Source organism: Deltaproteobacteria bacterium, assembly GCA_029210625.1.
Taxonomy (GTDB): domain Bacteria; phylum Myxococcota; class Myxococcia; order SLRQ01; family SLRQ01; genus JARGFU01.
Genome location: JARGFU010000003.1, coordinates 112,677 through 228,019, shown reverse-complemented (window position 1 = coordinate 228,019; position 115,343 = coordinate 112,677). Strand labels below are relative to the sequence as shown.

Annotated in this window: 93 protein-coding genes (2 of these 93 cut by a window edge); 46 read left to right on the top strand and 47 right to left on the bottom strand. The window is 71.6% G+C overall.

Annotation, left to right across the window (positions count from 1 at the left end; translation table 11 throughout):
- From proC to P1V51_04395, 4 genes are all read left to right on the top strand, one after another.
- Positions 1-450 carry the 3' portion of a pyrroline-5-carboxylate reductase gene (gene proC, locus P1V51_04410; GenBank protein ID MDF1562261.1) on the top strand. It extends 381 nt beyond the left edge of the window, so only the last 450 of its 831 coding nucleotides appear in the window; its start codon lies off the left edge, out of view; the stop codon is at positions 448-450.
- A 66-nt stretch (positions 451-516) separates the two neighbouring features.
- On the top strand, positions 517-1,251 hold the full coding sequence (locus P1V51_04405; GenBank protein MDF1562260.1) for an alpha/beta fold hydrolase: 735 nt from the start codon (positions 517-519) through the stop codon (positions 1,249-1,251).
- Positions 1,248-1,784, top strand: coding sequence for a DivIVA domain-containing protein (locus tag P1V51_04400; GenBank protein MDF1562259.1), 537 nt, complete (start codon positions 1,248-1,250; stop codon positions 1,782-1,784). The genes P1V51_04405 and P1V51_04400 overlap by 4 nt, the downstream gene beginning before the upstream one ends.
- Positions 1,785-2,069, top strand: a complete 285-nt coding sequence (locus P1V51_04395) for a DUF167 domain-containing protein (GenBank protein MDF1562258.1) — start codon at positions 1,785-1,787, stop codon at positions 2,067-2,069.
- A gap of 6 nt (positions 2,070-2,075) precedes the next feature.
- Here the strand turns inward: P1V51_04395 and mgtE are convergent, their stop codons facing one another.
- Together mgtE and P1V51_04385 are read right to left on the bottom strand one after the other, a co-directional pair.
- Positions 2,076-3,443 carry a magnesium transporter gene (gene mgtE, locus P1V51_04390; protein ID MDF1562257.1) on the bottom strand — a complete coding sequence of 456 codons (1,368 nt, stop codon included), beginning with the start codon at positions 3,441-3,443 and terminating at the stop codon, positions 2,076-2,078.
- Between the two features lie 19 nt (positions 3,444-3,462).
- On the bottom strand, positions 3,463-4,323 hold the full coding sequence (locus tag P1V51_04385; GenBank protein MDF1562256.1) for a class II glutamine amidotransferase: 861 nt from the start codon (positions 4,321-4,323) through the stop codon (positions 3,463-3,465).
- A 58-nt stretch (positions 4,324-4,381) separates the two neighbouring features.
- On the opposite strand from P1V51_04385, the gene P1V51_04380 reads away from it, so the two are divergent.
- The 3 genes from P1V51_04380 (at position 4,382) to P1V51_04370 (ending at position 7,971) form a co-directional block, all read left to right on the top strand.
- Positions 4,382-5,488, top strand: coding sequence for a peptidase MA family metallohydrolase (locus P1V51_04380; protein ID MDF1562255.1), 1,107 nt, complete (start codon positions 4,382-4,384; stop codon positions 5,486-5,488).
- Between the two features lie 56 nt (positions 5,489-5,544).
- Complete coding sequence (locus tag P1V51_04375; GenBank protein MDF1562254.1) at positions 5,545-6,972, top strand: diguanylate cyclase; 1,428 nt, start codon at positions 5,545-5,547, stop codon at positions 6,970-6,972.
- A gap of 90 nt (positions 6,973-7,062) precedes the next feature.
- Positions 7,063-7,971: an SDR family oxidoreductase gene (locus P1V51_04370; protein ID MDF1562253.1), complete on the top strand. Its 909-nt coding sequence runs from the start codon at positions 7,063-7,065 to the stop codon at positions 7,969-7,971.
- Between the two features lie 77 nt (positions 7,972-8,048).
- On the opposite strand, the gene P1V51_04365 is transcribed toward P1V51_04370, so the two are convergent.
- Together P1V51_04365 and P1V51_04360 are read right to left on the bottom strand one after the other, a co-directional pair.
- Positions 8,049-10,526, bottom strand: a complete 2,478-nt coding sequence (locus tag P1V51_04365) for a hypothetical protein (GenBank protein ID MDF1562252.1) — start codon at positions 10,524-10,526, stop codon at positions 8,049-8,051.
- 110 nt (positions 10,527-10,636) lie between these two features.
- A complete protein-coding gene (locus P1V51_04360; protein MDF1562251.1) occupies positions 10,637-14,674 on the bottom strand; it encodes a response regulator in 4,038 nt (1,345 codons plus the stop codon).
- Between the two features lie 116 nt (positions 14,675-14,790).
- On the opposite strand from P1V51_04360, the gene infA reads away from it, so the two are divergent.
- The 4 genes from infA to P1V51_04340 all read left to right on the top strand — a co-directional run bounded on the left by infA (position 14,791) and on the right by P1V51_04340 (position 18,730).
- The gene (gene infA, locus P1V51_04355; GenBank protein ID MDF1562250.1) at positions 14,791-15,018 is read left to right on the top strand and encodes a translation initiation factor IF-1; all 228 of its coding nucleotides are present in this window, start codon (positions 14,791-14,793) and stop codon (positions 15,016-15,018) included.
- Positions 15,019-15,044: 26 nt separating this feature from the next.
- A complete protein-coding gene (locus P1V51_04350; GenBank protein ID MDF1562249.1) occupies positions 15,045-16,046 on the top strand; it encodes an ATP-binding cassette domain-containing protein in 1,002 nt (333 codons plus the stop codon).
- The gene (locus tag P1V51_04345) at positions 16,043-17,374 is read left to right on the top strand and encodes an ABC transporter permease (GenBank protein MDF1562248.1); all 1,332 of its coding nucleotides are present in this window, start codon (positions 16,043-16,045) and stop codon (positions 17,372-17,374) included. The genes P1V51_04350 and P1V51_04345 overlap by 4 nt, the downstream gene beginning before the upstream one ends.
- A gap of 330 nt (positions 17,375-17,704) precedes the next feature.
- Positions 17,705-18,730, top strand: coding sequence for a hypothetical protein (locus tag P1V51_04340; GenBank protein MDF1562247.1), 1,026 nt, complete (start codon positions 17,705-17,707; stop codon positions 18,728-18,730).
- A gap of 74 nt (positions 18,731-18,804) precedes the next feature.
- On the opposite strand, the gene P1V51_04335 is transcribed toward P1V51_04340, so the two are convergent.
- From P1V51_04335 to P1V51_04320, 4 genes are all read right to left on the bottom strand, one after another.
- On the bottom strand, positions 18,805-19,347 hold the full coding sequence (locus tag P1V51_04335) for an RDD family protein (GenBank protein MDF1562246.1): 543 nt from the start codon (positions 19,345-19,347) through the stop codon (positions 18,805-18,807).
- A complete protein-coding gene (locus tag P1V51_04330; GenBank protein ID MDF1562245.1) occupies positions 19,325-19,525 on the bottom strand; it encodes a DUF4177 domain-containing protein in 201 nt (66 codons plus the stop codon). The genes P1V51_04335 and P1V51_04330 overlap by 23 nt, the downstream gene beginning before the upstream one ends.
- 24 nt (positions 19,526-19,549) lie before the next feature.
- Positions 19,550-20,521 (bottom strand): porphobilinogen synthase, encoded by a 972-nt coding sequence (hemB, locus tag P1V51_04325; protein ID MDF1562244.1) that lies wholly within the window; start codon positions 20,519-20,521, stop codon positions 19,550-19,552.
- Between the two features lie 67 nt (positions 20,522-20,588).
- Positions 20,589-21,233, bottom strand: coding sequence for an L-threonylcarbamoyladenylate synthase (locus P1V51_04320; protein MDF1562243.1), 645 nt, complete (start codon positions 21,231-21,233; stop codon positions 20,589-20,591).
- A 42-nt stretch (positions 21,234-21,275) separates the two neighbouring features.
- On the opposite strand from P1V51_04320, the gene P1V51_04315 reads away from it, so the two are divergent.
- Genes P1V51_04315 through P1V51_04305 form a run of 3 tightly spaced genes read left to right on the top strand, consistent with a single transcriptional unit; the run spans position 21,276 to position 24,557 of the window.
- On the top strand, positions 21,276-22,379 hold the full coding sequence (locus P1V51_04315; GenBank protein ID MDF1562242.1) for an LptF/LptG family permease: 1,104 nt from the start codon (positions 21,276-21,278) through the stop codon (positions 22,377-22,379).
- Positions 22,376-23,452, top strand: a complete 1,077-nt coding sequence (locus tag P1V51_04310) for an LptF/LptG family permease (GenBank protein ID MDF1562241.1) — start codon at positions 22,376-22,378, stop codon at positions 23,450-23,452. The genes P1V51_04315 and P1V51_04310 overlap by 4 nt, the downstream gene beginning before the upstream one ends.
- A 4-nt stretch (positions 23,453-23,456) precedes the next feature.
- Positions 23,457-24,557, top strand: coding sequence for a glycosyltransferase family 4 protein (locus P1V51_04305; GenBank protein MDF1562240.1), 1,101 nt, complete (start codon positions 23,457-23,459; stop codon positions 24,555-24,557).
- Here the strand turns inward: P1V51_04305 and P1V51_04300 are convergent.
- Positions 24,554-25,411, bottom strand: coding sequence for a class I SAM-dependent methyltransferase (locus P1V51_04300; protein MDF1562239.1), 858 nt, complete (start codon positions 25,409-25,411; stop codon positions 24,554-24,556). The genes P1V51_04305 and P1V51_04300 overlap by 4 nt on opposite strands.
- Positions 25,412-25,581: 170 nt before the next feature.
- On the opposite strand from P1V51_04300, the gene P1V51_04295 reads away from it, so the two are divergent.
- Positions 25,582-26,706, top strand: a complete 1,125-nt coding sequence (locus P1V51_04295; GenBank protein ID MDF1562238.1) for a DegT/DnrJ/EryC1/StrS family aminotransferase — start codon at positions 25,582-25,584, stop codon at positions 26,704-26,706.
- Positions 26,707-26,713: 7 nt separating this feature from the next.
- Here P1V51_04295 and P1V51_04290 read toward each other — a convergent pair whose 3' ends face one another.
- Positions 26,714-27,700: a Gfo/Idh/MocA family oxidoreductase gene (locus P1V51_04290; protein ID MDF1562237.1), complete on the bottom strand. Its 987-nt coding sequence runs from the start codon at positions 27,698-27,700 to the stop codon at positions 26,714-26,716.
- Positions 27,701-27,733: 33 nt separating this feature from the next.
- A complete protein-coding gene (locus P1V51_04285) occupies positions 27,734-29,176 on the bottom strand; it encodes a sugar transferase (GenBank protein MDF1562236.1) in 1,443 nt (480 codons plus the stop codon).
- A gap of 212 nt (positions 29,177-29,388) precedes the next feature.
- On the opposite strand from P1V51_04285, the gene P1V51_04280 reads away from it, so the two are divergent.
- Positions 29,389-30,828, top strand: coding sequence for an oligosaccharide flippase family protein (locus tag P1V51_04280; GenBank protein MDF1562235.1), 1,440 nt, complete (start codon positions 29,389-29,391; stop codon positions 30,826-30,828).
- Here P1V51_04280 and P1V51_04275 read toward each other — a convergent pair.
- The 3 genes from P1V51_04275 to P1V51_04265 all read right to left on the bottom strand — a co-directional run bounded on the left by P1V51_04275 (position 30,825) and on the right by P1V51_04265 (position 36,371).
- Positions 30,825-32,294: an O-antigen ligase family protein gene (locus tag P1V51_04275; protein MDF1562234.1), complete on the bottom strand. Its 1,470-nt coding sequence runs from the start codon at positions 32,292-32,294 to the stop codon at positions 30,825-30,827. The genes P1V51_04280 and P1V51_04275 overlap by 4 nt on opposite strands.
- A complete protein-coding gene (locus P1V51_04270) occupies positions 32,291-33,085 on the bottom strand; it encodes a hypothetical protein (protein MDF1562233.1) in 795 nt (264 codons plus the stop codon). Before P1V51_04270 ends, P1V51_04275 begins: the two co-directional genes overlap by 4 nt.
- A 73-nt stretch (positions 33,086-33,158) precedes the next feature.
- Positions 33,159-36,371, bottom strand: coding sequence for an O-antigen ligase family protein (locus P1V51_04265; protein MDF1562232.1), 3,213 nt, complete (start codon positions 36,369-36,371; stop codon positions 33,159-33,161).
- A 76-nt stretch (positions 36,372-36,447) separates the two neighbouring features.
- Between P1V51_04265 and P1V51_04260 the strand changes: the two genes are divergently transcribed.
- The gene (locus P1V51_04260; protein MDF1562231.1) at positions 36,448-37,110 is read left to right on the top strand and encodes a class I SAM-dependent methyltransferase; all 663 of its coding nucleotides are present in this window, start codon (positions 36,448-36,450) and stop codon (positions 37,108-37,110) included.
- Positions 37,111-37,118: 8 nt separating this feature from the next.
- Here the strand turns inward: P1V51_04260 and P1V51_04255 are convergent, their stop codons facing one another.
- The 10 genes from P1V51_04255 to P1V51_04210 all read right to left on the bottom strand — a co-directional run bounded on the left by P1V51_04255 (position 37,119) and on the right by P1V51_04210 (position 47,171).
- Positions 37,119-37,610 (bottom strand): glycosyltransferase, encoded by a 492-nt coding sequence (locus tag P1V51_04255; protein ID MDF1562230.1) that lies wholly within the window; start codon positions 37,608-37,610, stop codon positions 37,119-37,121.
- Positions 37,607-38,068, bottom strand: a complete 462-nt coding sequence (locus P1V51_04250) for a UDP-N-acetylglucosamine--LPS N-acetylglucosamine transferase (GenBank protein ID MDF1562229.1) — start codon at positions 38,066-38,068, stop codon at positions 37,607-37,609. Before P1V51_04250 ends, P1V51_04255 begins: the two co-directional genes overlap by 4 nt.
- The gene (locus P1V51_04245) at positions 38,065-38,952 is read right to left on the bottom strand and encodes a glycosyltransferase family A protein (protein ID MDF1562228.1); all 888 of its coding nucleotides are present in this window, start codon (positions 38,950-38,952) and stop codon (positions 38,065-38,067) included. Before P1V51_04245 ends, P1V51_04250 begins: the two co-directional genes overlap by 4 nt.
- Before the next feature lie 91 nt (positions 38,953-39,043).
- Complete coding sequence (locus P1V51_04240) at positions 39,044-39,865, bottom strand: hypothetical protein (protein ID MDF1562227.1); 822 nt, start codon at positions 39,863-39,865, stop codon at positions 39,044-39,046.
- Positions 39,862-40,344: a 5-(carboxyamino)imidazole ribonucleotide mutase gene (gene purE / locus P1V51_04235; protein MDF1562226.1), complete on the bottom strand. Its 483-nt coding sequence runs from the start codon at positions 40,342-40,344 to the stop codon at positions 39,862-39,864. Before purE ends, P1V51_04240 begins: the two co-directional genes overlap by 4 nt.
- Complete coding sequence (purD, locus tag P1V51_04230) at positions 40,341-41,624, bottom strand: phosphoribosylamine--glycine ligase (GenBank protein ID MDF1562225.1); 1,284 nt, start codon at positions 41,622-41,624, stop codon at positions 40,341-40,343. The genes purE and purD overlap by 4 nt, the downstream gene beginning before the upstream one ends.
- Before the next feature lie 64 nt (positions 41,625-41,688).
- Positions 41,689-44,286, bottom strand: coding sequence for a tetratricopeptide repeat protein (locus tag P1V51_04225; GenBank protein ID MDF1562224.1), 2,598 nt, complete (start codon positions 44,284-44,286; stop codon positions 41,689-41,691).
- 75 nt (positions 44,287-44,361) lie between these two features.
- Positions 44,362-45,942 carry a bifunctional phosphoribosylaminoimidazolecarboxamide formyltransferase/IMP cyclohydrolase gene (gene purH / locus P1V51_04220; protein MDF1562223.1) on the bottom strand — a complete coding sequence of 527 codons (1,581 nt, stop codon included), beginning with the start codon at positions 45,940-45,942 and terminating at the stop codon, positions 44,362-44,364.
- A gap of 122 nt (positions 45,943-46,064) precedes the next feature.
- Positions 46,065-46,544 (bottom strand): sigma factor-like helix-turn-helix DNA-binding protein, encoded by a 480-nt coding sequence (locus P1V51_04215; protein MDF1562222.1) that lies wholly within the window; start codon positions 46,542-46,544, stop codon positions 46,065-46,067.
- A gap of 102 nt (positions 46,545-46,646) precedes the next feature.
- The gene (locus P1V51_04210; GenBank protein MDF1562221.1) at positions 46,647-47,171 is read right to left on the bottom strand and encodes a MerR family transcriptional regulator; all 525 of its coding nucleotides are present in this window, start codon (positions 47,169-47,171) and stop codon (positions 46,647-46,649) included.
- A 150-nt stretch (positions 47,172-47,321) separates the two neighbouring features.
- Between P1V51_04210 and P1V51_04205 the strand changes: the two genes are divergently transcribed.
- From P1V51_04205 to P1V51_04115, 19 genes are all read left to right on the top strand, one after another.
- Entirely contained in the window at positions 47,322-48,152 is an 831-nt protein-coding gene (locus P1V51_04205; GenBank protein MDF1562220.1) for a symmetrical bis(5'-nucleosyl)-tetraphosphatase, read from the top strand.
- Positions 48,153-48,266: 114 nt separating this feature from the next.
- Positions 48,267-49,043 (top strand): tetratricopeptide repeat protein, encoded by a 777-nt coding sequence (locus tag P1V51_04200; GenBank protein ID MDF1562219.1) that lies wholly within the window; start codon positions 48,267-48,269, stop codon positions 49,041-49,043.
- Positions 49,040-49,684, top strand: coding sequence for a hypothetical protein (locus tag P1V51_04195; GenBank protein ID MDF1562218.1), 645 nt, complete (start codon positions 49,040-49,042; stop codon positions 49,682-49,684). Before P1V51_04200 ends, P1V51_04195 begins: the two co-directional genes overlap by 4 nt.
- A 43-nt stretch (positions 49,685-49,727) precedes the next feature.
- The gene (locus P1V51_04190; GenBank protein ID MDF1562217.1) at positions 49,728-50,897 is read left to right on the top strand and encodes a hypothetical protein; all 1,170 of its coding nucleotides are present in this window, start codon (positions 49,728-49,730) and stop codon (positions 50,895-50,897) included.
- 124 nt (positions 50,898-51,021) lie between these two features.
- Entirely contained in the window at positions 51,022-51,942 is a 921-nt protein-coding gene (gspC, locus tag P1V51_04185; protein MDF1562216.1) for a type II secretion system protein GspC, read from the top strand.
- Positions 51,943-51,951: 9 nt separating this feature from the next.
- Positions 51,952-54,507 carry a type II secretion system secretin GspD gene (gene gspD / locus P1V51_04180; protein ID MDF1562215.1) on the top strand — a complete coding sequence of 852 codons (2,556 nt, stop codon included), beginning with the start codon at positions 51,952-51,954 and terminating at the stop codon, positions 54,505-54,507.
- On the top strand, positions 54,507-56,300 hold the full coding sequence (gspE, locus tag P1V51_04175) for a type II secretion system ATPase GspE (GenBank protein MDF1562214.1): 1,794 nt from the start codon (positions 54,507-54,509) through the stop codon (positions 56,298-56,300). Before gspD ends, gspE begins: the two co-directional genes overlap by 1 nt.
- A gap of 13 nt (positions 56,301-56,313) precedes the next feature.
- Complete coding sequence (gspF, locus tag P1V51_04170; protein ID MDF1562213.1) at positions 56,314-57,555, top strand: type II secretion system inner membrane protein GspF; 1,242 nt, start codon at positions 56,314-56,316, stop codon at positions 57,553-57,555.
- Positions 57,556-57,557: 2 nt separating this feature from the next.
- Positions 57,558-57,761 carry a hypothetical protein gene (locus P1V51_04165; protein MDF1562212.1) on the top strand — a complete coding sequence of 68 codons (204 nt, stop codon included), beginning with the start codon at positions 57,558-57,560 and terminating at the stop codon, positions 57,759-57,761.
- A complete protein-coding gene (gene gspG, locus P1V51_04160; protein MDF1562211.1) occupies positions 57,751-58,194 on the top strand; it encodes a type II secretion system major pseudopilin GspG in 444 nt (147 codons plus the stop codon). Before P1V51_04165 ends, gspG begins: the two co-directional genes overlap by 11 nt.
- 3 nt (positions 58,195-58,197) lie before the next feature.
- On the top strand, positions 58,198-58,869 hold the full coding sequence (locus tag P1V51_04155) for a prepilin-type N-terminal cleavage/methylation domain-containing protein (GenBank protein ID MDF1562210.1): 672 nt from the start codon (positions 58,198-58,200) through the stop codon (positions 58,867-58,869).
- Complete coding sequence (locus P1V51_04150) at positions 58,862-59,605, top strand: prepilin-type N-terminal cleavage/methylation domain-containing protein (protein ID MDF1562209.1); 744 nt, start codon at positions 58,862-58,864, stop codon at positions 59,603-59,605. Before P1V51_04155 ends, P1V51_04150 begins: the two co-directional genes overlap by 8 nt.
- A complete protein-coding gene (locus tag P1V51_04145; GenBank protein ID MDF1562208.1) occupies positions 59,602-60,288 on the top strand; it encodes a type II secretion system protein GspJ in 687 nt (228 codons plus the stop codon). The genes P1V51_04150 and P1V51_04145 overlap by 4 nt, the downstream gene beginning before the upstream one ends.
- Before the next feature lie 5 nt (positions 60,289-60,293).
- Positions 60,294-61,604, top strand: coding sequence for a type II secretion system protein GspK (locus P1V51_04140; GenBank protein ID MDF1562207.1), 1,311 nt, complete (start codon positions 60,294-60,296; stop codon positions 61,602-61,604).
- Position 61,605: 1 nt separating this feature from the next.
- Positions 61,606-63,213 (top strand): pilus assembly protein PilM, encoded by a 1,608-nt coding sequence (pilM, locus tag P1V51_04135; GenBank protein MDF1562206.1) that lies wholly within the window; start codon positions 61,606-61,608, stop codon positions 63,211-63,213.
- Entirely contained in the window at positions 63,213-63,770 is a 558-nt protein-coding gene (gene gspM / locus P1V51_04130; protein ID MDF1562205.1) for a type II secretion system protein GspM, read from the top strand. Before pilM ends, gspM begins: the two co-directional genes overlap by 1 nt.
- A gap of 1 nt (position 63,771) precedes the next feature.
- Positions 63,772-64,725, top strand: a complete 954-nt coding sequence (gspN, locus tag P1V51_04125; GenBank protein ID MDF1562204.1) for a type II secretion system protein GspN — start codon at positions 63,772-63,774, stop codon at positions 64,723-64,725.
- A gap of 33 nt (positions 64,726-64,758) precedes the next feature.
- On the top strand, positions 64,759-65,418 hold the full coding sequence (locus P1V51_04120) for a hypothetical protein (protein ID MDF1562203.1): 660 nt from the start codon (positions 64,759-64,761) through the stop codon (positions 65,416-65,418).
- 46 nt (positions 65,419-65,464) lie between these two features.
- Complete coding sequence (locus P1V51_04115; protein MDF1562202.1) at positions 65,465-66,874, top strand: CotH kinase family protein; 1,410 nt, start codon at positions 65,465-65,467, stop codon at positions 66,872-66,874.
- Here P1V51_04115 and P1V51_04110 read toward each other — a convergent pair whose 3' ends face one another.
- On the bottom strand, positions 66,875-69,280 hold the full coding sequence (locus P1V51_04110) for a hypothetical protein (GenBank protein ID MDF1562201.1): 2,406 nt from the start codon (positions 69,278-69,280) through the stop codon (positions 66,875-66,877).
- A gap of 93 nt (positions 69,281-69,373) precedes the next feature.
- Between P1V51_04110 and P1V51_04105 the strand changes: the two genes are divergently transcribed.
- Entirely contained in the window at positions 69,374-69,805 is a 432-nt protein-coding gene (locus tag P1V51_04105; protein ID MDF1562200.1) for an FHA domain-containing protein, read from the top strand.
- A 6-nt stretch (positions 69,806-69,811) separates the two neighbouring features.
- On the opposite strand, the gene P1V51_04100 is transcribed toward P1V51_04105, so the two are convergent.
- Positions 69,812-71,131, bottom strand: coding sequence for a M1 family aminopeptidase (locus P1V51_04100; GenBank protein ID MDF1562199.1), 1,320 nt, complete (start codon positions 71,129-71,131; stop codon positions 69,812-69,814).
- A gap of 31 nt (positions 71,132-71,162) precedes the next feature.
- On the bottom strand, positions 71,163-71,753 hold the full coding sequence (locus P1V51_04095; protein ID MDF1562198.1) for a methyl-accepting chemotaxis protein: 591 nt from the start codon (positions 71,751-71,753) through the stop codon (positions 71,163-71,165).
- On the opposite strand from P1V51_04095, the gene P1V51_04090 reads away from it, so the two are divergent.
- A complete protein-coding gene (locus tag P1V51_04090) occupies positions 71,710-72,576 on the top strand; it encodes a hypothetical protein (protein ID MDF1562197.1) in 867 nt (288 codons plus the stop codon). The genes P1V51_04095 and P1V51_04090 overlap by 44 nt on opposite strands.
- 338 nt (positions 72,577-72,914) lie before the next feature.
- On the opposite strand, the gene P1V51_04085 is transcribed toward P1V51_04090, so the two are convergent.
- From P1V51_04085 to P1V51_04050, 8 genes are all read right to left on the bottom strand, one after another.
- Positions 72,915-74,804, bottom strand: a complete 1,890-nt coding sequence (locus tag P1V51_04085) for a chloride channel protein (protein ID MDF1562196.1) — start codon at positions 74,802-74,804, stop codon at positions 72,915-72,917.
- Between the two features lie 22 nt (positions 74,805-74,826).
- On the bottom strand, positions 74,827-76,686 hold the full coding sequence (locus P1V51_04080) for a chloride channel protein (protein ID MDF1562195.1): 1,860 nt from the start codon (positions 76,684-76,686) through the stop codon (positions 74,827-74,829).
- Positions 76,687-76,749: 63 nt separating this feature from the next.
- Positions 76,750-77,472: a methyltransferase domain-containing protein gene (locus P1V51_04075; GenBank protein ID MDF1562194.1), complete on the bottom strand. Its 723-nt coding sequence runs from the start codon at positions 77,470-77,472 to the stop codon at positions 76,750-76,752.
- A complete protein-coding gene (locus tag P1V51_04070) occupies positions 77,469-79,265 on the bottom strand; it encodes a hypothetical protein (GenBank protein MDF1562193.1) in 1,797 nt (598 codons plus the stop codon). The genes P1V51_04075 and P1V51_04070 overlap by 4 nt, the downstream gene beginning before the upstream one ends.
- Complete coding sequence (locus P1V51_04065; protein MDF1562192.1) at positions 79,262-80,521, bottom strand: hypothetical protein; 1,260 nt, start codon at positions 80,519-80,521, stop codon at positions 79,262-79,264. The genes P1V51_04070 and P1V51_04065 overlap by 4 nt, the downstream gene beginning before the upstream one ends.
- On the bottom strand, positions 80,512-82,011 hold the full coding sequence (locus tag P1V51_04060; GenBank protein ID MDF1562191.1) for a radical SAM protein: 1,500 nt from the start codon (positions 82,009-82,011) through the stop codon (positions 80,512-80,514). The genes P1V51_04065 and P1V51_04060 overlap by 10 nt, the downstream gene beginning before the upstream one ends.
- Positions 82,005-82,340, bottom strand: coding sequence for a hypothetical protein (locus P1V51_04055; GenBank protein ID MDF1562190.1), 336 nt, complete (start codon positions 82,338-82,340; stop codon positions 82,005-82,007). The genes P1V51_04060 and P1V51_04055 overlap by 7 nt, the downstream gene beginning before the upstream one ends.
- Before the next feature lie 10 nt (positions 82,341-82,350).
- A complete protein-coding gene (locus tag P1V51_04050) occupies positions 82,351-83,103 on the bottom strand; it encodes a hypothetical protein (GenBank protein ID MDF1562189.1) in 753 nt (250 codons plus the stop codon).
- A gap of 89 nt (positions 83,104-83,192) precedes the next feature.
- Here P1V51_04050 and P1V51_04045 point away from each other — a divergent pair, with 89 nt between their 5' ends.
- Entirely contained in the window at positions 83,193-84,398 is a 1,206-nt protein-coding gene (locus tag P1V51_04045) for a glycosyltransferase family 2 protein (protein ID MDF1562188.1), read from the top strand.
- A gap of 158 nt (positions 84,399-84,556) precedes the next feature.
- Here the strand turns inward: P1V51_04045 and P1V51_04040 are convergent, their stop codons facing one another.
- Positions 84,557-85,564, bottom strand: a complete 1,008-nt coding sequence (locus P1V51_04040; GenBank protein MDF1562187.1) for a M28 family peptidase — start codon at positions 85,562-85,564, stop codon at positions 84,557-84,559.
- A 65-nt stretch (positions 85,565-85,629) separates the two neighbouring features.
- Here P1V51_04040 and P1V51_04035 point away from each other — a divergent pair, with 65 nt between their 5' ends.
- A complete protein-coding gene (locus P1V51_04035) occupies positions 85,630-87,288 on the top strand; it encodes an MYXO-CTERM sorting domain-containing protein (protein MDF1562186.1) in 1,659 nt (552 codons plus the stop codon).
- A 4-nt stretch (positions 87,289-87,292) separates the two neighbouring features.
- On the opposite strand, the gene P1V51_04030 is transcribed toward P1V51_04035, so the two are convergent.
- From P1V51_04030 to P1V51_04005, 6 genes are all read right to left on the bottom strand, one after another.
- On the bottom strand, positions 87,293-92,905 hold the full coding sequence (locus tag P1V51_04030) for a carboxypeptidase regulatory-like domain-containing protein (protein ID MDF1562185.1): 5,613 nt from the start codon (positions 92,903-92,905) through the stop codon (positions 87,293-87,295).
- 35 nt (positions 92,906-92,940) lie between these two features.
- The gene (locus P1V51_04025) at positions 92,941-94,233 is read right to left on the bottom strand and encodes a hypothetical protein (GenBank protein MDF1562184.1); all 1,293 of its coding nucleotides are present in this window, start codon (positions 94,231-94,233) and stop codon (positions 92,941-92,943) included.
- Between the two features lie 72 nt (positions 94,234-94,305).
- On the bottom strand, positions 94,306-95,088 hold the full coding sequence (locus P1V51_04020; GenBank protein ID MDF1562183.1) for a hypothetical protein: 783 nt from the start codon (positions 95,086-95,088) through the stop codon (positions 94,306-94,308).
- Positions 95,085-97,433, bottom strand: a complete 2,349-nt coding sequence (locus tag P1V51_04015) for a matrixin family metalloprotease (protein ID MDF1562182.1) — start codon at positions 97,431-97,433, stop codon at positions 95,085-95,087. The genes P1V51_04020 and P1V51_04015 overlap by 4 nt, the downstream gene beginning before the upstream one ends.
- Positions 97,434-97,465: 32 nt before the next feature.
- A complete protein-coding gene (locus P1V51_04010; protein MDF1562181.1) occupies positions 97,466-99,760 on the bottom strand; it encodes a radical SAM protein in 2,295 nt (764 codons plus the stop codon).
- The gene (locus P1V51_04005) at positions 99,757-100,773 is read right to left on the bottom strand and encodes a radical SAM protein (protein MDF1562180.1); all 1,017 of its coding nucleotides are present in this window, start codon (positions 100,771-100,773) and stop codon (positions 99,757-99,759) included. Before P1V51_04005 ends, P1V51_04010 begins: the two co-directional genes overlap by 4 nt.
- Before the next feature lie 136 nt (positions 100,774-100,909).
- On the opposite strand from P1V51_04005, the gene P1V51_04000 reads away from it, so the two are divergent.
- On the top strand, positions 100,910-102,100 hold the full coding sequence (locus tag P1V51_04000; protein MDF1562179.1) for a hypothetical protein: 1,191 nt from the start codon (positions 100,910-100,912) through the stop codon (positions 102,098-102,100).
- Between the two features lie 133 nt (positions 102,101-102,233).
- Entirely contained in the window at positions 102,234-104,531 is a 2,298-nt protein-coding gene (locus P1V51_03995) for an IgGFc-binding protein (protein ID MDF1562178.1), read from the top strand.
- Here P1V51_03995 and P1V51_03990 read toward each other — a convergent pair.
- Both P1V51_03990 and P1V51_03985 read right to left on the bottom strand, forming a co-directional pair.
- Positions 104,528-106,048: a GMC family oxidoreductase gene (locus tag P1V51_03990; protein MDF1562177.1), complete on the bottom strand. Its 1,521-nt coding sequence runs from the start codon at positions 106,046-106,048 to the stop codon at positions 104,528-104,530. The genes P1V51_03995 and P1V51_03990 overlap by 4 nt on opposite strands.
- Positions 106,045-107,877 (bottom strand): pyridoxal-phosphate dependent enzyme, encoded by a 1,833-nt coding sequence (locus tag P1V51_03985; GenBank protein MDF1562176.1) that lies wholly within the window; start codon positions 107,875-107,877, stop codon positions 106,045-106,047. The genes P1V51_03990 and P1V51_03985 overlap by 4 nt, the downstream gene beginning before the upstream one ends.
- On the opposite strand from P1V51_03985, the gene gdhA reads away from it, so the two are divergent.
- From gdhA to msrA, 3 genes are read left to right on the top strand one after another with little or no spacing between them, the layout of a single operon-like run.
- On the top strand, positions 107,809-109,146 hold the full coding sequence (gdhA, locus tag P1V51_03980) for an NADP-specific glutamate dehydrogenase (GenBank protein MDF1562175.1): 1,338 nt from the start codon (positions 107,809-107,811) through the stop codon (positions 109,144-109,146). The genes P1V51_03985 and gdhA overlap by 69 nt on opposite strands.
- 5 nt (positions 109,147-109,151) lie before the next feature.
- The gene (locus tag P1V51_03975; GenBank protein MDF1562174.1) at positions 109,152-112,190 is read left to right on the top strand and encodes a PEP/pyruvate-binding domain-containing protein; all 3,039 of its coding nucleotides are present in this window, start codon (positions 109,152-109,154) and stop codon (positions 112,188-112,190) included.
- A 38-nt stretch (positions 112,191-112,228) separates the two neighbouring features.
- Entirely contained in the window at positions 112,229-112,867 is a 639-nt protein-coding gene (msrA, locus tag P1V51_03970) for a peptide-methionine (S)-S-oxide reductase MsrA (GenBank protein MDF1562173.1), read from the top strand.
- Between the two features lie 4 nt (positions 112,868-112,871).
- Here msrA and P1V51_03965 read toward each other — a convergent pair whose 3' ends face one another.
- Positions 112,872-113,345, bottom strand: coding sequence for a hypothetical protein (locus tag P1V51_03965; GenBank protein MDF1562172.1), 474 nt, complete (start codon positions 113,343-113,345; stop codon positions 112,872-112,874).
- Positions 113,346-113,406: 61 nt separating this feature from the next.
- Here P1V51_03965 and P1V51_03960 point away from each other — a divergent pair, with 61 nt between their 5' ends.
- Positions 113,407-114,201, top strand: a complete 795-nt coding sequence (locus P1V51_03960) for a TIGR04283 family arsenosugar biosynthesis glycosyltransferase (GenBank protein ID MDF1562171.1) — start codon at positions 113,407-113,409, stop codon at positions 114,199-114,201.
- Here the strand turns inward: P1V51_03960 and P1V51_03955 are convergent.
- Both P1V51_03955 and P1V51_03950 read right to left on the bottom strand, forming a co-directional pair.
- Positions 114,125-115,261 (bottom strand): thiamine biosynthesis protein, encoded by a 1,137-nt coding sequence (locus tag P1V51_03955; GenBank protein MDF1562170.1) that lies wholly within the window; start codon positions 115,259-115,261, stop codon positions 114,125-114,127. The genes P1V51_03960 and P1V51_03955 overlap by 77 nt on opposite strands.
- 36 nt (positions 115,262-115,297) lie before the next feature.
- A protein-coding gene (locus P1V51_03950) for a sulfurtransferase TusA family protein (GenBank protein ID MDF1562169.1) crosses the window boundary here: on the bottom strand, positions 115,298-115,343 show its end. The gene runs 203 nt beyond the window's last position; 46 of the gene's 249 nt are visible here — the last part of the coding sequence; its start codon lies beyond the right edge, outside the window; its stop codon occupies positions 115,298-115,300.

The window sequence follows — 115,343 nt, the reverse complement described above, 5'->3', positions numbered from 1 at the left end:
TGCCTGGTGGGCGCCGGCGCCTCGGTGCTGGCCCCGGGGCCCCACGCCACCGACGAGGACCTCGCCCTGGCCGACACCATCTTCCAGGCGGTGGGCGTGACGGTGCAGGTGGACGAGAGCCTGATCGACGCCGCCACCGGCCTCTCGGGCTCCGGCCCGGCCTACATCTTCCTGGTCATCGAGGCCCTCGCCGACGGGGGCGTGAAGGTCGGCCTCTCCCGCTCCCGGGCCCTCAAGCTGGCCGCCCAGACCGTCTACGGGGCCGCCAAGCTGCTCATCGAGAGCGGCGAGCACCCCGGGCGCCTCAAGGATCAGGTCACCAGCCCCGGCGGGACCGCCATCGCCGGCATCCACACCCTGGAGTCCGGGGGGCTGCGCCGCACCCTCATCGACGCCGTCGAGTCCGCGACCCTGCGCGCCCGCGAGCTGGGTGAGGGCTTTCTCGACTAGGATTACAGCGGCCCACGGGCGGTCGCCAAATTGACCGACCGCATTCCGCGGGCTACCGTCGTGCCCGTGGGAGACCCTGCCCAGAGCGCGCTCTTGCCCTTCGCGGCCCGGGAGGCCCTCGCCTATGCGGCGGAGGGGGCCCTCCTGCCCCTGGCCGCCCTGCGCCCCCGGCGCCCCACCGGCCATGGCCCCACGGTGGTGATGGTCCACGGCTACGGCAGCGGGCGCGGCGCCTTCACCCCCCTGGAGCGCTCGCTCCGGGAGCATGGCTACCAGCGCTTCGCCCGGCACGGCTTCATCACTCGCTGGAAGCGCTTCGACGACCTGGTGGACGGCCTCGACCGCTTCATCCGGGAGCAGGTCCCGGGCGGCCCCCTGGTCCTCCTCGGCCACAGCATCGGCGGGCTCCTCGCCCGGGCCTGGCTGCAGCGCGGCGGTGAGGGTGCGCGCCGCACCCGCGGGCTCTGCACCCTCTCCTCCCCGCACGAGGGGCTCTGGATCGCTCCGCTCTTGCCCGCGGTGCCGGTGATGAAGGACCTCGCCGTCGAGAGCCCCACCCTCGCCCGCCTGAAGGCTGGCGACCGCCACCTCTCGGAGATCCCGGCCCTCTCGATCGTCTCGAGCCGGGACCACTTCGTCCGTCCGGCAGAGGGCGCGGCCTTCGCGCACGCCGAGCTCTCCATCGTCGATCACGTCGGCCACGTGGGCGTCCTCTTCGACGCCGACACCCAGGACCAGGTGGCCAGCTTCCTGCGGCGCGTCGCGCCCCCGGAAGGTCAAACCCTCAGGAGTCGCCCGTGAAGATCACCCCTCTCGACATCCAGAAGAAGACCTTCCGCACCGTCTGGCGCGGCCTCGACGAGGCCGAGGTCGACACCTTCCTCGAGATCGTCGCCGCCGAGCTCGAGGAGGTCGTGAAGGAGAACATCCGCCTCGAGGAGGAGCTCCGGCGCAAGACCGGCCACCTCGAGGAGCACAAGGAGCGGGAGAAGGTCCTCCAGGAGACCCTCCTCACCGCCCAGCGGATCACCTCGGACATCAAGGAGCAGGCCCGCAAGGAGAGCGAGCTGCTCCTGAAGGACGCCGAGCGCCAGGCCGAGAAGATCCTCCAGGACGCCCACCGCCGCCTGGTCGAGCTGCTCCAGGACATCGCCGAGCTCAAGCGCCAGCGAACCAGCTTCGAGGCCGGCGTGAAGCAGATCGTCGCGTCCCACCTCAAGCTCCTCGAGGAGATGAGTGACCGGACCCCCGCCCCGGTGGCCGCCGAGCGCATCTCCGAGAACGTCTCCTTCCTGGCCCCGCGGCGCGCCGCCGAGGGTGGCGAAGAGGACTAGGTGCGCCCCTACCTCCGGGAGATCCCGGGGGGCGTTCGCCTCGAGATCCTGGTCCAGCCGCGGGCCTCGCGCTCGAAGATCGTGGGCGAGCACGACGGGCGGCTGAAGGTGGCGCTGGCGGCGCCGCCGGTGGACGGCGAGGCCAACGAGGCGCTCTTGAAGCTGCTGGCGAAGCTCCTCGGCGTACCGAGGAGGGCCGTGCGGATCACCTCGGGCGAGACCGGGCGGCGCAAGGTCGTCGAGGTCGAGGGCGCCGACCCGGCCCGCCTCGCCTCGCTCCCCTGAAGTCCCCTACCCTCCGAGGAGGGGCAGGAGCGCCGTGGCCAGGCTCAGGACCAGGAAGAAGCCGCACATGTCCGTCAGGGTCGTCAGCACCGGCCCCGAGGCCAGCGCCGGATCCACCTCGAAGTGCTTCAGGATCAGGGGGACGGTCCCGCCGATGGAGACCGCGACGACGGTGTTGAGGGCGAGCGCCGCCCCGACGACCAGGCCGAGATAGGCGTTCCCCTTCCAGACGAAGGCGGCCACGGCGATCAGGAGCCCGAGGACGACGCCGTTGATGACGCCCACCGAGACCTCCTTGGTCCAGACCCGCACCACCTCGAAGGGCCGCACCACCCCCAGGGTGAGCTCCCGGATGCTCACCGCCACCGCCTGGTTGCCCGAGCAGCCGCTCATGTCGGAGATGATCGGCAGGAAGACGGCCAGGGCGATGACCGCGGCCAGCGTCTCCTGATAGGCGGCGATCACGCTCGCCGCCAGGAGGTTGAGCAGGATGTTGACGCTCAGCCAGCCCAGCCGCCGGCGGGAGCGCCGCAGCAGGGGCATGCTGCGCAGCTCCTCGCCGATGATGCCCTGCGACTTGAGGAAGTCGCTGTCCGCCCGCTCACCGGCGGCCTCCTCGATGTCGTGGCGGTGCACGATGCCCATCAGGGTGCCGGCCTCGTCCACGACCGGGACCCCCAGCAGCTCGTTGCGCTCGAAGAAGTACTGCAGCTCCTCGAGGGGGGTCTCGATCCGCACGGTGATCGGATCGCGGATCATGATCGAGGCGATCGTGGTCTCGGGGGGCGTGAAGAAGAGGTCCCGCAGGCGCAGGACGCCGGTCAGCCTTCCTCCGGCGTCGACGATGTAGCTGTACTGCACCTGGAAGTCCCGGTAGTGCTCGGCGCCCGCCCGCAGGCCCTCGAGCACGTCCTGCACGGTCGCGCGCTCCGGGTAGGAGAGGAAGCGGGTGCGCATCAGGCCGCCCGCCTCCTCCGGATCGTGGCTGGCGAGGGCGCGGACCCCGGTCGCCTCGCCGGGATCCATCCGGGCGAGGATGGCCTCGGCGCTCCCCGCCTCGATGGCGACGATGAGGTCCGCCTGCTCGTCGCTGTCCATCTCGCTGAAGATCGCGGCCGCGTCGCCGGCGGGCAGGGCGCCGACCAGATCGGCCGCCTGCGCCTCGGGGATCTCCTCGATGAGGTAGGCGGCCTCCTCGGGATCGAGGGTCGTCAGGACACGGGTCTGCTCCTGCCGCGAGAGGCGGGAGAGGGCCCGGGCCGCGTCGCCCCCGCCCAGGCCCTCGAGGTAGTCCTCGAGGGCGCGGGGATCATCGGTGTAGAGGATGCGGCGCAGCTCGTCCCAGGGACGCAGGGTCGGGTCAGGGGTCAGCATCGGGACCTCCCGTCGAAGATCAGAGGGCGAGCGGGCGCTCGCGCCAGGGCCGGCCTGCCTCGAGCTCCACCAGATGCCCGGGAGAGATCGCCCGCCACCCGGTGTTGTCCGAGAGGGGCTCGGAGGCGAGCACCAGCGCCGCGTGCGACTCGCCGGGCGCCTCCATTCGCACGTGCGCGCCCACCCGCCCGTAGCGCTCCCCCTGCTGCACGTAGAGGCTGTGCGCCGGCAGGTTTCCGTCGCTGACGAAGCGGCAGGCCACGGCCACGCGCCCGTCGCAGGCGACGAGGTTCAGCCGGGAGGGGGTCTCCTCGCCGATGGCCCGCCGGAGGCGCTCGGCGGTGGCGACGGTCTGCTCGAGGGCCGCCGAGAGCGCGTCGAGGCCCTCCTTCCCCGCGTGGCGCTCCACCCCGAGGGCGTCGAGGAAGATCGCGAAGAGGTACTCGCTATCCGTCGAGCCCTGGATCCGCGCGAAGGCTTCCTCGGAGATCTCGTGGATGATCCGCTTTCGCAGCCGGGCGAAGCCCGCGAGGGTCCCGTTGTGCATGAAGGAGATGGGGCCGTCGACGAAGGGGTGACAGTTGAGCTGGGTCACCGGCAGGCCGGCCGTGGCGGCCCGCACGTGCGCGAGCAGCGCCGTGGTGTGGGTCACCCTCGCCAGCTCGTGGAGGTTGAGGTTGTTCCAGGCCGGCGAGACGTCCTTGAAGAGGGCCGGCCGCTCGTGCCCCTCGACGTACCAGCACAGGCCGAAGCCATCTCCGTTCAGGGGCTCCTCGCGCTCCGCCGAGTGGAAGCTCTGGTGGATGATCGAGTTGCTCGGCTCGGTGATGAGGCTGGCGATGGGGAGATCCGGGCCGAGGTAGAGGGCGAAGCGGCACATGCGGGCTGATTCTCCGAAAGGGGTGGCACATGCCTCCCACGTCCTTACCCTGTCGGCAATGCGCCGGGTCCTGCTCCTCCTCCTCGCCCTCCTCCTGCTGCCCGCGCAGGCCGGAGCCTACTCGCAGGAGCCCCTGGTCGGCCCCGCGCGGGTGCACGAGGAGGCCTCCCTCCCCCTCCCCGAGGGCGCGGAGCTCGTCGCCGAGAGCCCCCGCTTCCGCTTCGTGGCCTTCCCCGACGCGGCCGCGCCGGCGCGGGCAGTGGCGGCCGAGGCCGAGGGCCTGCGCAACGCCCTGGAGGAGAACCTCGGGCAGGACTACCCGGGCCGCACCGAGGTGCGGGTGGCCATGAGCCGGTCGGCCTTCCAGGCCCTCCAGCCGGACGGTCAGACGGCGCCGAGCTGGGCGGTGGGCCTGGCCTACCCCTCCCTGAACCTGATCGTCCTGGACGCCTCCCCCAAGGGCGGCCGGCAGCCCCCCCGGCAGGTGCTCCTGCACGAGATCTCCCACCTCGCCCTGGACCGCATCGCCCCCCACCGCTTCCCCCGATGGTTCCTGGAGGGGATGGCCGTCTACCACGCCGCGGAGTTCGACCCGGGGCGCACGGCCACCCTGGCCACCGCCACCCTCCGGGGCGACTGGATCGACCTCATCGACCTGGGGCGCGGTTGGCCGGAGGATCCCCTGGACGTCCAGCTGGCCTACGCCGAGGCGGTGGACTTCGTCGGCTGGCTCTTCCGGGAGCACGGCCAGCGGGGCATCCACCGGCTGGTCGCCTCGGTGAAGGAGGGCGCCGACTTCGACGCGGCCCTGGAGGTCGGGACCGGCAGCCCCCTCTGGAAGCTGGAGAAGGCCTGGCACGAGGATCTGCGGCTGCGCTTCACCTGGGTGCCCCTCCTGGCCTCGGGCGGGACCCTCTGGACCTTGACCAGCCTGCTCTTCCTCTTGGCCTACTGGCGAAAGCGCCGGCAGAACCGCGCCGGGATGCGCCGGATGGAGCTGGAGGAGCTCCTGCACCAGGGCGTCGCCCTGAGCCCCCAGCAGCTCGATGAGCTCGACCGGATCTACAGCGGCGAGGACGGCGAAGAGGGCCCGGAAGGTGACGCGGACGAGGACGGCCCCGACGACCCGGAAGATGAGCCCCGGAAGGTGCCGTACCTGCACTGATCAAGTAGGCTTGGGGGATGGTCGTGGGATTCATCAGGCGCCGGATCTGGCGCAAGATGGCGATCGCACTCTCGCTGATCGCGCTGGTGCTCGCCTTCAGCGGCATCATCCTCTCGGGCCGCAACCCCGACCCGCGAGAGGCCTGGGTGATCGCTGGCGCCATCATCGGCGCTCTCCTCGGCGCCTCCGCCGCCCTGAAGTTCCTCGTGCTCGATCCTCTGGCCGAGCTCACCCAGGTGATGGAGCGCGCCCAGGGCGGTGAGTTCCTCATCCGCGCCAAGGTGCGCAGCGCCGACGAGATCGGCCAGCTCGCCAACAGCTTCAACATCATGCTGGCCCGGGTGACCGATCTGGCCGCCACCCACATCGACTCCGAGGTCGAGAAGGAGTGGATGCAGCGGAAGCTCGAACTGCAGGAGCAGCTCGCCGCCGGCCGGGAGGAGCTCGCCGACCGCGTGCGGGAGCTCTCGCTGCTCATCGACGTCACCCAGGCCATCTCCTCCTCCCTCGACCTGCAGGCGGTCCTCTCCCAGGTCACCGAGAAGATCGGCATCGCCCTGGGCTTCGACGAGTTCACCCTCCTCCTCTACGACTACGAGAACCGGGAGTACGCCGTCACCGAGACCTTCGGCATGAAGGACGAGATGCGGGAGCAGGTCGAGAGCCTGCGCTTCTCGGAGGAGGAGGGCCTCATCGGCGTGATGCACGAGTCGCGCAGGACGGTCTACGTCCCCAACACCCGGGACGAGCCGCGCTACCTCCACTACAAGGGCCGCCGCAGCGACGACGGCTCGGTGCTGGTGGTGCCCATGATTCACCGCGGCGAGCCGGTGGGCGGGCTCGCCTTCAACCGGCCGGTGGTCGGCGCCTTCACCAGCAACGAGATCCGCCTCCTCGAGACCGTCGCCACCCAGGCGGCCCTGGCCATCATCAACGCCCGCCTCTACCAGCAGACCCTCGAGCTCTCGATCACCGACCCCCTCACCGGCCTCTTCAACCGCCGGGAGCTCGAGCGGCAGCTGGACATGGAGATCACGCGGTCGGCGCGCTTCCACCAGCCCTTCACGGTCGTGATGATCGATATCGATCACTTCAAGAAGTACAACGACACCCACGGCCACCCCATGGGCGACCGGGTGCTGATCGAGGTCGCCCGGACGCTGAAGGAGCACGTGCGCTCGGTCGACACCCTCGCCCGCTACGGCGGCGAGGAGTTCACCGTCGTGCTCCCTCGCATCGACCGCGACCGGGCTCCCGAGGTCGCCGAGAAGCTACGGGCGGCGGTCGAGGAGCGGATCTTCCCCAACGAGGGGACCCAGCCCCTCGGCAAGATCACGCTCTCCATCGGGGTCGCCTCCTACCCCCACGACGCCGCCAGCTGGCGCGATCTCCTCGATCACGCCGACATCGCGCTCTACAACGCGAAGGACGCCGGGCGGAACAAGTGGATGCGCTACGAGCCGGGCATGCGCGCCGCGAGCTGAGGCTCCGGCCGGCGCTCCGCACGACCCCCTGACGGCGACCTCGATCGGAGATAGGTTCCGCCCAACCTATTTCCCCCAAGGAGACTCCCCATGAGCGACGTCCGCTTCGACGACAAGGTAGTCCTGGTGACCGGTGCCGGTGGTGGCCTCGGCCGCTCCCACGCCCTCCTCTTCGCCAAGCACGGCGCCAAGGTCGTGGTGAACGACCTGGGCGGCTCCCTCCAGGGCGAGGGCTCCGGCGAGACCCCGGCCCAGAAGGTGGTCGAGGAGATCGAGGCCGCCGGCGGCAAGGCCGTGGCGAACTACGACTCGGTCAGCGAGCAGGCCGGCGCCGAGGCCATGGTGAAGGCCGCCGTCGACACCTTCGGCCGCCTCGACGTGGTCATCAACAACGCCGGCATCCTGCGGGACACCTCCTTCAAGAAGATGGATCACGACGCCTTCGACGCGGTCCTGAACGTCCACCTGAAGGGCTCCTTCAACGTGACCAAGGCCGCCTGGCCGCTCTTCCTGGAGCAGGGCTACGGCCGCGTGATCATGACCTCCTCCGCCGCCGGCCTCTACGGCAACTTCGGCCAGACCAACTACGCGGCCGCCAAGGCCGGCCTGATCGGCATGGGCCAGACGCTGGCCCAGGAGGGCGCCAAGTACAACATCCACACCAACATCATCGCGCCCTTCGCGAAGTCCCGGATGACCGAGACCATCCTCCCCCCCGAGGTCCTCGAGCACCTCGACCCGAACCTGGTCTCGCCGCTCGTCGCCTGGCTCTGCTCGGACGAGTGCACCTCCAACGGGCAGGTCTACGAGGTCGGCGCCGGCCTCGTCACCCGGCTGCGCTGGGCCCGCACCGGCCCCTTCGCGGTGGTGGCCAAGGAGGGCCTCACCCCGGAGCAGGTCCGGGACAACTGGGAGACCATCGAGTCCATGGAGGGCCACACGGTCTGCGAGACCATCCAGGACTCCCTCGGCCAGTTCATGAAGCACATCAAGGCCTAGACGGACCTCTGGCTCGGGAAAGCCTCACGGCCCGGCGCCTCTCTCCGGAGAGGCCCGGGCCGTCTTCGTCTCGCGCCCTACCCGCCCGGGGTGATGATGACGATCGGCCGCAGATCGAGGCCGCCGGGGTAGCCGTAGGAGACGTACTCGTCGTAGCCGTAGACCGTCAGCCCGATGGGCGCGGTCGCGCTGACCCGGTGGGCGCCGTCGCTCACCGTGGCCCTCCCGCGCACCCAGGGGGTACCGGGGATGGGCACCCAGCCGCCCGCGGGCGAGACCAGGACCCCGTCGATGCTGACGTCGGCGCCGGTCGGCTTCACGATGTTCACGTAGTCCTGGGCGATGGTCAGGGGCGTGGTGAACGCGTAGTCGTTCCGGTACTGCGCCGTGGGCACCGAGAGGATCATCGTCGGATCACCCACGTTGGAGCCCGTCGCGTTCTGGCCCACGAAATACTGCACCAGCATGAAGGGGTGCGCCGCGTCCGGGGACGAGACCATGAAGTCCTGGTTGGTCTGGAACTCCAGCTTCTGGCCGGCGCTCAGGGTCGCCTGGCCGCCACTGCAGGTCGAGCAGGCCGAAGGAGGGGTGAAGGTCACGACCGTGTTGTCCGCCGCCGCCACGACCCGCCAGATGTCGCCCGGATCGGAGGTGCCAGTGGGCGTGGAGTGGGTGCCCACGTACTCGAATCCCCAGTTCTCGAAGGGGAAGAGCTGCTGCTCCATGTGGTCGCAGGCCCACTCGCCGTAGGGCATGAAGCGGCACTCCGCGCCGCCGTAGACCGCCACCGGCTTGTCCGAGGTGATGATGGAGCCCGTGAGGTCCGAGGCCGGCCACTCGTAGTGGGTGTCGAAGAAGTAGTAGCTGCCGAAGAGGCAGTCGAGGTCCGAGCCCAGGGGGCCCCGCTGGCCCGAGACGGTGGTGGGCGAGCCGCTGGGCGCCGAGGCCAGCTGCAGCACCTCGTACTGCTGCAGGGTGAAGGTCGTCACCTGCCCGGGGCCGATCTGCACCGGCACGCCGTCGCCGGTGGCGATGGCGCCCCGCGGGTTCACCGTGACGCTCGTGGTCCCCGGCGCGGTGGCCACGATGGCCGTGAAGGCCGGCTGGGCGAGATCCGCCGAGCCCCAGTTCGAGTTGCCGAAGATCGGATCCACGCAGACCAGGTCGATGTGCAGCTTGGCGTGCGGCATCGCCATGGAGAGGTAGGTGCTGGCCGGGCTGGCCGCGGCGTCCCCGTAGACGTGGGCCGGCAGCAGGAGCGAGGCGTCGTTGGAGAAGGAGTAGCAGGGGTTGTCCGGCGTGTTCCCTTCCAGGCAGGGGCCGGCGTAGACGCTGGAGAGGGGGTTGTACTGGTAGGCCGTCACCGGGACGTCGCTCACCAGCCGGTAGGCGATGGCGCCCTTGGCGGTGTGCGGGACCATCTCGTTCTGCCCCGCCCCGGCGACCCGCGCGTCCAGCGCGTTCCAGGGCAGGTTGATCGTCGCGAGCTGACCGGCGGCCACGGTGGTCGAGGCCACCTGGGTGCCCGCGGCGTTGTTCACCGTCACGGTCGCCGGCGAGACGTTCGGGTTCGAGACCACCACCGCGAAGTCGCTGTGGAAGCGGGCGTCCACCGAGTTCGCCAGCACCACCGGCCAGTACTCGCAGCCGATGTAGGAGTTCTGGGCCACTGCCTGATCGCAGAGGGAGACGCAGACGTCGCCCTGGCAGCCCTTGCCGGTGGCCGCGCAGTCCTCGACCAGATCGAGGCCGGTCCCGCCGGCGTTGCACTCCATCAGCTGGCTGCCCTGGCAGGCGCGCACCCCCGGGGTGCAGGTCTGGACCAGGCACTGGCCCGAGGCCGCGTCGCAGGAGCCGTTGGTGCAGGCGGTGTCCACCCAGGCGGTACCGGTGGGGTTGCAGGTGCTGGCGGTCGTCGCGTCGGCGCACTGGGTCGCGCCCGGCGTGCAGAGCTGGCAGGCGCCGCCCACGCAGGACTGGCCGCTCTGGGCGCAGTCGAGGGTGTCGTAGCCCGAGCCGTCGCCGCGGCAGATCTCGGCCACCTCGCCGTTGCAGGTGGCCGCCCCCGGGCTGCAGGCCACGCAGGCGCCCGAGTAGCAGACCGGGCTCGGCGCCACGCAGGGGGTGACGTTCCAGGCGGAGCCGTCCGCCACGCACTCCTCCACCGAGAGCTGATCGGCGCTGCAGCGGGCCTCGAGGGGATTGCAGATCTGCACCCCGCCGTCGGTGTCGCCGCCGTCCGTGCCGCCCCCGTCCGTGCCGCCTCCGTCGGTGCCGCCGTCGGGGGTCCCGCCCCCGCAGGAGCCGGTCAGCAGGTTGCAGGTCTGGCCGGCCGGGCAGTCGAGGTCGCTGCGGCAGAAGAAGGGCTCGGTGCAGACGCCCGACTCACAGGTCCACCCCGAGGCACACTCGGAGTCGGTGACGCAGGAGGTCGTCCCGGAGTCGTTCCCCGAGCCGCCGTCGATGTAGGTGGTGCCGGTGCCGCAGCCGTCACAGCCGGCGAGCGTGAGGACGAGGGCCAGGCCGAGGCTTGCAGAGGACAGCGCGTACTTCATTAGAGAGATCCCTCCCCGGGATGGAATCCCCCGATTCTAGAAGAAGCGGAGCACCCTCGCCAGGAAGGGCCTGGAAGAGCTAAGGATCCGCCGGCCGGCGGCCCGCGCTCCTAGCCCCCGAGGTTGTCGAGGATGTCGCCCAGCTCGTCGTCCTCGTCCTCGGCCTTGGGGATGGGCGCCACCATGGTCTTGGAGGACGCATCCTCGTCCGAGATCTCCGGCCGCTCGCGGACGCCGGTCCCCTGGCCGGCCGGCCGGGCCTTGGCGCCGCGGGTCTTCAGGCGCCCCAGCTCCAGCTCCGCGACCTTGAGGGCCTTGGACTTCTCCTGGAGGGCGGCCTGCAGGCGCTTGAGCTCCTGGGAGCGGCTGGCCTCCCGCTTCTCGATCTCGACCTTGGCCTCGGCCCGCGCCTCCTCCTTGGCCGCGATGACCTTCGCCCGCATCTCCCGGGCCTCGGTCGTGGCCTTCTCCAGGCGATCGCGCAGATCGGAGAGGGTCTTCTCGGCCCCCTTCATCCGCTGCTGCACGCTCTTCTCGGCGTTGGCCTGGGCCTGGGCGGCGGTCTCGAGCTTGGACTCCATCGCGGCCATCTTCTTCTTGTAGGCGGCGATCTGCTCCTTGGCCTGCTCGATGAAGCCGTTGGCCTTGGTGACGGTCTCCTTGCGCTTCTCCTCGGCGGCCTCGAGGGCGGTCGCGTGGGAGGCCTTCTCCGAGCGCAGGGACTCCTCGGCCTGGTGCTGGGCCGCCCGGGTCTCGTCGAGCTCGGCCTGCACCGCCGAGAGGCGGCTCTGGGTGTCGTCGAGCTCGGCGCCCAGCTTCCGGGCGCGCTCGCCGGCGGCCTCGGCCTCGCTGGTGGCCCGCGCCTGCAGCTCCTCGAGCTGCCGACCGAGGGCCTTCACCTGCTCCTCGAGGGCGGAGTTCTGCTCGGTCATCGAGCTCAGGGCCACGCCCTGGGCCTTGCCCATCTCGTCGGCCTCGGCGATCTGCGCCTGGGCATCCGCCCGCATGGCGTGCATCTCGGCGACGTGAGCGTCGGCGGCCGCCTTGGCGTCGGCCGCGGCCTGCTGCAGGCCGGCCTGGGCCTCGGCCAGCTGCGCGCCGAGGGCCTGACCCTGCTGCTGGGCCTCGGCCAGCTGGGCCTGGAGGGCGGCGATCTGCTCGCCGCTCTGGCTCTGGAGGGCCGCCTGGTTGCGGTTGGACTCCGAGAGCTGCTCGGTGAGGCGCTGGATCTGCTCCTCGCGATCGGCGACCGAGGCCTGCAGCTCGGTGGCCTGGGCCTCGCCGGCCACGCGGGTCTGCTCGAGCGCGGCCTGCAGCTCGGCCAGGCTCTGATCCCGGGCCTGGATGATCCCGTGCAGCTCGGTCTCGCGCTTCGCCGCGGCCTGCGCCGCCTCGGCGGCCTCGTGCTCCAGGGTCTGGGTCTGGCTCTCGCCGTCGGCCACCGCCGCCCGGAGGTTCTCGATGCGCTCGTTCGCCTCGCCCAGCTCGCCCTCGAGCTGCCCGATGCGCCCCCGGGCCTCGCCCAGCTCGCCCTCGAGCCCGGCCATTCCCTCGTCCCGGGCGGCGATCTCGGCCCGGAGGTTCTGCTCCAGGGTGTCCCGCGCCTGACCCAGGGCAGCGAGGTCGCCCTCGAGCCCGGAGATCTTCTCCCGGGTCCGCTCCAGCTCGCCCTCGAGGCCGGTCTTGTCGGCCGAGAGCTCGGCGATCTGGGCGTTGAGCCCCACGATGGTCTCGTCCCGGGCGCCGAGCTCGTCTCGCAGCGCCTCCTCGGAGGCCTCCTTGGCCTCCTGCAGGGCGGTGAGATCGTCCTCCAGTCCGGCGATGCGCTCGCGGGCCGAGCCCAGATCCCCGGTGAGCCGGGAGGACTCCTCCCGGGAGGTCTGCAGGTCGGACTCCAGCGAGCCGATCCGCGAGCGGGCCTCGTCCAGGGAGCCGGTGAGGGTCGCGTTCTCCTGGCGGGAGGTGTTGAGCTCCTCGGTGAGGTTCTCGCGCACGCCCCGCAGACCCTCGATGTCGGCGTTGGCCTGGGCCAGCTGCCGCTCGAGGTCCGCGCGGGTCTCCTCGAGTTCCTGCTGCAGCTTGGCGAGGGCCTCGTCGCGCGAGGCGATCTCGGCGTGCAGCTCCTCGGCCTGCTCCTTCTTGGCGATCTCCAGGGCCTCGAGCTCGCCCTCGAGCTCACCGATCCGCTCGCGGGCGGAGGAGAGCTCCTCGTTCAGCCCCGCCTCGCGGGCCTCGGCCTCCTCGGCGAAGGTCGCGTGCTCGTTCCGGGCGTCCTCGAGGGACTTCTCCAGCTCGGAGATCCGGTTGCGCAGCTCGGCCTCGGCCTCGCTGGCCGCCTCGCGGCTGCGCAGCAGGCTGGTCTCGAGATCGACGACGCGGGCGCGCTCCTCCTCGAGGGTCTCGCCGAGCTCGGCCTCGCGGCGCACGCCCTCGGCCCGGGTCTCCTGGAGCTCGCCCTGGAGCTCGGCGATGGTGGTGGCGCGATCCTGCAGGCGATCCCGCAGGCTCTGGCTGACGGCGTCACGCTGCTGCTCGGTGCGCAGCAGCATCGCCTCCAGCTCGTCGATCTGGGTCTCGGACTCGGTGAGCAGCCCGTTGAGTTCGGTGAGCTCCTCGTCGTGCTGGGTCCGGGTGGCGTCGAGATCCTTCTCGAGCTGCAGGATGGCCGCCTGCGCCCGGTCCATCTCCTCCATCTTCTCGCGCAGCTTCCAGTCCCGGTCGGCCTCCACCTTCTCGAGGGTGGCCTGCAGCTCCCGGTAGGCCTGCTTCTGCAGCGCCTCCCGCTCCTCGGCCTCGGCGGCCCGGGCGGCGATCTCGTCGCGCGCGACGGCGACGTCGATCTGGAGGTTGGCGACCTGCCCCTCGCGCTCGGCCAGCGAGCCCTTGAGCTTGGTCTCCCGCATCTCGGCGGCGAGGAGCGCCCGCTGGCTGCGCTTCTCGAGGACGTCGTGGTCCTGCTGGGCCTGCTCGAGGGCGACCCCGAGGGAGGAGACCTCGTCCTCCCGGGCGCGGACCTCACGGCGCAGGTCGTTGACCTGCTTCTCCTTGCCCGCGACCACCTCGATGAGGTCCTTCTCCTCCATCACCTTCTGGGAGAGGAGGCTGTCGACCATCGCCGAGTGCTCGGCCTCGCGCTGCTCGAGCACGGAGCGGGCCTTCTCGAGGCGCGAGACCATGTCCTGGAGCTGGAGCTTCAGGCCCTGGGCCTCGACCTCCTTCTCGTGGACCCGGTCCTCGAAGCCGCCGACCTCGCGCTCGCGCGCCCGCCAGATCTCGGAGAGGCGGGCCACGGCGATGTCGCGATCCTTGAGCTCCTCCCGCAGGGCCTGGATCTTCTCCTCGGGGCCGCCGAGGGTGCTGCGCCGCTTGGGCCGCGCCTCGGCCTTGCGGCGGCGGGCCTCGGCCAGCAGCTCGGACTTGCGGTCGGCGAGGGAGCCGAAGAGCTGATCGATGAAGGCCCGATCCTCCTCGGTGACCGACTCCTTCCGGGCCCGGGAGGGCAGCTTCGGAGGCAGCCCCGGAGGGGCGCCGGGCGCCTGGCCGAGGGCCGCGTAGGCCTCGGCGGGGACCTCGGGGACCCCGGCGAGGGGATCGCTGCTGCCTCCCCCCTGACCGGAGAAGGCGTCGTCGAGGGCGGCGTCCACGTCCCCCTCGGTGGGGATCTCGGGCTGCCCCCCCTCGGCGGGGGCCTCGGCGACGGCCTCGACCGGGGCCTCACCCCCGTCGGCCGGCTCGGCCCCGGCCGCCTCCGCGGCCTCCGGCTCGCCCGACCCCTCGGGAATGAACTCCGTGATCATCCGTTCGAGGCTGCTCATCTCGAAGGGCACCAGGAGGTAGCCGTCGGCGGGCGCCGGGCCGCTGCGGTGCTGCTCGATGGCCGCGGGCGTGGACTCGCTGGAGATGAGGATCACCTTGATTTCGGCGGTCTCCGGGGACTTCTTCAGCCTCCCGGTGAAGGCGAAGCCCGAGGTCCCCTCGAGCTCGGCGCGGACGATCACCAGGGCGGCGCCGCGCTCCTCCAGGACCCGTCTGGCTTCCGGGGCCGTCTCGACGATCTCGGTTTCCACACCCTGCCGATGGATGACCGAGGCCATGGACAGGCCCAGCTCCTGATCGGCCTCGACGATGAGCACTCTGGATGTCGCCATACCTCCAGGCAGGTTACTACGGTGGGCGCTCCCGGAGAAAGGCAGGATTCCCGCTGGCTTGACCGGGACTTCCGGCGCGGCTACCTTCCGCGCGCCTCAAGGAGCGAAAGGAAGGCATGTCGAAGGAAGATCAGATCGAGGTCGAGGGCACCATCACCGAGGTTCTCCCCAACGGGATGTTCCGCGTCCGCGTCGGCGACGAGGAGAACGGCCAGGAGGTCCTCGCCTACGTCTCCGGGAAGATGCGGAAGTTCTTCATCCGGATCGTGCTCGGCGACAAGGTCACCGTCGCTCTCTCTCCCTACGACCTCACCAAGGGTCGGATCACCTACCGCGCCCGCTAGGTCGCGGCCCTTCGCCTCGGGACGGGATGCCCCGGGAGAGCGCCACCGAGCCCCTCCTCCGCCTCTCCGGGGTCCGCAAGCGGCTGGGCAGCACCCAGGCGCTCGACGGCGTCGATCTGCACCTCGCGCCCGGTGAGGTCGTCGGGCTCCTCGGCCCCAACGGAGCCGGCAAGACCACCCTGGTCCGCCTCCTCCTCGATCTGCTCCGCCCCGACTCGGGCACGGTCGAGGTCGTCGGTCACCACCCGGCCGAGCGCCCCCGGGCCTCGGTGGGCTACCTCCCCGAGGAGCGGGGCCTCTACCCCAAGGTGCGGGTGCTGCCCCTGCTCACCTACCTGGTCTCCCTCTCCGGGCTCTCCCCGGCCGAGGCGCGCCGCCGCTCGCGGGAGTGGCTCGAGCGGGTCGACCTCGCTGACCGCGCCCGCGCCCGGGCCGACACCCTCTCCAAGGGGATGCAGCAGAAGGTGCAGCTCGGCGCGGCCATCCTCGCCGGGCCGCGGCTGGTCATCCTCGACGAGCCCTTCACCGGCCTCGATCCGGTGGGGCGCCGGCTGGTGGCCGAGGTCGTCGGCGAGCTGAAGGCCCGCGGCGCCGCCGTCCTCATCTCCAGCCACCTCCTCGACCAGGTGCAGCAGCTCTGCGACCGGGTCGTGCTGGTGCGCGCGGGCAAGGTGCTGCTCGAGGGCGAGGTGGGCGAGCTGCGCGCTCGCTACGGCGCCGGCCGCTACCTGCTGGACGCCGGCGAGGGCTCCGGGCCCGTCATCGAGCGGCTCGCCACGGTCGAGGGCGAGACGCGGGGGACCCTCCAGCTCCGCCTGGCGGAGGGCGTGGACGAGCGCGCCCTCCTGCGAGCCCTGATCGAGGCCGAGGTCGAGGTCCGCAGCTTCGCCCGCTGCGAGCCCTCCCTCGAGGAGATCTTCATCGAGGCCGTCCTCGAGGCGCAGGGCACCGACGACGAGGCCCTGCGCGCGCGGCTCAGCCAGGAGCTCGCCACGCCGCTCCCGGGCGAGGAGGAGAGCCCTTCATGAGCGTCTCCTTCAGCCCCGCCATGGCCGGCCGCATCGCCCTGCGCGAGCTCACGACCACTGTCCGGCGCCCCGGGTGGATCTTCTCCACCCTCCTCCTGCCCCTGCTGCCCCTCCTCGGGGTCGTCGCCCAGGGGCTCCTCGATCCGGAGCGCATCGTCGGTGGACCGGAGCCCGCGCGGGTCGGCATCGTCGACCGGGCCGGCGTCCTCGACGCGGGCGCCTTCGAGACCCCCGAGGCGCTCGCCGCCCTGATGGCCGGGGAGGCCGGCGCCGGCGCCGGCGAGGAGGCGCCGGATCCCACCGACGCGCCCCGCCCCCCCGACCGCTTCTTCCTCTTCCCCGACGAGGCCGCCGGGAGGGCCGCCCTCCTCGGCGAGGGGGACGCGCCCCCCGCCCTCACCGTCCTCGCCCTCCTCGAGGCCAACTACCTCGAGACCGGCGCGGTGCGCACCTACCGGGTGCAGGACGAGGCCGGCCAGCTCAAGGGAGGCGCCGTGGGCCTCTCCCTGCGCCGGGCCCTGCGCCACGGCCTCCTCTCCGGGCGCCTGCCCGAGGCGGTCGAGCAGCGGGCGATGGAGGGGGTCGCCGAGATCGAGGAGCACTTCCTCGGCCCCGGGGGCGAGGATCGCCCTCCCCCGGCGCTGAACGAGGAGCTGCGCCGCTTCGTCCTGCCGGTGGTCGCCGCGGGCCTGCTGGCCATGGCGATCTTCGCCGGCGCCGGCTACCTGCTGCTCGGCCTCTCCGAGGAGAAGGAGAACCGGATCCTCGAGCTGCTCCTCGCCAACGTCAGCCCCGAGGAGCTCCTCTTCGGCAAGCTCGTCGGCATCGGCAGCGCCGGCCTCCTGCAGTTCGGCCTCTGGATCCTGGTGATGCTCCTCCCGGCCACCGCCGTCCTGCCCTACCTCACCATCGATCTGTGGGTCGTGGCCTGGGCCGTGGCCTACTTCTTCGCCGGCTACCTCCTCTTCGGCGCGCTGATGCTCGGCGCCGGCACCGTGGGCGACACCGCCCGCCACGCCCAGCAGCTCAGCGGCATCTTCACCCTCATCGCCGCGATCCCCCTGATGGGCAGCATCCTGATCCTGCAGTCGCCGGATCACTTCTGGGCCCGGGCGCTGACCTTCTTCCCCCTGACCGCGCCCCTGACCACCATCATGCGGCTCCCCATCACCGACATCCCGGTCTGGGAGCTCTGCGTCTCCTTCGGGCTCCTGCTCGCCTCGGGGTTGGGCGCCGTGTGGATGGCGGCGAGGCTGCTGCGCTCGGTCCTGTGGGCGCGGTGGAGCTTCACCGCCTGGCTGGGGCTCTTCCGCAAGGGTGGACCCTGAAGCCCCCCGTACACGTACACGTACACGTCCACGTACACGGGTTCTCCCAGGTTCACGGCTCACTTTCAGGGTCTCCGGTGATCCGACACGGCTCGCGGCTCACGGCTGACGGCTCAGCAAGGTGTTCAGCGGGCCACCGATGTGAACCGGATACCCGCTTTCCCTTCTCCTTCACGCCTTGAACCCGCGTGAGCCGTGAGCCGTGAGCCGTGTCGGTTCCCTCGATCCCTCGAAAGCCCGCGACTTCTCGCCCGTCACCCCGAAGCGCCTCCCCATCCGCTATTCTCGATCGAGTGAGGGCGGCTCATTCGCCCTCCCGGGGGTGCCCATTTGACCGACCGCTTCCGCTTCCTCCTGCGCCGGACGCTCGAGGTATCTGCGCTGCTCGCCACCGCTGTCGCGGTCGTCGCCACGACCCCACCTCAGTGGAGTTCCCATTTCGAGAGCACCGACCTCGTGGGGAAGATCGATCCGGAGAACCTCCGCTGGATCCAGGCGATCGAGGTCGAAGCCGCCCTCGAATCGGGTGTCGCCCACGGGGTGAACGTCGACGTGGTGGCGCAGATCTCGGGAAGACCGCACCCCGGTCCTTTCACCGATCTCGAGGGCAGCTTCTGGATCGTGGGGATGACTCCCAGCGAATGGGAACCGAGGGGCGACGGCACCGATGGATTCTCGGCCTACCGGGCGGGGTCGAGCGGACTCTGTGAGCCCTGGCAGACCACGTGCCGCGCGCAACTCCTGTTCGTCGCTGCCACCGAGAGGGGCTTGGCGCCAGCGGACGTCGCTCTCGAGCTCCTGACCGAAGTCGATGTCCGTCTCATGACCCATGGCTCATGGGGCCCAGAGGGAGGCTATTCGTTCACCCTGTCCCCAGTCGACGCCTGGCAAATCACCGAGACCGCGACAGGAACCGTCCGCCTCGAGGACGATCTTCCGCGAGACCGAGTCCTCGTCGAGGTGACCTTCGAGGGCCTGCCCGACCCCCACCCGATCGTCATCTGGGCAGATCTCACCCTCAGGGCCGGACTGGAAGCTGGAGCAAGCCAGGACCGCACCCTTCTCCTCGAGTACGAGGGAGTCAGCGGGATTCCCGGATTCCCTCTGCCCCCCATCGCCGTCCCCATCGAGGCGACTGCCGGCGCCGTAGAGTTCAGCCGGCCAACGACGACGACACTCGACTTGTGCCCCCAGCCCGACTGGGGATGCACTCATCGACAAATCATCATTCTCTCCACGGCCGAGACCACCGGCCCGGCGATCGACATCGCCTGGTCCCTGGAGGTCGGCCTCGCCGGCGTCCCCGATCCCCTCCGCATCGCCCCCGAGATCTCGTTGACCATCGTCGAACCCTGACCGGCCGAGGTCGGCCCGACCCCGTCCACGTCCACGTGCACGTACACGGCTTCTCCGGGGTGCCCTCGCGAACCCTAGGCCGGCTCGGGCGGCGCCGTCACCGAGGTCGTGGCCAGCGGCTTCGCCTCGACCCCATCCTCGATGGGCACCGAGCCGTCGATGACCTGGGTGTCGGCGAAGACGTCGCCGATCCGCAGCCCCTGCCGGTCGGTCCAGGCCATGTAGCTCTCGAAGATGGCCACGAAGAGGCCACCGAGGGGCAGGAGCACCCAGCCGATGAGGGGGATGACCGCGAAGACCCCGACCAGGGCGAAGGGCATGTTTCGTAGGGCGCTCTCCCGGTAGCGAGCGGCGCGGTTCGTGCGGGTGTTGATCACCTTCACCCCGCCCAGGCGCTTGCCCGGCGACTGCCCCTCCATCAGCCCGTCGGCCAGCAGGATGTAGGCGATGGCGATCAGCGGCCCGATCTCGGGGACCAGGCGCCCGATGAGGATGGCGATGACCAGGTCGGCGAAGCGCGCGACCGCCCGATGCAGCAGATCGGCCTTGGGCCAGCGGGGGCCCTGCGGTCCGGTCTTCTTGCCGGCCTCGGGGCTAGCCTGCGTCCTCTTCGCCATCGCGCCCCTCGCGGGTGAAGATCAGGAAGGCCATCGCCGGCCGCTTGCTCGACTCGCGCATGGCGAACTGCATGGTGTCCAGGGTCCAGCCGGCCGCCGTCATCTCGTTGAGGCGAGCCTCGATGGCCTCGTCGGTGACGGTGGCCAGCTCGATGACCTTGTAGGTGCCTTCGCCCATCGCCTGAAGTACCTCTACCCTACCCTAACGCCGCAGCAGCTCGGCGGCTTCCGGAGCGAAGTAGGTGAGGATGAGATCGGCGCCGCCGCGCTTGATCGAGAGCAGGCTCTCCAGGATGACCCGCTCGCGGTCCACCCAGCCGTTCGCCGCCGCGGCCTCGATGAGGGCCAGCTCGCCCGAGACCTGGTAGGCCGCCACCGGCAGATCGGTCATGTCCCGGCACTGCCGGATGATGTCGAGGTAGGGCATCGCCGGCTTCACCATCACGATGTCGGCGCCCTCCTCGATGTCGAGGCGGATCTCCCGGAGGGCCTCGCGGGCGTTGGCCGGATCCATCTGGTGGCTGCGCCGGTCGCCGAACTTCGGCGCGCTGTCCGCGGCGTCCCGGAAGGGGCCGTAGAAGGCGCTGGCGTACTTCGCCGCGTAGCTCATGATGGGCGTGTCGCGGAAGCCCGCCGCGTCGAGGGCCTCCCGGATGGCCTTCACCCGGCCGTCCATCATGTCCGAGGGGGCGACCATGTCGGCGCCGGCCTTCGCGTGGCTCACCGCCTGCTTCGCCAGCAGCTCGACGGTGGGGTCGTTGAGGATCTCCTCGCCCTTCACGATGCCGCAGTGGCCGTGGTCGGTGTACTCGCAGAGGCAGACGTCGGTGATGACGTAGAGCTCGGGCAGGGCCTCCTTGAGCGCGCGGATCGCCTTCTGCACGATGCCGTCGTCGGCGTAGCCCTCGGTGCCCACGGCGTCCTTGGCCGAGGGGATGCCGAAGAGGATGACCGAGAGGACCCCGAGGTCCCAGGCGCGTTTGCACTCCTCGACCAGGGTGTCGATCGAGAAGTTGTAGACGCCGGGCATGGAGCCCACCGGGCGCTTCAGGCCCTCACCGGGCGCCACGAAGAGCGGGTAGATGAAGTCCGCCGGGGAGAGGGTGGTCTCGCGGACCATCTGGCGGAGGACGGGGTTGTTGCGCAGGCGACGGGGTCTCTCTCGGGGAAACATCGGCACACCATAGCCGCGCCGGGAGGTCGCGCCTAGGCAGCCCGCCCCGCGCTCGAGCGCGCCGTCTTCAGCGCCCGAGGACGGCCGAGATCTGCGAGGCGGAGATCGGTCCCTCTCGCAGGATCTCCACCTCGTCCTCGCTCACCCGCACCACGGTGGAGGGCGGATGATCACCGCAGTCGCCGCCGTCGACCACCAGGACGTCGTGCTCGAGCAGGGCCGGATCGATCTGATCGACCCGGCGCGCCGCCGCGAGGGTGGTCGGGTTGGCGCTGGTGGCGGTGAGGGGGCCGGCCGCCGAGCAGAGGGCCGCGGCGATGGGGTGCGGCGGGATGCGCACGCCCACGGTGCCCGTGCCAGCGGTGATCTCCGGAGGCACGCCCTCGAGGGCGGGCAGCACCAGGGTGAGCGGACCGGGCCAGAAGTGGTGCATCAGGATCCGCTCGGGCCGGGTGGGCTCCCGCGCGACCTCCGAGAGGCCGCCGGGGCCGGCGACCACCAGGGGCAGCGGGTGGCCCGCCATCCGGTCCTTGAGCGCCACGATCCGCTTCACCGCCGCGGCGCTGCGCACCGAGGCGAAGAGGCCGTAGCTGGACTCGGTGGGCGCGATCACCACGCCCCCGGCGACGAGGTGCCCCACGGCCCGGCGCACGGCCCGGGCCAGGTTCGGCGCCAGCGCGGGCACCCGCGCATCTGGGATCGTCCGGATCACTTGTGGGGGAATGTAGGTCAGATCCTGGTAGCTTTGCACGCAATGCGTCGCCTGGATCGTCACACCCTCGTCGAGACGAGCATCCCCATGCTCGTCACCCTGGCGGTGACGACCTTCCTCCTCTTCACCACCCAGATCCTGCGGATCGGGGAGGCGGCCTTCGGCCGGGGCCTGACCGCCGGCGACTTCGTCCTGGTCCTGGCCCTCCTCATCCCCCGCTTCCTGGTCTTCACCCTGCCGGTGGCCGTGCTGGTGGGGGTGGTCTCGGGCCTGGGGAAGATGAGCGACGACCGCGAGGTGCTGGCCCTGGAGGCGGCGGGTGTGAGCCCGGCCGGCCTCTGGCGAGGCCCCCTGATCCTGGCCTGCGCGGCGGCCCTCCTCTGCGCGTGGCTCACCCTCTGGGCCGAGCCCTACTCCCTGCGCACCCTCGCCGACCGGCTGGCCGAGGTCGTGCAGCGCAACCTCGTGCTGGGCATCGCGCCCGGGGAGATCCACGAGGAGGTGCCCGACACCGTCCTCTACGCCCGGGGCCGGGCCGAGGACGGCACCCTCGAGGACGTGCTCATCCGCCTGCGCCAGGGCGAGCGCACCGGCACGATCACCGCCCGCCGCGCCCGCCTCCAGCCCCACCCCCCCTCGACGCTCACCCTGGAGGTGGAGGACGGCGAGATCGCCATCGCCGCCCAGGCGGCCGGGGAGGAGGCCAGCCTCACCCGCACCCGCTTCCAGACCGGCGTGGTGGGCCTCGACGTCACCCGCACGGTGGCCCGCCGGGTGCGCTTCATCGGCGCCCTCGACGTCCTGGGCCAGGAGGCCCTGGCAGCCCACGTCGAGCAGAGCGAGGGCGGGGAGCGGCGCAAGGCCGCCTCGCTCTATCACCGCCGCCTCGCCCTGCCCTTCGGCTGCATCGCCCTGGCCTTCCTGGCCTTCCCCCTGGGCTTGCGCGTCCCCCGGGCCCAGGGCGGCGGGCGCGGCCCCTCGGTGGTCTTCGCCGTCCTCGCCCTGGGCTTCTACTTCGTCGCCGGCCGCCTCACCGAGGCCATGGCCCTCTCGGGCACCCTGCCGGTGGAGGTCGCCCCCTGGCTCCCCTCCGCGGCGCTGCTCCTCCTGGGGCTCTTCCTCCTGCGCCGGAGGCAGCGGACGTGATCACCTTCCGCCACCTCTTCTCCGGCTTCCTCTCCCGGGTGGCCCTCTCCCTCCTGGCGGTGGTCGCGCTCCTGGCGGTGGGCGACTTCGCCGAGCTGGCCTCGTCGATCCTGGGCCGGGACGACGCCCTCGCCCTCACCCTCACGATCTACGGCCACAAGCTGCCGGGGATCATCCTGCAGGGTCTGCCCATCGCCACCCTCCTGGGCCTCCTGCTCACCCTGGCCGACCTCGAGCGCAGCCGGGAGCTCCTGGCGCTGGAGGCCGCCGGCTCGCCGCCCTGGCGGATCGCCGCGCCGGCCCTGGTGCTCGCGCTCCTCGTCTCGGGCGGCGGTATCCTCCTCGCCCGGGACCTCGCGCCGACCGGCCAGCAGGCGGTGGTGCAGCTCGAGACCCGCACCCTGGGCCGCTGGACCTGGACCTGGACCCTCTTCCACAAGCCCCGCACCTTCTTCAAGGGGAGCGGGGGGGAGATCTACGAGGTGCAGAGCGTGAAGGCCGAGGGGCGCCACCTCGAGGAGGTCGCGCGCTACGACGCGAGCGACGGGCGCCTCACCCGCCTGGCCCGCGCCGATCGGCTGCGCCACGTCGACGGCGCCTGGGTGGCCACCGGGGCCCGGGTCTGGAAGCTCGACCCCGCGAGGCCGGAGCTGCTCGAGGCCGAGGAGGGCGGCTTCCCCATCGGCCCCGGCCCCGACCACTTCCAGGGCGTGCCCGGCCAGCCCTCGGAGCTGAGCGTCGCCGATCTCGATCGCGCGATCGCCTACCGCGAGGCGCAGGGGCGCCCCACCCTCCCCCTGCGGCTCGAGCGCCACGACCGCAGCGCCCGGCCCATGCTCACCTTCGGCCTCTCGCTGCTGGCCCTCGGGCTCGGCCTCGGACCCCGCACCCCGACCTCCCAGGTCGAGGCGGCGGGCTGGAGCGTCGTCATCGCGGTGGGCGGCTGGACCCTGCTCGCCACCCTGCGGGCCATGGGCCTGGCGGGGATGCTCTCCCCGGCCCTGACCGCCTGGTTACCCGTCCTGCTCCCCGCCGCCCTCGGCGCCGCCCTCTTCGGCTTCCGCCGACGCTAGCCCTATGCGAATTGCCCTCATCAGTCCCGGGTATCCCTCCGAGGAGAAGCCCTACAACTACGCCTTCGTCCACGCCAGGGCGCGGCTCTACGGCGATCGTGGCCAGGAGGTCGGGGCCTTCGCCCTCGGCGAAGACGCCACCTACACCCTCGACGGGATCCCGGTCTCCACCGGGCGCCGGGCGACCCTCCAGCGCGCGCTGCGGGACTTCCACCCCGAGGTCCTCGCCCTGCACGCCCCGAACTTCCGCACCATCCCGGTGGCCCGATCGATCGATCGGCCCATGGTCTCCTGGATCCACGGTCACGAGGCGATGATCAGCCTGCGCAGCGTCTCCTTCGGAAGGACCCGGCGAGAGCGGGCGATGAAGTGGGTGAAGCTCGTTCCCCGGCTCTCGCTCCAGCTGGGTACGGTCCGCCGGTTCCTCCCGACCCAGCATCGGGTCGTGTTCGTCTCGCGCTGGATGCAGGAGGTCGCCGAGCGCCACACCCTTCGCCGCTACTCGAACGCCGAGGTCATCCCGAACCCGGTCGACACCGACCTCTTCGCCTACCGCCTCGACGCGGCGAGGCGCACCCGAGGCGTCACCACGCGGAGCCTGAACAGCACCAAGTACGGGATCGACCTGGCCATCCGGGCCTTCGCCGGCCTCGAGGAGGCCTCCCTGGACATCTACGGGCAGGGGGCGATGGCGGCGGAGTTCCAGGCGCTGCTTCGCAGCACGGGCGCGAACGCCAGCCTGATCACCCGGGGCCATCCCCACCGGGAGATGCCAGAGCTCTTCTCGCGCTACGGCTTCTTCGTCGCACCGAGCCGGGTCGAGGCTCAGGGCGTCGCGATGTGCGAGGCGATGGCCTGCGGCCTGCCCGTGGTGGCGACCCGGGTGGGCGGCATCCCGGAGTTCGTCGATGACGGAGTCGAGGGCTTCCTGGTCCAGCCCGAGAGCCCGGAGGCCATCGCCGCAGGGGTCAGGAAGCTGGTCTCGGATCCAGCACGCTACCTGGAGATGTCTCGTGCCGCCCGGCTGCGGATGGAGCGCCAGTGCAGCCAGGAGGTCGTCGCGACCCGGGAGCTGGGGCTCCTCGAGAGTGCAGCCCGCGGCTAGGAGCGCCGGCGCAGGGTCAGCCCCTGAACGGCCAGGTGCGGCGGCAGGTAGCGCCTCGGCTTCATCCGCAGCAGCGGCTTCACGATCCGCTGCTTCACGAAGCCTCGAAGGTGCTGCAGCGGAGGCGTCGTCGGGAGCGGATAGGGGCCGTTGGTGGTCTGAAGCAGATCGGCCGGATGCACGGAGACCTCCGGCCAGTGGAGCTCGAAGTGAGCCAGGAGCACCCCCAGCAGGCGCCGGTGAGCCTCGAGCCCGATCTCGGAGTCACCCCGGACGTCCAGATCGAAGGTCACGACCAGCTTCCCTCCCGGCCGGAGGATCCGGGCGATCTCCCGGACGGTGCCCTCGAAGTCCGGGATGTGCTCGAGCACGCTGATGCAGTAGACCGCGTCGACCGCCTCGTCATCGAAGGGGAGGCGCTCCCCCTCGATGAGGCGGAACTCCACCTCCCCGGGTCCGGACTCGACGCAGGCGGCGGCGCGCTCCAGGTCACGGGCGCAGATGGGATCCACGTCGAGGCAGGAGACCCGATAGCCGAGCCGGGCGACGGCGAAGGGGAAGAAGGTCACGCCGCTGCCGAGATCGACGACCCTGGAGCGCTCCCCGCCCTCCTTGCCCACGAGGTGGGCCCGGAGCTGGGCGTGGGCGTAGGGGTACTCCCAGACCCGGCTCCAGGTGTGGAGCGAATCCCGCGGCCACCGGTAGTCCGGGCTCCGGAACGAGGACTCCCGCTCCAGAAAGGCCTCCTGCTGCCGCTCGAGCTCTGCGAGCACCTCCCGCCAGGCGGGGGTCTCGAGATCCGAGAGGGCGGCGAGCCCGCTGCGCTCGAAGGGATGGGACAGGTTCTGGTCCACGCGCTTCGTCCTCCCCGGGCGCCCTGCCCGATGGGCCCGGCAAGAAACCATGAGGTGGTGGGAAATGCCAGCCCCCCACCTCTGCCCACCCGGCGAGCCTCCTCCGGCGCGGTGGGCGCGCGGGCCGGGCGCCTTGTTTTCCCTCTCTCCCCGGAGATACTCCTGCCGCGATGCCTCTCCGACCGATTCCCTTCCTCGACCTGCCGGCGCTCCACCGCGACCTGATGTCAGAGCTCCTGCCCGCCCTCGAGGCCGCGATCGGGCAGGCCAGCTTCGTGGGGGGGGCCGCGGTCGAGTCCTTCGAGAGGACCTTCGCTGCCCACGCGGAGGCCGCTCACTGCGTGGGCGTGGCCAACGGCACCGACGCCCTCTACCTCGCTCTCCGGGCCCTGGCGGTCGGCGAGGGAGACGAGGTGGTCACCGTCGCGAACACCTTCATCGGCACCGTCGAGGCCATCACCCTCAACGGTGCCCGCCCCGTCTTCGTCGAGACCGATCCGGAGACCTACCTGATCGATCCCGAGGCCGTGGAGCGGGCCATCGGACCGCGCACGCGGGCCATCCTCGCCGTGCACCTCTACGGCAACCCTGCCCCCCTCACCGCGCTGCGCCGGATCGCGGACCACGCCAAGGTGCCTCTGATCGAAGACGCCGCTCAGGCTCACGGCGCCCGCTGGGGCGGCCGCCGCGTGGGAGGGATCGGTGACGCGGGCTGCTTCTCCTTCTACCCCTCCAAGAACCTCGGGGCGTTCGGCGACGCCGGCGCCGTGACCACCCAGCACCAGGATCTGGCGGCCAGGATCCGCCGCCTCTCCAATCACGGGCGGGGCCCCACCGGCCTGCACGAGGAGGAGGGAGTCAACAGTCGCCTCGACGCGCTGCAGGCGATCGTGCTGGAGAAGAAGCTCGACTGGCTGGACGCAGAGAACGAGGCGCGGCGCGAGCGCGTCGAGGCCTACCGGCAGGCCCTGCACGAGGTCCCTGCGGTCACCCTCCCCCGGGTCCGGCCGGAGGCGGAGCCGGTCTGGCATCTGCTGCCCCTGCAGGTCCCCGAGCGAGACGCCCTGCACCACCACCTGGCCTCCGAGGGGATCGAGACCCGGCTGCACCACGCCCATCCGCTCCACCTGCAGCCGGCGTACCGCCACCTCGGCCTGCCGCCCGGTCACCTGCCGGTGACGGAGGCCGCCTGCGCCCGGCTGATCTCCCTGCCTCTGCATCCGCAGCTGGATCCCGAGGCGATCGCCCGGATCTGCGAGGCCATCGCGCGCTTCGCGCACACCCGCGGCTGGTGAGGAGCGGTCAGGCTGCGGCGATCTCGCCCCCGACCTCGCGGGGGAGCGGCAGGATCGGGAGCCAGCGGCCAGGGCAGTTCGCCGCCTCGGCGGCGGTGGCCAGCACGCGACTCAGATCGACACCCCAGCACCCGGGAGCCGCCCTGCCGGGGTCGGCCGCCGGGAGGAGGAAGGCCCGGAGGGCCTCCTCGAGCGGCTCGTCGGTGTCCGCGGCCAGCGTCTCGCCATCGAGCCGAAGATCTCTGCGCCGCTCGATCTCGTCGACCCGGGCGGTCCCCGCCTCCCCCTCCAGCACCCAGCTTCGCACCGTGCGATCCTCGACCCACGATGCCCGCAGGGTCGCGACCACTCGATCGTCGAGGCCGAGCTCCACCGTGACCGCGACGAGCTCGGCCCCGGCCGCTTCCTGCACCGCCTCCCGGACGCGGACCGCCTGAGGCACCCTCCCCATGGCCTGCAGGACCATGGCCACGTCGTGGGGGAGGAGATCCCAGATGACGCCCTCGCTGCGCCGCAGGGGGCTGGCGCCGACCCGGGTCGCCTGCAACGAACGGAGGGCCCCGAGGGTCCCTCGGTCCAGCAGCCCGCGCAGGGCCGTGGCGACGGGGCCGTGCTGCCACGGGAGCCCCAGCTGCAGTCGCGCTCCCTCGCGAAGCGCCCGCCCTTCGATCCGCCCGGCCTGGGCGAGGTCCATCGAGAGGACCTTCTCCACGTAGACGTCCAGACCCCGCTCGAGGCCCGCCTCCACCAGGTCCCCATGGGTCGGGGTCGGCGTGGCCACCAGGATCCCCGTCAGCCCGGGGCTCTGCAGGAGGCTCTCGTGGCTCGCATGGAGGCAGACGGTCGGATCGATGCGGGCCGCTGCCGCGAGGCGCTCGGGCCGGAGATCAGCGACGTGGCCGACCAGCCTCTCGTCGAAGCACCGCCGGAGCACCGAGAGCAGGCGCAGACCCCAGGGACCGCAACCAATGATGCCGTACTCGCCGAACCCCATCGAATCGGACCCTGCCGCGCAGGCCGGTCCAGGTCAATAGCCGCTTCCGGCCACCACCACTCGAACGGTCTTGAGCACGATCTTGAGATCGAGCCCCAGAGACCAGTTCTCGATGTACTCGATGTCGAGCTTCACCATCTGGTCGAAGGAGAGGTGGTTGCGCCCCGAGACCTGCCAGAGGCCCGTGATTCCGGGGTGGGCCTCGAAACGGCGGCGATGCCAGTCTCGGTAGACCTCGACCTCGTAGGGGACCGGGGGGCGGGGGCCGATGAGGCTCATGTCTCCCCGCAGCACGTTGATGAACTGGGGCAGCTCGTCGATGGAGTACTTCCGGATGAAGGCGCCGAAGCGGAAGATCCGAGGATCGTTCTTCACCTTGAAGACCTTCTCCTCGCCGTCGTCGCTCTCGGCGTTCGCGGCGCCCTTCGTGATCCACTGCTGGGCGTACTCCCGCACGTGATCGTCGCTCGCGACGTGCATCGACCTGAACTTCAGCAGCTTGAACGTGCGGCCGTTGAGCCCGACCCGCTCCTGGACGAAGAAGATCGGGCCCTTCGAGGAGAGCTTGATCACGATCGCGGTGATGAGCATCACCGGAGTGGCCGCCGCCAGGAGGACCGAGACGGCCACCAGATCGAAGACCCGCTTGATGAGGGCGTTGGTGCCGGTCAGGTTGCTGGCCTTGAGCCCCATCAGGGGCAGCCCGCCGACCGTGTTGACCTGAAGCCGATCGAGCATCAGCTCGAAGATGTCGGGCACCACGTGGTACTGCACCGTGTGCCGCAGGCAGTGCTCGGCGATCTCGAGGTGTTGCTCGCGATCCAGGCGAGCGTCCGCGACGAGCACGACCTGATAGGTGCCGCTGGCGAGCAGCGCGTCGAGGTCCTCGAGGGCCCCCACGACCGGCACACCCTTGATCGCTTCGATGGGCTCCTCGGCATCGACCTGCACCACCCCCTGGACCACGAAGTCCTGCCGGCGGCCGCGGTACTGCTCGACCAGGTGCTCCGCCACCGGGCCGGAGCCGACGAGCAGCGCCGAGCCCTGGACCGGATCCAGCTGGAGCACCTGGTGCCAGAAGAAGCGCACCAGGGTCCGCAGGAGCAGCGTCCCCACGAAGGTCAGGGGCAGCATCAGGAGCACGACGGCCCGGCTGTAGGAGAAGGTCCGGTAGAAGAAGGTGACCGCCAGGATGATGGCGAAGCTCACGATGATCGCCCGCAGGAGACCCAGGACCTCGTCGAGGGCGCTGCGGTGCAGGTGGTAGAGGCCGCTGAAGCGCAGCACGACGGCGTAGATCACGAGGGCGTAGGGCAGGACCTGGAGGACCTCGGCCCAGGGGGCCGGCGCGGCCTCGAAGACCCACAGATGGTGGTAGTAGCGCAGCCACATCCCGCCCAGGAGGGCGCCACCGAAGGCCGCCAGATCTGCGAGGAGCAGGAGGACTTTGAAGCTGTACTTGTGGGTGTCGCTCATCTCGTACCTACCTCGGTCTCCACGACATCGGCGTCAGGGTGTGTTCAGTCCCTGAACGCCCACCCCGTCCACCAGGAACCCCCCTGGATCCCGCTCAACGGCGCCGTGGCTGTGCTTCTAGCGTTTTGACACATCATGTCAAGGTTCGACGTTGGTGCAGAGCAAGTCGTGTACCAGGGCTTGACCCTCTGGTATGGGTGCCCGCCATGGGCATGGCGCGGGAAATGGTGGTCTACGCGGCGGCCGTCGCGGTGACCCGGGGCGTCTCCCTCGCCCTGACCCCCGCCTACACCCGGCTCCTCGATCCGGTGGAGTTCGGGGCCCTGGAGACCCTCCAGGTCACCCGCCAGCTCACGCTGATCGCCCTCGCCCTGGGCATGCGCCAGGCAGTCCTGCGCTTCTACGAGCTCCGGGACCGGGAGACGACCGGCGTCAGCCACCTGGTCTCCTCCGCCCTCCTGGTCCCCACCGTCCTGGGGACGATCCTGGTCGGGGTGGGGATCGCCTTCGCCCCCCTCATCTCCTTCGCCCTGGTGGGCGACGCGGCCCTCGGAACCGTGGTCGTGCTCGTCCTGGCGGCGGCCGCGATGGAGGCCATCCTGGAGATCGGCCTCCAGGTCTTCCGGGCCCGCGGGCAGGTCTGGGTCTACGCGTCCTTCCTGGCAGGCACGACCGTGGTCTTCGGACTCGGGGCGCTGGCCCTGGTCTTCGGGGGCCAGGGGCTGCCGGGCATCTTCGGCGCCCGCTTCGGCGTCTTCGCCGCCGGCGCCACCCTGGCCCTGGTGATCGTGATCCGCCGCACGGGATTCCATCCGGACCGCAAGCTCCTCGGCCAGCTCCTCCGCTTCGGCGTGCCCTTCGTGCCCGCCGCGCTCTGCTGGATGGTGGTCCAGGCCTCGGACCGCTACTTCCTGGCGCACCTCGTCGGTCTCGAGGAGGTCGCCCGCTATGCCGTCGCGGTGCGCACCTCGAGCCTGATCGGCTTCTCCATCGTGGCGCCCTTCCAGCTCGCCTGGCCGCCGCGCGCCTACCGGATGCACGCGAATCAGCGTGCGGCCCTGCCGGCGATCGCCGGCAACGCCGTGAGCTGGCTCGGCGCGCTGCTCCTCCTCGCCAGCTTCACCGTCGTGGTCCTCTCCCCGGACATCGTCGCGGTGCTCGGCGGAGACCGCTATCTCGGTGTGCACACCCTGGTGCCCGTCCTCTGCCTCACCTGGCCCGGCCTGGCCGTGTACTACTGGGCGGGGACCCTGATCCAGACGACGACCAGCTCCCTCCGGATCGCCGTCATCGCATTGCTGGCCGCCTCGATGAACGTGGTGCTCAACGCCGCGCTGATCCCGAGCATGGGCGCGCTGGGCGCCGCGGCCGCCAGCGCCATCGCCACCGGCAGCGGGGGCCTGCTCTCGATCGTCTGGCTCCGGGGCCGGTCGCTGGCCACACCCCAGTGGGGGCGGCTCGGCGTCCTCTTCCTCCTCGCTGCTCTCGCCGGAGCCCTGGCCCTCTGGCTCCTCGGAGAGAGCGCCCTCCAGCGGAGGGTGCTGGGAGGGGCGGGGCTGGTCGTCCTCGCGGCAGCCCTCGCTTCGCCGCTCTTCGCGACGAAGGAGGAGCGTGCCCGCGCGCTGCGACTGCTCCGGCGGGACGCGGCCTAGGCCGTCCGAGCTCCAGCGATCGATCGTGTCGTGGGAACCACTCGGTCCTGCGGCAGCGAGACCCTCTGGGCTTGCCGCTCGAGACGAATCGCCAGGACGAGCGCGATGCCCATGATCAGGTGAATGGCCACGACCGGCGCCGGCGAGGAGAAGAAGGGCTGGAACATCGAGAGCATGATGGCCGCGACGTGCGTGGCCAGGGCAGCGGAGATGAAGCGGGCCTCCGGCGTCTGCCTGTTGAACCCCGAGAGAGCCCGGAGGCACCGGCCCCACCACCGCAGGTGGAGGGTCAGCACGAGGCCGGTACCGACGACTCCGCCGTTCACCAGCAGCCAGAGGAGATCGTTGTGGATGGTGTGTCCCCGGGACATGTGGACCACGTCGAAGTTGCGTCCGGTCACATATTCGAACTCGTGCCGGTAGCCGAATCCGGTGCCGAAGATCGGTGACTCGAGAAACACCTCCACCGCTCGAGTCCAGGACCCCCACCGCCAGTTCATCCCTCTCCTCAGGTTGTCCACCGAGAAGCGCTCGACGGCCAGGCTCGTGGGGTCGACCTGCCAGACGACGAGAGTCGCGATCCCGATGGCCAGCCCCAGGGCGATGAACCCGATGACCATCAGGCGGCCGGAACTCTGATCACTCGTCCAGGCCCAGACCGTCGCCGCGATCACGAACGCAAGCCAGACGGTGCGATAGTTCGAGGCCACCAGGCAGACGAGACCCAGGCCAACGAAGACCAACCAACGACCCTTGTACTGGCGGTCGGTGGCCACGTGACCCAGGCCGAGGATCATCGCGAAGATCAGGCCGACGGACTCCAGATGAGAGAGGTAGCGGTCGGGAACCCCCAGCCCCTCCATGTACTCGTGGGCGTAGCCCTGCCCGGTGACGAGGCGCCACGCGACGATGAGGCCGATCACGCCCGCCGCTGCCAGCACCATCCTCTCCAGGGTGACGAGCGATGGAGCGGTGGTCTGCAGGAGCACCACGGCTGCCAGGAACACCAGCGGATAGACGCAGATGCGGCGGAACACCCCGACGGCGTCGAAGAAGGCGTTGTCGCCCAGGACTCCGTACGCGGTCAGCGCCACCCCGGCCGCGACGATGGCCACGAAGTGCAGCAGGTAGGGTGGGATCACCCGGGTGCGCAGCACCCGGACCACGGCGGCGGCCAGCAGCGGAATGACCGCGAGATCCGCCACGAAGATCCCGAAGGGCACCCGCGTGACGTAGGCCGCCAGCGCCTGGGGCAGCGAGAGGCAGGCCAGCATCGTGAGCAGGGTCCACAGCCCGAACCGGCGCTCGACGATCAACGCCGCGGTGCAGAGCCACAGGACCGCGGCGATCCCCATCGGCGAGGCGAAGGGAGCCAGGAGGACCTCGAGGGCGATCAGGAGCAAGAATGCGCCCAGCCAGGGACGGAGATCCGCCTGGCCCGCCGTCCCCTTTGCCGCGGCGGTCATTCCCCGGGTTGCTTCAGATAGGGCGCCGCCGCCAGGCGCGCGAGGACCAGGAAGGCGAAGAAGAGGAACCCCGCACCGAACCCGAATACCCCCGAGACGATCGCCCGCTTCTGGATTCCCCTCGCCTGCACGTCCGGCCCGAAGATGACGGTGCTGGCCCGGGCGTGGGGCTCCTGGTTCTCGTCCTCGAGCTTCGAGATGTGCTTGATCAGGCCGACCGCCGCCGCCCAGGCCGTCCCCTCTTCCTCCGACCGCTTCGAGGGCGCCTGACCGCCCGTCGAGGTCCCCTGGGGGGCCGTGATCGCCTTCTCCAGCTGGGCGAGCAGCTCCTTGTTCTCGGCGATCTGTCGCTGCCGGGCCGCGATGAAGCCCTCGAGCATCCTCGCGTGCTCGCCGACGATCGCCTGGGCCGTGACCTGGGCGACGCGGGTCGCCAGCACCGGATCCTCGCTCTCGACCGTCAGGGCCACCATCTTGCCCTCGGGGCCAGCGGTGGCCTTGAGGACCATGGTCTCGGGCAGGGAAACCGGGTCCTCGCCCTGCTCGCTCAGGAGGCGCTCGACGTAGGTGCGCGAGGTCGCGCGGGTCGAGACCACCCGGGCGGTCTCGATCTGCTCCCCCGTGGGGACGGTCCCGATCGCGATCTGGATCTGCACCGTCGAGGGGTTGGCGCGAAGCAGGCTGGTACCGCTGGCCACCAGACCGGTCAGCACGCAGAGGCCCAGCACCTTCCAGCGCCAGGTCCAGGTCGTGGAAATGAGTTCTGCCAGCAGGTCGTCGCCTGCGGGCATCGCATCCCCCTGGTGTCCATCGATCATGTGGCCGGTGTAGCGGTGGACCCCAGGCCTGTCAACGCGCCGCTACCTAGCCCGGATCGTCCACTCGATACCGGTAGGAAGCGGCTGGCCCCTCCACGGACCAGGCCGGACGGGGCACGCCACGACGCTCCGCTGGCACCGGGATCCGGACCAGGTCTCCTCCCTGGAACGCCCAGGCCCGGACCGCCCCCTCCCGGTTCCAGTGAACGATGATCGTCCCTGCATCGGACGGCATCAGCTCTAGGGCCTCGTCCAGCTCGGGGGGACGCCCTCCCAGCTGACGACGCCACCAATCCCGGTCGAAGTCGTCCTCCGGCCGCACGCGCTCTGCGGGGAAGCGCGCCCCAGCCAGCTCGACCAGGTTCGAGGCCTCGTCCAGACCGTAGACCTCCATCACCGCCGGATATTGGTCACCACCTCGACAGACCACGATCTCGTCCAGTCCATCACCGGTGAGGTCTCCGCTGGCGATCGCACGGAAGGGGCCGCGCCCCGGGTCGGCTCGCTCCGAGACCAGCTTCAGGGAACCCGGTGCGGGCTCCACCACCACGAGCCGCCGATCCCGGTTCCGAGCCCCGACGAGCGCGACGCCGGCCGGGCCTCTCGCGCCGACGAGATCGATCCAGCGAGAGCCGTCGGGGAAGTCCAGGACCGCCTCGACCGAGCCCGCGAGGGAGACCAGCCGCCAGTCTCCATCTCGATTGGACGCGACCACGATCCCCTCTTCGATGACCGCCACTCCCGACCATCGCGCGCTCAGGTCACGGATCAGCGGCGCTCCCAGCGGCCGCAGTCGCCCGCCCTCCGGTCGGTAGAGAGAGACCTCTCCCACCGCGTTGGCGGCCACCACCCGCCCATCCCCCAGCCCCGCCGCGTGGGTCAGGGGCTCGCAGGCGTCGCCAATCCAGTCGCGGTCCGAGTCACTCTGCCGCGGGTTGGCGACCCGGGGGCAGTTGTCCGCGCCATCGGGAACCCCGTCCCGATCGAAGTCTCTGGACAGCAGCGGTCCGACCGGCTCCAGGATCTCCGCCCCCTCCCCGACCACACCGACGATCCGCGAGTCCTCGTCGAGGAGAGGAGCCCCCGGCGCGACCGGGGCGTCACAACGAAGGCGCCGCGGGCTCCCGGCGAGGACCCGGCAGGGCGTCTCCCCTCCGGGCTGGAGCGCCACCAGGCTCGCCGCGCCTGCGTCCCCGAGCTGCAAGGAGAGCGGACCGCCGGTGGTGTCGAGCAGGTCCCGCGCCTGGCCGGGGTCCCGGCAGGTCACGGTCACCGCTCCCGTCTGGCTGTGGAGATCCGCGATCCCGGTGCAGCGCTGCTCTCCCCCTCCCGCCAGCGTCAGCCGGGCCGGCAAGCGCTCCGCGCAGACGCGGTGGGTCAAGACCGCACCGCTGGAGATGACGGAGGCCAGGCAGTCCTGACCTCCGACCTCCAACCTCCCCACGTAGGCCCTGCGATCCGGGCGCACCGGCGTCTCCCGGGTGAGCACCGCCGGCGCCGCCGTCCCATCCTCCGAGGGTCCGTGAACGAGCTCCGGCACGCCCAGGGTCAACAGGGCCACGCCCACGGTGGACCCTACGAGGACCCACAGGCGAGGCGCGGAGGGGCGGAGCAGCGCGACGATCCTGATCGCGAGGGCGGCCGCGAGCGCCGCCGTGGCCCCCGCCGGGGCCCAGGGTCCGGTGAAGGTTCCCGTCCCCAGGGAAGGCAGGAGCCCGTGAATCGTGACCAGGTAGGTCAGGTTCACGAAGACCAGCGCGAGGACGACCGCCTGCGAGAAGGGGTCGCGAAGCACCCGCTGGCGATGCCCCCGGTCCAGGGAGGCCACCACCACCGCGGCGAGCCCGAGGCCCAGGGCAGCCATGCGCGGAACCGCGCCCCGACCGAGGACGATCCCCGACATCCCCAGATCTGCCTCCCAGACCCCCTGGCTACTCGCGATGACGAGGCCGGCGAGGCCAGGGAGGAGGCCATCGAGCCAGCGAGCCCGGAGCCGGGAGAGCACCTCCTCCTCTCCCACCCAGCGGGCCGCCACGGTGCCCAGGGAGAGCGCGAGGGTGAGGGCGTAGAAGGTCTCCGCGCTGAAGAAGGGATCCTGGGTCAGCCCTGCGACGAGGAACGCGAACACGCCCCCCATGCTGCCGAGAGCGCACGCGGCAGCGAAGCGATGACCCACCGGGCCCCTGGCCTTTCCATAGGTCGCCGAGGTGACCCCGAAGAAGATGGTGAAGATCCAGAGGAAGGCGGCCAGCCCGAGGGGGCCCGCGACGGCCCACAGATGGAGAAAGTTGTTGTGCGCGTGGCAGCGCACGGGCTGCTCCATGTCGAGGCGGTCGTAGTACCAGTCCGTGGCGGGCGTGAAGTGGCCGTAGCCGATGCCCAGCGCCGGGGCGTCCCCTGCCATCTCCAGCGAGCGCGCCCAGAAGAAGATCCGATCGGCGTTGGCGTCGTACTTCAGGTCGAACATGACCTCGGCCTTCTTCCCCACCGCCGGCGAGAAGGTCACGAGCCCGACGCTGAGCACCACCAGCGCCCCGACCATCGACAGGAAGGTCACCGGAGAGCGGCGGGCCGCCATGATCACCAGGCCCGCGCCGAGCCCCATCCAGGCGGCGCGAACCTGGGTGTGGCCCAGGACGACGAGCGCCGGCACCGTCCCGGCCAGGATGAGCAGCCGGTCCCTCAACCGACTCGCCCACTCCAGCGCGAAGGCGATGGCGATCGGGATCAGGATGGACAGGACGAAGGCCAGGGTCGACGGGATCCGGAAGGTCCCGCTGGGCCGGAAGCGTGTCGCCAGTACGTCCGACCGACGCTGCACCGCGTTGACCGCCGAGCGCGAGATGTCGATCCCCGTGTAGTGCTGGAGGATGCCGTAGACCGAGACGAGGATCCCCACCCCGAAGCAGGCCAGCAGCATCCAGGATGCGAGCCGGGGCTTCCAGGCCAGGCCCGCATAGAGGGTGAAGAGCGCGAGGAACCTCCACGCGTCGAAAGCCTCCCTCTCACCCGGCGACGAGAAGTGACTGGTGAGCCCCGAGACGCTCACCACGACGACGAAGAGCAGGACCGCGCCGTCGAAGGGAGTGGGCGTGAGCCGGGGGCGGGTCTCCCTGAACCCCAGCGCCGCCAGCGCCCCCAGCGCCAGCAGGAAACTCACCTGCACGCCGGCGATGCTCATCGGCACGAAGGCGCCGTAGGCCACGACCGTCCCGGCGATCAGATGGTGTATCCAGCGGGCGTTCGGCGCGTCGTTCACGGGCGCAAACATACCCTGACTTCTGCATTCGCAAGGAATGCGTGTTGGTATACACATCCCCACCGTGAAAGCGCTGTTGAGCAAGACTCCGGTCGTCGGACCGCTCCTTCGTGCGCTGAAGCGCAGGCTCGCAGCGCTTCACCGCTTCCGCGGCAGCGCCCGGTACTGGGAGCAGCGCTATGCGTCGGAGGGGACCTCCGGAGCGGGCTCCTACGGCGAGTTCGCTCGCTTCAAGGCCGGGGTCCTCAACGCCTTCGTCGCCGAGCACCAGGTCCAGTCGGTGATGGAGTTCGGCTGCGGCGACGGAAACCAGCTTCGCCTGGCCGAGTACCCCACCTACCGTGGCTTCGACGTCAGCCTGACGGCCGTGGAGCGTTGCCGGGAGATCTTCTCGAGCGACCCGAGCAAGTCCTTCGCCCTCCTCTCCGACTACCAGGGCGAGCAGGCCGAGCTCGTGCTCTCCCTCGACGTCATCTACCATCTGGTGGAGGACGAGGTCTTCGAGGCGCACCTGCGGACCCTCTTCGCGGCCGCCCTCCGCCACGTCATCGTCTTCTCGAGCGACGTCGACAAGCCTGACTTCGGGAACGACCACGTCCGCTACCGGCGCTTCACCCCCTGGGTGGAGACCCACGCCCCGGAGTGGTCACTGATCGAGCGGATCGAGAACCCGATTCCCTACGCGAACGACGTCGAGACGGGCACCCGCGCCCACTTCTTCGTCTACGGCCGCCGCTAGGCCAGGTCTCACGCGTCCCGTTCGCCGAGCGCGAAGCGCCGGAGGCAACCGACGAGCCTCTCCAGCTCGGCGCTCTCCCGGGAGTGTCCGGTCGCCGGCTCGGAGAGCGCCACCTCGATGGCCTCGGGGAGGTCCTCGACCTCCGTGATCACCCGGATGCCCGGCAGGTCGCCGAGGGAGGCGACGGTGGCCAGCTGATGATCGTTCCGGTGCTCCCCCCGCGCGGCCTCCCGGGGGACGACGATCAGGCGCCTCCCGGCCTCCCGGCAGGAGAGGATGGTCCCGATGCCAGCGTGGGCGACCACCAGATCCGCCCGATCGAAGAGCGCTCGCCAGGCCTCCGGCGCCAGCGTCTCGTGGGCCTGGCAATGCTCCGGCGGCCTGCCCCCGGACGCCGTCTGGATCACGACCTCCTGCCCCGGGTGCTCCCCTGCCCAGGCGTCCACCGCGCGCACGAGGCGATCGAAGGGGAGCTGCGTCCCGACGGTGACGAAGATCAAAGCACGCTCCCCTCGTAGCGCGGCCCCTCCGGCCGGGCGAGGTGCGGCCACTGGGTGAGCCAGAGGTCGGCGAAGGGGCGGACCTTCGCTCCCGAGACCGACAGGCGCTCGGCGTTCGCGACGCTGTCCACCCAGATGGTGCGGGCGCCCATCGCCTTGCCGTAGAGCAGCGCGAAGAAACCCGGAGCCGCGCCGGTGGAGACGACGAGCGTGGGACGGATCCTCACCATGACCCGGAGCACCTGCGCCGCCATCACGAGCAGCTTGCCCCGGGTCTGCAGGTTCGCGTCCATCACCACGTGGAGCTGCGCTGGCGCGACCTCGGCCTCGAGCCCCTGCTCGGTGGAGAGATAGACGCAACGCATCCCCTCGAAGGCCCGGTCGAGCCGGCGCAGCTGCGCCCAGTGGCCTCCGTGGGATGCGACCAGCAGCACCGTCTCGGGCCGCCCGCGGCTCATTCCTTCCCCGGTCGCCTCGAGGCCCGATCGAGGAGCACGCCGAGGCCGAGTCGCCGCAGCTGGCGCTCGCGCAGGTATTCGACCACCTCGCGCTCTTCGAAGACCGGCCGGTCTCTGAGATGGGACCAGACGAAGCCCGCGCCCAGCGCCAGGCTCCCGAGGACCGCGGGCCGATCGGCGGCCCGCCGCAGGCAGCGAGCGGCGAGGAAGAGCGGGTGGTAGCCCATGAAGTGGGCGAACTCACCGGCCCGGAAGCGGCCGCGGATCACCCCCCGCGCCGAGCCCGAGGGCCGGTGGTGGATGACCTCGATCTCCGGGAAGCTGCGGGTCTGCCACCCGTTCATCTGAGCCAGGAAGCCGTCGATCCCGTCCCAGCCGTTCACCGGCCGTACGCCGCCCCACTCGTCCCAGCACGCCCGCCGGTAGGTCTTCAGCGCCCCTCGCGTGTGATCCGGGGGGACGGCCTCGTACCACTTCTTGCCGTTCCGGTACTCGTAGCAGCCGCCGCCGGCGATCCCGAGACGCTCTCGATCCGCGAAGAGCTGGAAGACGCGCTCGAAGTAGTCGTCGGGCAGCGTGAGGTCCGCGTCGATCTTGGAGAGGAACTCCCAGTCGGTCCGGGCCCGGGAGAGCCCCTGGAGGAAGAGCCGGGCGACCTTCCCACCCAGCTCGCGGTCCACGGTGACGTCCCCCTCGATCCGCCGCGCCCAGGGGTGCTCCAGGCAGAACGCCTCGATGAGCTCCCGGGTACCGTCCGTGGAGTGGTCATCGACCAGGATCCACTCGGTGGGGGGGAGCGTCTGGGCTGCCATCGAGCGCAGCAGCGCCGGCAAGTGATCCTGCTCGTTGTGTACCGGCGTGACGACGACGTGTTGGATGCTCATGACCTTCCGCGGCGGCACAGATGAGGCGCCGACCCGTCGGCCGTCGCGCGACGTTGGTACTTCGCGCGTCCAGGCCGGTCAATGGAGATGCTCACCTCCCGGCCTCCACCCGCCGCGCGATCGAGCTGTAGGTTGCCAGCCGGAGCGCGGCGATCACGCCGTTGGCGAGGACCGCTCCCATCAAGCCGATCATGGGCAGGAGGAGGAAGAGCAGCGCCAGCTGGAGCACGACCATCGCCCCCTCGAAGTGCAGGAGCCACCCCCGTCTCTCCTCCTTCGGCCGAGCGGCGAGCAGGCCCCCCGGGACCGCCTGCAGCATCCGGAGCGAGGCCACGGCGGCCAGGGGGAGCAGCAGCCCGGCCGAGGCGTCGAAGCGCCCCGAGAAGAAGAGATGGAGCGCGGCGGGGACGACCCCGACCAGGACCGCCAATCCCAGGCCCACCAGCCCCAGGGGCGCCAACCAGGCCCGGGCGAAGGCGGCCTCGCCGGTCCGGCCGGGACGCGACCGCTGGTATTCCGCCTGCCCCACCCCCAGCAGGTCGAAGACGAAGAGAAAGTTCGCCGCCGCGGCATAGAAGCCCAGCATGGGCAGATCCACGAAGAAGGGGATCAAGAGCCGGTCGAGGCGCAGCGTGAGCGCTCGCGCGGCCTCCACCGCCCGGTGTCCGGTCCGGGCCTCCGGGAGCGCGCGAGGGTCGCTCCCGGGCCACCCTCGCGGGCTTCGGGCGACGAGGGCCAGGGCGAGGGCCGCGGCGGTGGTCGCCAGGGTGAAGAGCCCGAACCCGCGCTCGTCCAGCGACCGTCCCGCGAGGACCTGCAACCCGAACCAGCCGGTGGCCAGGCCGCCGGAGAGGAGAAGGCGCGAGGTGCCCGTCGACGTCGGCCCGGAGCTGCCGGGGGGCGCTCCCCTCACACCAGCTCGCCGTCGTCGCCGGCCACGGCCTCGGTCTGCGCCTTCCGGAAGGCCTGGAGCCGGCCGCGCAGCCCCTCGTCCGAGAGCGCGATGATCTGCGCGGCGAGGAGGCCGGCGTTCTTCCCGCGATCGATGCCCACGGTGGCCACGGGGATGCCCGGGGGCATCTGCACGGTGGAGAGGAGCGCGTCGAGGCCTCCGAGGCTGCCGCCGCCGATGGGGATGGCGACCACCGGCAGGAGGGTGTGGGCCGCCGTCACCCCGGCCAGGTGCGCGGCCAGGCCCGCGGCGCAGATGATGACCTTGGCCCCCCCCGCCTCGGCGGCGGCGATGAGCTCCAGGGTCCGAGCGGGCGAGCGGTGGGCGGAGGAGACGTGGGCCTCGGCCTCGACCCCGAGCTCTTCCAGGACGTCCCGGGCCTTCTTCACGACCTTCCAGTCGTTCTTCGAACCCATCAGCAGCAGGACCTGCGCGCTCATGACTCGCTCTCCTCTCCCTTGCGGTCGCCGATGTCCCGGCGAAAGTGCATACCCACGAAGGCCACGCCCTCGATGGCGGAATAGGCGCGCCGGCGCGCCTCGCGGATCGTCGCCCCGAGGGCGGTGACGCCGAGGACCCGGCCCCCGGCGGTCTGCCAGACCCCCTCCTCGGAGCGGGTGCCGGCGTGGAAGACCTTCACGTCCTCGGGCACGCCCTCGAGGCCGGTGATGGCCCGCCCCTTGGGGTAGCTGCCCGGGTAGCCCTCGCTGCAGAGGACCACGCAGCAGGCGGTCTCCTCCCGCCAGGCGAGCTCGATCCCCGAGAGATCACCCTGCGCCGCGGCCAGGAAGGCCGGAGCCAGGGGCCCCTTCACCCGGCGCATCAGGGGCTGGGTCTCGGGGTCGCCGAAGCGCACGTTGAACTCGAGCACCTTCGGGCCGTCCGCCGTGAGCATCAGGCCCGCGTAGAGCACGCCGCGGAAGGGGGCGCCGCGCCGGGCCAGCACCTCCAGCATCGGCTGCATCACCTCGAGGCGCACTCGCTCCAGCCCCTCGGCGTCGAGGCCCTCGACCGGGGAGAAGGCCCCCATGCCGCCGGTGTTCGGGCCGGTGTCGCCCTCGTGCACCGCCTTGTGATCCTCGGAGGCGGCCAGCATCAGCACCCGGCTGCCGTCGCAGAGGGCGATGGCGCTCTTCTCCTCGCCGATCAGCAATTCCTCGACCACCACCCGCTCACCGGCCTCACCCACCTGACCCTCGAGCATCAGGGCGTCGACCGCGGCCCCGGCCTCGGCGAGGTCGTGGGCCAGGATGACGCCCTTGCCCGCGGCGAGGCCGTCGGCCTTCACCGCGACCCTGCCCTCGAAGCGGGCGGCGAAGGCCTTCGCCTCGGCCGCGTCGTCGAAGGCGGCCCAGGCGGCCGTGGGCACCCCGGCCTCGTCCATGATCTCCTTGGCGAAGGCCTTGCTCGACTCCAGCCGGGCCGCGGCGGCGTCGGGGCCGAGGACCGCGAGGCCGCGCGCGCGCAGGCGGTCGGCGAGGCCGTCCGCCAGGGGCTGCTCCGGGCCGATGACCACCAGGTCGATCTCCCGCTCGAGGGCCAGGGCCTCGAGGCCCGCGAGGTCGTCCACCGGCACCGGGACGACCTCCACGTCCTGGGCGATCCCGGCGCTCCCCGGCGCGCAGATCACCACCCGCTCGGCGTCGTCCTCTTCCGGCCGGGAGAGGCGCCACGAAAGGGCGTGCTCCCGACCCCCTTGGCCAACCACCAGGATTCGCATGGGCGGCTTCTACCAGGGCCGATGCCCTGGGCAAAGCGAGCCTCGAAAGAGGCGGGATCTGGCCCTATTGCAGGTGGTAGAGCGCCGAGCGCGCCGACCAGGAGCTGGGGTTGGTGATCATCACCTCCCGCAGCGCCCTCACCGCCTCCTCCTTCTTCCCGTCGCCGTGATCGAGGATCGCCTCGCGGATCTTCACCGAGTGGAAGGTGGGGTCGATCCGCTTCGCGGCGGCGTAGTGCTTGCGCGCCTCGCCGGGACGCTTGCGCATCTCCTCGGTCCGCCCGAGGAGGTAGAGCGGCATCGGCGAGAGCCGATCCGAGGCCCGGGCCCGGAGGAAGGCCTTCTGGGCGCCCGCGAAGTCGCCGGCGTCCCAGGCCAGCATGCCCAGGTAGACGTGGGCGGGGAGGTTCTGCTCGTCGAGCTCGATGGCCTTCTCGAGGGCCTTCTTCGCCGTCTTGCGGTCGCCCGAGAGGTAGAGGGAGATGCCCATCCCGGCGTGGGAGAGCCCCTGCAGCGGCTCCCGCTCGATGAGGGCCTCGAAGCCCTCCTGCACCGCCGCGTAGAGCAGGCGCTCGTCGTAGAAGTTGGTGATGTCGCCCGGCCCGGAGGCCTCGATGGGGTCGATCGAGAGCAGCCCGGTGATCCGGGTGAAGGCCTGGCGAGGCTTGCCCGCCGGCGCCAGCATCGCGGTGGCCAGCAGGGCCCGCCCGAGATCGCCCGGGCTCTCGTCGGCGGCGCGCCGGGCGAGCGTGAGGGCGTCCTCGTGATCCTTTCGCGCGTTGGCGACCAGGGCCTTGAGGGTGTTGAGGCTCGCCCGGTCGGGGATCGCGCCCGAGGCCGAGGCGAGGTGGTCCGCGGCCACGGCCACCTCACCCTTCTCCAGGGCGATGAGGGCGGCCTGGTAGTTCGCCGGGCCGTCGTACTGGGACTCGGCGATGACCTCGGAGAGGAGCTCGCTCGCCTTGGCGTACTGCCCCGCGAGGCGGTGGAGGGTCGCCCGGTGGGTCTTCACCAGCAGGGTGGTCTTCGCGTCGGCGAAGTCCATGCGCTTCTTCAGGATGAGGTCCAGCTCGCGGGTCGCGCGGCGGACGTCTCCCTCGACCTGGTACCGCATCACGGCCAGGCGCAGCTCGAGGTCCACCCGGTCGGTGTCCTCGGCGAGGATGGCCTCGTAGACCTCCCGCGCCTTCGCGTGCTCGCCCACCCCGAGGTAGAGGCGGGCCAGGGATCCCGCGGCCTCCTCGTGGCCGGGGGTGCGCTTCAGCCGGGCCCGGAAGGCCTTCTCGGCGCACTGGAAGTCGCCGGACTCCTCGCAGACCAGCCCGAGCTCGGTCTCGATCCGGGGGAACTTGTCGGCGTGCTCCGAGAGCTCCTGGAGCAGCGCCACGGCCCGGGTGTGATCGATGAGGTTGGTCGCGCGGGCGGCCAGCAGCTTCGCCTCCACGCTCTCGGGCTGCAGGCTCGAGGCCTGATCCGCCAGGCGGCGGGCCTGAGGCGCCGAGCCCGGCCCCTCCATCAGGAGGGCCGAGGCCCGGGCCATCAGCGCGATGGGCTCCTGCGGCGCGGCCGCCTCGAGGAAGCGGGCGTAGGCCACCAGGCGGGTGAGCTTGGCCGCGTCCGGATGCCAGTGCGAGAGGTAGGCCGTATTGAGGACCAGCCGGGAGAGCGCCTCGACGCTGTCGGGCTGCGCGAGGAGGGCCCGCTTCAGGTCGGCGTCGGCCTCACCGTAGCCGGTGAGGGTGTCGACGGCCATGTGCTTGCGCGCGGCGTCCAGGTTCTGGGTCGCGCCGCCGCCGGCGTCCACGACCTCGAGCCGGAAGTTCGCCAGATCGTCCTCCACCGGGTTCGGCGGGAGCGGCGGCGGCCGCTCGACGATGAACTTGGCCACGGGCTCGAAGAGCCGCCCCACCCCGCCGAGGGCGCCGGGGCTGTAGGCCTGCACCATCACCCCGGCGACGCCGAGGGCGATGAGCCCCAGGACACCGATGATGACCCAGGGGATCTGGCGCTTCGGCTGCTGGAAGGAGGCCGCGGCCGTGCGGACCTTGAAGTTGGAGGCGGCGGTCTGCAGCAGCGGCGCGCACTCCGGGTACTGCGAGATGAGCCGGAACTCGTCGGCGTCCTTGGCGATCTGATCGCCCGGCGCCAGCGAGCCGGTGGCGGCCATCTCCTTGAGCTCTTCGAACTCGTAGGGGCCCCAGATCGAGCCGTCGTGCTTCTTGATCCGGTAGCCCTTCGGGGTGTTCGCGGCCAGCTCGTCGGGGCGAGCGCTCTTGAGGGCCACGGCCCCCAGGGCCAGGCCGGCGTCAGGGGGCGGCGCGGCCGGAGCCGGAGCGGGCGCCGGCGCGGCGGGCGTCCCGCCCAGATCGAGGGAGGCGAAGGGGTCGTCGTCGCCCTCGAAGGACAGCGCCCCTCCGGGCTCCGCCGCGGGCGAAGCAGGAGCGCCACCGCCGAAGTCGAAGATGTCCTCCGGGGCCGTGCTCGCCGCCGACGCCGGTCCGGCGGCCGGCGGGGCCGCGGCGGGGGCGCCCGGAGCTGCCCCACCCGGTCGGACGGTCTCCTGATGACCGCACTTCGGACACTCGACCCGCGCCCCACCCGGCCCGACCGCCTGGTCGGGGATCATGTAGGCCGCACCACATTGGAAGCAATCGACGCGCACGGCGCCACTCTATCCCAGAGCGGTCCTGGACACCCGAAAAGGGCAACGAGCCCGTCGAACCCGTTTCTGGCCGGTTCAGTGCCGGAAGTGCCGGGTCCCGGTGAAGACCATGGCCAGGCCCCGCTCGTTGGCGGCGTCGATGACCTCCTGATCCTTCTTGGAGCCGCCGGGCTGGATCACCGCGGTGGCGCCCGCCTCGGCGCAGGTGTCGAGGCCGTCCCGGAAGGGGAAGAAGGCGTCGGAGGCGGCGACGCAGCCCTCGAGGGAGAGGGCCGCCCGCGAGGCCGCGATCTTCGCGCTGTCCAGCCGGCTCATCTGCCCGGCCCCCACCCCGACCAGCTGCCGGTCGGAGGCGTAGACGATGGCGTTGCTCTTCACATGCTTGCAGCAGCGCCAGGCGAAGCGCAGGGCCACGATCTCCGACTCGGTCGGCGCCCGCTCGGTGACCACCTCGAAGCCCAGGGCGCCCTTCGCCGGATCGAAGGTGCGCACGTTGCGGTCCTGCACGAGCACGCCGCCGCCCACCGCCCGCAGCTCGGTGCCGCCGCGGGGGAAGCTCCCGCCCGCCAGGCCCGGGAGGGCCAGGAGGCGAAGGTCCTTCTTCCGGCTCAGGCGCGCCCGGGCCTCCTCGGAGAAGGCCGGCGCGATGATGATCTCGAGGAAGGTCTCGGCGAGGGCCTCGGCGGTGGCCGCGTCCACCTCGCGGTTGAGGGCCACCACCCCGCCGAAGGCGCTGATGGGATCGCAGGCCCTGGCGTCGAGGTAGGTCTTCGAGAAGTCCTGGTCCGGGCCGATGGCCACGCCGCAGGGGTTGAGGTGCTTCACCACCACCGCGCAGGGCTCCTCGAACTCCTTGACCACCTCCAGGGCGGCGTCGGCGTCGAGGAGGTTGTTGTAGGAGAGCGCCTTGCCGTGGAGCTGCTCGGCGGCCGCCACCACCGGCTCGCCGGCGACGCCGGGCCGGGCGTAGAAGGCCGCGGACTGGTGCGGGTTCTCGCCGTAGCGCAGGTCCTGCACCTTCTCCCAGGTCTCCGCGAGGGTCGCGGGGAAGCGCTGGCTCTCCGCCTCGGGGCCCTCCCGCGCGGTGAGGTAGTTGCAGATGGCGGCGTCGTAGGCGGCGGTGTGGGCGAAGGCCTTCGCCGCCAGCTCGTAGCGCAGCTCCCGGCTGGCCTCGCCGCTCGCCAGGGCCTCGGCGACCCGGTCGTAGTCGGCGGGGTCCACGACCACCAGGAGGTGGGCATGGTTCTTCGCGGCCGCCCGGACCATCGTCGGGCCGCCGATGTCGATCTTCTCGATGGCCTCGGCGAGGGTGACCCCCTCCTTCGCGATGGTCTCGCGGAAGGGGTAGAGGTTCACGGCGACGAGCTCGAAGGGCGCGATGCCGTTCGCCTCCATGTCGGCGCGATCCGAGTCGAGGTCGGGCCGGCCCAGGATGCCGCCGTGGATCGTCGGGTGGAGGGTCTTCACCCTGCCGCCCAGGATCTCCGGCGCGCCGGTGACCTCGGACACCCGCGTGACGGGGATGCCCTCGGACTCGAGGAGACCGGCGGTGCCGCCGGTGGAGACGAGCTCGAAGTCCAGCTCCGCGAGACGACGGGCGAAGGCTGCGAGGCCGGACTTGTCACTCAGCGAGAGGAGCGCTCGACGGTTGGCCATGAGCGGCACAGGTAGCCGTGCCGGCAGCGATGGTCAAACCTCGAACGTCCAGGGGCGGCGGACCCTGGCCCGGCCCTCCCACCGGTGGGGCCAGCCGGGCGGCTCAACCGCCCGGGATCAGGCTAGTCGTCCGGATCCGTCGCCTCGCGGATCTTCTCCAGGCCGCACATCTCCACCTGGCGGATCCGTTCGCGGGTCAGGTTCATGATCTCCCCGACCTCCTCGAGGGTGATCCCCCCCTTGTCGGCGACATCCAGGGCGCAGGTCTCCTCCATCTCCCAGATCTCGACGTCCGGGAAGTTGAGCTTGATCGAGCCCGTCTCCGGGTTCACGTCGAGCCAGAGGTGGTACTTGCACGAGACCCACATGCAGGGCCGCTCGGCCTCGAGGCAATCCGAGCGCGAGCGCGGCCGCATGTCCTCCGCGTTGCTCATGATCTCGAGGAGCTCGGGATCGAGGCCTCTGGCACGTTCGCGCCGCATGTCCCGCGCAATCTCCTTGCGCGACATCGTCCTCGAGCGCCGCCGGCCCTTCCGGCCCTGCCGCTCGCCCAGGATGCTCTCCTCGTCGATGGGATCTCGTTCCTCGCCGGTCCCGTTCATCTCTTCTCTCCTCAAGGCCTTTGCGGGGCCGCTACCGTCATCATCCGAGCGCGCCGTCCCCGCCTGCATACGGCGCGCTGCCTTCGCCACGATTCGAAATCTCTAGGGGCTCGCTTCCATCGAGGTGGGTGAGGCCGCGATGGCCGAGCCGATCCGCTCCAGCCGGCGCACCAGGGCCGTCGCCGTGCGCCGGGTCTCCCTGAACTCCTGGTGGAGGGTCTTGCGCCGCTCGGGGAGCAGGTCGCGCGCCTCCAGCTTCGAGGAGAACTCCCGGAAGACGGTGTCGATCGCCTCCTGCAAGGCGTCGAGGTCGTTCCGGAAGGCCACGAAGGAGTCCTGGATCTCCTCGAGGGTCATGCCCTCGCTCATCATCTTCTTGAGCAGGTTCACCCGGCGCACCACCGTGACCGGGTAGACACCGCGCGATCCCTTGTGCTTTCCCTTCTGTCCCACCCTCCGCAGGCAGCCGGGCAGGAGGCCCAGCTGCACGTAGCGTCGGAAGGTCGCCTCGGAGAGGCGGACCTCACGGGAGAGGAAGATATCGATGACCTCCTTCGAAGAGATGCCATCGGCGAAGGCCGACTCGATCTCCCGGATCTCGTCCGGCGTGAGGAGGTTCATGCTCATCGAGTGATCTTGAATCCAGTGAATATCATCTATTGAGTTAGCTACATCGAGTGTCGTATCGGCAATGTACGCTATTGAATATCATCGAGTCAAGCGCCCCCCGGTCGCTTTTCCTCTTTTTTTGCGCCCCAGATGTAGGTGTAGGTAGGTATGGCCTCCTTCCTCATCGGTGACCTGCAGGGCTGCTACGACGCCCTCGAGGCGCTCCTCGAGCAGATCGGCTGGGATCCCGCGCGGGATCGCCTGATCTTCACCGGTGATCTGCTCAACCGCGGGGGCCAGGATCTCGAGGCTGCCCGCTTCGTCCTCGCTCACGCCGACCGGGTCGAGGCGGTCCTGGGCAACCATGACCTCCACCTCCTCTCCACCGCGGCGGGGCTGCGGCGCGCCAAGAACAGCGACACCTTCGGCGCGCTCCTCGCCGCGCCCGAGGCGGAGGACTACCTCGCCTGGCTGCGGCGGCGCCCCCTCCTGCTCCACCTCGACGGCCGGACCCTGATCCACGCCGGCCTGCTCCCCGAGTGGAGCCTCGAGGAGGCCGGCGCCCTGGCCGCGCGCCTCGGGGCCCGCCTGCGCGGGGGTGAGCTCGAGGCGCTGGTGGGTCCCCGGGGGGAGGGCGAGCGCCCCACCCCGCCCTGGCGGGAGGCGGCCAGCCTCGGCGAGGACGCGCGCGACCGCCTGGCCCTCGACGCCTTCGTGGCCCTGCGCTACCTCGACCGCCGGGGAGCCCTCGCCCCCGGCTGCACCGAGGCCCCGGAGGACGCCCCCCCCGACCTCACCCCCTGGTACGCGGCCAGAGGAAGGGCCAGCGCGAGCGCCCCCCTGGCGCACGGGCACTGGGCCTCCCTCGGCCTGCGCCTGCGCCCCGAGCTCTGGTCCCTCGACGGAGGCTGCGTCTGGGGAGGCACCCTCTGCGCCATCCGGCTGGAGGACGAGGTGGTCTTCCAGGCGCGGCGGCCGGCCCTGAACGCGTCCGGGTAAAAAAGAGGCGCCCCGGATCCCGCGTGCTACCGTCGAGGTAGGACCGAGCCAGGAGCCATGTCTAACGAGGGTGAGAGCGGCCCGCGCCGGGCGAGATCGGCGCACGCCCGCGGGATGCGTCTGTCCAGCCGCGGGTGGAGCCAGGAGGCCGCCAAGTGCTTCCGGGAGGCGGTGGAGCTCGACCCGGACCGGGTGGAGAGCTGGGACGCCCTGGCCGCGTCCCTCGCCGAGATCCAGGACCTCCCCGGCGCCCTCCACGCCCAGCTCGAGGCCCACCTGCGCTCCCCCGACGACCCGGCGCTGCGCCTGAACCTGGGCAACCTCCTCCACCACTTCGGTCCGCAGCTGGCCATCGAGTCCCTGGAGGCCGCGGCTCAGGACGAGGACCTGGCGCCCGACGCCCACCTCACCCTGGGGCTGCTCCACGCCGACCTCGGCCGCCACCACCTGGCCCGCCACCACCTCGAGGAGACCCTCTCCCGGGATCCCGACGACATCGAGGCGCTGCAGGAGCTCGCGGCTCTGATGATCGAGCAGGACGAGGTCAAGGAGGCCATCGGCCTGCTGCGGCGCGCCCTCGAGCTCGAGCCCGAGGCCCCGGAGCTCTGGCTGGACCTGGCCCGGGCCTACGCGACCCAGCGCCTGCAGAGCCCCGCCCGGGACGCCCTGCGCCGGGCCGAGGAGGTCGGCGGGGCGGGCCCGGACCTGGCCCTGATCGACGCCCTCCTCGCCGCCCTGGAGGGGAACACGGAGGCCGCCCTCCTCTCCCTGCAGCGCGCCTACCGGGATCCGGGGGAGCGCGAGCTCCCCCTGGAGTTCCTGGACGACCCCGCCTTCGAGTCCCTGCGGGACCGCCCCGAGTTCCGGGCGCTGCTGGAGGGGGGCGGATGAAGACCGACCCCCACATCGTCCTGCCCAAGGCCGAGCTCCTCGAGCAGATCGGCAAGGGGCTGCGGAGGGTCAAGAGCGCCGACGAGTCCCCCGACGAGCGGGGCTTCCGCACCATCTGGCACCACGGCCCGATGAAGACCGACCTCTTCTCCTTCGTGGGCCCCGACCGGCAGCTCGCCCGGCAAGAGCTGGTCTTCCTGGGCAAGGCGGTCTCCTGGGACGAGCGCGACGGCCTCTCCACCGGCGTGGTGAACCTCTTCGACAGCCCCTCCGCGCCGGCCTCCCAGCAGGTGAGCTACGGCGACTCCAAGAAGGAGGTCGACCCCCTCATCCTGCTCCAGGCCAGCCGCATCCTGCGGGTCGCCCCCGATCCCGACTACTACACCCAGAGCCTGCGGCGGCTGGCCAACGCCTACCTCATCGAGCACGGCACGCCGGCCACCGAGGTGAAGGCCCTCGAGCCCGAGATGCGGGCCGAGCTCCGCCGCCTCTTCGAGGTGTCGCAGGAGGTCGCCGCGCTCCCGCCCCGCGAGGAGCCCGCCCCCCGCAGCGAGTTCCCCTGGAAGCTGGTCGGGGGGATCCTGGCCCTCCTGGCCGCGGTGGGGGTCGGCGCCGGGCTGGCCCTCCTCCTCGCCCGCTGACCTCCCTTTCCTTTCCCCCCTCTTCCTGGCAGCGTGGGTGGAGATGGAGGAACGCCTCGGCACAGCCCTGATCCGCGCGGGAAGGATCGACTCCGCGGCGCTCGAGGAGGCCCTCGACGTCCAGATCACGACCGGAGGCCGCCTCGGCTCGGTGCTGGTCGCCCTCGGACACCTCCGGGAGGAGGACCTGGCCACCTTCCTCTCCGAACACCACGGCCTGCCGGTGGTGGACCGCGAGAGCCTCTCCCGGGCCGACCCCCACCTCTTCGGCGACTTCAGCCGCGACTTCGCCGCCCACCATCAGGTCATCTGCCTGGCGGTGCTGGGGCGGAACGTCGAGGTGGCGATGGTGGATCCCGGCGACGTCACCGCCCGGGAGGTGGTCGAGCAGCGCACCCGCCGGCGGCTGATCCTGAAGGTGGTCCCCGAGGCCATGTTCTGGGACTACGCCCAACGCCACTACGACCTGAAGAAGCCCGAGCGCCTCTCCTGGACCCACCCGGACGCCAGCGGCCGCGCCGGCACCCCCCCCGGCGCCTCGCCGGACGAGCGCGCCGAGCTCTTCGGCGCCCGCAACGCCCACATCGGCGGCGACTTCACCATGCGGGCCCCCGAGGCGCCCGCCCCCTCTGCGCCGCGGACCCCGGTGGTCCCCTGGGCCCGGCTGCCCCTCGATCAACGCACCGAGGACGAGCTGCTGGCGACCATGATCAACGCCACCGAGCGCAGCGAGCTGGGCAACGCCCTGGAGGTCTGGGCCCGCCGCCACGCCCACGGCTTCGCGGCCCTGGTCCTGCGCCGGAACGAGGCCGAGGGGTGGGTGGCCCTGAGCGGGGGTGAGCGGATGGCCCGGGTGGAGGCCCTCTCCTTCTCCCTCGAGAACGAGAGCGTCTTCCGGGACGTCGTCCAGATGGAGGCCGGCTACCAGGGCTCCGCCCCGGGCGGGGCCATCGAGCAGACCTTCTTCGCCGCCCTCGGCAGAGCCCGCCCGCGGGAGCTCCTCCTCCTCCCGGTGATCGTGCAGGGACGGGTGGTGAACCTCCTCTACCTCGACGGCGGCCCCGAGGCGCCGCTGGCCTACGAGGCCCGGGAGGAGCTCGAGCGGGTCGCCGAGATCATCTCCGCGACCTACCTGCGCATGATCCTGACCCAGAGGGCCAAGATGCGGCGGGACAGAATGTCAGAGGCCAGCGACCCGGGAGTGGGCGGCTGACACATTGTCACCCCGGCCACGCGCCGGGGCGCCCCGGAGGTCCCGAGAGGCCTCCTGGGGCCAGAATCCGGCTCCATCGGGCGTTTTCGAGCCGTGGCATGAGCCTTGCTCGAACCCCTGGCGGATGCAGGTCTTCTTTCAAAGGTATCTCTGGACCCTGAACCTGGTGGTGGTGGCCATCGCCGGGGTGATGTCGGCGCGCACCGTCTCGGCGGTCGCGGCGGCGCGCCTGGCACAGCCCCCGAGCGCCGAGCCGAGCAAGACGGCCCGGCCGGCCCTGACCAACGTGCGCAGCACGGTCGACCCGAAGGCCCTGGCGGCCATCTTCGGGATGACCGTGCCCGACCCCGAGGCGGCCCCCGCCGAGGTCGAGCCCGAGACCACCCCCGGTGACGAGGTCCCCACCACCATCAACGCGACCCTGGTCGCCACGATCGTCGCCGATCCGGAGGACTACTCGGCCGCGGTGATCACCGACAACAACTCCCGGGAGACCTCGGTCTACGGCATCGGTGACCTCCTCCAGGGAGCGGCCACCGTGGTGAAGGTCGAGGAGCGGCGGGTGCTGCTCAACAACCGGGGGCGCACCGAGTACCTGGAGATGGACGGCGAGGCCAAGCCCGGCGCCACCGCCGGCGGCGCGGTGGCCGCCGTCACCCCCGCCTCCGCCGACAAGGAAGAAGAGAAGGAAGGCGAGATCGGCGACGGCATCCGGAAGGTCGCCGAGAACGAGTACGTGGTGGCCCAGGAGGAGATCGAGAAGACCCTCTCCAACCTGAACACCATCGCCACCCAGGCCCGCATCGTCCCCGCCTTCAAGAACGGCGTGGCCCAGGGCTTCAAGCTCTTCAGCATCCGGCCGGGCTCGCTCTACGCCAAGATCGGCATCCAGAACGGCGACGTGATCAAGAAGATCAACGGCTACGACATCAACAGCCCGGACAAGGCCCTCGAGGTCTACCAGAAGCTCAAGGACGCCCGGGACGTGACCGTGGAGCTGGAGCGCCGCGGCCGCACCGTGAAGAAGTCCTACAGCATCGAGTAGCGAGAAATCATGCACCGACCCCACCCCCTCTTCGTCCCGGTCCTGGCCCTCCTCGTGGCGGCCCTCCTGCCGGCGAGCTCTCTCGCCCAGCCCCAGCCGCCCTCGCCGATCCGGCCCGCGCGGCCGGCGGTCACCAACCCCCTCGGCGGGCGGGCCCTCAAGACCATCCCCAAGCAGGAAGAGGCCCCCGAGGCCCGGGCGACCGACGAGGACGCCTCCCGGCGCCAGCAGGGCTTCAAGAACAAGAACGTCCGCTACAGCCTCACCTTCGACAAGACCGACATCGTCGAGGTGGTGAAGACCATCTCGAACTACACCGGGAAGAACTTCATCCTGCCGGACAACCTGCGCGGGAAGATCACCATCATCTCCCAGTCGAAGGTGAACGCCGACGAGGTCTACGCGGCCTTCCTCGCCGCCCTCGAGGCCAACAACCTGGCCGTCTATCCGGTGGGCAAGAAGTTCCTGAAGATCCTGCCCAAGAAGGACGCTCCCCGCACCAACATCCCGACGGTGGTCGAGCCCGACGGCTACATCCCCTTCAACGAGCAGATCGTCACGATGCTCTTCCGCCTCCAGCACACCGAGGCCGACCAGATCAGCGGGCTGATCAAGCAGCTCGGCTCCCGGGACGGCGACGTGCAGCAGGTCCCGCCGGACCTGCTCATCGTCACCGACACCGGCCTGAACCTGCACCGGATGCAGAGGATCATCGAGCAGATCGATCAGGCCGGCGGCAGCGGGAAGATCCGCATCATCCAGATCAACTACGCGACAGCCGCGGACATCGCGACGAAGCTGGGCGAGATCTTCGACGTCAACACCAACAGCAACAACCCGGCCGCCCGCCGCACCGCGCCCCCCCGCCCCGCCAAGGGGCGGTCGGCCGACGGTGAGGGCGAGCTGGCGGTGAGCATCACCCGGGCCGTCGCCGACGAGCGGACCAACAAGCTGATCCTGGTGGCGGACGACAAGTCCTTCGGCCGCATCCAGGAGATCATCGCCGAGCTCGACGTGCCCACCGAGGCCGAGGGGCAGGTGCACGTCCACTACCTCGAGAACGCCAACGCGGAGGATCTCGCCTCCACCCTGGCGAACCTCACCTCGGGCAGCTCGGGCGCCGGCACCGGCCGCCCCGGCCGGCCCCGGAACGTTCCCCGCACCAGCGACGGCTCGGTGCCGGGGATGAGCAGCGCCGAGCTCTTCTCGGGCGAGGTGCAGATCAGCGCCGACAAGTCCACCAACTCGCTGGTGATCGTCGCCAGCTACGGCGACTACAAGAACCTGAAGAAGGTCATCGACAAGCTCGACATCCCCCGCCGCCAGGTCTTCGTCGAGGCGGTGATCATGGAGGTCAGCCTCGACACCACCAACGAGTTCGGCATGAACTTCCACACCGGCGCGGCCCCCGAGGTCAGCAGCGGTGACGTGGCCCCGGTGGTGCTCGGCACCCAGTTCGCGGGCACCAACTCCTTCTCCCTGGCCTCGCTCCTCTCCCTCGGCGGCTTCATGGCCGGCATCCAGGGGCCGAGCATCCCCGGCACCGAGGAGCTCGGCGTGGCGATCCCCTCCTTCGGGGTCGTCCTCCAGGCCCTCCAGAAGGACAGCCAGGTCAACGTCCTCTCCACGCCGCACATCCTCACCTCCGACAACGAGGAGGCCGAGATCACCGTGGGCCAGAACGTGCCCTTCCAGTCCGGCTTCGCCCCCAGCGGCGTCTCCAGCATGCTCGGCAACCTCGGCGGGGCGAACACCCAGACCAACATCAGCCCGGCCCTCTCCTCCCTGGCGGGCGGCCTCGGCGGGCTCTCCTCCTTCTACGCTCCCATCCAGCGGCAGAACGTCGAGCTGAAGCTGAAGCTCACCCCGCAGATCAACGAGAGCGACTTCGTCCGCCTCGCCATCGAGGAGCAGACCGAGGAGATCGCCTCCAACGATCCGCAGCTGGGTCCGACCACCGCGCGGCGCACCGCCAAGACCACCATCGTGGCCAAGAACGGCCAGACCGTGGTCATCGGCGGCCTGATCCAGGAGCGCACCATCCGCACCGTGAACAAGGTGCCCTTCTTCGGCGACATCCCCATCCTCGGCTGGCTCTTCCGCAGCAACGAGACGAAGAAGCTGAAGACCAACCTCCTGCTCTTCCTCACGCCCTACATCATCAACGGGCCGCACGACTTCCAGCGCATCTTCCAGGAGAAGCTCGCGGAGCGAGAGGAGTTCGTTCAGCAGTTCTACGACGTCGGTGGCGGCTACGAGGCCAGCATCGACTTCAGCCGCCGCCAGGGCCCGCTCGGCCACCTCATCCAGACCGTGGACGAGGAGGCGCTCGCGCCGGAGAACGGGGGCCCCGGCCGCGGCGTGAGGGTGATCGAGCCCGAGAAGGCTACGCCGGCCCCCGCCCCCGAGGCGACCGAGGTCAGCGCGGCGCCCGAGGCGCCGCTCGACGACGAGGGCGCACAGGACGAGGAGGGCTCCTCCGAGGATGAGGTCCTCCCCACCCTCCCCGACGTGAGCCCCGAGGCCACGGCCAGCACCACTCCCCCGAGCACCCCGGCCTCCTGATGTCCGAGGAACGGTACGAGAACGGCGGCTCCGAGGCCACCGAGTACGCGCCCCTCACCGGCGCGCACCTCCGGGGGCAGCCCCTCGGCGAGATCCTCGTCGCCCTCTGCGGGCTCTCACCCGTGAAGGTCGAGGAGGCCCTGGCGCTCCAGGCCGAGAAGGGCGGTCGCATCGGCGAGATCCTCGTGGCGATGGAGGCCATCACCAACGACGATCTCTACCGGGCCCTCTCCGCCCAGTTCGATCTGCCCCTGATGGAGGGCATCACCGCCGACGACGCCGACCCCGAGATCGTCCAGCGGGTGCCCATCAACTTCGCCAAGCAGAACCTGCTCCTGCCCCTGCGCTACGACGAGCTGGGCATGGTGATCACCGCGGTGGCCGACCCCCTCGACACCGAGAGCCTGGGCCACCTGACGGTGCTGCTCGATGCCGCCCCCTGCCCGGTCCTCGCCCCGCCCCAGCAGGTCATCGACGCGATCAACACCGTCTACGACCGCGCCTCCAACGAGACCCAGCGCCTGGTCGAGGACCTGGAGGCCACCGACGAGCTCGACGAGCTCGGCCACGAGCTGGAGGAGGTGCAGGACCTCCTCGACGTCTCCGACGAGGAGGCGCCGATCATCCGCCTGGTGAACTCGCTGCTCTTCCGGGCGGTGAAGGAGCGGGCCAGCGACATCCACATCGAGCCCCAGGAGCGCGAGCTGCTGGTGCGCTTCCGGGTCGATGGCGTGCTCCAGGAGATCATCAACCCGCCCAAGCGCTTCCAGGCCTCGATCATCAGCCGGGTGAAGGTCATGGCGGGCCTGAACATCGCCGAGAAGCGCCTGCCCCAGGACGGCCGGATCCGGATCAAGATCGCCGGCCGCGACGTGGACATCCGGGTCTCGACGACGCCGGTGCGTCACGGCGAGCGCGTCGTGATGCGGCTCCTCGACCGCTCCTCCGTGCTCCGGCCCCTGACCGACATCGGCTTCTCCCTCGCGCAGCTCAGGCAGATGGAGAACCTCATCTACCGGCCCCACGGCATCATCCTGGTCACGGGCCCCACCGGCAGCGGCAAGACCACGACCCTCTACGGCTGCCTGGCGAAGATCAACTCGCCCGACAAGAACATCCTCACGGTCGAGGATCCGGTCGAGTACGAGCTGCCCGGCATCGGTCAGATGCAGGTCGACGCCAAGATCGATCGCACCTTCGCGCGGGGCCTGCGCTCCTTCCTGCGGCAGGATCCCGACGTCATCATGGTCGGCGAGATCCGCGACCGGGAGACCGCCGAGATCGCCATCCAGGCCTCCCTCACCGGCCACCTCGTCCTCTCCACCCTCCACACCAACGACGCCGCCTCGGCGGTGACCCGGCTGGTGGACATGGGGGTCGAGCCCTTCCTGGTCGCCTCCTCGCTGATCGGCCTGCTGGCCCAGCGCCTGGTGCGGCTGGTCTGCAAGAGCTGCCGGCGGGTCCACCACCCGGCCGAGGAGGAGCTGATCGAGCTGGGCCTGAACGAGGCCGAGCGCGAGGAGGCCCGCAACCGCACCCTCTACGAGGCCGTGGGCTGCTCCGAGTGCTCGGACACGGGCTACCGCGGCCGGACGGGCATCTACGAGATGCTCGCCGTCGACGACGAGGTGCGCGCGCACATCCTGCGGAACGTCGACTCGGGCACCCTGAAGAGGGCCGCCCTCGAGCAGGGCATGCTCACCCTCAAGCAGCACGGGGCGCAGAAGGTCCTCGAGGGGCTCACCACCGTGGAGGAGGCCCTCCGGGTGACCCGCGACACCATCGTCACCTAGAGGCACACGGGCGATGCCGGTCTACGAGTACACGGGCCTGACGGCCGCCGGGAAGCAGGTGAAGGGCATCCGCAACGCGGACTCGCCCCGGGGCCTGCGCACCGCGCTGAAGCGCGACGGCGTCTTCGTCACCTCCTACCAGCAGGAGAAGGACAAGGGCGGTGGCGGCGCCAAGGAGGCCCTCTCCAAGGAGGTGCGCCTGGGCCGCTCTCGCCAGACCGCGGGCACCCAGGACATCGCCATCATGACCCGGCAGCTGGCCACCCTGGTGGGCGCCGGCGTGCCGCTGATCGAGGCCCTCACCGCCCTCCAGGATCAGGTCGATCACCCGGCCCTGGAGCGGGTCGTGGGCCTGGTGAAGCAGCGGGTGAACGAGGGCGCCACCATGGCGGACGCCCTGGCCGACCACCCGCGGATCTTCTCCAAGATCTACGTGAACATGGTCGCCGCCGGTGAGTCCTCCGGCGCGCTGGACGTCGTGCTGGTGCGCCTCGCCGACTTCACCGAGGGCCAGGCCCGCCTGCGCCAGAAGATCGTCAGCGCGCTGACCTACCCGCTGGTGATGATCATCATCGGCCTGATCATCCTGGCCATCCTCATGGCCGTGGTCGTGCCGAAGGTCACCCGGATGTTCGAGGACATTGGCGCGACCCTGCCCTTCACCACCCGGGCCCTGATCTGGACCGCCGACCTCACCCGCGAGTGGTGGTGGCTCATCGGCATCCTGGGGGTCCTCTTCGTGGTCCTCTTCCGGGCCTGGACCCGGACCGAGTCGGGCACCCGCGCCTGGGCGGGCTGGAAGCTCGCCGCGCCCCTCTTCGGGGACCTCAACCGGATGGTGGCCATGGCCCGCTTCTCGCGGACCCTCTCCACCCTCCTCTCCTCGGGCGTCCCCATCCTCTCGGCCCTGCAGATCGTCCGGAACGTGGTGAACAACCAGGTGCTGGCCGAGGTGATCGACGAGGCGAGGGAGGCCATCCAGGAGGGCGACGCGATCGCCTCGCCCCTGAAGCGCTCCGGTCAGTTCCCGCCGCTCGTCTACCACATGGTCTCGATCGGCGAGAAATCCGGGCAGCTCGAGGAGATGCTGTTGAACGTCGCCGCGGCCTACGAGAGCCAGGTCGAGTCCCGCATCACGGGCCTGACCAGCCTCCTCGAGCCGCTGATGATCGTCGCCATGGGCGTGGTGGTGGCCTTCATCGTCTTCTCGATCCTCATGCCCATCCTCCAGCTCAACACGATGATCCAGGGGTGACCATGGCTCGATTTCTGGAGCTGACCCGAGGCGATGGCCTCCTCGACACGGCGGTCCGCGGCGTGATCCTCGCCGCGCTCCTCGCCTTCTGCGTTGCCCTGGTGGGCACCACCCTCTCCACTCGAAACACGACCCGCACCGGCGACGGCGCTCTCTTCTCCGAGCCCGTCTCCTCGATCCAAGGAGCAAAGCTCGATGTCCAGTAACCAAGAGAGGCTTCGCAAGGTCGCCCGGGCCAGCGCCCGCGGCATGACCCTCATCGAGATCATGATCGTGATCACCATCCTGGGGATGGTGGCCGCGGCGGTCGCGGTGGCGGTCATCCCCCAGCTGAAGAGCGCGCAGGTCTCCCAGGCCAAGATCGAGATCCAGACGATCAAGAACGCCTCGGACCTCTACTACAACAAGCACTCCCGCTACCCCGGCAGCGACGAGGGCATCGCCGCGCTGGTGAGCGAGAAGATGCTCTCCAAGGCGCCCACCGATCCCTGGAAGCGGCCCTACGTCTACCGCTTCCCGGGCGTGAAGAACCCCGACGGTCCGGACATCGGCTCCTACGGCGCCGACGGCCAGCCCGGGGGCACCGGTGAGAACGCCGACCTCTTCCTCGGGCAGTTCGGCGAGGGGGAAGGCGAGTAGCGCATGAGGCGGTCCCCTCCCACCTCAGCCCCGCCGAGGGGCCTGACCCTGATCGAGCTCCTGGTGGGCTTGCTGATCGTGGCGGGCCTCTTCGCCCTCGTCGTCCCGGCGATGGAGAGCGTCCTCGGAGTGCGGGTGAAGGAGGAGGCGGGCCGGCTCGCCGGCGCCATCCGGATGATCTACGACGAGGCGGCGATGCGGGGGCAGACCTGCCGCCTCGTCTTCGTCATGCCGGAGTCGGTCGAGCACAACGGCAGCTACCGCATCGAGTGCACCCTCGACGCCGCCCGGATCTCGCCCGAGATCCAGGACGTGGACGAGGGAGCCCTCGTCCAGGAGGACGAGGACCCCTTCGCGGACGACAGCTACGTCCGGGAGGAGGAGGAGCTCGAGCGGCGGGTCAAGGCCCGGGCCGCCTGGCAGGCCTTCGCCGGCCGAGAGCTCCAGGACCGGACCCTGCCCCCGGGGGTCCGGCTGGCCGGCTTCTGGACGCCCCAGCTGCGGGACGTGGTCACCGTCGGCGAGGCCTACCTCTACTTCCTGCCCCTCGGCGAGACCCAGGCCGCCTACATCTGGATCCAGGACTCCCGGGAGAACTTCTACACCCTCACCGTGCAGCCCCTCACCGGGCGGGTGAAGGTGTTCGCCGAGAACCTCGAGGTGCCGGATGTCTAGGCCCGGCACCCAGCAGGGCTTCAGCCTCCTGGAGGTGATGGTCTCCCTGGCCATCCTCTCCATCAGCCTGGTGGCCATCCTCAACCTCCACTCCGGCGCGGTGCGGATGCACAACCACGCCAAGTTCGTGAGCATGGCCACCCTCCTGGCCCGCTCGAAGATGGTGGACGTCGAGGAGCGGATCTACGCCGAGGATCTCTCGGACTTCGACGAGACCCTGCACGGCGACTTCAAGGAGGAGGGCTACGAGCGCTTCGAGTGGAAGGCCGTGGTCGTGAAGCCCGAGCTGGAGTTCGACGCCACGATGATCGAGGGCCTCTTCAGCCAGGCCCTCGGCATCTCCCCGGACGAGGGCAGCGGCGGCGGCGCGGAGGGCGGCCTCCTCTCCTCTCTGGGCGGCGGCATTCAGGGGATGATCACCGGCCAGATCCAGACCCTCCAGACCACCATCGAGGAGAGCGTCCGCGAGGTGCGGCTGACGGTGAGCTGGACCGACATCACCGGCCCCTCCGACCTCACCGTCGTCACCCACGTGATCAAGGTCGGCGATCGCGGCGCGCCGGGCGGCGCCAACGACCTCCAGCAGTCCCGGGCCACCAAGGCCCTCGAGGATGCCCGCAAGCGGCTGAGCAACCTCCCCAACATGCCGGGCGTGAACCCCAACAGGATGATCCCCCGCATCCCCCCCATCCAGGGCGCCTCGGGCGGCCCCGTCCGGAAGGTGGGCGGCCCATGAGGACCGTCGTCCAGCGCCCGCCCCGGGGCTTCACCCTCATCGAGGTGATGATGGCCATGGCCATCATCTCGATCATCTCGGTGCTGATCTGGGCCTCCTTCGGGCGCCTGCTCACGGTCACCGCCGACATCGAGGAGCGGGACGCCTACTGGCACAACGTCCGCCTGGCCACGTCCCGCGTCGCCCGCGAGGTCTCCCTGGCCTTCATCTCGGACAACTACGACAAGGAGCGCTACCGCGCGGACGACCCCGAGGGGCGCCCCACCTTCTTCGTCATCGAGGACGGCGGCGACTCGGATCGCCTCTCCTTCACCGCCTTCGCCAACACCCGCCTCTACGCCGACGAGAAGGTCAGCGACCAGGCCATCCTCGAGTACTTCCTCGACCACGACGACGAGGGGGTCACCGGCCTCTACCGGCGCAAGAAGACCCTCATCGACGCGGACTGGGATCGCGGCGGCGAGACCCACCTCCTCCTCGAGGGCGTCACGGCCTTCGACGTCGAGTGGTGGAACCCCGACGACGAGGACTGGGAGGAGCGCTGGAGCACCCGGGACACCGACCAGCACGACCGCATCCCCTCCCGCATCCGCATCACCCTCAAGGTCACCGACCCGGACGGGGTCGACCAGACCTTCACCACCCAGGCCCGGGTCCAGCTGACCCAGCCCCTCACCTGGTGACGACCATGGCCACCCCCACCCCCAGGAAGCGCAAGAAGGCCGCCCGTGGGGCAGGCCTGCGCGCCTCCGAGCGCGGGGTCGCCCTGATCATGGTGACCGCCGTCATCGCCGTGCTGACCGCGGTGGCGGTGGAGTTCACCTACCGCGAGCGAGTGAGCATGCACCTGGCGGCGAACGCCCGGGACGCCCTGCGGGCCGAGTACCTGGCCCGCTCCGCCGTCGACCTCTCCCGGCTGATCCTCTCCTTCCAGACCCAGCTCGACTCCCAGCAGATCCCCGGCCTCTCCGAGCTGATCGGGATGGCGGGCGGGGGGGCGACCCCGGCGGCCGATCCCACCGCCCAGCAGGGCCAGAGCGGCGGCCTGGGCATCCGGCTCTGGGAGCTGATCCCCATCGACTGCGGGATGGTGCAGATGCTGGTGCAGATGGCCGGCAAGCCGCCGGATCCCTCGGACGTGCTCGACCCCGACGGGATGCCCAAGGCCTCCTTCGGTGACTTCGACGGCGGCTGCCGGGCCGAGATCAACGACGAGGAGGGGCGGATCAACATCAACCAGCTCGACGCCCTGGGCTCGCAGTCGAAGGCGGCGCTCCTCCAGCTGATGAGCCTGATCCAGGACCCCCGCTACGACTTCCTCTTCGACGAGGAGAACCGGCACGGGGTGAAGCTGACCCGCCCGGACCTGGTGGTGGCCCTGCGCGACTACATCGACGCCGATCAGATGCAGAGCAACCTGATCATGGGCGCCCAGGGGCCGGAGATGGCCGAGGGTGCGGGCGACGAGGGCTACCTCTACTCGAAGTACGACCCCCCCTACGAGCCGAAGAACGCGCCCCTCGACAGCTACGAGGAGCTCTACCAGATCGCCGGCGTCGACGACGACTTCATGGCGGCCTTCGGTGACCGGCTGACGGTCTACACCGACAAGAACGCGAAGCTGAACGTCACGCCGAAGAACCCCCTCGATCTGTGCATGAAGCTGGTCATCGCCTCCGAGGACCCCCTCCTGGGGGTCCAGCAGTGCCAGGACCCGATCCTGATGACCAACCTCTGGGAGCAGATCCAGCTCTCACGTGCCGCCATGCCCTGGGTGGGCCTGCAGCCCCAGACCTTCCGGTCCCTGCTCGAGGGCGTGGGCGTGGCGGTGAACCCCTACATCTGGACCGGCCCCAACGCGATCTTCGGGGCCTCGTCCAAGACCTTCACCATCGAGGCGACCGGCGAGGTGGGTGACGTCACCCGCACCTTCATCGCCGTGGTGCGCATGGACGGCAGCCACCCCATGGGGCGGCTCGTCCACTGGCAGGAGAAGTAGCGTGGCAAGACGGATCCTCGGACTCGACCTCGGCACTCACTCCCTCAAGGGCGTGTGGCTGGAGAGCACCTTCCGCCAGAGCGCGGTGCGCGATTACCGGAGCACGGTCCTCGCGCCCGAGGGCGAGGGCGAGGCGAAGCTCAGCTACCCGAAGCGCCTGGCCGAGGCGCTGGAGCGGATGCGGGAGGAGACCGGCGGCCTCAAGGCCGACGCCATCCACGCGGTGCTGCCCGGGCGGCATACGAGCACCCACCTCCTGGAGCTCCCCTTCTCCGACCAGCGGCGGATCGAGCAGACCCTCCCCTTCGAGCTGGAGGACCAGCTCCCCTTCGGCCTCGACGAGGTGGTCTTCGATCACCAGATCATCGGCCAGGGCGAGGAGGGCACCCTGGTGCTGGTCACGGTGGTGCGCAAGGACTTCCTCCGGGAGATCCTCGAGGTCCTCGCCGAGGCCGGCCTCGACCCCCGGGTGGTGACCCACTCGGGCCTGGCCTATCACAGCCTCTTCGCCAGCGGCGTGCTCGGGCCCCGGGAGCCCACCCTCGATCCCGAGGCCACCACCGAGGCGGTCCTCGACATCGGCGCCGGCTCGACCGAGCTCCTCATCTTCGAGGGCGCCGGCGAGGTCCGGGCGGCCCAGAGCTTCCCCCTCGGGGGCGACGCCCTCACCCGGGCGCTCGCCAAGGGCGAGGGCATCGATCGGGACGAGGCCGAGGCGCTGAAGCTGCTCCACGGCTCGCTGCTGGTCGCGCCCGGCGACGAGGAGGCGGCCCGCCTCTCGGCCCACCTCCAGGCCGGCCTCGCGCCCCTGGTCCGCAACGTCCGGCAGGCCTTCTTCGCCCACCGGGCCCGCAGCCACCAGAAGATCTTCCGGATCCACCTCTGCGGCGGCACCGCCCGCCTCCCGGGGCTGGCCCGGCACCTCGCCCGCGAGCTGGCCTGCGAGGTGGTGCTCCTCGACCCCTTCCCCATCGAGGGCAGCACCGTCGAGGTGAACCCCGACCTGCGAGGCGATCCCGGCGCAGGCCTCGCCATGTCCCTCGCCCTCCAGGCCGGCGGCAGCCGGCAGGTGAACCTGCGGACCGGCGAGTTCCACTTCAAGGGCGACCTCTCCTACCTCAAGGACAGCATCGGCAAGCTGACGATGCTCGCGGTGGTGGTGCTCGGCCTGGTGGGCCTGAACATCTACGCGAGCTTCGCCACCCTCGCGGCCCGGGAGGCCCAGGTGGACGACGCCCTCTGCACCCTCACCGAGAAGGTCCTCGGGGAGTGCTACACCAACCCCGACGACGCCATCTCCCGCCTGAAGGGCTCGCAGGTCGGCGGCGGCTCGGTCCCCGAGGTCGCGGCCGGTGAGGTGCTGGTGGAGGTGACCGAGCGGCTGCGAAAGGTGGAGGGCATCGACCTGACGGAGCTGGACATCGGGACCAACAAGGTCCGCCTGGCCGGCGAGGCCGACTCCTTCGACAAGGTCTCGAAGGTGGTCGAGGCCCTCGAGGGCTACGCCTGCTTCACCGAGGTCTCCCAGGGGCAGACCCGGCAGGCCAAGAAGTCGGACCGGATCGAGTTCAACGTGGACGCGGCACTCACCGAAGGATGCATGGGCTGATGGCGGCAGGAAGCATGATCGATCAGGTGCGGATGGCGGCCTCGCGGCTCTCGCCGCGCGAGCAGGCCCTCCTCGGCGGCGCCTGCGGCGCCCTCGTCCTCCTCCTCGTCACCCTCGGGGTGGTGAGCGTCCGCGGCTCCCTGGCCGAGGCCGAGTCCCGGATCTCGGTCAAGCAGGAGGGGCTCGCCCAGGTCCTGCAGTTCTCCTCGGGCTACCGGGAGGCCGAGGCCGGCCGCCGCCGCCTGGAGTCGAAGCTTCGCGGCGCCGGGAACGTCTCCCTGGTCTCGGTGATGGAGGAGCTCGCCCGCGGCCAGGGGGTCTCGATCGCCAAGATGACCCCCCGGCGGCCCGCCACCAAGGAGGGCATCACCGAGACCGCCGTGGACGTCAGCCTCGAGCCCCTGCCCATCGACAAGCTCTCGGCCATCCTCAACGGCCTGGCCCGCACCAAGGGGGTGGTGAAGGTGAGCAAGCTGCGGCTGCGCAAGAAGTTCAACGAGAAGGAGAAGGTCGACGCGACCTTCACCCTCGCGTCCTACACGCTGGAGGGGAAGTAGCGTGAGCGCCGTCCGGACCGTGGGCCGCTGGCTGAAGAAGACCCTGGGCTACGGGCTCGTCTTCCTCCTCGCCTTCGGCGTGACCCTCTACTACTCCTTCCCCTACGAGGTGATCGGTGACCGGGTGCTCGCCTCCGCCGAGGAGGCCATCGGCGCCCGGGTGGAGGTCGACTCCCTCGCCCCCTACTGGATCACCGGCCTCTCCGCCGAGTCCGTGACCCTCACCTTCCCCGCCACCAAGCCGGGCAAGGAGGACTTCGTCCTGACCCTCGAGCAGGTGAGGGTGCGGCTCAAGCCCCTCGCCAGCCTCTTCGGGAGCCCCACCGCCGCCGTGGCCATCGCCCTCGGTGAGGGCAAGGGCGCCATCGAGGGGGACGTCTCCCTCCTCGACGAGAACCGGATCAACGCCGTCCTCGCCATCCAGAGCCTCGCCCTGGGCGAGCTCGGCTCGGTCTGGGACAAGGTGGGGCTGGGCTTCGCCGGCAACGTGAGCGGCGAGCTCGACCTCGTCCTGCCACAGAACCTCCCCACCGCTCTCGACGGCGGGGGTCGCCTCGAGATCGCCGGCGCCCAGTTCGGCGGCGGGATGATCAAGGGCTTCACCGTGCCTGGCATGGACCTGGGCACCTTCGAGCTCAACGTCACCGCCGAGAAGGGCAAGCTCGACTTCGTGCCGCCCCTGGAGATCGACGGCAAGGATCTCGCCGCCGAGATCGCGGGCAGCATCGAGCTGCGCCCCCTGCTGGCGACCTCCCGTGGCGATCTCCAGCTGCGCTTCAAGCCCACCGACGCCTTCTGGAAGGCCAACGCGACCCTCGCCGGGCTGGCGAAGGCCATGCTCGAGGGCGCGAAGGACAAGGACGACTACTACGCCTACGACCTCTCCGGCCCCCTCGGGCGGCCGAACTTCGCGCCCCACCGCGAGGGGCGCACCCCCCCGCGCAAGAAGCGCTGAGCTATCCTGCTTCCCCGAAAGGGGATCTCCAGGATGGGCAACGCGTACGGGTGGACCTCGGGGCTGAAGCTGCTGGGCGCGCTCCTGCTGACGGGCTGCGCGGGGGGTCAGGCCCCCGAGCCCGCTCCTCTGCCGCCACCCCGGCCGGCGGCCTCCGCGCTCCCCGTGGGCCCCGGGGTGGTGGTGCCGGACGCCGACGAGGAGGCGCGCTGCCGGACCCTCCTCGACGCCGTCATCGCCGGCCGCCCCAACGACGCCCTGCCCTACCTGGGCGAGGCGCTGATGCTCGGTCCGGCCGCCTGGACCATCGCCCGGCAGGACGCCCCGAACCTGGGGAAGAAGGTGACCTTCGTCCTGCCGGACGGCGAGGGCGAGGCGAGGCTCCCCGGCCGCCTGGTGGGCGACACCGATCTGCCGAAGCTGCTGCGCGGCAAGAAGCTCCTCGAGGCGCTGAAGAAGGCCCGTGAGCAGACGCGGCCCCGCCCGGCGGACGAGCAGGAGCGCACGGTCTTCTACAAGATGGTCCCCCACGAGATCGCCGGCCGCCCGGTGACGGTGGTCGGCAGCGGCGCCCACCGCCTCCTCCTCTGGAGCGAGGGCGGCAAGGTCGTCCACCTCGACGCCATCGGGCGCTACAAGGACCTGGCCGACACCTCCGGGGAGGGCGACATGGAGCTGCCCCCCGAGGAGTGATCCCGGCGCGCTTTACTTCCCTCCAGCCCAGGTGTCCTCGCCCTTCATGAGATTGCGTCCACCCCTCCTCGCCGCCCTCCTCCTCCCCCTCCTGCCCCTCGGAGGCTGCACGGCGAGCGGCGCGGGAGGCGGCGGGAGCGGGCTCTGCGCCGCCGATCCCGCCGACCTCGAGCGCCCCGCGCACTGGACAGTGGCCAGCCACTGCAAGGGCGAGGCCCCCGACTACGACCTCCTCTTCGACGACACGGCCGTGCGGCGCCTCGATCTGATCATCGGCGCCGAGACCTGGCAGGCGATGCAGGACGACCTGGATCAGCTCCTCTCGACGCGCCCGCCTCCGGGGGGGAGCACCGCGGACCCGGCCTGGGTCGAGGTGGACCTCGAGTACGAGGGGCTGCGCTGGGAGCGGGTGGGCATGCGCTACAAGGGCAACTCCTCCCTGCGCTTCGCCTACGAGCGGGGCGTGGACAAGAAGGCCTTCCGGCTGAACTTCGACAAGTTCAGCGACGACACGCCGGAGACCGTGAACCAGCGCTTCTTCGGCTTCAAGAAGATGACCTTCAGCAACGGCTTCGCCGACGAGTCCCTGATGCGCGACAAGCTGGCGGCCGACCTCTTCCGCTCGGCGGGCGTCCCCGCCGCCCGGGGCGCCTTCGTGCGGGTCTACTTCGATCTCGGTGAGGGGCCGGTCTTCGCCGGCCTCTACACGATGATCGATGACCCCGCCGACGAGGTGCTCGGAAGCCAGTTCGCCGACGACACCGGCAACCTCTACAAGCCCGAGGGAGACGCCGCCCACTGGACCCGCTTCGACGCCGCGGCCTTCGAGAAGAAGACCAACGAGACCTCGGGCGACACCGCCGACGTGGAGGCCGCCATCGCCGCGCTGAACGCCGCCACCACGGACGCCGCCACCTGGCGGGCGAACCTGGAGGCGGCCTTCGACGTCGAGGGCTTCCTCCTCTGGCTGGCCGCCAACCAGGTCCTGGAGAACTGGGACACCTACGGCTGGATGACCCACAACTACTACCTCTACGGCGATCCCTCGCAGGGCGGCCGGATCGTGTGGATCCCCTGGGATCTGAACGAGGCCCTCAAGCACCGGGACTCCCCGATGGCGACGAACGCCGACTCGGTGCTCCTCGACGAGATCGGCAGCGAGTGGCCCCTGATCCGGCGCCTCCTCGACGATCCCGTCTACCGCGCCCGCTACCAGGAGCACCTCCGGGCGCTCGTCGACGGCCCCCTGGCCGAGGCCACCGTCACGCCCCTGGCGCAGGCCTACCACGAGCTCATCGCGCCCTACGTGGTCGGCCCCGAGAGCACGGAGACCCCGCCCTTCTCCACCCTCCCTCCGACCCCGGGCGTCTTCGGCGACTCGGTCGAGGGCAGCCTCGGGATCCTCCCCCACCTCGCCGCGCGGCGGGCCGCGGTCGAGGCGGCGCTGGCCCCCTGATCAGGGCGCGCTCAGGCTGACCGAGATCGCGGCGTGGGTGTTGCCGTGGGCGTCGGTGAGCGCGCCCGCTGGCAGGGTGAGCTCCCAGCCGGTCCCCGGCGGCAGGAGGGCCGAGAAGCCGGGGCCCTCCCCCGGGCCGTAGCTGCGGCCGGAGGGCTCGGGGCTCGGATCGAAGACGAGGTTCAGGGGCAGGGGCGAGGTGCCGGTGGCCGCGACGGTGGCCGGCGCCGCGGACTGCCCGCCCTCGGTGACCGGGAGGAAGGGCGGCGCCCAGTGGGGGGAGATCATCGGGAAGCCGCCGATCTGCCAGTCCTCACTGCCGCGCAGCCCGGAGCCCATCGGCGCGTTGGAGGGGTAGCGCAGGGTCGCCCAGAGGGTGGAGCCCGCCCGCACCTCGAGGTCCACCTCCAGGGTCCGGGAGGGCTCCACGGTCATCGTCTGGCTGATCAGCTCGTAGGGCTCCGCGCCGCCGCCCAGCTGGTGGCGCCCGAGGACCCGCAGGCGGTAGTCGCCCGCGGGGAGCGCGGGCCCCGAGGCCCAGACGGCCTCCCAGAGGTGCTCGCGGCTCGCGGCGTCGGGGGCCTCCTTGGGGGTGGGCGTGGGCGTGTAGATCAGGGGGATGCTGCCGGCGGTCAGGGAGGAGACCTTGCGCCAGCCGCCGGTGAGGACCGGCTCGAAGCCGCCGCCCGCCTGGCGCTCGAGGAGCACCTCGGGGTGCCCCAGGGCCGGGTCGCCGCCGTGGAAGGCGAAGCGCACCTCGGTCATGCGGCCGAGGGTGGCCGGCACGTCCACCGCCACCGCCGGCGCGAGGGTGGACGCCGTGGGCGCGTAGGGCGGGTCGTCCACGGGCCGGAAGACCGGGGGAGTCACCGGCCGCAGATCGAGGGCCTCGCCGAAGCGCAGCTCGTGGAGCAGGTCCCGTCCCTGGGCCAGGAGGTAGTCCCCGTGGCGCCAGCCCCAGAGGGTGATGGTCGTCTCGTAGCCCCCGGCCAGCCAGTCGTCCTCGGTCAGGATGTAGCCGTCGTGGTCCATGGCGTAGCCGAGCAGCAGGGTGTCGGTGGCCCCCTCCTCGGCGGCGTTGGCGAGCATCCGGCGCCCCACCTCGGTGAGGGGCTCGCCCGGGAGGGTGATCAGGTGCAGATCCCCGATCCGGGCCGCGGCCATCCAGGTGGCGTACTTGCCCTTGCCCTCGATCGCCGGCGCCACGCACCAGACGTCGTCCTTGAGGATGCCCTCCTCCTGGCCGCAGTAGCCGTAGATCGTGTTGCAGAGCATCCCGCCGTCGTAGAGGAACTCGTCTCCGACGTAGCCCAGATCGTCGTAGGTGGTGGCCACCCGGCGCTCGAGGGAGTCGAGGACGATCTCGGTGCGGGTCTCGATGGTCGGGTGCAGCTCGAGCACCGTCCGGGCCAGATCCCACCCCACCCGGGCCATGGCCTGCGAGTCCGAGTGGCCGCGGACGTCGCCGGCGGGCGAGACGTCCCCCGCCGCGCCCTGCAGGTAGACCGCCACCACCGGCCGGTCGAAGCCCTCCTCCACCGCATACTCGGCGTGCCCGGGGGCGTCGACCGAGAGGTTGCGGCTCTCGGCGCCGTAGATGGTGCCGTGCATGGGGTGCTGGAAGAGCACGGCGATGGGGTCGCCGGAGTCGGCCGCGTCGATCCGGATGACGCTCACCCGGGTGTCGTGGTCGCCCGCGCCGTAGAGGAAGTCGTTCTCGCAGCGCCGGTCCCGGGCCGCGGTGAGGTTCTCGCCGAAGGCGTGGCCGATGGCGGCCGGCTGGAGGGCGTCGCGGGCGGCGCCGAGGGCGTCGACGATGTTGCCGGCCACCCGGCGCATGGCCTCCTCGGAGTAGGTGTCGCCGCCGTGGGCCCAGGCGTGCCGCTCCCCCTCGGGGCGGGTGTTCACCAGCGGCGCCTCCAGGCTCTGCTGGGAGAGCCGGCAGCCGGCGGCGTGGGTGTGGGTGGCGTTGAGGAGCAGCTTGCCCTCGAGGTCCAGGCCGAGCTGCTCCCGGGCCAGGCGCTGGACCCGCTCGGTGAGCTCCCAGTTGATGTAGATCATGTCCAGGCGGACGATGGCGAGGTGGGTGTGGCCGTTGTCGAGGAGCACGACCCGCGCCGTCGGCGCCGACTGCAGGCCGCGGGTCGCGGGGAAGGCCTCGGCGAAGGCGCTGCCCGGGTCGTCCAGGGGGTGCTGTCCTCCCAGGGCCTCGGACTGCATGTAGCCGGAGGTGGGCTGCCCGACCGGGAGGTCCAGCACCCGCACCACGGCGGCTGCCTGCAGCGGCCCGGGCTCGAGGACCACCGGCTCCCCGCCCCCTCCCCCACCCTTGGGACCACAGGCCAGGGCGCCCAGGAAGAGGAGCAGGGAGAGGGACGAGAGCGAGCGATGGTGTCGGTGGTTCACGCCGGGCAGCATACCGACTGGCACCCTCCCTCGTAAGTGGATCCCGGTCTTCCGGGGCGATCCGCGGCGCCGCTTTTTTGCTAGCCTGCCGGCATGGGAAACGACTGGGACGACGATCTGGGCGGCATGGCCGACTCCACCCGGATGATCGACATCTCGAAGATCGACGGCGCCCCCGAGATGGGGGGAGGTCCGGGGAGGGTCGATCCGCTCCCCACCGGCGCGCGCCCCTGGGTCGAGATCATCGACGACAACCCGGACGAGAACGAGGAGGTCTTCGTCATCACCAAGCCGCTGATGATGCTCGGCCGGGTCCCCAACGTGGCCGACATCGTCGTGCGGGACGGCAAGGCCTCCCGCCACCACGCTGCCATCGCCCACCAGGGCGGTAGCTTCGTGCTCTACGACATGGACTCCACCAACGGCACCTACGTGGCCGGCGAGCGCATCTCCCAGCACACCCTCTCCGACGGGGACGTCTTCTCCATCGGTGAGACCCAGCTCCTCTTCAAGCTGCCCCAGTAGGATCTTCTAGGGCGGCACCCCGAGCGAGCGCAGCCAGCGGTCGACCAGGTCGTCGATCGGCTGGCCGGCCTCCGCCTCGATGGTGGCGATGAGATCCGACATGTGGGCGGCGCGCCCCAGGTTCTCGGAGACGAAGCGCGCGAGCGCCGCGTCCAGCGCCGGCCGGCCGATGCGATCGTCGACCTCGTCGAAGAAGAAGGCCCCCTTCTCGTAGGGGATCCGCGACCAGAGGGGGTGGTCGAGGAGGTCGATGACGCCGCAGGTGTCGGGGTAGGCCTCGGTGTCCGCGGTGTTCACCGCGCTGGCGAGGCGCCGCTCCATGATCGCCCGCAGCGAGTCCGCGGTCCCCGGGCCATCGACGGCCTCGATGGCCCGCCAGGCGAGGTACTGGGTGGTGCCCTCGGAGAGCACCAGGTCCTCCCAGCAGGCGATGCGGACGCCGTCTCCGAACCAGCCGTGGGCCGCCTCGTGGGCGTGCACCTCGTTGGAGCCCATCCCCTGGGTGCTCACGTGGAAGAAGGGGTGGTGCTCGATCCCGCCGGCGGCGGGCACGGTCCAGCTCACCTCCACCGCGGCGAGACGGTCACCGAAGGGGTAGCGCCCCAGGAGCGCCTCGTAGGTGTCGACGTAGGCCAGCAGGTTCGCCGTGCCGCGGGTGGCGGTGGCCTCGCCCCCCGGGAGGAAGTGGAGGCCCACCTCGGTCCCGGCCGCGCTCGTACCGAGGGAGCGGTAGGTGTAGTCGCCGACGGCGAAGGCCACCATGTAGGCCGGCGCGGGCAGGTCGATCCGGGCCGGGTGGATGGCGACCTCCCCCGCTGGCAGACCCTGGACGTCCAGGGTGTAGGTCGCGCCCTCGGAGGGATCGGGCCGGCAGGGGAAGAGGTTGCCGCAGTGCGTGGGCCAGGTCAGGGTGACGCCGGTGGGCAGCAGCCCGTCGAGGTCGGTGTGCTCGGTGAAGCGGTAGTCGATCTCGACCACCACCGGCTCGCCCTCGTCGGCGATGCGCAGGGCCAGCTCGTCCCCCCGCCGCTCGTGGACCGCCTCCACGCCGCCGGCGAGCACCCGCTCGAGGACGAGATCCCCCACCCGCAGGGAGGCGGAGGGCGTGTCGTGGGGCGCGAAGGTGAGCGCGGCCGTGGCCGAGTGCGCCGCCAGATCGAAGGAGAGATCCGCCGAGAGCAGGCTCCGCTCCCAGTTGCTCGGAGGGGGACCGCTCGGGCCGCCGTCGGCGCCGCCGTCCGCTCCGCCGTCGGGGGCCGCGGAGGGCGCCGAGCAGGCGGAGAGGAGCAGGACGAGGGAGAGCGCGAGGAGGAGCGGGCGACGCATCCCCTCGAGTCTACCCGATGACAGCCAATCGCTAATCGAGGCGGTAGCGCTCGGTGGCCGCCCGCAGCTGTCCCGTGATCGTCGAGACCATGCGAGAGGCGGTCTCGGTGTGGCGGACCGAGTAGAGGCTCTGCCGGGCGTACTCGTCGATGATGTCCATCGCCGCGTTGATCTGCGAGACCCCGCCCGCCTGCTGCCGCGCGGCCGCGGAGATCTGCCGCGCCGAGTCGGCCGAGGCCTGGATGGTGCGGGCGAGATCCTTCACGATCTCGCCCGCGGCCTGGATGAGCTCGACGCCGGTCTCGACCCGCTTGCTGCCTTCCTCGGTCACCATCACCGCCGTGTGGGTGGCCTGCTGGATCTCCGAGAGGATGGCCCGCACCCGCTCGGTGGCCTGCCGGGACTGTTCGGCCAGGTTCTTCACCTCGCCGGCGACCACCGAGAAGGCCTTGCCCTCCTCGCCGGCCCGCGCCGCCTCGATGCTGGCGTTCAGCGCGAGGAGGCTCGACTGCTCGGCGAAGTCGTCCACGGTGGCGATGATGGAGGAGATCTGCTGGGTCTTCTCCGAGAGGTCGAGGATGGTGGTGGCGATCTCCTCGACCTGGGCGCGGACGCTGAACATCCCCTCGACCCCGCGCCGCACCGCCTCCTGCCCGTGGTCGGAGACCTCGAGCGAGCTGGGTGGCGGTGCGGGTGATCTCCTCGACCGTCGCGACCGTCTCGGAGACCGAGGCGGCCTGCTGCTCCAGGGAGCTGGCCTGCGCCGCGACGCTCTCGCTCATCTCGGCGACGGTGCTCCCCAGCGCGGAGGCGGCCTCGTTGACCTGGACGGAGATGTCCCGGAGGGAGCCGGTCATCTCGTTGAAGGCGGCGGCGAGGTCGGCCAGCTCGTCGGTGGTGTTCACCTCCACCGGCCTGGAGAGATCTCCCTCCTTCACGCGCCGCGTGCCTTCGATCAGCTGGTCCACGGCGCCCAGCAGGACCGACGAGAAGCGCCGGGCGACGACGACCGCGAAGCCGATGAGGAGGGCGAAGGTGATCGACATCCGGATCTGGATGCTCTTTCGGAGCGCGACCTCGGCGGTCTTGATCTCCTGGATCTGCGCGCGGGCGCTCTCCCGCACGATGACGATCGCCTCCTCGGTGGCCTCCAGGCTCCGGGCGAGCCTCTCCAGGTGCTCCAACCGCCCCTCCCCGTCCTCGGCCGCGCGCTCGAAGGCGCCAGCATAGCGGGCCGCCTCCGCCTTGGCCTGATCGGCGCTCGCCCGCAGCCCGTCCCGGACCACGGGGTCCTGCACCTCGTCGATGGCGGCCTCCAGCGCCGGCATCGCCCAGGTGAAGGCCTCCAGGCCCTCCACGACCCGCTGGCGGAGCGCCCCGCTCCCCGCGTCACCCGCGGCGTCGGCGTCGAAGAAGGCCCGGGCGTCGCGAGGGATCTGGACTAAGAGCTCCCGCGCCCGGGTGGCCTCGTCGGCGACCGCCAGGGCCGCGTCCCGCACCGCGGAGTTCTCCCGGGCCTGGGCGAGGACGTCCAGGACCATCCCGATCATCACCACCAGCACCAGCACGATGATCCCGAAGGCGAGGTTGATCTTCCTGCGCAGCCGCCACTTCATGCCTGATCCTCCCGGAGTGACCCCGGGGAGTATGGAGCAAGGAGGGTGCCAGACAACCAATCGGCGCCCCGGGCCCAGGAGAGCTCTAATTCTTCATCTCCCCGGCTCCTGGCCGGCCGGGGGCCATCCCGGATCCGGGACCTCTCGTCCCGGGAGCAGGATGCGGCTCAGAGCCTGGCGAGCCGCCGGTGGTAGGCCGCGATGATGTCTCGCCGGGTGATGAGGCCCAGGAGCTTCCGGGAGTCCACGTCGGCGACGACCGGCAGCTCCTCGACGTCCTGCACGGTCAGGATCTGCAGGGCCCGTCCGAGGGTGTCGTCCGGAGTGACCGTCAGCGCACAGGGGGTGGCGATGTCCTGGGCGACCACCAGCCCGGCGAGGCCCTCCTCGTAGAAGACCTCCCGGAGGTCCTCGAGGGAGACGATGCCGACCAGCTCCTTCTCGCCCCGCACTACCGGGAAGAACTGCTGGTGGGTGCCCACCACCAGATCCATGATGGCCTGCAGGGGGGTGTCGGACCGCAAGGTGTGCAGCTCCCGCTCCGGATCGTAGACCTGCCCCACCTGTAGATCCCCGAGCACGTCCATCAAGAACTCACCCCGGTGCGCGGGGGAGTCCGCCCGGGTGCGCACCTGCTCCGGGTAGATCGTCCAGCGGTGCCCGAGGAAGAGCGCGATGGAGACCACCAGCATGGAGGGGATCAGCAGGGAGTAGTTCCCCGTCATGTCGCCGACCATGAGGAGGGTCGAGATGGGTGTGTTGGCGACCCCGGCGAAGAAGCCCGCCATGCCGACGATGGTGAAGGGGCCGATCTCGGGGACCACCTCCGGCCACCACTGGTGGAAGAGCCCGCCCACCACGGCGCCGAGCAGGCCCCCGATCACCATCGAGGGACCGAAGACGCCCCCGGAGCCCCCGGAGCCGATGGTCAGGGATGTCGTCACGATCTTCCCCAGCGCCACCAGCAGCACCAGGCCGAGCGAGACCCCGAGCACGCCCTCGGCCGCCACCGCCTGCTGGAGGAGCCCGTAGCCCGAGCCGAGGACCGCGAGGCTCTCCAGCTGCCCCGTGCTCTTCCAGAGGATCAGGCCGAGCGCGCCGGCGAGCGCGGCGCCCAGCACCGGCCGGCTCATCCGGGGCAGGGAGAGGCGGGAGAAGACCCGGGTCGTGCCGTCGAAGAAGATCACGTAGGCGATGGAGCCGAGCGCGACCACGATGCCGAGCACGCCGTAGGGCAGGAGCGCCGCAGGCTCGGAGAAGGCGAAGCCCTGGGTGCCGGAGAAGAGGTGCCCGAAGCCGTGGACGGAGCAGAAGATGCTGTAGGAGACGATCGAGGAGATGAGCGCGGGAATCACGACCTCGAACTCGATGTCCGGCTCGCTATAGAGCACCTCGGTGGCGAAGAGCGCACCGGCGAGGGGCGCCCGGAAGATGGCCCCGACCCCCGCGGCCATGCCCGCCATCAGCAGGATGCGGCGATCGCGATCCGAGAGCCCGAGGGTCGTGCCCAGCCAGGAGCCGAAGCCGCTGCCGATCTGCGCGATCGGCCCCTCGCGCCCGGCGCTCCCGCCGGAGGCGAGGGTGAAGGCCGAGGCGATCAGCTTCACCCAGGGGGTCACGGCCCGGACGCGGCCCCGCTGCTGGTGGTAGGCGTGGATGGCCCGGTCGGTCCCGTGCCCCTCGGCCTCCGGCGCGTAGCGGTAGACGAAGAAGGCCGAGCAGAGCGCCCCGAGGGCCGGCACCACGACCAGCGCCCACGCCCTCGGCTCGGCGCCCGGCGTGGTGAGCGGGAGGTGCTCGCCCCCGGGTCCCGCCGGGACGTAGCCGACGATCAGCCCCCAGAAGAGGAGCAGGCCGTACTCGGTGATCCACTGGAAGAGGAGCGCGCCCAGCCCGGCGACGACGCCGATCAGGCCGGCGAGCCCGAACCAGTGCCAGATCCGGAGGAGGTTGAAGCGCTCCATGAAGCCGCCGAGGTCCCGGGGGACGTGGAAGCGGCCGAGCCCGGCCCTCCCCCGGAGCTCCCCGGATCCGCGTACTTCTGGCTCCTGCTTCACGACCGTGGTGCTCCTCGCGCCCCTAGCGCTTCTCCATCTCGGCCAGGCGCCGGTGGTAGGCCGCGATGATGTCGCGGCGCGAGAGCACCCCGAGCAGCTTCGAGCTCTCCTCGTCCGCGATGACCGGGAGCTCGTCGATGTTCTTCACCGTCAGGAGCTGGAGCGCGCGACTCAGCGAGTCGTCCGGGCAGACCGTCAGCACCTGGTTGGTGGCGATGTCCTGCGCCACCACGAGCTCGGCCAGCCCCTCCTCGTAGAGGACCTCCCGCAGGTCGTTCAGGGAGAAGATGCCCACCAGCCGGTCCTCGTTCATCACCACCGGGAAGTACTGCTGGTGGGTGCCCACCACGAGGTCCATGATCGGCTTCAGCCGCGTCTCGGGGTGGACCGTGTGGACCTCGCGCCCGGGATCGTAGACCTCGCTCACCTTCAGATCGGCGAGCACGTCCATCATGAACTCGCCCCGGTGGGCGGGAGAGTCCGCCCGGGTGCGCACCTGATCGGGGTAGATGGTCCAGCGGTGGCCGATGAAGAGCGCGATCGAGACGACCAGCATCGAGGGGATCAGCAGGGAGTAGTTCCCGGTCAGATCCCCCACCATCAGCAGGGTGGAGATCGGGGTGTTGGCGGCCCCGGCGAAGAAGCCCACCATGCCCACGATCGCGAAGGGACCGATCTCGGGCACCACGTCCGGCCACACGGCGTGGAAGAAGGTCCCGACCAGCGCTCCGAGGGCGCCGCCGATGACCACCGAGGGACCGAAGACGCCGCCCGAGCCGCCCGAGCCCACGGTCATCGAGGTGGTGACGATCTTACCCACCGCCACCAGCGCCAGCACCGCCATCGAGGGACCGATGACCCCCGAGCTGCTCATCGCCCGCTGCAGCAGGCCGTAGCCCGAGCCCATCACGCCGAGGGCGTCGAGGTCCCCGGTCACCTTCCAGAGCAGGAGGCCCAGAGCACCGGTGAGGGCCGCGCCGATGACGGGCTTGAGGAAGAGGGGGATCGAGAGGCGGGTGAAGATCCGGGTCGTCGTCTCGAAGACCACCACGAAGGCGACGGCGCCGAAGGCCACGACGAAGCCGAGGACCAGGTAGGGCATCAGCGCCAGCGGCTCCTCGAAGGCGAAGTCCTGGGTGCCGGTGAAGAGGTGGCCGAAGCCGTGGACCGAGCAGTAGATCGAGTAGGAGACGATCGAGGAGATCAGCGCGGGGATGACCACCTCGGACTCGATGTCGGGCTCGCTGTAGAGGACCTCGGCGGCGAAGAGCGCGCCGGCCAGGGGGGCGCGGAAGATGGCGCCGATGCCGGCCGCCACGCCGGCCATCACGAGGATCCGGCGGTCCCGCTCGGAGAGCGAGAAGACCCGCCCGACCAGGCTGCCGAGGCTGCCGCCGATCTGAGCGATGGGACCCTCGCGGCCGGCGGAGCCGCCGGAGGCGACGGTCAGCACCGAGGCGAGCATCTTCACCCAGGAGACCCGTCGCCGCATCTGCCCGCGGTGCTGGTGGTAGGCGATGATCGCCTGGTTGGTCCCCGAGCCGGCCGCCTCCGGAGCGAGGCGATAGACCAGCAGCGCCGAGAGCAGCGCGCCCACCGCCGGCACCACCACCAGCATCAGCTCCCTCGGCTCGGCGCCGGGGGTGCTGAAGGGCAAGGGCTCGCCACCGGGTCCGGTGGGCGCCCAGCCGATGAGGAAGCCCCAGAAGAGGAGCGTCCCCTTCTCGGCCAGCCAGTGGAAGAGCAGCGCCGCCAGCCCGCCGGCGACGCCGACGAGGCCCGCCATGCCGAACCAATGCCAGGTCCGGGCCAGGTTGAAGCGCTCGACGATGTCCCCCATGTCGACGGGGATCCGGAATCGTCTGCGCTCGCCCTGGGCCATCGGCCCCTCTTGCCACGAGGGGCTCACCCGCGCAACGGCGACCCCGAAGAGGCGCCCGCCGCTTCAGTCGAGGTGGGCGCTCAGGGCGAGGAAGGGCAGGTGCACCATCGCCCGCCCGGCCGCCACCAGGGGGTGGGCGCGCGCCGCCCGCAGGCGGTCCTCCTCCTCGCCCCGCAGGCGGAGCCCCTCGAGGAGGCGCAGGCCGGCCTCGAGATCCTGCCCCGGTCCGCCCAGGAGATCGACCTCGATCCGGGCCCCGCGCCGCGCCAGGGCGGCGTGCAGCTCCCGCCCGGCCGCCGGTCGGCCGCCGGCGCGCTCCAGGGCCGCCACCCAGAGCTCCCGCAGGCCCAGCTCGGGGGGGCTCTCGATCAGGCCGGGGTAGTCCGGCTCCAGGGCGACGAGCACCCCGCCGGGGCGCAGCACCCGCCTCACCTCGTCGAGCGCCGCCTCGAGATCCTCGAACCAGAGGAAGGCGAGCTGCGCGAAGACCAGGGCGAAGCGGCCGTCGGTGAAGGGCAGCGCCTCGGCCCGCCCCACCACCGAGGGCGCCCCGGCCTCCCGCGCCATCCCGGCGTCGAGATCGAGGGCGACGACCGGCCCCCGGCAGCGGCGCCGCAGCTCGGCGCTGACCCGCCCCCGGCCGCAGCCCAGATCGAGGACCGGCCCCAGGGTGGGCAGCGAGAGCCGCCGCAGGGCCCGGCTGCGCAGGCCATAGAGGGCGTCGGCCAGGTGGGCCTGCAGCTCGGCCTCCGGCCGCGAGGGGTGGTCGCCGCCGGCCTCGCTCAACGCCCCCCTCCGGCGCAGGCGCAGGCGCAGGCGCAGCCCGCGCAGGCGCAGCCGCCACCCCCTCCGCCTCCGCCGCTGCCGCCCGACTCGGCCAGGGCCTCGAAGATGTCGCCCGTGGTGCGGTCGATCCCGGAGAGGTCGACGAAGCCCCCTCCCCCGCTCTCGCCGGGGAGGACGGCGGAGGCCACGTCGCTCGCCAGCCCCTCGGCCCAGCCCGAGAAGGAGCCGGTGATGTCCGAGACGCTGGGGACGTGATCGCCGCCCCCGGAGGCCGCGGCCCCGGCCAGATCCCCGAGGCCCCCGCTGCGGGCCCAGACCGGGCGGTAGTGGTAGCCGTGGTGGTGCCAGTGCCCGAAGTGACCGTCGTAGTCGGGATCGAGGAGCAGCCACTCGAGGTCACGGTCCACCGCGGCGGTGCGCTGTTCGATCTCGCCCAGACCCTGAGCCTGGGCCCATGCCTTGCTCACGATGTACTGGTAGTAGGCCTTCGTCTCCTTCACGTCGAAGCCGGAGACCCGGTCGGCCACGTGCTGGAAGAGCTCCTTCATCGCCGGCCCGAAGGAGATCTCCTTGAGGTCCTGTCCGTCCCCCTCCTGCATGGCGTCGAGGAAGGCGTGCTCGTAGGTGTGGAGGACGACCCCGGCCTTGGCGGCCGCGGCCCGGCGCTTCTTCGGGTCGCGCTTGTAGGGCCCCTCGACCTCGACCTTGAGGGGATCCGCCCGGAGCTGACTGATGATCTTCTTCTTGAGCAGACCGAAGACCACCAGGGTGAGCACCTTGCCCGGCGGCACCTCGAGGAGCGCGGCGGCCTCCGGGGCGGTGAGGCCCCGCTTGATGCCCCCTCCCTCCACGCTGACGATCGGGGGCAGGTAGTCGCGCCGCTTCTTGCGCAGCGCCCGCTCCATCAGGAAGCAGAGCAGCGGCACGACGAAGACCATCGCCAGGGCGAAGCCCGGACGGGTCACGTAGAAGAGGGTCCCGAGGCCCAGGGCGATGACGATCACCGTCCAGCCGGTCATGCCGGTGAAGCGCAGGAAGAAGACGAGGAGGAGGATGGCGAGGACCACGCCGATCACCCCGCGCACCGTCTCGTTGCCCACCCACCAGAGCCAGAAGAGATCCCAGAGGGTCATCTCGATGACGGCGCCCGGCTCCATGACGTCCCGGGGGAAGGAGAGGCCGACCTTGTGGGGGCCGGTGAAGCGGGTGGCCGGGAAGTGCCAGGTCGCGACGGCGTGGTCCTGGAAGAGCGCCCGGGCCTGGAAGGGCACCCCCTGGTGGAGCACCCGCTCGGGGTCGACCCCCTCGGGGAGGTGGACGGCGATCTTCAGATCGGTGGTCCCGGTGACGAACTGATCACCGAACCAGGTCGGCGTGATCTGGAAGGAGGCCAGCTCGTCGTCGGTGGTGTCCGAGAAGACCAGGTCGGTGACCGAGGCCTCGAAGGAGAAGGTGCGGGTGGCGCCCGGCGGGATCGCCCAGTATCCGAGGTGCACCTCCACGCCGGGATCGACATAGGTCGAGGGCCGGATGTCGTGAAGGGCGTTGCTGTCGAGCCACCCGATCATCGAGCCGATGGAGTAGCCCGGCTTGGGCATCCCCACGTCCACGACGTCGATGGCCTCCGCATGAGGCAGGTTGGTGAACACGATGTCGTAGCGCAGGCGCACGTCGCCGTCGGGCAGGACCGTCGCCTGGAACTCGACCGAGTTCACCTCGAAGGCGTAGAGGGCCTCGGCCGCCGTCGGCCGCGCCAGGGAGAGGAGCACCAGCAGGAGGAGGAGGCGCCTCATGACCTCACCTCCCCGCTGCTGGCCCAGCTCCCGGCTTCCGCGGGGCAGCCGCCCTCGCAGATCTCCAGGCCGGGGCAGGTGGGGCAGCGCTCGGGGGCCTCGCTGGCCTCTCGCCAGGGGGTGAAGGCCGGGGCCTGCCAGAGCCGCGCCCAGCTCTCCCCGAGCAGGTTGCCCACGGGGTTCGGCGCCCCGGTGGGTGGCAGGATCTCACCCCCCGCGAGGACCCGCACCGTCACCTCCCCCACGGTCCGGGGGCCCCGGCGGGCCGCCTTCGGGTGGGCCGCGGCGGGGACCGCGTGGGGGGGGCCCCACTGGCCGGGGAAGCCCGCGGCGGTGAGGGCCTCCTCGAGGTCGACCGCCAGCTGGGGCAGCGCGCGCCCGGCCTCCCCTTCGGGGTCGAGGAGGGCGTGGAAGGCCGCCTGGCGGAAGCCGAAGCTCCGGAGAGCCTCGATGGCCGCGGCCGGCTCGTCCTCGCCGGGGCGCAGCGCGACCACGGCCGGCGCGCCGATCTCGGCCTCGCGGGCGAGGGCCAGGTTCCGCCCGGCGGCCTCCCGGTCCCCCTCCCCCAGCCAGGCCGCGTGCAGCTCGGCCTCGGGCAGGAAGAGCAGATCGAGGTGGTCGAGGCCGGCCTCGATCGCCCGCTCGAGGAGGGCCAGGGGCAGCGCGCTCGCCCGGGTCCGCAGGCCGCAGATCAGCCCCTGATCCTCCGCCCGCTCCACCAGCTCGGGCAGGTGCTCGGGGGCGGGCTCGTCGCCGAGCACCCAGACCACCTGGGGGACGCCGATCGCCCGCAGGCGATCGACCACCGCCCGGCCCGCCTGGAGCGTGCCGACCTCGACGTCGGCGCAGAGGGGCGCGGAGAGGGAGCGGGCGAAGGGGCTCGCGCCGATCCCGTCGAGATCGCGCACGGCGCCGGCCCGGCCCAGGGAGAGCCGCTTCAGCGTGGCCTGGAGGTCGCGCAGATCGTCGTGGATGGCATCGACGCTCCTCCCCCGGAAGGCGCGCGCGACGCGGGCCCCCAGGCTCGCGGGGGCCTCACCGCCGAGGAGCCCCTGCGCCATCATCACGCCGACCGGCGAGAGGCGGCAGAGACCCCGGGCATCGACGGTGAGGACGCCCGCGCCGTCGGCGTCGATCCGCAGGTGGTAGCGGCGGACCCGCCCGTCCCGCTCCTCCCGGTAGTGGTAGAGCCCCGGCTCGGGGGTCCCGCCCGAGACCGTCGGCCAGAGGAGCCGCTGCATCCACTTCATCCCCATCGTCCACCTCCTGGCGCCGCGAGCTGCACCAGCGCGCTCGCCCCGCTCGATCGTCCACCACAGCCCGCGCAGGCCTCGCTCGTCTCTCCCCGCGACCGCGCCTCGTGCTCCAGCCGGCAGCCCCCCCCGCAGAGGGAGAGGTCGGGGCAGCCGCGGCACTTCTCGGGCAGGCGCCCGGGGTCGAGCTCACGCTCGCGGAAGGAGCGGAAGAGCTCGCTCTCCCAGATCGTCTCCCACTCGGTGTGCAGCAGGTTGCCCGCCGAGGCCGGGTAGCTCTGGCAGGGCAGGACCTCGCCGTCGGGCTCGAGGCAGACCGAGTACTCGCCGGCGTTGCAGCGCTTCGGCCCGAGCTCGAGCTCCACCGGGGAGAGCTCGCAGTAGTCGGTCACCGTGTACCAGAGCAGGCGCAGGCCCAGGCCGCGGCTGCGCTCCCGGGCCTCGACCAGGATCGGCGCGAGCGCCCCGGCCGGGAGGGCGTCGGGGTTCGCGCTGCCTCCCCCGGCGTGGATGATCGCGTTGAGGGCCACGGCCTGGAGCCCCAGCCCGGCGAGGAAGTCGAGGGTCTCGGGGAGCTCTCGCGCGTTCGCCCGGGTGAGCGTGGTGTTGGTGAGCACGGAGAGCCCGGCCGCCAGGGCCGCCTCCACCCCGGCCACGGTCTGCTCGAAGGCCCGCGCGCCCACCATCGCGTCGTGGACCTCGGGCCGGTGGCTCTCGAGGGTGACCTGCACGTGGTCGAGCCCCGCGGCCGCCAGCTCCCGGGCCAGGGCGCGGCCGGCCGCGCCGCTCCCCAGGCGGCGGCCGTTGGTGTTCAGCCCCACCAGCAGCCCCCGGTGGTGGGCGTGGGCGACGATCTCCACCAGCCCCGGGTGCAGGGTCGCCTCGCCGCCCGTCAGGATCAGGTGAGGCACGCCCACCTCGGCCAGTCGATCCACGAGCTCGCACCACCGGGCCGCGGAGAGCGGCGGCCGATCGAAGTGCGCGGGGTCGTTGTAGCAGTGGGGGCAGCCGTTGTTGCAGGCGTAGGTGAGCGCCAGGTCCGCCTTGTAGGGGGCGTCTCCCCGCTGGCCGAAGACCGGCAGCCGCTCGGCGGGAAGATCGCAGGTGCGGCAGGCCGTCCGCGGATCGGAGAGCTGCTCGAGGCGCGCCCGCATGGCGTGGAGATCGTCCCGGAGCCGCGCCCCGGGCGCGCCCCGCCAGCTCCGGCGCAGCTCGGCGAGGGCCGCCGCCTCGGGCACCTCCTCGAGGACGAGGGAGGCGAGGTGCGCGGCGGTGGGCGAGAGGTGGATCACCTCCATCGCGTCGACGAAGAGGAGCGCCCCACCCCCCGACTGCCGCCGAAGGTGGAGCGTGGTGTGGCCGCCGTGGCGCTCCCGTCGGTAGACGCGGAGCCGGGGCGGGGGCGCGGCGCGGCCGAGCCCGAGCGCCCGTCCGAAGCCGGCGAGGTCCTCTCGCAGGCGGCGGCCCGCCAGGGCCAGGCCCGCGCCTACCACTTCGGGGCTTCCTCGATCTGATAGGCCGCCTTGCAGTAGGGGCAGGCCACGAAGATGGCGCCGGCCTCCACCCGCACCGAGGAGGCGTCCAGCATCCCCGCACACTGCTGGCAGACCAGGCGCTCGACCGCGACGTCCCCCGAGAGGTCGATCTTCTGGGTGATCGTCGTCTGGCTCGGCCGCAGCCGCATCACCGCGACCAGGGTGAGGCCGGCGACCAGGAGGACCGCGCCGAGGACGTAGCGGGCGACCAGCCCCTGGGCGCCGGCGATGAAGACGAGGCCCAGGAGCCCCAGCAAACCCGCGAGTCCGTACACCACACCTTTCATCGAGAGCCTCCTAGAAGTTGGCGACGAGGGCGAGCTCGAAGCCGCCGACGGGAAGGGGCGCGGGGACCCGGGTGGTCTCGGGGTAGAGCTTCTGGATCTCCCGGTTCTTCTCCCGGATCTGCCGGTCCAGCTGGCTGCGGCCGATGACCTTGAAGATCAGGCCGAGGGCGCCGAGGCCGGCGATGAGCCCGCCGCAGACGATGAGCGCCGTCAGCTCGGTCGAGTTGTTCACCAGCAGGGGGGAGACGGCGATGAGGGCGAGGCCGCCGATGAGCCCGAGGGTCGAGGGCAGGAGGCTGATCTTCGCCCGCTGCTCGACCAGCCCGTCCCGCTCCGCCGCCAGCATCCGGCGCCGCTCCGCCTGCTGGGGCGTCAGGCTCCCCCTCCCTGCCGCGTGCGGCGGGGGCACCCCGGGGGTGGCGTGGGCGGGCGGCCCGGGCGAGGCCGCCGCCGGCTTCGTCGACTGCAGGTCGGCCAGCTCCTCGTACTTGATGAGGCGGGTCTTCCCGTCGGCCGTCCGGAAGACCACCCCCACCTCGTTCTCCCGGATGATCTTGCCCACCAGCACCGTGCCGTCGTTCAGCTTCGCGACGTCGTAGCGCTCCTCGGCCAGCAGGCGCAAACGCACCGGCGCTGCGGGCGCCTCGAGGGTGGGCAGCGCGAGGCGCGGGACGTAGCCCGGCGTCGAGGCCGCCCCGGCGCGTGGCCAGGCCGCGGCGAGGGTGAGCACCACGATGGAGAGCGGGCGCAGCAGCGTCGGCATCGTTTCCCTCCCGAGTTGGTGCGGCAGTCTACCGCGCCCCCTCCCGGAAGCGGAGGGCTCCGGCGAGCACCTGGGATAGGCTCGGAGCCGTGAGCGTGCTCCTCGTCTGTCTGGCGCTGGTCTGCCTGGCCTGGTGGGGCGTGGCGGCGGCGACCCTGCGCACCGCCCGTCAGACGCGGCGGCTCGTCGAGCTGCCCCTGCCCCCGCCGGAGGCCGCGCTCCCGGGCCTCACGGTGATCTGCGCCGCCCGCGACGAGGAGGCCGGCCTGGAGGAGGCGCTTCGCGCCCGCCTCGCCAGCGACTACCCCGCCCTGCGCGTGATCCTGGTGGACGATCGAAGCCGCGACCGCACCGGCGAGATCGCCCGGGCGCTGGCCGCCGAGGACGAGCGCCTGCAGGTGATCCACAACCGCGAGCTGCCCCCCGGCTGGCTGGGGAAGCTCAACGCCCTGCGCCTCGGCGCCGAGGCCGCGGGCACCGACTACCTCCTCTTCTCGGACGCCGACGTGGTCGTGAGCCCGGAGACCCTGCGGCGAGCGGTCGCCGCCTGCGAGCGCGAGGGCTGGGAGGTCCTCTCCGCGCTGCCCACCTTCGAGGCCCGCTCCTGGGTGCTCGGCACGATCTACGCCTGCTTCCTCCAGCTCCTCTACCCCGGCATGCGGCCGCGGGCGGTGGAGGATCCGGCGCACCCGCACGGGGTGGGCGTGGGCGCCTTCACCCTCGTGCGGCGCGCGGCCCTCGAGCGCTCGCCCGGCCTCAAGGCCCTGCGGATGGAGGTCGCCGACGATCTGATGCTCGGCCGGCTGCTGAAGGCCGCCGGGGCGAAGAGCACCATCGTGGACGGCGCGGGCGCGGTGCGGGTCGCGATCTACCGGAGCGCCGCCGCCTTCGTCCGCGGCGCGGAGAAGAACGCCTGGGCGGTCTCCGCCAACTTCAGCCTGGCCCAGGGCCTCGCGGCCACCCTCGGCGCCCTCGCCCTCTGGTTCTCTCCCCTCCTCCTCACGGGGATCGCGCTGGCCACCGGGAGGCCCGCCCTCGCGGCCCTCGGCGGCGCCACGCAGGCCGCGGTCACCCTCCTCTCGATGGGCCTCCTCCACCGCAACGCCCAGCCCCCCTGGCCCGGGCTGCTCTGGCCGGTGGGGGCCGCGATCTTCGTCTGGGCCAGCCTCCAAGGGACGATCCTCGGCTGGCGGCGGGGTGGCCTGCAGTGGCGCGACACCTTCCACCCCACCGCGGACTTCCTCGCCTACCAGCGCGAGCGCGACGCGCGGGGCTGGTTCGATCGGTCCGCATAAACCAGAAATCACGATTCCCGATCACGCCTGGCTTGCAGGCCGCACCCGCCTGCGGCGTCAGGCCTCGGTCACCTAGCTAAGGCTAGGCTCCCTCACCCTTCCTTGCATCCGGGCACGTCCGCGGCGCCATCCGCTGTTCGGGAATCATGATCTCTGGTTTAGTTCTCCAGCAGGTCCTCGAGCACCGCCTCCAGGCCGTCCACCGCCAGGGCCAGGCGCCGGCCGTCGATCCTGTCGGGGGTGTCGGTGGGTTCGTGGTAGTGCGGATCCCGGAAGGGCGCGGTGCCGGTGACCATCACCGCCGGCACCCCGGTCTGCCAGTAGGACCAGTGGTCGGACCAGGAGACCCCCGGCATCTCGCCCGGCAGGGCGGCCCCCTCGGAGGGCAGGGTCCCCCGCTCCCGGAAGACCTTCACGCAGCGGCGCACCAGCGCCTCGGAGTCCCGGTCGCCGACGAAGGCCAGGAAGTCCCCGCGCGAGGGGTAGAAGAGAGAGAGGGGGAAGGGGTAGCGCTGGCTCCCCTTCCCGGGGTCGAAGTAGCCGATCGACTCGAGGGAGAGCGCGGCCAGCAGGGGGTCACCGCGCCCGGCGGCGTTCCGGGCGTTCACCAGCGAGCCCATGGTCGGCTCCTTGAAGTAGGGCGGCTCCTCGTTCACCCAGGCCACCAGGCGCAGGGTCCGGGCGGGCCTGTCCTCGGCGTGCCTGCGGGCGAAGCGCCGGGCCAGCTCCAGCAGGGCCGCCACCCCCGAGGCGTTGTCGTCGGCGCCGGGGGTCCCCAGCACGCTGTCGTAGTGGGCGCCGACCAGGACGACCTCACTGCGCTCTCCGGGGAGCTCCACGATCAGGTTGCCGACGTCCTCGTCGAAGGGCGGCACGTGCTCCAGGGTGACCTCGAGCCCCGCGGCCTCCAACTCCGCCCGGATCCAGTCCCGGGCCCCGGCGAGGGCCTCCGGGTGATCGCCGAGGTTTCGCTCCCCGAGGGTACCAGCCAGGTGCCGCACCGCCCCGACCAGGCGCTCCACCGCGGCGGGCTCGGGCTCGGGCAGCGCCTCGGGCCTCCCCTCTCCCGGCATCCGGATCATCGTCGCCCAGGCGCAGGCCGAGGCGATCGAGAGCAGCCCGAGCAGCACCCCCATCGTCACTCCGAACATCTTGCCGCCGCTCATGCGCTTCCTCCTTCCGGTGCCACCGCGATCCTGACAACCACCCAAAGCGGGTACGATTCCTCTCGATGAGAGTCCGGACCACGATCGCCGCCGCTTCGTTCCTCGCCCTCTGCGCCGCGCCCGGCCTCGCCGGCGCCGCCACCTACTCGGTGGGACCGGGGCAGCCCCTCGCGACCCTGGCCGAGGTGCCCTGGGAGTCCCTGGAGCCCGGCGACCTGGTGGAGATCCACTGGCAGGCCGATCCCTACCGGGAGAAGATCGTCCTGGGCCGCAGCGGCACGGCGGAGCGGCCGATCGTGATCCGGGGGGTGCGCGGCCCGGGCGGCGAGCGGCCGGTGATCAGCGGGGAGAACGCGACCACCCCCCCCGCCCTGAACTTCTGGAACGAGCCGAGGGGCCTCATCAAGGTCGGCGGCTCCAACAGCCCCCCGGACTCCCTGCCCTCCCACCTCGTCGTCGAGGGGCTGCACCTCACCTCCGTCCGGCCGGCCTACTCCTTCACCAACGACCAGGGCGCCACCGAGGCCTACGCCTCGAACGCCGCTGCCTTCTACGTCGAGAAGGCCCAGCACCTCGTGATCCGCGACAACGTGCTGACCGACTCGGGCAACGGCCTCTTCATCGGGGTGAACCAGGGGCAGACCCAGGACATCCTCGTCGAGGGCAACCACATCTTCGACAACGGCATCGTCGGCAGCATCTACGAGCACAACAGCTACACCGCGGCGATCGGGATCACCTTCCAGTACAACCACTACGGCCCGCTGCGGGACGGCGCCGGCGGCAACAACCTGAAGGACCGCTCCGCGGGCCTGGTGGTCCGCTACAACTGGATCGAGTCGGGGAACCGTCAGCTGGATCTGGTCGACGGCGAGGACGACCCCAGCGTGGTGAACGATCCCCGCTACCGGGAGACCTTCGTCTACGGCAACGTCCTCATCGAACCGGACGGCGCGGGCAACAGCCAGATCATCCACTACGGCGGCGACTCGGGCACCGTCGCCGACTACCGGAAGGGCACCCTCTACCTCCACCACAACACGGTGATCTCGACCCGCAGCGGGAACACCACCCTGCTGCGCCTCTCCACCAACGAGGAGAACGCGCAGGCCGTGAACAACATCGTCTGGGCCGCCGCCGGCGGCTCGCGCCTGGCGATGCTCTCCTCGGAGGGGAGCCTCACCCTCTCCCACAACTGGATGAGCGCGGGCTGGACCGAGAGCCACAGCCCCTTCAACGGCAGCATCACCGACGATGGCACGGGCCTCGGCAGCGCCGGCGAGCCGGGCTTCGTGGATCTCGCCGGCCAGGACTTCACCCTCACCTCGACGGCGGAGGTCCTCGACGCTGGCGGGCTCCTGCCCGCCGCCACCCTCCCCGACCACGCTCCGCTGCGGCAGTACCTGAAGCACCTCGGCAGCGCCCACCGCCCCGACGACGGCAACCCCGACCTCGGCGCCTACGAGTACTGCGCCTCGGACTGCGACCCGCCCGCCACCGACGGCGGCACGCCCGACGCCGGCACGGAGGACGGGGGAGGCATCGCCGATGGTGGCGGGACGGCCGACGGCGGCACCGCGGACGGCGGCGACGCCATCAACCCCGAGGCGCCCGGCTGCGACTGCAGCAGCGAGGGTCGCGGCACGCCGGGCCTCGGCCTCCTGCTCCTCGGCCTCGGGCTGCTCGCTCGCCGGAGGACGCCGGCGTCCCGTCTCGGCTCCTAGGGGTTCAGCTGTCCGGGTCGTCGGAGAAGAGCTCTCCGGCGGCGTCCTGCAAGGCGTCCTTGAAGCTGTCGGCGTCGTTCACCGGATCGGTGATCGCCTCGACCGCCCGCTTGGTGCAGCGGATGGCGGTCTCTCCGCCCTCGTCGGAGGCCTGGTGGAGGTTCTTGTGGCCCTGCTCGGCTTCCTCGAGGGCGTCGTCGTCCTCGAGGTTGGTCATCTGCTGGTACGAGCGCTTGGTCTTCTTCACCGACTCGGACTCGGCGAAGTTCTTGATCTCGTTGAAGATGAGCGCACCCGCCAGCAGCGCCCCGCCGACCACGAAGAAGAGCCGCCCCCCCGGATCGGCCTGGATCACCGGGTTACCGCCGGCGTAGCCGAAGGGATCGCTCCCGCCCTCGAGCCCCGCCGGATCGGGGGAGAGGAACTCGCCGAGGGCCGGGTCGTAGAAGCGGGCCCCGGAGGCCAGGAGGCCGGTGGCCGGGTCGTGGAGCTGACCGTGGAGCCCCACCGGCGGCCCCGACAGGCCGGGGGCCGAGAGGCGGCGGCCGAAGCAGTCCTCGTCGATCCACTCGAAGGTGCCTGCCTCGTCGGAGAGGCCGATGACCCTCCCGAAGGGGTCGGTGTGGACGTAGCGCTCGGAGCCCTCGTCCCCCACCGCCAGGGTGAAGGCGCCCTCGGAGAGGGCATGAACGAGGTGCCACTCGACCCCGGCGGGGTCGAGGATCCGCACCGGGCGGTCGGTGTCGGGCAGGTAGCCGAAGCGCCACTCCCCCGTGGCCTCCGCCTCCCAGACCCGCCGGCCGGTGCCGTCGTGAGCGTAGCGCGCGAGCGAGACCTCGGCGCCGGTCGCGCCCTGCAGCACCTCGCTCAGGCGACCCCCCTCTCCCCAGCGGTAGAGCCTGCGCTGCGCCGGGGCCGAGAGGGGCTCGTCGAAGGTCCGCCGGCCGAGCAGGTCGTAGCCGAAGGTGGCCGTGGCGGTGCTCTGCAGCCGGCCCGCCGCATCGCGCAGGTAGCTCCCGCTGGCGTCCGAGGCCCGCGCGCCCGCGGCGTCGTACCCGTAGAGCTCTCCAGTGTCCGAGCAGCTCGCGAGGCGGCCGAGGGCGTCGTAGCCGTAGGCGCGGGTGACCCCTGCGACGGTGCGGCTCGAGGGCCGACCTGCGGCGTCGTAGCTGTAGTCATGGGTCGTGGTGCCCCCGGGGCCGATCTCCTCCTGCCGGGAGACGCGACCCGCAGCGTCGAGGGTCCGGACGGTGGAGACCCCGTTCCCGCGATCGATCCGGATCAGGGTCCGGCTCGGATCCCAGGTGTAGACGAGCACGTCGCGGGTCGAGCCCGGCACGGCGGGCCACTCCAGCTCGACGCGCTCGGTCCGGTCGTCGAAGCCCCGGTGGAGGGTGTAGATCGTCGGACCGAGCTCCTGCCGCTCGACGGAGGCGCTCACCCGCGTCCGGCGCAGGATGAAGCCGGAGGCCGCGCCGAGGGTCGTGCCCGGGACGATGGAGACCGAGGTCCACCCCACTCCGGGGGCGAAGGTGCGGTGTTCGGTGAGGAGCGGGTCGGTCAGCTGCTCGACGCGCCCGAGCGCGTCGTAGGTCAGAGAGAGAGAGGCGCCCTGAGCCGGGCCGCTCCAGCTGCGGCTCTCCAGGCGTCCGGCGGCGTCGTAGGTGAAGCTCTCGACCGAGCCGTCGGCGAGGGTCCGCCCGGTGCGGCGGCCCTCAGCGTCGAAGCGCTGGCGGGTCTCCCCCTCGACCGGCGTGACCAGGAGCTCCGGCATGAAGGAGGCGTCGCGCGTCCAGCTCCAGACGCGCCCCGCGGGGTCGGTGGCCGACACCAGGGCGGAGGCGGGCAGCCGCGAGCCGACCTCCTCCCAGCCACCGGCGATCCGGCGTACGTAGCGCGTGGAGAGGATGGCCGGCGCCTCTCCCCAGCTCTGCTCCAGCAGACCACCGAAGGGATCGTAGACGCTCTGCTCGACCACGCCGTCGGCACGCACGACCCGGGTGGCCCGACCGACGGCGTCGCGCTCGACCAGGGTCTCCTCGCCGCCGGGCAGCACGAAGCGCGTGGCGTTGCCCTGGAGGTCGTACTCGATGCGCGTCTCGCGGCCGATGGGATCGACCACCCGGGCCGGCAGGCCGGCAGCAGCCCCACTGGTCACCGGCTCGATGCTGGTGGTGGCGGACCCGGGATCTTGCCGCCCCACGATCCGTCCCTCGGAGTCGTGCAGGAAGGTGACGACCCGGCCGGCCGGATCGGTCCGGGACCGCAGCCACCCGGTCACAGGATCGTGATCGAAGCGCCACCGCTCGTCGGTCGTCCGGTCGTGGATCTCGACGACTCGCCCGGCGGCGTCGCGCACCAGCGAGAAGTCGCTGCCATCGGGCAGCCGCCTCCGGGTTACCCGCCCCAGGGGGTCTAGCTCGAGCTCGGTCTCGTTGCCCTCGTCGTCCGCGACGTCGAGGGCGCCGGGCCGCAGGGCGATCTGCGCCTCCCCGCCGCGCGCGGTGGGCAGGGTTCCGACCGCAGGTGGAGCATCGACCTGCCGGGCGACCCCCGCCGGCGAGAGCGCGTCGGGCAGCACGGTGCTCTCGGCCTTGGCCGGCGACCAGGTGAGGGTGCCGCGGCCCGGCACCTCTGCCGCGACCAGCCGCCCGTCCACGTAGGTGTAGCTCCAGCGGCTCAGGGTCCCGGAGGGACCGGGCCGGGTGTGCGTGGCGATGCGGCCGTCGGTGTCGTAGGTGAAGGCGTGGGCGCCCTCGACCGGGAGGATGCTCGCCGGCCGGCCGTCGGCGAGGCCCAGGACGGTCTCGCGACCGGCCGCATCCCGGATCCGCTCGAGGCGTCCACCACCGTAGCTGAAGGAGAAGAGGGTCTCACCCGAGAGCACGATCTCGGTGAGCCTCGGTGGTGCCGGCGGATGACCACACCGCTCCTCCTCGGAAGGCGCGTTCCAGGCCTCGTAGCGATACTCCAGCTGCGGCTCCCCCGGCAGGCCTCGGCTGCGGAGCAGCCCCTGCTCGTCGTAGCGCTCCACCTGCCCGTCGGGCAGGCGGCGGGTGTGGGTGCCATCGCTCTCGGCGATCAGGACCGAGCCGTCACCGGAGGCGAGCTCGGTGAGGGTCTCGTCGCCGATCGGCACGAGATGCAGCACCGGCCCGGCGCCGGCCACCGCGAGCTCGCCGGCGGCCCCGGCGGTGAGAGAGAAGAGGGGGCCGAGGACGGCCTGCTCGGCGGTGCCCCCCTCCCCGGCCAGCGCGCCGACCTCTCCCCCCGCCACCGTGATCACCTGCCCGGCGGGGTCGAGGCGGCGGACGGCCTGGAAGGTGCCGTCGATGAACCAGAGGTTCCCCACGGCGTCGAAGCTCAGGTCCTCCACCGAGCCGACGGTGGCCTCCTCCACCGCTCCGTCGAGCCGCTCGGAGGGGTAGCCCTCCCGGCAGCGGGGAAAGAGCTCGGGATCGGAGAGCCCGTCCACGTGGCGGTAGACGCAGGGGTCGGTGTGGTGCCGGTAGACCAGCACGCCCTGCGCATCGATGGCGTAGGCAGGCGACTGGGGGCCGTTGCTGCGCATGCGCAGGGGTTGGAGGACGCGATCCCGGACGATGAAGGGACCGTCGAGGTAACTCTCCACCACCCAGACCGTTCCGTCGGCGCCGGAGTGGAAGGTGGCGATCTCCTGGACGAAGTCCACCTGGTCCACGGACACCCCGGGCCCCGGGGTGGCCCCACCGATGGGAGGGCGCCCCGCCAGCCGGGTCACCCCTCCAGCGGCGCTCACGTGCAGGACGCAGTCGTCGGTGGCGAGGAGCACTCCATCCTCCCCGGGTCCGGGGGCGAGTCCGGTGAGCGCCCGGAAGTGGAGCTCGGTGGCGGCGCCCTCGCAGGCGGGAGGGCCGCCGGGATCCGCCCCGCCACCTGCGAAGAGCTCCGCGCTGCCGTCGTCGCGCAGCCGCCAGACGCTCGCCCCCGGGAGCCCGGCCGCCGGGTGCACCGCGACGTGGAGCGCCCCGCCGGAGAAGGCGAGGTGCGGCGGCGTGGCCAGGCGCTCCGGCTCGACTCCGGCATCGATCAGGGCCTGCTCCACCCTCTTCAGGAAGAGGGTGCCCGAATCCCCGAAGACGCTCGCGGGCCGTTCGAAGCCGCCGGCCAGGGTCCGCGTCAGGGGGTCGCAGGTCGGCTGGATCAGGCGGGTCAGGCCGCGCAGGTGCCACCCCGGCCCGAAGGGGCTCTCCCCACGGTCGTCCACGGCCACCGGCTGGGTGGTCAGGTTCCGCACCGCGACCGGCGCGGGGGCGGTGACCGGCGCGCCACCGGCGTCCTCGACCACCGGCCCGAGCTCCGGGGTCGCGAAGCTCTCGCTGGCGGAGGCGTGGAGGGCGGCGGGCTCCAGGGTGGCGACCTCGACGACCACCGGATGGGGGCCGGTCTCCAGGGTGCCGGCGCCCTCCGCGATGGCGCTCTCCTCGGCGATCGACGGCGCCTCGAGCAGCGCGGTGACGGTGGCGGGCCGAACCTCACTCACCTCGCTGGTGGCGACGGCCTCGATGTGGACGTCGCCCACCGCGGCCGCGGCCTCCACCAGGACGATCTCTCCGGGGGCGGCCAGCGGCACCTGGGTCGTGACCTCGAGGGCCGGCAGCACGGTGCGGCTGTCGTGGAAGAGGGTCAGCCCGATCTCCCTGCCGCGCCGGAGGAGGGGCGGCAGCGGCACCCCGACCTGCAGGGCCCCGGAGGTGGGCTCGACCCGGGGCTCCCCCGGGGGGAAGACCGGCGGCGTCCGGGAGAGCGTGTCCAGGTCGGGGGTGGGGGTCGGGTCGGTGGGCACCGCCGGCAGCGCCGCAGCGAAGGTGGAGAGGTGATCGATCGAGAAGCGGACCACGCCGTCGCCGGCCACCGTCCCCAGCGCCGCGTCCACCCAGACCGCCAGGCTGCGATCGAAGCGGCCCACGGGGACCCGAAGATCCGGCGGCAGGCTCACGTCGGGGGTGACGCTGACCGTCAGCGGCGCGGCGGGCTGCTGACCGGAGGCCTCGAGGACGAAGGCGAAGAGGGGCGCGATCGGGCGGCGGGGCGGAGTCGGGATCCGCGCGGGGAGCCGAAGGGCCTCCAGGAGGGGATCATCGACCGGCACGAGCGCGAGCTCGACCCGCACCTGCCCCGTGAAGGCCCCGGCCGGGATCTCGACCTGCATCGGGCCGGCGGACAGGCTCCCCCCGACCGCGCCGTCGATGGCCTCCGAGGCCGCGACCGGCATCAGCTGGATCGTGCCGGCGTTCACCCGGGGACCCGCGCCGGTGTCCACGGCCCGCTCTGCCGGGAGGTGGCCGGCGGCGCTGACGACCAGCACCTGCCGGCCGGCCGGATCCGTGTGGAGCCAGAAGAAACCCGCGTCGTCGGTGGTCGCGCGCGCGCCCGCCAGGCTCACCTCGGCACCCGCAAAGGGGGCCTCTTCGAGGGTCACGATCCGGCCCTGCACCGAGACCGGCCCCAGGGGCGGGGTGACGCCGCCATCGGGGGGCGGCGGCGTGTCGGGGCCACAGCCCCGGCAGGCGGAGAGCAGGGTCAGGGCGACGAGCGCCAGCAGCGAGGTGGAATGAGCCAGGCAGGAGGAGCGCATGGGAGTCCCGGGTGACGAAGGATCGAGGTGGAGGCTCAGGGCAGCTCGAGGCGCCAGTAGCGCACCTCGAGCTGATCAGCCGGGAGGAGCCCGGCGACGAGGTGGAGAGCCCCGTCCGCGTCGACCTGCGCCCCCATGGAGGAGGACAGGTTGCAGGGGAAGTCCACCGCAGGCGCGTAGATCGCGGTGGGTCGCAGCTGGGCGTCCAGCAGCGCCGCCCGCGGCCCATAGCCGGTCTCGCGCCAGGCCAGCCAGACCCGGCCGTCCCCCACTGGCCGGACGATGGCGTGGTCCGAGTTCTGGGTCATGCCCGGCGTCGAGGAGACGTTGTAGTAGGTGCTGCCGAGCACCGGAGCGCCGTTCTCGTCGAGGGTCACCGGCGCGATGTGCACGTCGAAGACCAGGCTCGTGGTGCTCGAGCCCCAGGTCAGGGCCCAGCGATCTCCATCGAGCTTCCAGAGCTGGATCCAGGCCGCGCCCGGCTCGGGGAGCTCGAACTCACCGCCCGTCCCCACCAGATAGAAGCTCCTGGCGGCGGTCTGGCTGGTGTCCGGGTGGAGGTACCGCCAGCGCGCGAGGGTGGGCGAGCCGGTGGGATCGGCGGCCGTGTTGCGCGCGTGCGGAAAGAAGACCAGCAGCTCACCGTTCCCCAGGTCGTGAGGGAGGAAGGCCTCCTCGTAGTAGTGGTAACCGTTCCAGAAGGGGTCGAGCACTCCCTCCGGGTGTGGCTCCGGCAGGGGGAGGTACTGGGGGAAGTCGATGGGGACGGCGAAGGCGAAGCCCTCCGCGGGGTAGACCTCCGATCCGACCCAGGTCTCGCCCGTCTGGCCGAAGACCACCGGCCGGTGCCGGAGCCAGCCGGCGCCCCGCGGCGAGGCGCCGTTGCCGAATTGATTCAAGAAGGGCCGGAAGGCGGGCCCCTCGGGGATGCCGTCGGTGACGATCACCGCGTGTCCGTCCCCCCAGACGACGAAGAGCCGGTCCTCGGTCGGGTGCGTGGCGGCGAAGACCTCCAGCTGGAACCCGCTGGCCGCGCCGAGCTCCACCGGCGTCCCACCAAGGGCGGGCCGCTGCAGCCAGAGCTTCCCATCGCGCACGAAAGTTAGAGTCAGGGTGCCGTCGGGGGCCCGGGTCAGGGTGGGCTCGCTGGCCCCCGGCAGCGTCGCCAGCGCCTGCGGCCAGGCCGGCGGGGGGACCCCACCGTCCCCCTCCCCGCCATCGGCGCTGCCCCCGTCCCCACCGTCGGGACGAAGGGGGGGGACGCTCTCGCCGCAGGCCACGACAAGGTGGATCGAGAGAGCGGCCAGGACGAGGCGGAGCGCGCGCATGGAGAGACTCCGGGGGTGAGAGATCACGCGCTTCGATCGTAGTCGCCAGGGGCACCCTGCGACAACGCCACCCTACTCCGGGTCACCCGGCGTGGTGCCCAGGGCCCAACCCGCCTCGACCTGGTAGGGGTCGCTGAAGGCGAGGTCGTCCTGCAGGTTCACCAGGTCGCCCTGCTCGTCGATCTGCCAGACGTCGAGGACCAGATCCGAGTCGACCTCGCCCACCGCCACGGCCACCCACCCCTCCTGGTCCGCGCCCGTCACCAGGCCCGGGGGCAGGTAGAGGTGGGGCACGCCGGCCGGGGCACCCTCCCCCAGGAAGTAGGCATACCTCGCCCCGGCGGGGGCCTCGAAGCCCAGGCTCTGCAGGTCCCCGGCGTAGGTCCCCTGACTCTGCCGGTGGGCCTCCTGCAGATCCCGCAGGCGGGTGAGCTCGGTCTTCGCCTCGGCCTGCTTCGACTTGCCCTGGTACTTCACGAAGTTGGGGATCGCGATGGCGGCGACGACCCCCACCCCCATCACGGCGGTCCAGATCCCGGCCAGGATCATGCCGGCCACGGCGACCCCCTTGCCGGTCAGCGCGTCCGGGTCGTTCTTGATCCGGAAGTAGGCCGCGATGGAGAGGCCGCCCCCCACGAGCCAGATGAAGGCGCAGGGGATCGCCGAGAGGACCACCCCGACCACCGCCAGGCTCGAGGTCTTCGGCACGACCTTGCAGGCCGGGCAGCGGCCGCCGCCGCCCCCGGCGAGGGAGCGACAGTCGGGGCAGACGAAGGATCCGCAGCGGGTGCAGACCCCGACCGCCTGCGCGTCGTGCGCCGCACACCGGGCCTCACCGCCGCTCGCCTCACTCATGCCTCTCCTCCTGGCGCCTCGCGGGCTGGTCCCCGGCGCCGCCGGGCGAGGAGGAGGAGGGGCAGGACCAGCCACGAGCCGAAGACCGACCCCCTCCCCTGGCCACACTGGCAGCCCTCGCCCTCGCCTTCGTCCTCACCCGCATCGCTTCCCGCGTCCTGGCCGGCGTCGGCCCCGGCATCGCTGCCAGCGTCGCTGCCCGCGTCGAACCCTGCATCGGTTCCGGCGTCGGTTCCGGCATCGCTGCCGGCGTCCGTCCCGGCGTCGGTCCCGGCGTCACTGCCGGCGTCCGTCCCGGCGTCGCTGCCGGCGTCGCTGCCGGCGTCCGTCCCGGCGTCGGTCCCGGCGTCACTGCCGGCGTCCGTCCCGGCGTCGCTGCCCGCGTCGGTCCCCGCGTCGCTGCCCGCGTCCACCCCGCCGTCGCTCACCTGGCAGGCCGCGCTCGCGGCGCAGTCCGGATCGTCACAGTCGAAGAGGCCGTCGCAGTCGTTGTCACCCCCGTCGTCGCAGCTCACCTCGCTGGCCTCACCGCCGGGGCACAGACAGATCAGCGTCCGGCAGATCAGGCCGTTCGCTCCGCAAGCCGAGGCGTTGCAGTCGACGTCGGCGCAGTCGGTCGCGCCGTCGCAGTCGTCGTCCCGGCCGTCGCCGCAGGAGGCCTCGTAGCCGGAGCTGCCCGGGCAGGCGCACACCCCACCCTCGCAGACCTGCCCCTCGGCGCCGCAGCCTCGCCCGGCGCAGTCGGCGTCCGCGCAGTCGGCCAGACCGTCGCAGTCGTTGTCGCTCCCGTCCCCGCAGCTCGCCTCGCTCGCCTCGCCCCCGGGGCAGGCACAGGCGAGGCCCCGGCAGATCCGGCCGTCGGCGTCACAGGACGAGGCGTTGCAGTCGATGTCGGCGCAGTCCGTCGCCCCGTCGCAGTCCTCGTCGACGCCGTCCCCGCAGGACGACTCGAAGCTCGCGCCGCCGGGGCAGACGCAGAGGCCGCCCGCGCACTGGCGCCCGGAGGCCCCGCAGCTCTGACCGCTGCAGTCCGGATCGGCGCAGTCGGTCGCCCCGTCGCAGTCCTCGTCGAGGCCGTCGGTGCAGGAGGCCTCGCTCGTGGCGCCGCCCGGGCAGCCACAGGCGCCGCCGCCGCAGACGCGACCGGCGGCGCCGCAGGAGGCCCCGTCGGGGCAGGCGGCGTCCGCGCAGTCGGTCAGCCCGTCGCAGTCGTTGTCGACCCCGTCGGAACAGCTCGACTCGCTGGCCTCCGGGCAGCCGCAGAACCCGGCGGCGCAGACCTCTCCCGCGCTCCCGCAGGCGGTCCCCGTGGGGCAGTCGGCGTCCGCGCAGTCGGTCAGGCCGTCGCAGTCGTTGTCGAGGGCGTCGCCGCAGCTCTGCTCCGGAACCTCGCCGCCCGGACAGAAGCACTGACCGCCGGCGCAGGTCGCGCCCGGGCCACAGGCTGCGCCGTCGCAGTCCGGGTCCGCGCAGTCGGTCAGGCCATCGCAGTCCTCGTCGAGCCCATCGACGCAGCTGCCCTCGCTGCTCCCCCCCGGGCAGGTGCAGAGGGCGCCGGCGCAGAGGCGCCCGGCCCCATCGCAGGCCACGCCGTCGCAGTCACCGTCGACGCAGTCGGTGTCGCCGTCCCCGTCGTCGTCGAGGCCGTTGGCGCAGTCGAGCTCTCCGCAGGACTGCGAGTAGAGGGTGCAGACCCCGGCCTCGTCGTCGGCGGCGAGGGAGCGCTGGGCGGTGCCGTTGTCGTAGACCGGGTACATCGTCGCCGTCCCGTCCGGCGTGTGCCCCAGGCCCAGGAAGTGGCCCTGCTCGTGGGCGGCGATGCTCTGGTAGTCCACCTGGTTGCCGCCGGAGGGCTGGCCGTCCACCCAGGCGAAGCCCACGCCGTTGTAGAGGATGTCTCCGTCGGAGAACTGGCAGCTGGCGTCGTAGGAGATCAGCGTGATGCCGATCGTCCCGTTGACGTCCCCGAAGCCCGCCGGCCAGCTGCTCTCCTCCCAGGAGAAGATGTGCTGGGAGGAGGAGGAGTCCGCCCGGAAGGGGGTGGTTCCTCCGTAGCTCACCGACCAGGCGCTGCAGCAAGGCCGGCCCCACTCGGCGAAGGCGGCGGCGGCCCCCGCCTCGACGGTCGAGAAGGAGAGGTCCGCCGAGCCGCTCTGGTGGAGGCGGTAGGTGACCGGCAGCGCCGGCCAGTGCCCGTCGAGGGGCCCGCACTCGACGAAGGCCGTCCAGGCCCGGGCGGTCGCGGGCGCGGCGAGGGCGGCGCCGAGGGCGGCGCCGAGGGCCAGGGCCAACGGCAGGAGGCGCCGGGGCGAGAGGCCCGGGCGAGCTGCGGATCCGTCGAACACTCGCCGCCCAGCCTACACGATCCGCCTCGAGGCTAGACCGGCGCGTCCACCTCGGCGGGCGTGATCTCCCAGGGCGCCTCGGGCGTGTCCTCGAGGCGGTAGAAGCCGCCGCAGAAGCAGCGGTGCGGACAGCCCTCGCACTGCGCCTCGTGGTGCCGCTGCTCGCGCAGGTAGTCGTAGAGGTTCACGTCCTCGTTGTTCACGAAGAGCATGTGCCGCTCGAGCTTGAGGAGATCACCGACCAGGAAGCGCTCGTAGCCCGGCATGAAGCAGAAGGGCAGGTTGATCACCTGCAGCTTCATCCGGTCCTGCCAGGCGTCGATGACCTCCATCGTGACGCGCGCCGCCTCCTCCAGGTCGGGGCTGGCGTCCTCGGTGGCCCGGCCGAAGGGGGTGAGGAACTGGACGTTCATCCAGCGCAACCCCAGGTCGTGGGCGAGCGCGGCGAGGTCGGGCAGGTCGGCGGTGTTGCCCCGGGTGAGGGTGACGTTGAGCCCCAGCTCCACTCCGGGCGGCGCGGCGGCCACGCAGTTGCGGATGCCCTGGCAGGTCTGCGCGAAGGACTCGGGCACGCCGGTCTGGGCGCCGTGGATCTCGGCGCTCGACCCGTGGAGGGAGAAGAGGACCGAGGAGAGGCCGCTCGTCACCAGCTTGCGGGCGAAGGCCTCGTAGGAGCACATCCGGCCGTTCGTGGTGACGTTGATCCGCTCGTAGCCCAGGCGCCGGGCGAAGGCGATGAGGGGCAGGAGCTTCGGGTAGAGGGTCGGCTCGCCGCCGTCGAGATCGAGCAGGCGCACCCCCTGCGCGTGGTAGCGCACGAGGAGCTCCCGCTGGCGGTCGAAGTTGCCGTCGAGCTGGCTGCGGGTGCCCACCGCACAGAAGTGGCAGTGGTTGTTGCAGCGGTAGGTGACGTTCACGATCACCTTCTGGGGCCCCTGCCCCGCCCGCAGGCGCTGCTCGAAGGTCCAGCGGAAGCGCTCGAGCTCCTCGCGGTCGAAGTCCCCGGTCGCCGTGCTGGCCTGATGCTGGAAGAGGGGCGTGTAGTCGGCGACCTCCTCGCCGGCGCCCGCGCGGGCGGCGAGCGCGGTCCCCGGCAGGGGCGTGGCGAACTGCACCGCGGGCTCGACCCCGTAGGCGTCGTGGAGGTGGAGGGCGAAGTCGAGGGTCTGGTTGATCTCGGCCTTCGTCTCTCCCGGCAGGCCGATCATGAAGTGCACCAGGGTGCGCAGCCCGCGGGCCCGGGCCTCCCGCACGGTCTCCTCCAGGCGCCCGAGGTCCAGCGCCTTCTGGACGACCTCGTCCACCACCCGCTGGGCGCCGCTCTCGGCCGAGACCGAGAAGGTCGCGATCCGCCCCCGCATGGCGTCGAGGTGCGCGGGCTGCACCCAGTCGGCCCGCATCCCGTTGGGGAAGTCGTAGGCGACCCCCAGCTCGCCGAGCTTCCCGAGCACCCGCTCGAAGTGCTCCGGCTCGAAGTTCACCATCTCGTCCAGCAGGTCGATCCGGGTGGCGCCGTGCGTCTTCACCAGGGCCTCGAGGTGCGCCTCGAGCACCTCGGGGGCGAGGCGGCGCTGGGTCTTCTTCGAGCCGGGCTCCCGCCCCGGGTTCGAGGAGCAGTGGACGCAGCGGTAGGGGCAGCCCCGGCTGCTCAGGGCCGGCAGGGTCCGTCCATCGACCGGGAAGGCCCAGCTCCCCCGCCCGAGGGCGACGACCACCCGCTCCAGGAAGGCGTCCCGGGCCTCGAGGTCCACCTCATCCCAGGACGGCGGCGGCAGCCGCGCGTAGCCGGCGTGCTCTCCCCCGCTCTCGGCCCGCCGCCGCGTGGGGCGCCCGGAGGCGAGGAGCTCCCGGCACAGGGCGGGCAGGCGGCCCTCGGCCTCGTGGAGCAGGTAGCCGTCCACCTCGGGGTAGGCCTCGAGCACGGCCTCCCCCTCGACCGCCAGGTGATGCTGCCCGCTCTGGTAGAGGTCGGCGAGGAGGAAGGGCAGCTCGGGGTGCAGCTCTCGCAGGGCGCCGAGGAGGGAGCCGAGGAGGGGCTCCCGCTGCGGCGGACGGTGGAAGGGCGAGAAGGCCACGACCAGGAGCCGGGGCTCGTGGGCGCGTACGGCGGCGAGGGTCCCCTCGAAGCTCGCGCCCAGGAGCAGGCGCCCGTCGGCCCGCTCCTTCAGCCCGCTGCCGGGCAGGGCGAAGGCGTCCACCACCCGGGCCTCCAGCCCCTCCGCGGCGAGCACCGCGTGGGCCTGAACCACCCCGAGGTCGCAGTGGTAGGGGTAGTCGACGAAGTCGCGGTGGATCGAGAGCGGAGGCTGGAGGAGGAGCACGCTCATGCCGGCCCCACGGGCTCGAGGCCTGCCCAGCCGTGGCGGGCGAGGTAGCTCTTCCAGACCCCCTCGCAGCGACCGTCGTGGCGGCACCGGCCGCAGGCCTCGCGCTTCTCGCGCGCCACCGCGTCGAGGTCGGCCCGGGCGACCTCCAGGAGGCCCTCCGCCGGGGCACCCGAGCGCCCGGCGGCGCGGCTGGCCGCGGGGTCCAGGGCCCGCTGCGGGTCGTGGGCCTCGTAGTGCACGTAGGCCTCGACGTAGCCCCGGTTGCGGTCGGGGAGCCCCTCGGTGGCGCAGAGCGGGATGTCGACCAGGTAGGCCTCCGGGCTCTCCTCGCAGCCCGCGAGGAAGGTGGCGAAGGCGGAGGCGATCTCGGCGTAGGGCGGGAAGAGCTGATCGAAGAAGGTGTCACCGCGGCCGGTGGCCTGCATCACGTTGAAGACGACCTGATCGACGCCCCGCTCCCGCAGGAAGGCGTAGATCGCCGCCAGGTGGGGCAGGTTCCGCCGGTTGACGACCGTGCTGGTGTGGACGGTGAGCGCCGAGTCGCCGCGCCGGCGGTGGAGGTTCTCGAGGCCCGCCACTGTCTGCTCGAAGGAGCCCGGCGCCCGGGTCAGGGCGTCATGGAGGCGCGCCTCGTGCCCGTGGATCGAGACGTAGACGAAGTTCAGGCCCGCGGAGAGCAGCAGCTCCAGGTAGCGGGGCGAGGCCAGGCGGCGGCCGTTGGTCATCAGCGAGCGCCGGGGGTAGCCGAGCTGCCGCGCCCAGTGGAGGAAGCGGGGCAGGTCCCGGACCAGGGTGGGCTCCCCGCTGGTGAAGCAGACCTCCTCGGCGCCCCGGCCGGCCTCGAGGATGACGCGCACGCGATCGCTCCCCAGGGCGGAGTTCACCTCCCGGCGCAGGTCCCGATCCTCCTCCATGCAGAAGATGCAGTTGTTGTTGCAGGTGGGGCCGATGTTGACGTGGACCCGCCGGTCCTGCGCCGCCATCCGCTCCTCGATCGGGGACCCACCGCTCATCGCGGCGTACGATAACACCGCGAATTCCGGGCCGCACCCGCCCTCCCCGGCCCGGGAACGGATCGTTCCACTTCCTATTAAAGGATCGGTGCGGGCGTGGTATTCGGCCGCACCCCTTTGGGAGGAGGAGATCCCCATGCGTTCCACGCACCTGCGTTCCATCGTCCATGCCGTCCTCGTGGCGGCCGTCGCGGCTCTCTCGCTTCCGGCCCTGGCCGCCGAGCGTCCCCTGCCCGCCTACCTCGATCCGACCCTGGATCAGCCGATCTCCGCCCGCGCCCTCCTCGGGGGCGGTGGCGGTGACGCCGGCGACAAGGCGAAGCGCTTCTCGATCGGCCTGAACATCGGCCTGAAGGCCGACATGGCCAACCTCGGCGAGGCCATCGCTCAGGACGGCACCGTGGACCTGGCCGGGTCCACCATGGCCTCCACCTTCTACTCCACCGACACCCTGGTGGTGGGCGACCGGGACAGCCTGGCCATCTGGCACAACTCGAACAACACCGGCAGCGACTTCACCATCCTGGGCGCCGAGCCGACCCTGGGCGGCCCGCTCCTCGGCGCGGACCTCGGCCTCTCGGCCCAGTACGAGTTCGACGACATCCTGGGCGTGCCCGTCTACTTCAAGACCGGCTTCAACTACGTGACCTCCTTCAGCGGTGGCGTGCAGCGGCGGCAGCTCGGCAACGTGCTGACCAACCTCACCGCCCCCGACGGCGCCGCCCCCACCCTGGCCATCCCCCTGGCGATGGCCGGCTACGATCCCGATGACTTCGACGGCGGCACCCTCGACACCGCCTTCACCGCGGGCTGGTACGAGATCCCCTTCAGCCTGGGCTTCAAGGTCCCGGTGAAGAAGCAGTCCTTCTTCTACGGCTGGATCGGCGCCTCCTACTTCTCCGGCGGCTTCGACGTGCACCTGCAGCTCGACGAGCAGTACGTGAACGCGGTGACCACCCACGTCGACACCGAGCAGGCGAACCCCGCCGACATGGTGACCCCGGGCGCCGCCTGGTCGGCCGAGGGCCTCGACGAGGTCGTCAGCTTCCGCGCCAGCACCTTCGGCCTGAACTACGGCCTGGGCGGCCAGATCGACCTGGGCTTCGGCCTGGTCTGGTACGCGGAGCTGAACTCCTCGGGCGCGGCCAAGACCGTGTACTCGAACGACCTCTCGGACCACGCCGCCGAGACCCTCACCCGCCTCTCCAGCTCCACCCTCGGTGCGGTCGGCGAGGCCAGCGGTGACTGGTGGTTCAAGCGCCTGGCCTTCCCGGTCGTCATGGGCGGCGGCTCGCTGCGGACCGGCCTGCGCTACTACATCTTCTGATCGGCGTTCTGCGCCGTTCACGGCTTCTGCGGCCGCTCCGGAGGTTCCGGGGCGGCCGTTGCTCGTTTCCTGCTGTCAGCTGTCAGCTATCAGCTTTCAGCCATCGGCGATTTGATAGGGTACCGGGATGGGGATGAAACTGCTGTCGTGTCTGGGTCTGGTGTGTCTGCTCACCCTCTCCGGTTGCCCGAAGGAGCCGACCGGCACGGCCGACGGCGGGACGCCCGACGCCTCCGTCGACGGTGGCGGGGGGGACGGCGGCGCGGGCTGCCTCGCGGACTCGGAGTGTGACCCGCAGATCTGCGTGGCCGGCGCCTGCCAGGATCCCTGTGTGGACGACACCACCTGCGCGACCACCGAGTCCTGCAACCTGCTGACCGGCCGCTGCGACCCCCTGCCCCCGATCTGCACGGCGGCCGAGGTGCGCTGCGCCCTCGACGGAACCCAGACCGTGGAGACCTGCGCGGCGGACGAGCTCTCCTGGGAGCGCGCCCCCTGCGACCCCCAGACCCCCATCTGCCTGGACTCGGCCTGCGTCGCCTGCGCGCCGGGCGCGACCTCCTGCAACGGCGAGGTCGCCCAGACCTGCCTGCCCGACGGCTCGGGCACCACCGACGTGGACTGCGCGGCCACCGGCGGCACCTGCAGCGGCGGCGTCTGCCTGGCCTGCACCCCCTACGTCACCGAGTGCGTGGACGGCAGCACCCAGCAGGTCTGCAACAGCACCGGCACCGCCTGGGTCCCCACGGTCTGCACCAACGGCTTCTGCGACCCCACGGTCGGGGAGTGCGTGATCACCAGCTGCAACCCCGACACCCTGAGCTGCCAGGGGGACAACCTGGTGCTCTGCAACTCGACCGGCGACGGGTTCACCATCCAGGAGGCCTGCGCGGCGAGCGGCGCCACCTGCATCCTCGACCAGTGCGTGGACCTCTGCCAGGCCGCCGCCTCGATCAACAACTACATCGGCTGCGAGTACTGGCCGACCATCATCTCGAGCTCCGGCATGGACCCGGAATTCCAGGCCGAGTACGCCGTCGTCGTCTCCAACCCGAATATCGGCACCACCGCCCAGGTCTCGGTCTTCGAGGCGGGCAACCTGACGCCGGTGGCCACCGCCACCGTCGCCGGGGGTCAGCTCGCGACCCTCTACCTGCCCTGGAACGGCCTGGACGCCTACGACAACACCACGGGCACCTCCCGGACCCTGAGCGGCGCCATCGCCTACCAGCTGATCAGCTCGGTGCCGGTCACCGCCTACCAGTTCAACCCCCTCTCGAACCACATCCGGGGCAACCTCTACTCCTACTCCAACGACGCCTCCCTCCTGCTGCCCACCCACGTCTTCGGCGACCCCGCCGACACGCCGGCCTCGCGCTACCTGGCGATGGCCGCGCCCCACATCCAGATGGAGATCCCGGACTTCCCCCGGCCGCCCTTCACCATCGACCTGCCAGCGGTGGTCTCCATCGTGGCGACCCAGCCGGGGACGACCGCCGTCACGGTGCGCCTGAGCGGCGCGATCGCCGCCGGCGGCGGGCTCCCCGAGTCCGATCCCGGCGACACGGTGGTCTTCGACCTGCAGCAGTTCGAGGTGATGCAGCTGGCCTCCCGGGCCTTCGGCACCGAGGTGCGCTCGACCAACCCCCTGAGCGGGCGGGACCACCTCAACTTCCCGCAGTCCGATCTCTCGGGCTCCCTCATCGAGTCGACCCAGCCGGTGGCCGTCTACGGCGGCGCCGACTGCCACTTCGTGCCCTTCGACCAGCAGGCCTGCGACCACCTCGAGCAGCAGCTCTTCCCCTTCGCCAACTGGGGCAGCACCTACCTCGGCGGGAGGAGCAACTACCTGAACAACCCGATGGGCGACGTCTGGCGGATCCTGGCGGCGGCGGACGGCACGACCCTGAGCTTCGAGCCCTCCACGGTGGCCCCAGCCCAGACCCTGAACGCCGGTGAGGTCTTCGAGTTCGCGACCGCCGAGGACTTCCTGGTCACCAGCCAGGATCAGGATCACCCGGTGATGGTGGCCCAGTTCTTCCCGGGCATCGAGGTGACCGGCGGGGATCCGAACCGCAAGCAGAACACCGGCGACCCCACGATGATCCTCGCGATCCCGGTGCAGCAGTTCAAGGACAGCTACTCCTTCATCACCCCGACCACCTTCGTGGAGGACTACATCAACGTGGTGCGCACCGCCGGCACCACGGTGCTCCTCGACGGGATCCCGGTCAGCCCGCCCAACGGCTGGGTGCCGGTGGGCAGCACCGCCTACCAGGTGGGCCGGATCCCGGTCCTCGACGGCACCCACCGCCTGGACGCCTCCAGCACCGTCGGCCTCACCGTCTACGGCTTCGACTGGTCGGTCTCCTACGGCTACCCGGGCGGCCTGGACCTGAAGAACATCGTGGTGATCACCCCGGGCGGCTAGCCGGCGGCCACCAGGTGCCGCCCCACGTGCAGCCCCATCGCGTAGATGGAGAGCTGGGGCGGCACTCCGACGCTGGTCGGGAAGAGCGAGCCGTCCGCGACCCAGAGGCCCTCGAGGCCGTGGTGCTTGCCGCGGCTGTCCACCGGGCCCCGGGTGGGATCGTCGTCCATCGCCACCGTGCTCATCGGGTGCACGGCGGTGAGGCCGGGGAAGTGCTCCGGGGGCTCGCCCTGCCGGAGCACCTCGATGGCCTCCGGCGTCTCGAAGCTCCGGGCCGGTGACTCGGGGACCAGCACCCGGCGGGCGCCGGCGGCCAGCAGCAGGCGCGCGCAGGCCCACTGCCCGAGGGCCAGCTCCCGCCGATCCTCCCGGCCCGGCCGGTAGCGGATCGTCAGGCCCAGGTCCCCCTCCGGCGCCACCCTCCCCTCGCTGCGGTCGTGGAGCATGGCGGAGAAGACCGCGAGGTGCGGGTAGCGCTCCATCATCGTGAAGTGCTCCTCGCCGGCCCCCGGCATCATCGTCGCCGCGCCGCCCGGGTGGGCGAAGGAGGGGATCAGCCAGAGGCCGTGCCCCTCCTCCGAGGCGAGGTCCAGCCACTCGGTGCACTCCCAGCTCTGGGGGACCCCGTTCTGGGCCTCGATCAGCCCTTCGAACTCGCCGGCCACGAAGACCCCGGGGTGGAGGTGGAGGCCCTGCCCGGTGCGCCCGCTGCGGTCGGGCACCCTCGAGCGCAGCAGGAGCGCCGCCGTGCCGGTGGCCGAGGCCGAGAGGCAGACCCGGGGGGCCACGATCTCCACCCGCCCGAGGACCGCGCCGCCCAGGGGCGCGCGCACCACGGCCTCCACGCCCCGGGCGCGCCCCCCCTCCTGCCGCAGGCGGACCGCCTGGACGCAGGTGAGGATCGTGCCCCCGGCCGCCACGATCCGCGGAGCCATCTTCTTCAGGGGGTTGTTCTTCCCGTCGTAGGCGCAGCCGAGCTCGCAGAAGCCGCTGCGCTTGCAGCCCGTGCGGTTGTGGGAGAGCGGCCCCGAGCGCCAGCCCAGCGCCTCGGCCCCCGCCTTCAGGAGGAGGTTGTGGGGGCTGCGCTCGTCGGCCGGGATCTCCTTCACCTCCAGCAGGGCCTCGAGCTCCTCGTAGAGCGCGTGCCAGACCGGCAGACCGAGGTGCTCGAGCCGCCCGGCCGCCCGCCAGCGCTCGAGGAGGGCGTCGGGGATCCGCTTGATGAGGTTGAGGTTGTGCAGGGCGCTGCCCCCGACCCCCCGGCCCTGGTGCACGTGCACTCGCCGATCGAGGGTGGTGCGGCTGCCGCTCTCCCAGTAGAGGCGCGGGAGCATCACCTCCTCCCGCTGCCGGGCCATCGAGGGGGTGACGAGCTCGCCCGCCTCCAGCACCACGACCCGCAGCCCGGCCTCGGCCGCGACCATCGCCGCGGTGGCGCCCCCCGGCCCCGAGCCGACGACACAGAGGTCGGCCTCCAGGCGCCCCGGCAGCCGCAGGTCGCGGGCGTCGAAGATCACGACCACCCCTCCGGGCTCTCCCCCTCGGAGGCGCGCAGGTCGGCGTAGTCCGCGTAGGGGCCTCGCCGGGCCTCCAGGGGGGGCGGCGCGTCGAGCGGGCGCTGCTCCCAGGGTCCGGTGTAGCCGATGGCCTCCCAGATCTCGGGCCGGGTGTAGGTGGCCAGGAGGCAGAGATCGCGCAGCCCGCGCCCGGCGTCCCCCAGGAGGTCCGGCCTGGCCCGCAGGGCGGCGAGGTAGGCCGACGCCTCCGGCAGCGGCAGCTCGGAGAAGCGCGAGAGGTGTCCCTCCAGGAGGGGGGCCTGCTCCACCGCGAAGAGCATCCCGTGCACCTCCAGGCGGCGGCCCTGCGGGAAGGTGGCGACGTAGGCGTCGGCCGCCGCGACGATCCGATCGACCAGCTCTTCGATCGGGGCCGGGGGCAGGAGGGCCTGCACCGCGGCCGCGAAGATGGTGGCCTCCCGGGCCGTGAGGCTCCCGTCGCCGAAGCCCGGACGGCGCCCGGTGCAGGCCAGCCGCCCGGCGCCGAGGAGCCCAGCGGCGCCGACGCCCGCCGTGACGAGGAAGCGGCGACGGCCCCGGCCGGGGTGCGCGAGGTGCCCGCGCAGCGCCGGCGGGAGGTGCTCGCGCCAGCCGGGCTCGGGCGCCGGCAGCACGCCGCGGTGGGTGTTCCAGAGCAGGGGCCGCCGGGTGGCGCCCGCCCGGGCGTCTTCCAGGAGCGCAGCGGCGGCCTTCCCGGTGTAGATCGGCTCCAGGGCCAACCGGGCCCCGGGATCCGCGAGCGCGGCGCAGGCGGCCAGCCCCTCGGGCGTGACGTGACCGTAGCCCCGCCCGAGGTACCCCCGACGCAGGACGAGGGGCGCGGCCTCCAGGCCCTCCAGGCCGGGGGTCCCCAGGGCCGCCAGCTCCCGCCGGAGCAGCCCCTCGAGCGCGCGCAGGCGTCGGGCCGGGAGCAGGAGGTGCTCCACCACCGCCACCGCGTGCACGGGGATCGGCCGGCCCCCCAGCCCCAGGCCGAGGGCGATTCCGACGGCGGTCCCGCCGGTCCCGACCGGCAGGTAGATCCGGTCGGGGGGCTCGAGCTCTCCGGCGTCGATCTGCCGGGCCAGCTCCAGCCCGCCCAGGACGGTGCCCACCATGGCCCGGGGCAGGGTCGCCCCCGGCGGCACCACCGCGGCCCCGCCGATCGTCCGGCGGAGCAGGGGCCAGGGGGGCCGCAGGAGGAGGCCGGCGCGGCTGCCGACGAAGACCAGGCGCAGGGCGGCTCCGAGCCGCTTCCCGCAGGAGGCCAGCGCCGCCAGGTTCTCCTCCACGTGCGGGCCGTAGGGTTCGTCGAAGAGGTAGGCGGTGAGCGGGACGCCCCGCTCCCGGGCGGCCTCGGCGAGCCCCAGGACGTGGCCCGAACCGATGGCGCCCATCGAGACCCAGCCCGCCGCGGTGTCGAAGGGCGGCGAGGCCAGGAGCAGGTCCAGCTTCCGCACCTTGGTGCCCCCGTGGAGGCCCGGCAGGAGGTCGTCCCGCTTCACCGAGATCGCGGCCTCCCCCGCCTCCCTCACGGCTCCGGCGGGCAGCCGGAGCAGGGGGCTGGGCTGCTCCAGGAATCCACACCGCGGTGGCTGCCACGGTGTTCCGGCCAGGTCGCCCACATGCGAGAGTGTAGCCTGTCTCTCGGAGACGACGGTACCCGCACCTGGACTCACTCCCACCCCCCGCTGGCGCTGGCCAAGACCCGCGCCCGTCCTGCCCAACAGAGGATCCGACCGATGTCCACCCACCTCGATGCCTTCATGGAGCGTCTCGTCGCCAAGAACCCCGCACAGCCCGAGTTCCATCAGGCCGTGAAGGAAGTGGTCGAGTCCGTCGAGACCCTCATCGAGACGACCCCGGCCTACCGCAGCGCCAACATCCTGGAGCGCCTGGTGGAGCCCGAGCGGGTCATCATGTTCCGGGTCCCCTGGGTCGACGACAAGGGCGAGGTCCACGTCAACCGCGGCTACCGGATCGAGATGAACAGCGCCATCGGCCCCTACAAGGGCGGCCTGCGCTTCCACCCCAGCGTCGACCTCGGCGTGCTGAAGTTCCTCGCCTTCGAGCAGGTCTTCAAGAACTCCCTGACCACCCTGCCCATGGGCGGCGGCAAGGGCGGGGCCGACTTCGACCCCAAGGGCAAGAGCGACCACGAGATCATGCGCTTCTGCCAGTCCTTCATGAACGAGCTCTACCGGCACATCGACCCGGACATCGACGTGCCCGCCGGTGACATCGGCGTCGGCGGCCGCGAGATCGGCTTCCTCTTCGGGCAGTACAAGCGGCTGACCCGCAAGTTCGACGGCGCGCTCACGGGCAAGGGCGTCGAGTGGGGCGGCTCCCTCCTGCGGCCGGAGGCGACCGGCTTCGGCGTCGCCTACTTCGTCCAGGAGATGCTCGCCATGCGCGACGACTCCCTCGAGGGCAAGTCCGTCGCCGTCTCCGGCTTCGGCAACGTCGCCTGGGGTGCGGTGCAGAAGGTCACCCAGCTCGGCGGCAAGGTCGTCACTCTCTCGGGCCCCGACGGCTACGTCCACGATCCCGAGGGCGTGACCGGCGAGAAGATCGACTACATGAAGGTGATGCGCCTGGGCATCAAGGACGAGGTGAAGCCCTACGCCGACAAGTTCGGCGCGACCTTCGTCCCCGGGAAGCGCCCCTGGGAGGTGCCGGTCGACATCGCCCTGCCCTGCGCGATCCAGAACGAGCTCAACGGCAAGGACGCCAAGACCCTCGTGGACAACGGCTGCTTCTGCGTCGTCGAGGGCGCGAACATGCCCACCGAGCCGGAGGGCGTGGACGTCTTCCAGGCCGCCGAGATCCTCTTCGCCCCGGGCAAGGCCGCCAACGCCGGCGGCGTCGGCGTCTCCGGGCTGGAGATGAGCCAGAACGCGATGCACCTCTCCTGGGGCGCCGACGAGGTCGACGGGCGGCTGCACCAGATCATGTCCGCGATCCACAGCGCCTGCGTGGAGCACGGCCGCGACCGCGACTACATCGACTACGTCCGCGGCGCGAACATCGCGGGCTTCATCAAGATCGCCAACGCGATGATCGACCAGGGCGTCGTCTAGGATTGATGTCCGAGCACGCCACGCAGCCGCCGGTCAGCGAGCCCTTCTTCCTCCGCTTCCATGACCTGATGCCCTACCGGATCCGGGAGGTGCTCCTGGTCTCCCCGGTCTACGACGCCTTCATCCTGGAGGAGGACGGGCGCCTCACCGAGCGGCTCTTCTCGCAATACTCGGAGCTCAACCTCTCCCAGGCGCCGCGGATCATCCACACCTCCACCGGCGAGAAGGCGCTCCAGCTCCTGCGCGAGCGGCGCTTCGACCTGGTGGTGACGGTGGTCCGCCTCGCCGACATGGACGCGACCACCTTCAGCGAGATGGTGAAGGGCGCCTTCCAGACCCTGCCCATCATCCTCCTCACCTTCGACGAGGGGGATCGCCAGCAGTGCCCGGGCGGGGTCTGGCCGCCGCTGGTGGACGCGGTCCTCCAGTGGACGGGCAACTCCCAGATCCTCATGTCGGGGATCAAGCTGATCGAGGACCACCGCAACGCCGCCTACGACACCAAGCGGGCCGGCCTGCAAGTGATCATCGTGGTCGAGGACTCGGTCCGCCGCTACTCGACCTTCCTGGCCCTCCTCTTCCCGGAGCTGCTGCGCCACGCGGCCTCCCTCATCGCCGAGGGCGTGAACCCCCTCCACAAGCTGATGCGCCTGAAGGCGCGCCCGAAGATCCTCCTGGCCACGAACTACGAGGCGGCCATCAGCCTCTACGAGGAGTTCCGCGAGAGCCTGATGGCCCTCATCACCGACGTGCGCTTCCCCAAGGAAGGGAAGAAGAACGCCGTGGCCGGCTTCGATCTCGTGCGGAGGGTCCGGGCCGAGGATCTGGGCCTGCCGATCCTGATGCAGTCGGCCGAGCAGGAGAACGCGCACTACGCCGCCGAGCTCGGCTGCGCCTACGTCGACAAGAACTCGCCCCAGCTCCTGGCCCAGATCCGGAACTTCCTCCGGGAGGGGCTCGGCTTCGGCGACTTCGTCTTCCGCCTCCCCAACGGCCAGGAGGTCGCGCGCGCCCGCGACGTCTACGAGATGGAGCGCACCCTGCGCGACGTCCCCGCCGGGTCGGTCTCCTACCACGCCAAGCACAACCACTTCTCCCTCTGGCTGAAGGCCCGGAGCATGTTCCCCCAGGCCGAGCTCGTGCGTCCTCGCCTGACCACGGACTTCGAGGACGTGGAGGAGATGCGGGCCTTCCTCATCGAGGTGCTGGCCAACGCCCGGGCCGACGAGGCCGCGGGGATGATCACCGACTACAACACCGGCCGCGGCCGCGAGCGTGGCGGCGCCGTGCTGCGCCTCTCCAGCGGCTCCATGGGCGGTAAGGGACGCGGCATCGCCTTCCTCTCCAGCCAGGTGCAGCGCAAGGCCCTGGCCGATCGCTACCCCGGCATCCAGGTGCGCGTGCCGCGGGCGCTGATGCTGGGCACCGACGCCTTCGACGTCTTCATGGAGCGGCACGGCACCTCCAGCTCGCTCCTCACCAACGGCACCGAGGCCGAGCTGGTCACCGACTTCCTGAAGACCGACCTCCCCCACGATCTCCGGGAGGACCTGCGCTCGGCGACGGCGCGCTTCGACGGCCCCATCGCCGTGCGCAGCTCCAGCCTGCTGGAGGACTCGCGCTTCCAGCCCTTCGCCGGCATCTACGCCACCTGGATCCTGCCCAACTCCCACCCCGACCCCGAGGTGCGCTTCCGGGAGATCTGCTGCGCGGTGAGGGCGGTCTACGCCTCGACCTTCGCGCCCGCGGCTCGCTCCTACTTCCGGAACACCCCCCACTCTCCCGAAGAGGAGAAGATGGGCATCGTCATCCAGGAGGTCGTGGGGCGGCGCCACGGGGACCGCTTCTACCCGCAGCTCGCCGGGGTGGCGCAGTCCTACAACTTCTATCCGATCCCGCCCCAGGAGGCGGAGGACGGCGCCATGGTCATGGCCCTCGGGCTGGGCCACCTGGTCGTCTCGGGGGGCTCCTGCCTGCGCTTCTCGCCGGGCTCGCCGACCGTCCTGCCCCAGTTCGCCTCGGCCAGCTCCATGGCCAAGGGCACCCAGCGGGCCTTCTACGCCCTGGACATGTCCCAGGAGGAGGTCGACTTCAGCGCGGGCCCCGAGTCGAACCTGCGCCTCCACTCCCTCTCCGCGGCGGAGGAGGACGGCACCCTCGCGCTGGTCGCGAGCGTCTACGATCGCGCCGACGACCTGATCCGCGACACCCTGACCGCCACCGGCCCGCGGGTGGTCACGATGAACAACATCCTGAAGTACGAGACCATCCCGGTCGCGCCGGCGATGCTGGACATCCTCCGCCGCTTCCGCCGGGCGCTCGGCGGCGACGTCGAGATCGAGTTTGCCGTCGATCCCGGCGACCACGGCAAGCACGTGCGCGGCCGCAAGCGTGAGCCGCCCTCGCTCTCCCTCCTCCAGATCCGCCCGATGATCGCCCGCTCCTTCGCCGACGGCACCGAGGAGCTGACCGACGTGCGGCCCGAGCAGCTCCTCTGCCGGACGACCCAGGCCCTCGGGCACGGCGTGATGCGGGACGTGCGGGACGTGGTCTACGTCACCTCCAACGAGCTCGACGCCTTCAGCACCCCCTCGGTCGCGCAGGAGGTGGGCGGGATCAACCGCCAGCTCATGGAGGAGGGCCGCCCCTACCTCCTCATCGGCCCGGGTCGCTGGGGCACCTCCGACCCCGCCCTCGGGATCCCGGTGGACTGGGAGCAGATCGCCGGGGCGCGCACGATCATCGAGGTGCCCTTCGGCACCCGCGCGGTCGAGCCCTCCCAGGGGACCCACTTCTTCCTGAACATCACCTCCCTGCGCATCGGCTACCTGACGGTCGCGGGCGGCATCGACGATCCCTCCCGGGCCGACGGCTTCCTCGATCGCGCCTGGCTCGACTCCCGACCCGCCCGGGCCGAGAGCGCGACGGTGCGGTGCATCCGCTTCGACGATCCCCTCACGATCGAGCTCTACGGACGCGAGGGGAGCGCCCAGATCATCAAGCCGATCCCGCCCGAGGAGCAGCCCGAGCCCTACCACTCCTGATGTCTCGCCCCGCGCCGCGCGGGGACTACCCTGCTGGCATGCTCTTCGCCAAGACCCAGCTGCCCGGACCCGGCGAGGCCCTCCCCGGCCGAGAGACCCCCCTGCCCGTCCCCGAGGCACACTTCGTGAGCGGGCACCGCCTGCAACCTCCCTACGAGGGCCTCGAGACCCTCACGGTGGGCATGGGCTGCTTCTGGGGCGCCGAGCGGCGCTTCTGGCAGGCGCCCGGGGTGGTCGTGACCATGGTCGGCTACGCCGGCGGCCAGACGCCGAACCCCACCTACGAGGAGGTCTGCTCCGGCGGCACCGGCCACACCGAGGTCGTGCGCCTCGCCTTCGATCCCGCCCGCACCTCCCTCGAGGCGATGCTCACCCTCTTCTGGGAGGGGCACGACCCCACTCAGGGGATGCGCCAGGGCAACGACCGCGGCACCCAGTACCGCTCGGCCATCTACTGCGTGGACGAGCGGCAGCGAAGGGCGGCCCAGGCCAGCCGGGAGGCGTACCAGGAGGCGCTCCGCGCCGCGGGGCACGGGGAGATCACCACCGAGATCGCCGAGGCGGGCCCCTTCTACTTCGCCGAGGGCTACCACCAGCAGTACCTGGCCAAGAACCCCCAGGGCTACTGCGGTCTGGGCGGCACGGGGGTGAGCTGCCCGGTGGGCCTGGGCACCTGAGGGGCTAGGCGCTCTCGCGCGCCGGCTCCTCGCGCATCGCCGCGTGCCGGCGGATCCGCTCCGGCAGGGTCGGATCGCCCAGCTCGGCCTCGTCGATGAGCAACACCCGGCGCTGCAGCGCGACGCTCACCGGTCCCCGCCGGGTCCGGAAGCCCAGCATCCCCCTCACGCCCTGGATCGCCGTCGCCGAGACGGGCATCAGGATGGGCACCCGCTCCAGCCGGGGGAGCTGCTCCTCGATCCGCTGCGCCAGCTCCAGCCCGTTGCTGGAGTTCCCCTCGGCGTCGGTCTGGGCGTGGTAGGGGATCAGCAGCACCGCCGGGTGCTGGTACCGGAGCCGCTCCACGACCTCGGCGTCGGAGAGGCCGGGCGGGATGGCCTTCTTCACGGCGACGGTGAGCCCGGCCTCCTGGAGCACCTTGAAGACGCGCTCGCGGATGCGGTTCTCGTAGGGGCGAACGGGCAGGACCTCGGGCATGGGCACCTCCTCCACCCCCTTCAGGTTACGCCCCGGCGCGACAATCGCTAACGTGGCCGCGATGCCGGCCCCCGACGCACCCACCCTCTCGGTGATCGTCCCGATCCTCGACGAGGCGGCGCACCTGCCGCGGCTGGTGGGCCACCTGCGGGAGCGGCTGCCCGGGGCCGAGCTGGTCGTCGTGGACGGCCACTCCTCCGATGGAAGCTGGGAGCTCCTGGAGGGGCTCGCGGTCGACCAGCGGCTCCAGGCCGGCCCGGGCCGGGGCCTGCAGCTGGACGCCGGCGCCCGCGCCGCGCGGGGAGAGGTGCTGCTCTTCCTCCACGCCGACGCCCGCCTGCCTCCCGGAGCCCGGGAGGAGCTGCTGCGGGTCCTCTCCCGGCCGGGGGTGGTGGCGGGGGCCTTCCGCACCTGGCACCGGGCCGAGGGCGAGGCCTCGCGCCTGATGGAGCGCCTGCTCCACCTGGCCGACCTGCGCTCCCGCTACACCACCCTTCCCTACGGGGACCAGGGCCTCTTCCTGCGGCGGGAGGTCTACGAGGCGGTGGGCGGCTTCCCCCATCAGCCCCTGATGGAGGACCTCGAGCTCTCCCTGCGCCTGCGGCGCCGCGGCGGTATCGGGCGGGCGAGGGCGCGGGTCGAGGTCTCCGGGCGCCGCTTCCAGGAGGGCCCGATCCGCTACACTCTGATGGTGAACCTCTTCCCCCTCCTCTACCGGGCCGGGGTCTCGCCCGAGCGCCTCGCCCGCCTCTACCGGGACGTGCGCGGGCGCCCCGCCCCTAGATCAGGTAGGGGTCCATCTCGGCGCGGCTCATCGGCGCGACCGTGTGGCGGAAGTCCTCGTCGCCGACCCTAGAGCCCGGCGGCCGCCAGCGGACGATCACCTCCGGGAGCTCCCGCCCCTTGCCGTAGTGGGCGATGATCCGCGAGGCCTCCTCCCCCGGCGGCTTGCCCTCGGGGTGCTCGTAGACCCCCGCCGCTCCCGGGATCTCGGCGGCGTCCCCGAACCACTGGCTCTTGCCGTGGAGCTCCAGGACCTTGTTCTCGGGATCGTTGCGGGCGACGATCAGCCTCCCGCCGTCGGGCAGCCGGAAGTAGCGCCCGGCGGAGAGCAGGACGATGTCCTCGGTGGTGTAGGTGCGCTCCGGGCGGTGCTCGAGGAGGTCGGCGAAGCGCTGGGCGTAGGTCTCGTCGGTGAGGAAGCAGCAGCCGCCGGCCGGCTGGGGGTAGTCGTCGATGCCGTAGGCCGCGGCGTACTCGATCTGCCGCTTGCGGCCCCGGCCCCGCATCTCCGCCAGGTCCTCCCGCCGGATGTGCCCCTCCTCCTCGGCGATGACCGGAGGCAGGTGGCGACCCGAGAGGGGCCGCAGGAGGCGCCCCTTGAGGCCCGAGTGCTTCTCCACCAGGGCGAGGGCCTCCTTGCGCTGGCTCTTCGGGCGCTGGCCGACGACCTCGCCGGTGAAGACGAAGTCCGCGCCCTCGGCCTCCATGATCTCCCGCGCCTTGGAGAGCATGAAGATGCGGCAGTCGATGCAGGGGTTGAGGTTCTTGCCGTAGCCGAAGCGGGGGTTCGTGACGACGTCGACGTACTCCTCGGAGATGTCGATGAACTCGACCTCGGTCTCGGACTCGGCGGCCGCCCGCAGCGGCTCGTTGCGCGGATAGACCCCGTCCTTCGGGCGCCCCCCCATCCGGCGGTGGGTCTCGGTGATGCAGAAGCCGGTATAGAAGTTCAGCGCCTTCACCTCGTAGCCCATCCGCTTCACGTGCTGCAGGGCGATCGAGGAGTCGAGGCCCCCCGAGATCATGGCGATGGCCTTGCGGCGCGGCGGGGCCCCCGCCTCGGGCTCGGGGGCCTCGGGCAGCGGATGGGCAGGCGGCAGCTTCGGCTTTCCGCGATCGGAGGGGTCGGACATCGGTGTGGCTTCCAGCGGCGGGTGGAGCCGGCGCCCCTATCGGCGCCGACGGATCGAGACGAAGATCCTATCCCCCTCCTCG

Bases quoted from the DNA above. Each gene is read 5' to 3' on its own strand.
- mgtE (MDF1562257.1), bottom strand. From the start codon at position 3,443: ATGCTGACCCCTGACCCGACCCTGCGTCCCTGGGACGAGCTGCGCCGC.
- P1V51_04385 (MDF1562256.1), bottom strand. From the start codon at position 4,323: ATGTGCCGCTTCGCCCTCTACCTCGGCCCGGATCTCCCCATCGCCAGC.
- P1V51_04380 (MDF1562255.1), top strand. From the start codon at position 4,382: ATGCGCCGGGTCCTGCTCCTCCTCCTCGCCCTCCTCCTGCTGCCCGCG.
- P1V51_04375 (MDF1562254.1), top strand. From the start codon at position 5,545: ATGGCGATCGCACTCTCGCTGATCGCGCTGGTGCTCGCCTTCAGCGGC.
- P1V51_04370 (MDF1562253.1), top strand. From the start codon at position 7,063: ATGAGCGACGTCCGCTTCGACGACAAGGTAGTCCTGGTGACCGGTGCC.
- P1V51_04365 (MDF1562252.1), bottom strand. From the start codon at position 10,526: ATGAAGTACGCGCTGTCCTCTGCAAGCCTCGGCCTGGCCCTCGTCCTC.
- P1V51_04360 (MDF1562251.1), bottom strand. From the start codon at position 14,674: ATGGCGACATCCAGAGTGCTCATCGTCGAGGCCGATCAGGAGCTGGGC.
- infA (MDF1562250.1), top strand. From the start codon at position 14,791: ATGTCGAAGGAAGATCAGATCGAGGTCGAGGGCACCATCACCGAGGTT.
- P1V51_04350 (MDF1562249.1), top strand. From the start codon at position 15,045: ATGCCCCGGGAGAGCGCCACCGAGCCCCTCCTCCGCCTCTCCGGGGTC.
- P1V51_04345 (MDF1562248.1), top strand. From the start codon at position 16,043: ATGAGCGTCTCCTTCAGCCCCGCCATGGCCGGCCGCATCGCCCTGCGC.
- P1V51_04335 (MDF1562246.1), bottom strand. From the start codon at position 19,347: ATGGCGAAGAGGACGCAGGCTAGCCCCGAGGCCGGCAAGAAGACCGGA.
- P1V51_04330 (MDF1562245.1), bottom strand. From the start codon at position 19,525: ATGGGCGAAGGCACCTACAAGGTCATCGAGCTGGCCACCGTCACCGAC.
- hemB (MDF1562244.1), bottom strand. From the start codon at position 20,521: ATGTTTCCCCGAGAGAGACCCCGTCGCCTGCGCAACAACCCCGTCCTC.
- P1V51_04315 (MDF1562242.1), top strand. From the start codon at position 21,276: ATGCGTCGCCTGGATCGTCACACCCTCGTCGAGACGAGCATCCCCATG.
- P1V51_04305 (MDF1562240.1), top strand. From the start codon at position 23,457: ATGCGAATTGCCCTCATCAGTCCCGGGTATCCCTCCGAGGAGAAGCCC.
- P1V51_04295 (MDF1562238.1), top strand. From the start codon at position 25,582: ATGCCTCTCCGACCGATTCCCTTCCTCGACCTGCCGGCGCTCCACCGC.
- P1V51_04290 (MDF1562237.1), bottom strand. From the start codon at position 27,700: ATGGGGTTCGGCGAGTACGGCATCATTGGTTGCGGTCCCTGGGGTCTG.
- P1V51_04285 (MDF1562236.1), bottom strand. From the start codon at position 29,176: ATGAGCGACACCCACAAGTACAGCTTCAAAGTCCTCCTGCTCCTCGCA.
- P1V51_04280 (MDF1562235.1), top strand. From the start codon at position 29,389: ATGGCGCGGGAAATGGTGGTCTACGCGGCGGCCGTCGCGGTGACCCGG.
- P1V51_04275 (MDF1562234.1), bottom strand. From the start codon at position 32,294: ATGACCGCCGCGGCAAAGGGGACGGCGGGCCAGGCGGATCTCCGTCCC.
- P1V51_04270 (MDF1562233.1), bottom strand. From the start codon at position 33,085: ATGCCCGCAGGCGACGACCTGCTGGCAGAACTCATTTCCACGACCTGG.
- P1V51_04250 (MDF1562229.1), bottom strand. From the start codon at position 38,068: ATGAGCCGCGGGCGGCCCGAGACGGTGCTGCTGGTCGCATCCCACGGA.
- P1V51_04245 (MDF1562228.1), bottom strand. From the start codon at position 38,952: ATGAGCATCCAACACGTCGTCGTCACGCCGGTACACAACGAGCAGGAT.
- purE (MDF1562226.1), bottom strand. From the start codon at position 40,344: ATGAGCGCGCAGGTCCTGCTGCTGATGGGTTCGAAGAACGACTGGAAG.
- purD (MDF1562225.1), bottom strand. From the start codon at position 41,624: ATGCGAATCCTGGTGGTTGGCCAAGGGGGTCGGGAGCACGCCCTTTCG.
- purH (MDF1562223.1), bottom strand. From the start codon at position 45,942: ATGGCCAACCGTCGAGCGCTCCTCTCGCTGAGTGACAAGTCCGGCCTC.
- P1V51_04215 (MDF1562222.1), bottom strand. From the start codon at position 46,544: ATGAACGGGACCGGCGAGGAACGAGATCCCATCGACGAGGAGAGCATC.
- P1V51_04210 (MDF1562221.1), bottom strand. From the start codon at position 47,171: ATGAGCATGAACCTCCTCACGCCGGACGAGATCCGGGAGATCGAGTCG.
- P1V51_04205 (MDF1562220.1), top strand. From the start codon at position 47,322: ATGGCCTCCTTCCTCATCGGTGACCTGCAGGGCTGCTACGACGCCCTC.
- P1V51_04200 (MDF1562219.1), top strand. From the start codon at position 48,267: ATGCGTCTGTCCAGCCGCGGGTGGAGCCAGGAGGCCGCCAAGTGCTTC.
- P1V51_04195 (MDF1562218.1), top strand. From the start codon at position 49,040: ATGAAGACCGACCCCCACATCGTCCTGCCCAAGGCCGAGCTCCTCGAG.
- P1V51_04190 (MDF1562217.1), top strand. From the start codon at position 49,728: ATGGAGGAACGCCTCGGCACAGCCCTGATCCGCGCGGGAAGGATCGAC.
- gspC (MDF1562216.1), top strand. From the start codon at position 51,022: ATGCAGGTCTTCTTTCAAAGGTATCTCTGGACCCTGAACCTGGTGGTG.
- gspD (MDF1562215.1), top strand. From the start codon at position 51,952: ATGCACCGACCCCACCCCCTCTTCGTCCCGGTCCTGGCCCTCCTCGTG.
- gspE (MDF1562214.1), top strand. From the start codon at position 54,507: ATGTCCGAGGAACGGTACGAGAACGGCGGCTCCGAGGCCACCGAGTAC.
- gspF (MDF1562213.1), top strand. From the start codon at position 56,314: ATGCCGGTCTACGAGTACACGGGCCTGACGGCCGCCGGGAAGCAGGTG.
- P1V51_04165 (MDF1562212.1), top strand. From the start codon at position 57,558: ATGGCTCGATTTCTGGAGCTGACCCGAGGCGATGGCCTCCTCGACACG.
- gspG (MDF1562211.1), top strand. From the start codon at position 57,751: ATGTCCAGTAACCAAGAGAGGCTTCGCAAGGTCGCCCGGGCCAGCGCC.
- P1V51_04155 (MDF1562210.1), top strand. From the start codon at position 58,198: ATGAGGCGGTCCCCTCCCACCTCAGCCCCGCCGAGGGGCCTGACCCTG.
- P1V51_04150 (MDF1562209.1), top strand. From the start codon at position 58,862: ATGTCTAGGCCCGGCACCCAGCAGGGCTTCAGCCTCCTGGAGGTGATG.
- P1V51_04145 (MDF1562208.1), top strand. From the start codon at position 59,602: ATGAGGACCGTCGTCCAGCGCCCGCCCCGGGGCTTCACCCTCATCGAG.
- P1V51_04140 (MDF1562207.1), top strand. From the start codon at position 60,294: ATGGCCACCCCCACCCCCAGGAAGCGCAAGAAGGCCGCCCGTGGGGCA.
- gspM (MDF1562205.1), top strand. From the start codon at position 63,213: ATGGCGGCAGGAAGCATGATCGATCAGGTGCGGATGGCGGCCTCGCGG.
- P1V51_04120 (MDF1562203.1), top strand. From the start codon at position 64,759: ATGGGCAACGCGTACGGGTGGACCTCGGGGCTGAAGCTGCTGGGCGCG.
- P1V51_04115 (MDF1562202.1), top strand. From the start codon at position 65,465: ATGAGATTGCGTCCACCCCTCCTCGCCGCCCTCCTCCTCCCCCTCCTG.
- P1V51_04105 (MDF1562200.1), top strand. From the start codon at position 69,374: ATGGGAAACGACTGGGACGACGATCTGGGCGGCATGGCCGACTCCACC.
- P1V51_04100 (MDF1562199.1), bottom strand. From the start codon at position 71,131: ATGCGTCGCCCGCTCCTCCTCGCGCTCTCCCTCGTCCTGCTCCTCTCC.
- P1V51_04090 (MDF1562197.1), top strand. From the start codon at position 71,710: ATGGTGGTGGCGATCTCCTCGACCTGGGCGCGGACGCTGAACATCCCC.
- P1V51_04095 (MDF1562198.1), bottom strand. From the start codon at position 71,753: ATGTTCAGCGTCCGCGCCCAGGTCGAGGAGATCGCCACCACCATCCTC.
- P1V51_04080 (MDF1562195.1), bottom strand. From the start codon at position 76,686: ATGGCCCAGGGCGAGCGCAGACGATTCCGGATCCCCGTCGACATGGGG.
- P1V51_04070 (MDF1562193.1), bottom strand. From the start codon at position 79,265: ATGAGGCGCCTCCTCCTCCTGCTGGTGCTCCTCTCCCTGGCGCGGCCG.
- P1V51_04065 (MDF1562192.1), bottom strand. From the start codon at position 80,521: ATGGGGATGAAGTGGATGCAGCGGCTCCTCTGGCCGACGGTCTCGGGC.
- P1V51_04055 (MDF1562190.1), bottom strand. From the start codon at position 82,340: ATGAAAGGTGTGGTGTACGGACTCGCGGGTTTGCTGGGGCTCCTGGGC.
- P1V51_04050 (MDF1562189.1), bottom strand. From the start codon at position 83,103: ATGCCGACGCTGCTGCGCCCGCTCTCCATCGTGGTGCTCACCCTCGCC.
- P1V51_04040 (MDF1562187.1), bottom strand. From the start codon at position 85,564: ATGAGCGGCGGCAAGATGTTCGGAGTGACGATGGGGGTGCTGCTCGGG.
- P1V51_04035 (MDF1562186.1), top strand. From the start codon at position 85,630: ATGAGAGTCCGGACCACGATCGCCGCCGCTTCGTTCCTCGCCCTCTGC.
- P1V51_04030 (MDF1562185.1), bottom strand. From the start codon at position 92,905: ATGCGCTCCTCCTGCCTGGCTCATTCCACCTCGCTGCTGGCGCTCGTC.
- P1V51_04025 (MDF1562184.1), bottom strand. From the start codon at position 94,233: ATGCGCGCGCTCCGCCTCGTCCTGGCCGCTCTCTCGATCCACCTTGTC.
- P1V51_04020 (MDF1562183.1), bottom strand. From the start codon at position 95,088: ATGAGTGAGGCGAGCGGCGGTGAGGCCCGGTGTGCGGCGCACGACGCG.
- P1V51_04010 (MDF1562181.1), bottom strand. From the start codon at position 99,760: ATGAGCGTGCTCCTCCTCCAGCCTCCGCTCTCGATCCACCGCGACTTC.
- P1V51_04005 (MDF1562180.1), bottom strand. From the start codon at position 100,773: ATGAGCGGTGGGTCCCCGATCGAGGAGCGGATGGCGGCGCAGGACCGG.
- P1V51_04000 (MDF1562179.1), top strand. From the start codon at position 100,910: ATGCGTTCCACGCACCTGCGTTCCATCGTCCATGCCGTCCTCGTGGCG.
- P1V51_03995 (MDF1562178.1), top strand. From the start codon at position 102,234: ATGAAACTGCTGTCGTGTCTGGGTCTGGTGTGTCTGCTCACCCTCTCC.
- gdhA (MDF1562175.1), top strand. From the start codon at position 107,809: ATGTCCACCCACCTCGATGCCTTCATGGAGCGTCTCGTCGCCAAGAAC.
- P1V51_03985 (MDF1562176.1), bottom strand. From the start codon at position 107,877: ATGGAACTCGGGCTGTGCGGGGTTCTTGGCGACGAGACGCTCCATGAA.
- P1V51_03975 (MDF1562174.1), top strand. From the start codon at position 109,152: ATGTCCGAGCACGCCACGCAGCCGCCGGTCAGCGAGCCCTTCTTCCTC.
- msrA (MDF1562173.1), top strand. From the start codon at position 112,229: ATGCTCTTCGCCAAGACCCAGCTGCCCGGACCCGGCGAGGCCCTCCCC.
- P1V51_03965 (MDF1562172.1), bottom strand. From the start codon at position 113,345: ATGCCCGAGGTCCTGCCCGTTCGCCCCTACGAGAACCGCATCCGCGAG.
- P1V51_03960 (MDF1562171.1), top strand. From the start codon at position 113,407: ATGCCGGCCCCCGACGCACCCACCCTCTCGGTGATCGTCCCGATCCTC.
- P1V51_03955 (MDF1562170.1), bottom strand. From the start codon at position 115,261: ATGTCCGACCCCTCCGATCGCGGAAAGCCGAAGCTGCCGCCTGCCCAT.